The organism is Kitasatospora sp. NPDC058162, assembly GCF_042884005.1.
Classification (GTDB): domain Bacteria; phylum Actinomycetota; class Actinomycetes; order Streptomycetales; family Streptomycetaceae; genus Kitasatospora.
In genome coordinates this window covers 167115-276869 of record NZ_JBHVUS010000008.1, presented here as the reverse complement: position 1 = coordinate 276869, position 109755 = coordinate 167115, and the positions used below count along the sequence as shown (strand labels likewise).

Annotated in this window: 109 protein-coding genes, 1 tRNA gene and 1 pseudogene (2 of these 111 running past the window's edge); 67 read left to right on the top strand and 44 right to left on the bottom strand. The window is 74.6% G+C overall.

The window, feature by feature from the left end; all coding sequences use genetic code 11:
- The 3 genes from ACFVXG_RS18860 to ACFVXG_RS18850 form a co-directional block, all read left to right on the top strand.
- Positions 1-1398 carry the 3' portion of a hypothetical protein gene (locus ACFVXG_RS18860; protein ID WP_387928886.1) on the top strand. It extends 855 nt beyond the left edge of the window, so the window shows 1398 of its 2253 coding nt (coding positions 856-2253); its start codon lies beyond the left edge, outside the window; the stop codon is at positions 1396-1398.
- Between the two features lie 270 nt (positions 1399-1668).
- Positions 1669-2043 (top strand): hypothetical protein, encoded by a 375-nt coding sequence (locus ACFVXG_RS18855; protein WP_387928884.1) that lies wholly within the window; start codon positions 1669-1671, stop codon positions 2041-2043.
- 181 nt (positions 2044-2224) lie between these two features.
- A complete protein-coding gene (locus ACFVXG_RS18850; RefSeq protein ID WP_387928882.1) occupies positions 2225-2848 on the top strand; it encodes a sigma-70 family RNA polymerase sigma factor in 624 nt (207 codons plus the stop codon).
- Here ACFVXG_RS18850 and ACFVXG_RS18845 read toward each other — a convergent pair.
- Positions 2838-5780 carry a BTAD domain-containing putative transcriptional regulator gene (locus ACFVXG_RS18845; RefSeq protein WP_387928880.1) on the bottom strand — a complete coding sequence of 981 codons (2943 nt, stop codon included), beginning with the start codon at positions 5778-5780 and terminating at the stop codon, positions 2838-2840. The genes ACFVXG_RS18850 and ACFVXG_RS18845 overlap by 11 nt on opposite strands.
- Before the next feature lie 264 nt (positions 5781-6044).
- Between ACFVXG_RS18845 and ACFVXG_RS18840 the strand changes: the two genes are divergently transcribed.
- The 3 genes from ACFVXG_RS18840 to ACFVXG_RS18830 all read left to right on the top strand — a co-directional run bounded on the left by ACFVXG_RS18840 (position 6045) and on the right by ACFVXG_RS18830 (position 12208).
- On the top strand, positions 6045-6545 hold the full coding sequence (locus ACFVXG_RS18840; RefSeq protein WP_387928878.1) for a hypothetical protein: 501 nt from the start codon (positions 6045-6047) through the stop codon (positions 6543-6545).
- A 44-nt stretch (positions 6546-6589) separates the two neighbouring features.
- Positions 6590-9403, top strand: coding sequence for a BTAD domain-containing putative transcriptional regulator (locus ACFVXG_RS18835; protein WP_387928876.1), 2814 nt, complete (start codon positions 6590-6592; stop codon positions 9401-9403).
- Between the two features lie 399 nt (positions 9404-9802).
- Positions 9803-12208: an ATP-binding protein gene (locus ACFVXG_RS18830; RefSeq protein ID WP_387928874.1), complete on the top strand. Its 2406-nt coding sequence runs from the start codon at positions 9803-9805 to the stop codon at positions 12206-12208.
- A gap of 55 nt (positions 12209-12263) precedes the next feature.
- On the opposite strand, the gene ACFVXG_RS18825 is transcribed toward ACFVXG_RS18830, so the two are convergent.
- Positions 12264-13544 carry a serine hydrolase domain-containing protein gene (locus ACFVXG_RS18825; RefSeq protein ID WP_387928873.1) on the bottom strand — a complete coding sequence of 427 codons (1281 nt, stop codon included), beginning with the start codon at positions 13542-13544 and terminating at the stop codon, positions 12264-12266.
- Between the two features lie 307 nt (positions 13545-13851).
- Between ACFVXG_RS18825 and ACFVXG_RS18820 the strand changes: the two genes are divergently transcribed.
- The 6 genes from ACFVXG_RS18820 to ACFVXG_RS18795 all read left to right on the top strand — a co-directional run bounded on the left by ACFVXG_RS18820 (position 13852) and on the right by ACFVXG_RS18795 (position 22228).
- Positions 13852-14844: a phosphatidylserine/phosphatidylglycerophosphate/cardiolipin synthase family protein gene (locus ACFVXG_RS18820; RefSeq protein WP_387928872.1), complete on the top strand. Its 993-nt coding sequence runs from the start codon at positions 13852-13854 to the stop codon at positions 14842-14844.
- 111 nt (positions 14845-14955) lie between these two features.
- Positions 14956-15864 carry an alkaline phosphatase family protein gene (locus ACFVXG_RS18815; protein WP_387928870.1) on the top strand — a complete coding sequence of 303 codons (909 nt, stop codon included), beginning with the start codon at positions 14956-14958 and terminating at the stop codon, positions 15862-15864.
- Positions 15865-16271: 407 nt separating this feature from the next.
- Positions 16272-18815 carry a BTAD domain-containing putative transcriptional regulator gene (locus ACFVXG_RS18810; protein ID WP_387928868.1) on the top strand — a complete coding sequence of 848 codons (2544 nt, stop codon included), beginning with the start codon at positions 16272-16274 and terminating at the stop codon, positions 18813-18815.
- 435 nt (positions 18816-19250) lie between these two features.
- Positions 19251-20324 (top strand): HesA/MoeB/ThiF family protein, encoded by a 1074-nt coding sequence (locus tag ACFVXG_RS18805; protein WP_387928866.1) that lies wholly within the window; start codon positions 19251-19253, stop codon positions 20322-20324.
- Positions 20317-21573 carry a hypothetical protein gene (locus tag ACFVXG_RS18800; RefSeq protein WP_387928865.1) on the top strand — a complete coding sequence of 419 codons (1257 nt, stop codon included), beginning with the start codon at positions 20317-20319 and terminating at the stop codon, positions 21571-21573. The genes ACFVXG_RS18805 and ACFVXG_RS18800 overlap by 8 nt, the downstream gene beginning before the upstream one ends.
- Before the next feature lie 52 nt (positions 21574-21625).
- A complete protein-coding gene (locus ACFVXG_RS18795; RefSeq protein WP_387928863.1) occupies positions 21626-22228 on the top strand; it encodes a hypothetical protein in 603 nt (200 codons plus the stop codon).
- Here the strand turns inward: ACFVXG_RS18795 and ACFVXG_RS18790 are convergent.
- A complete protein-coding gene (locus ACFVXG_RS18790) occupies positions 22216-23259 on the bottom strand; it encodes a hypothetical protein (protein WP_387928861.1) in 1044 nt (347 codons plus the stop codon). The genes ACFVXG_RS18795 and ACFVXG_RS18790 overlap by 13 nt on opposite strands.
- Positions 23260-23427: 168 nt before the next feature.
- A complete protein-coding gene (locus ACFVXG_RS18785; protein WP_387929007.1) occupies positions 23428-23922 on the bottom strand; it encodes a DUF1348 family protein in 495 nt (164 codons plus the stop codon).
- A gap of 78 nt (positions 23923-24000) precedes the next feature.
- On the opposite strand from ACFVXG_RS18785, the gene ACFVXG_RS18780 reads away from it, so the two are divergent.
- Positions 24001-24573, top strand: a complete 573-nt coding sequence (locus ACFVXG_RS18780; protein WP_387928860.1) for a TetR/AcrR family transcriptional regulator — start codon at positions 24001-24003, stop codon at positions 24571-24573.
- Positions 24574-24658: 85 nt separating this feature from the next.
- On the opposite strand, the gene ACFVXG_RS18775 is transcribed toward ACFVXG_RS18780, so the two are convergent.
- Positions 24659-25570, bottom strand: a complete 912-nt coding sequence (locus ACFVXG_RS18775) for a chitosanase (RefSeq protein ID WP_387928858.1) — start codon at positions 25568-25570, stop codon at positions 24659-24661.
- A gap of 66 nt (positions 25571-25636) precedes the next feature.
- Positions 25637-26857, bottom strand: coding sequence for an alginate lyase family protein (locus ACFVXG_RS18770; RefSeq protein ID WP_387928857.1), 1221 nt, complete (start codon positions 26855-26857; stop codon positions 25637-25639).
- 207 nt (positions 26858-27064) lie between these two features.
- Between ACFVXG_RS18770 and ACFVXG_RS18765 the strand changes: the two genes are divergently transcribed.
- Positions 27065-27208, top strand: coding sequence for a hypothetical protein (locus tag ACFVXG_RS18765; protein WP_350502781.1), 144 nt, complete (start codon positions 27065-27067; stop codon positions 27206-27208).
- Positions 27198-27374, top strand: a complete 177-nt coding sequence (locus ACFVXG_RS18760) for a hypothetical protein (protein ID WP_387928856.1) — start codon at positions 27198-27200, stop codon at positions 27372-27374. Before ACFVXG_RS18765 ends, ACFVXG_RS18760 begins: the two co-directional genes overlap by 11 nt.
- A 7-nt stretch (positions 27375-27381) precedes the next feature.
- Here the strand turns inward: ACFVXG_RS18760 and ACFVXG_RS18755 are convergent, their stop codons facing one another.
- Positions 27382-28737 carry a DUF5685 family protein gene (locus tag ACFVXG_RS18755; protein ID WP_387928854.1) on the bottom strand — a complete coding sequence of 452 codons (1356 nt, stop codon included), beginning with the start codon at positions 28735-28737 and terminating at the stop codon, positions 27382-27384.
- A gap of 210 nt (positions 28738-28947) precedes the next feature.
- On the opposite strand from ACFVXG_RS18755, the gene ACFVXG_RS18750 reads away from it, so the two are divergent.
- The 3 genes from ACFVXG_RS18750 to ACFVXG_RS18740 are packed head-to-tail and all read left to right on the top strand — an operon-like array spanning position 28948 to position 31707.
- Positions 28948-29511, top strand: a complete 564-nt coding sequence (locus ACFVXG_RS18750; protein WP_387928852.1) for a helix-turn-helix domain-containing protein — start codon at positions 28948-28950, stop codon at positions 29509-29511.
- Positions 29508-30992: an MFS transporter gene (locus tag ACFVXG_RS18745; protein WP_387928851.1), complete on the top strand. Its 1485-nt coding sequence runs from the start codon at positions 29508-29510 to the stop codon at positions 30990-30992. Before ACFVXG_RS18750 ends, ACFVXG_RS18745 begins: the two co-directional genes overlap by 4 nt.
- Before the next feature lie 28 nt (positions 30993-31020).
- Positions 31021-31707 (top strand): alpha/beta fold hydrolase, encoded by a 687-nt coding sequence (locus ACFVXG_RS18740; RefSeq protein ID WP_387928850.1) that lies wholly within the window; start codon positions 31021-31023, stop codon positions 31705-31707.
- A 58-nt stretch (positions 31708-31765) separates the two neighbouring features.
- Here the strand turns inward: ACFVXG_RS18740 and ACFVXG_RS18735 are convergent, their stop codons facing one another.
- Positions 31766-32389, bottom strand: a complete 624-nt coding sequence (locus ACFVXG_RS18735; protein WP_387928849.1) for a hypothetical protein — start codon at positions 32387-32389, stop codon at positions 31766-31768.
- A 37-nt stretch (positions 32390-32426) separates the two neighbouring features.
- A complete protein-coding gene (locus ACFVXG_RS18730; RefSeq protein ID WP_387928847.1) occupies positions 32427-33899 on the bottom strand; it encodes a DUF2252 domain-containing protein in 1473 nt (490 codons plus the stop codon).
- Between the two features lie 120 nt (positions 33900-34019).
- Here ACFVXG_RS18730 and ACFVXG_RS18725 point away from each other — a divergent pair, with 120 nt between their 5' ends.
- Positions 34020-34451 carry a DUF2809 domain-containing protein gene (locus ACFVXG_RS18725; protein WP_387928845.1) on the top strand — a complete coding sequence of 144 codons (432 nt, stop codon included), beginning with the start codon at positions 34020-34022 and terminating at the stop codon, positions 34449-34451.
- A gap of 22 nt (positions 34452-34473) precedes the next feature.
- Here the strand turns inward: ACFVXG_RS18725 and ACFVXG_RS18720 are convergent, their stop codons facing one another.
- Positions 34474-35256: an SGNH/GDSL hydrolase family protein gene (locus ACFVXG_RS18720; RefSeq protein ID WP_387928843.1), complete on the bottom strand. Its 783-nt coding sequence runs from the start codon at positions 35254-35256 to the stop codon at positions 34474-34476.
- Between the two features lie 235 nt (positions 35257-35491).
- Between ACFVXG_RS18720 and ACFVXG_RS18715 the strand changes: the two genes are divergently transcribed.
- The 3 genes from ACFVXG_RS18715 (at position 35492) to ACFVXG_RS18705 (ending at position 37052) form a co-directional block, all read left to right on the top strand.
- Entirely contained in the window at positions 35492-36397 is a 906-nt protein-coding gene (locus ACFVXG_RS18715; RefSeq protein ID WP_387928841.1) for a 4Fe-4S domain-containing protein, read from the top strand.
- 188 nt (positions 36398-36585) lie between these two features.
- Positions 36586-36662 (top strand) — tRNA-Met (locus ACFVXG_RS18710).
- 75 nt (positions 36663-36737) lie between these two features.
- Positions 36738-37052 (top strand): DUF6968 family protein, encoded by a 315-nt coding sequence (locus ACFVXG_RS18705; RefSeq protein WP_387928839.1) that lies wholly within the window; start codon positions 36738-36740, stop codon positions 37050-37052.
- Between the two features lie 30 nt (positions 37053-37082).
- On the opposite strand, the gene ACFVXG_RS18700 is transcribed toward ACFVXG_RS18705, so the two are convergent.
- Positions 37083-37640, bottom strand: a complete 558-nt coding sequence (locus ACFVXG_RS18700; protein ID WP_387928838.1) for a hypothetical protein — start codon at positions 37638-37640, stop codon at positions 37083-37085.
- Positions 37641-37752: 112 nt separating this feature from the next.
- Here ACFVXG_RS18700 and ACFVXG_RS18695 point away from each other — a divergent pair, with 112 nt between their 5' ends.
- The 3 genes from ACFVXG_RS18695 to ACFVXG_RS18685 are packed head-to-tail and all read left to right on the top strand — an operon-like array spanning position 37753 to position 40629.
- The gene (locus ACFVXG_RS18695; protein WP_387928837.1) at positions 37753-38577 is read left to right on the top strand and encodes an alpha/beta fold hydrolase; all 825 of its coding nucleotides are present in this window, start codon (positions 37753-37755) and stop codon (positions 38575-38577) included.
- Positions 38578-38581: 4 nt separating this feature from the next.
- Complete coding sequence (locus tag ACFVXG_RS18690) at positions 38582-39844, top strand: hypothetical protein (RefSeq protein ID WP_387928835.1); 1263 nt, start codon at positions 38582-38584, stop codon at positions 39842-39844.
- The gene (locus tag ACFVXG_RS18685; protein WP_387928833.1) at positions 39841-40629 is read left to right on the top strand and encodes a hypothetical protein; all 789 of its coding nucleotides are present in this window, start codon (positions 39841-39843) and stop codon (positions 40627-40629) included. Before ACFVXG_RS18690 ends, ACFVXG_RS18685 begins: the two co-directional genes overlap by 4 nt.
- 115 nt (positions 40630-40744) lie before the next feature.
- On the opposite strand, the gene ACFVXG_RS18680 is transcribed toward ACFVXG_RS18685, so the two are convergent.
- Both ACFVXG_RS18680 and ACFVXG_RS18675 read right to left on the bottom strand, forming a co-directional pair.
- A complete protein-coding gene (locus ACFVXG_RS18680; protein ID WP_387928831.1) occupies positions 40745-41728 on the bottom strand; it encodes an aldo/keto reductase in 984 nt (327 codons plus the stop codon).
- A 109-nt stretch (positions 41729-41837) separates the two neighbouring features.
- On the bottom strand, positions 41838-42680 hold the full coding sequence (locus tag ACFVXG_RS18675; protein WP_387928829.1) for an NAD(P)H-binding protein: 843 nt from the start codon (positions 42678-42680) through the stop codon (positions 41838-41840).
- Positions 42681-43090: 410 nt separating this feature from the next.
- On the opposite strand from ACFVXG_RS18675, the gene ACFVXG_RS18670 reads away from it, so the two are divergent.
- The 4 genes from ACFVXG_RS18670 to ACFVXG_RS18655 all read left to right on the top strand — a co-directional run bounded on the left by ACFVXG_RS18670 (position 43091) and on the right by ACFVXG_RS18655 (position 46960).
- Positions 43091-43741: an RNA polymerase sigma factor gene (locus ACFVXG_RS18670; RefSeq protein ID WP_387928827.1), complete on the top strand. Its 651-nt coding sequence runs from the start codon at positions 43091-43093 to the stop codon at positions 43739-43741.
- Positions 43738-44790 carry a CU044_5270 family protein gene (locus ACFVXG_RS18665; RefSeq protein ID WP_387928825.1) on the top strand — a complete coding sequence of 351 codons (1053 nt, stop codon included), beginning with the start codon at positions 43738-43740 and terminating at the stop codon, positions 44788-44790. Before ACFVXG_RS18670 ends, ACFVXG_RS18665 begins: the two co-directional genes overlap by 4 nt.
- Positions 44791-44891: 101 nt before the next feature.
- Positions 44892-45641 (top strand): hypothetical protein, encoded by a 750-nt coding sequence (locus ACFVXG_RS18660; RefSeq protein ID WP_387928823.1) that lies wholly within the window; start codon positions 44892-44894, stop codon positions 45639-45641.
- Complete coding sequence (locus tag ACFVXG_RS18655; protein WP_387928821.1) at positions 45638-46960, top strand: nucleotidyl transferase AbiEii/AbiGii toxin family protein; 1323 nt, start codon at positions 45638-45640, stop codon at positions 46958-46960. Before ACFVXG_RS18660 ends, ACFVXG_RS18655 begins: the two co-directional genes overlap by 4 nt.
- A 42-nt stretch (positions 46961-47002) precedes the next feature.
- Here the strand turns inward: ACFVXG_RS18655 and ACFVXG_RS18650 are convergent, their stop codons facing one another.
- Entirely contained in the window at positions 47003-47473 is a 471-nt protein-coding gene (locus tag ACFVXG_RS18650; RefSeq protein WP_387928819.1) for a MarR family winged helix-turn-helix transcriptional regulator, read from the bottom strand.
- 262 nt (positions 47474-47735) lie between these two features.
- Here ACFVXG_RS18650 and ACFVXG_RS18645 point away from each other — a divergent pair, with 262 nt between their 5' ends.
- Positions 47736-48944: a cytochrome P450 gene (locus ACFVXG_RS18645; RefSeq protein ID WP_387928817.1), complete on the top strand. Its 1209-nt coding sequence runs from the start codon at positions 47736-47738 to the stop codon at positions 48942-48944.
- A complete protein-coding gene (locus ACFVXG_RS18640) occupies positions 48941-49171 on the top strand; it encodes a ferredoxin (RefSeq protein ID WP_387928815.1) in 231 nt (76 codons plus the stop codon). Before ACFVXG_RS18645 ends, ACFVXG_RS18640 begins: the two co-directional genes overlap by 4 nt.
- Before the next feature lie 29 nt (positions 49172-49200).
- Here the strand turns inward: ACFVXG_RS18640 and ACFVXG_RS18635 are convergent, their stop codons facing one another.
- The 7 genes from ACFVXG_RS18635 to ACFVXG_RS18605 all read right to left on the bottom strand — a co-directional run bounded on the left by ACFVXG_RS18635 (position 49201) and on the right by ACFVXG_RS18605 (position 53323).
- Positions 49201-49815, bottom strand: coding sequence for a TetR/AcrR family transcriptional regulator (locus tag ACFVXG_RS18635; protein ID WP_387928813.1), 615 nt, complete (start codon positions 49813-49815; stop codon positions 49201-49203).
- A gap of 82 nt (positions 49816-49897) precedes the next feature.
- The gene (locus tag ACFVXG_RS18630) at positions 49898-50365 is read right to left on the bottom strand and encodes an SRPBCC family protein (RefSeq protein WP_387928811.1); all 468 of its coding nucleotides are present in this window, start codon (positions 50363-50365) and stop codon (positions 49898-49900) included.
- Positions 50366-50373: 8 nt separating this feature from the next.
- A complete protein-coding gene (locus tag ACFVXG_RS18625) occupies positions 50374-50817 on the bottom strand; it encodes an ArsR/SmtB family transcription factor (RefSeq protein WP_387928809.1) in 444 nt (147 codons plus the stop codon).
- Complete coding sequence (locus tag ACFVXG_RS18620) at positions 50814-51260, bottom strand: SRPBCC domain-containing protein (protein ID WP_387928807.1); 447 nt, start codon at positions 51258-51260, stop codon at positions 50814-50816. Before ACFVXG_RS18620 ends, ACFVXG_RS18625 begins: the two co-directional genes overlap by 4 nt.
- 83 nt (positions 51261-51343) lie before the next feature.
- The gene (uppS, locus tag ACFVXG_RS18615) at positions 51344-52120 is read right to left on the bottom strand and encodes a polyprenyl diphosphate synthase (RefSeq protein ID WP_387928805.1); all 777 of its coding nucleotides are present in this window, start codon (positions 52118-52120) and stop codon (positions 51344-51346) included.
- Positions 52121-52193: 73 nt separating this feature from the next.
- Positions 52194-53027: a hypothetical protein gene (locus ACFVXG_RS18610; RefSeq protein ID WP_387928803.1), complete on the bottom strand. Its 834-nt coding sequence runs from the start codon at positions 53025-53027 to the stop codon at positions 52194-52196.
- Positions 53024-53323, bottom strand: coding sequence for a PadR family transcriptional regulator (locus ACFVXG_RS18605; RefSeq protein ID WP_387928801.1), 300 nt, complete (start codon positions 53321-53323; stop codon positions 53024-53026). The genes ACFVXG_RS18610 and ACFVXG_RS18605 overlap by 4 nt, the downstream gene beginning before the upstream one ends.
- A 294-nt stretch (positions 53324-53617) precedes the next feature.
- Between ACFVXG_RS18605 and ddaH the strand changes: the two genes are divergently transcribed.
- The gene (gene ddaH, locus ACFVXG_RS18600; RefSeq protein ID WP_387928799.1) at positions 53618-54442 is read left to right on the top strand and encodes a dimethylargininase; all 825 of its coding nucleotides are present in this window, start codon (positions 53618-53620) and stop codon (positions 54440-54442) included.
- 78 nt (positions 54443-54520) lie between these two features.
- Here the strand turns inward: ddaH and ACFVXG_RS18595 are convergent, their stop codons facing one another.
- Together ACFVXG_RS18595 and ACFVXG_RS18590 are read right to left on the bottom strand one after the other, a co-directional pair.
- Entirely contained in the window at positions 54521-55702 is a 1182-nt protein-coding gene (locus tag ACFVXG_RS18595) for a globin domain-containing protein (protein ID WP_387928797.1), read from the bottom strand.
- A 140-nt stretch (positions 55703-55842) separates the two neighbouring features.
- Complete coding sequence (locus ACFVXG_RS18590) at positions 55843-56286, bottom strand: RrF2 family transcriptional regulator (protein WP_387928795.1); 444 nt, start codon at positions 56284-56286, stop codon at positions 55843-55845.
- Between the two features lie 336 nt (positions 56287-56622).
- On the opposite strand from ACFVXG_RS18590, the gene ACFVXG_RS18585 reads away from it, so the two are divergent.
- The 3 genes from ACFVXG_RS18585 to ACFVXG_RS18575 all read left to right on the top strand — a co-directional run bounded on the left by ACFVXG_RS18585 (position 56623) and on the right by ACFVXG_RS18575 (position 60174).
- Positions 56623-58272, top strand: coding sequence for a beta-propeller fold lactonase family protein (locus ACFVXG_RS18585; RefSeq protein WP_387928793.1), 1650 nt, complete (start codon positions 56623-56625; stop codon positions 58270-58272).
- A 119-nt stretch (positions 58273-58391) separates the two neighbouring features.
- Positions 58392-59036 (top strand): transcriptional regulator, encoded by a 645-nt coding sequence (locus ACFVXG_RS18580; protein WP_387928791.1) that lies wholly within the window; start codon positions 58392-58394, stop codon positions 59034-59036.
- A gap of 7 nt (positions 59037-59043) precedes the next feature.
- Positions 59044-60174 carry an aminotransferase class I/II-fold pyridoxal phosphate-dependent enzyme gene (locus ACFVXG_RS18575; RefSeq protein WP_387928789.1) on the top strand — a complete coding sequence of 377 codons (1131 nt, stop codon included), beginning with the start codon at positions 59044-59046 and terminating at the stop codon, positions 60172-60174.
- A 105-nt stretch (positions 60175-60279) separates the two neighbouring features.
- Here ACFVXG_RS18575 and nagB read toward each other — a convergent pair whose 3' ends face one another.
- Entirely contained in the window at positions 60280-61062 is a 783-nt protein-coding gene (gene nagB, locus ACFVXG_RS18570; RefSeq protein WP_350502800.1) for a glucosamine-6-phosphate deaminase, read from the bottom strand.
- 312 nt (positions 61063-61374) lie between these two features.
- Positions 61375-61782, bottom strand: coding sequence for a hypothetical protein (locus tag ACFVXG_RS18565; RefSeq protein ID WP_387928787.1), 408 nt, complete (start codon positions 61780-61782; stop codon positions 61375-61377).
- Between the two features lie 531 nt (positions 61783-62313).
- Between ACFVXG_RS18565 and ACFVXG_RS18560 the strand changes: the two genes are divergently transcribed.
- From ACFVXG_RS18560 to ACFVXG_RS18550, 3 genes are all read left to right on the top strand, one after another.
- Positions 62314-63075 carry a serine/threonine protein kinase gene (locus tag ACFVXG_RS18560; RefSeq protein ID WP_387928785.1) on the top strand — a complete coding sequence of 254 codons (762 nt, stop codon included), beginning with the start codon at positions 62314-62316 and terminating at the stop codon, positions 63073-63075.
- A complete protein-coding gene (locus tag ACFVXG_RS18555; protein WP_387928784.1) occupies positions 63072-64616 on the top strand; it encodes a serine/threonine-protein kinase in 1545 nt (514 codons plus the stop codon). Before ACFVXG_RS18560 ends, ACFVXG_RS18555 begins: the two co-directional genes overlap by 4 nt.
- 91 nt (positions 64617-64707) lie before the next feature.
- Complete coding sequence (locus ACFVXG_RS18550; protein WP_387928782.1) at positions 64708-65814, top strand: calcium:proton antiporter; 1107 nt, start codon at positions 64708-64710, stop codon at positions 65812-65814.
- 251 nt (positions 65815-66065) lie between these two features.
- Here ACFVXG_RS18550 and ACFVXG_RS18545 read toward each other — a convergent pair whose 3' ends face one another.
- Positions 66066-67100, bottom strand: coding sequence for an LPXTG cell wall anchor domain-containing protein (locus ACFVXG_RS18545; RefSeq protein ID WP_387928780.1), 1035 nt, complete (start codon positions 67098-67100; stop codon positions 66066-66068).
- 495 nt (positions 67101-67595) lie between these two features.
- Between ACFVXG_RS18545 and ACFVXG_RS18540 the strand changes: the two genes are divergently transcribed.
- The 4 genes from ACFVXG_RS18540 (at position 67596) to ACFVXG_RS18525 (ending at position 72022) form a co-directional block, all read left to right on the top strand.
- The gene (locus ACFVXG_RS18540) at positions 67596-68909 is read left to right on the top strand and encodes a geranylgeranyl reductase family protein (protein ID WP_387928778.1); all 1314 of its coding nucleotides are present in this window, start codon (positions 67596-67598) and stop codon (positions 68907-68909) included.
- A 211-nt stretch (positions 68910-69120) separates the two neighbouring features.
- Entirely contained in the window at positions 69121-69774 is a 654-nt protein-coding gene (locus ACFVXG_RS18535; RefSeq protein WP_387928776.1) for a TNT domain-containing protein, read from the top strand.
- Between the two features lie 165 nt (positions 69775-69939).
- A complete protein-coding gene (locus ACFVXG_RS18530) occupies positions 69940-71304 on the top strand; it encodes a hypothetical protein (protein WP_387928775.1) in 1365 nt (454 codons plus the stop codon).
- A gap of 112 nt (positions 71305-71416) precedes the next feature.
- Entirely contained in the window at positions 71417-72022 is a 606-nt protein-coding gene (locus ACFVXG_RS18525; protein ID WP_387928773.1) for a GNAT family N-acetyltransferase, read from the top strand.
- Positions 72023-72095: 73 nt separating this feature from the next.
- On the opposite strand, the gene ACFVXG_RS18520 is transcribed toward ACFVXG_RS18525, so the two are convergent.
- A complete protein-coding gene (locus tag ACFVXG_RS18520; protein WP_387928772.1) occupies positions 72096-72485 on the bottom strand; it encodes a VOC family protein in 390 nt (129 codons plus the stop codon).
- Positions 72482-73519 (bottom strand): hypothetical protein, encoded by a 1038-nt coding sequence (locus ACFVXG_RS18515; protein ID WP_387928771.1) that lies wholly within the window; start codon positions 73517-73519, stop codon positions 72482-72484. The genes ACFVXG_RS18520 and ACFVXG_RS18515 overlap by 4 nt, the downstream gene beginning before the upstream one ends.
- 201 nt (positions 73520-73720) lie before the next feature.
- Between ACFVXG_RS18515 and ACFVXG_RS18510 the strand changes: the two genes are divergently transcribed.
- From ACFVXG_RS18510 to ACFVXG_RS18495, 4 genes are all read left to right on the top strand, one after another.
- Complete coding sequence (locus ACFVXG_RS18510; protein WP_350502810.1) at positions 73721-74164, top strand: hypothetical protein; 444 nt, start codon at positions 73721-73723, stop codon at positions 74162-74164.
- Positions 74165-74230: 66 nt separating this feature from the next.
- A complete protein-coding gene (locus tag ACFVXG_RS18505) occupies positions 74231-74731 on the top strand; it encodes a hypothetical protein (protein WP_387928770.1) in 501 nt (166 codons plus the stop codon).
- Between the two features lie 33 nt (positions 74732-74764).
- Positions 74765-75061 carry a PRC-barrel domain containing protein gene (locus ACFVXG_RS18500; protein WP_387928769.1) on the top strand — a complete coding sequence of 99 codons (297 nt, stop codon included), beginning with the start codon at positions 74765-74767 and terminating at the stop codon, positions 75059-75061.
- Positions 75062-75064: 3 nt separating this feature from the next.
- Positions 75065-75664: a type 1 glutamine amidotransferase domain-containing protein gene (locus ACFVXG_RS18495; RefSeq protein WP_387928768.1), complete on the top strand. Its 600-nt coding sequence runs from the start codon at positions 75065-75067 to the stop codon at positions 75662-75664.
- A 59-nt stretch (positions 75665-75723) separates the two neighbouring features.
- On the opposite strand, the gene ACFVXG_RS18490 is transcribed toward ACFVXG_RS18495, so the two are convergent.
- The 4 genes and pseudogenes from ACFVXG_RS18490 to ACFVXG_RS18475 all read right to left on the bottom strand — a co-directional run bounded on the left by ACFVXG_RS18490 (position 75724) and on the right by ACFVXG_RS18475 (position 78986).
- Positions 75724-76578, bottom strand: a complete 855-nt coding sequence (locus tag ACFVXG_RS18490; protein WP_387929005.1) for a DNA ligase — start codon at positions 76576-76578, stop codon at positions 75724-75726.
- 75 nt (positions 76579-76653) lie between these two features.
- Positions 76654-77526 (bottom strand): annotated as a pseudogene (gene ligD / locus ACFVXG_RS18485) (non-homologous end-joining DNA ligase); the annotation flags it as partial.
- A 127-nt stretch (positions 77527-77653) separates the two neighbouring features.
- Positions 77654-78076 (bottom strand): VOC family protein, encoded by a 423-nt coding sequence (locus ACFVXG_RS18480; protein ID WP_387928767.1) that lies wholly within the window; start codon positions 78074-78076, stop codon positions 77654-77656.
- 25 nt (positions 78077-78101) lie between these two features.
- Positions 78102-78986, bottom strand: a complete 885-nt coding sequence (locus ACFVXG_RS18475; RefSeq protein WP_387928765.1) for a helix-turn-helix domain-containing protein — start codon at positions 78984-78986, stop codon at positions 78102-78104.
- A 134-nt stretch (positions 78987-79120) separates the two neighbouring features.
- On the opposite strand from ACFVXG_RS18475, the gene ACFVXG_RS18470 reads away from it, so the two are divergent.
- Positions 79121-79555 carry a CBS domain-containing protein gene (locus tag ACFVXG_RS18470; RefSeq protein ID WP_387928763.1) on the top strand — a complete coding sequence of 145 codons (435 nt, stop codon included), beginning with the start codon at positions 79121-79123 and terminating at the stop codon, positions 79553-79555.
- Between the two features lie 153 nt (positions 79556-79708).
- Here ACFVXG_RS18470 and ACFVXG_RS18465 read toward each other — a convergent pair whose 3' ends face one another.
- Positions 79709-80605 (bottom strand): helix-turn-helix domain-containing protein, encoded by an 897-nt coding sequence (locus tag ACFVXG_RS18465; RefSeq protein ID WP_387928762.1) that lies wholly within the window; start codon positions 80603-80605, stop codon positions 79709-79711.
- Between the two features lie 142 nt (positions 80606-80747).
- Between ACFVXG_RS18465 and ACFVXG_RS18460 the strand changes: the two genes are divergently transcribed.
- Entirely contained in the window at positions 80748-81347 is a 600-nt protein-coding gene (locus ACFVXG_RS18460) for a pyridoxamine 5'-phosphate oxidase family protein (RefSeq protein ID WP_387928760.1), read from the top strand.
- Positions 81348-81362: 15 nt separating this feature from the next.
- Here the strand turns inward: ACFVXG_RS18460 and ACFVXG_RS18455 are convergent, their stop codons facing one another.
- Entirely contained in the window at positions 81363-81797 is a 435-nt protein-coding gene (locus tag ACFVXG_RS18455; RefSeq protein WP_387928758.1) for a GNAT family N-acetyltransferase, read from the bottom strand.
- Positions 81798-81915: 118 nt separating this feature from the next.
- Positions 81916-82311: a transglycosylase family protein gene (locus ACFVXG_RS18450; protein ID WP_387928756.1), complete on the bottom strand. Its 396-nt coding sequence runs from the start codon at positions 82309-82311 to the stop codon at positions 81916-81918.
- 476 nt (positions 82312-82787) lie between these two features.
- Here ACFVXG_RS18450 and ACFVXG_RS18445 point away from each other — a divergent pair, with 476 nt between their 5' ends.
- From ACFVXG_RS18445 to ACFVXG_RS18400, 10 genes are all read left to right on the top strand, one after another.
- The gene (locus ACFVXG_RS18445) at positions 82788-83378 is read left to right on the top strand and encodes a universal stress protein (RefSeq protein ID WP_387928755.1); all 591 of its coding nucleotides are present in this window, start codon (positions 82788-82790) and stop codon (positions 83376-83378) included.
- Positions 83379-83422: 44 nt separating this feature from the next.
- Positions 83423-84325, top strand: a complete 903-nt coding sequence (locus tag ACFVXG_RS18440) for a hypothetical protein (RefSeq protein WP_387928753.1) — start codon at positions 83423-83425, stop codon at positions 84323-84325.
- A 71-nt stretch (positions 84326-84396) separates the two neighbouring features.
- Complete coding sequence (locus tag ACFVXG_RS18435; protein WP_387928751.1) at positions 84397-85851, top strand: PLP-dependent aminotransferase family protein; 1455 nt, start codon at positions 84397-84399, stop codon at positions 85849-85851.
- A gap of 236 nt (positions 85852-86087) precedes the next feature.
- Positions 86088-86597: a hypothetical protein gene (locus ACFVXG_RS18430; protein ID WP_387928749.1), complete on the top strand. Its 510-nt coding sequence runs from the start codon at positions 86088-86090 to the stop codon at positions 86595-86597.
- Between the two features lie 132 nt (positions 86598-86729).
- Entirely contained in the window at positions 86730-87557 is an 828-nt protein-coding gene (locus ACFVXG_RS18425) for a DUF1963 domain-containing protein (RefSeq protein ID WP_387928747.1), read from the top strand.
- 368 nt (positions 87558-87925) lie between these two features.
- Complete coding sequence (locus ACFVXG_RS18420; protein WP_387928745.1) at positions 87926-89335, top strand: family 2B encapsulin nanocompartment shell protein; 1410 nt, start codon at positions 87926-87928, stop codon at positions 89333-89335.
- A gap of 229 nt (positions 89336-89564) precedes the next feature.
- Positions 89565-90647: a hypothetical protein gene (locus tag ACFVXG_RS18415; RefSeq protein ID WP_387928743.1), complete on the top strand. Its 1083-nt coding sequence runs from the start codon at positions 89565-89567 to the stop codon at positions 90645-90647.
- Positions 90648-90789: 142 nt separating this feature from the next.
- Positions 90790-91560 (top strand): hypothetical protein, encoded by a 771-nt coding sequence (locus tag ACFVXG_RS18410; protein WP_387928741.1) that lies wholly within the window; start codon positions 90790-90792, stop codon positions 91558-91560.
- A gap of 143 nt (positions 91561-91703) precedes the next feature.
- Positions 91704-92348, top strand: coding sequence for a class I SAM-dependent methyltransferase (locus ACFVXG_RS18405; RefSeq protein WP_387928739.1), 645 nt, complete (start codon positions 91704-91706; stop codon positions 92346-92348).
- Positions 92345-93001, top strand: coding sequence for a hypothetical protein (locus ACFVXG_RS18400; protein ID WP_387928737.1), 657 nt, complete (start codon positions 92345-92347; stop codon positions 92999-93001). Before ACFVXG_RS18405 ends, ACFVXG_RS18400 begins: the two co-directional genes overlap by 4 nt.
- Positions 93002-93013: 12 nt before the next feature.
- Here the strand turns inward: ACFVXG_RS18400 and ACFVXG_RS18395 are convergent, their stop codons facing one another.
- Positions 93014-93220: a hypothetical protein gene (locus ACFVXG_RS18395; RefSeq protein ID WP_387928735.1), complete on the bottom strand. Its 207-nt coding sequence runs from the start codon at positions 93218-93220 to the stop codon at positions 93014-93016.
- A 271-nt stretch (positions 93221-93491) separates the two neighbouring features.
- Here ACFVXG_RS18395 and ACFVXG_RS18390 point away from each other — a divergent pair, with 271 nt between their 5' ends.
- Positions 93492-94079, top strand: a complete 588-nt coding sequence (locus tag ACFVXG_RS18390) for a TerD family protein (RefSeq protein ID WP_387928734.1) — start codon at positions 93492-93494, stop codon at positions 94077-94079.
- Positions 94080-94107: 28 nt separating this feature from the next.
- On the opposite strand, the gene ACFVXG_RS18385 is transcribed toward ACFVXG_RS18390, so the two are convergent.
- Positions 94108-95760, bottom strand: coding sequence for an ABC transporter permease (locus ACFVXG_RS18385; RefSeq protein WP_387928732.1), 1653 nt, complete (start codon positions 95758-95760; stop codon positions 94108-94110).
- Complete coding sequence (locus tag ACFVXG_RS18380; RefSeq protein WP_387928730.1) at positions 95757-96683, bottom strand: ABC transporter ATP-binding protein; 927 nt, start codon at positions 96681-96683, stop codon at positions 95757-95759. Before ACFVXG_RS18380 ends, ACFVXG_RS18385 begins: the two co-directional genes overlap by 4 nt.
- A gap of 97 nt (positions 96684-96780) precedes the next feature.
- On the opposite strand from ACFVXG_RS18380, the gene ACFVXG_RS18375 reads away from it, so the two are divergent.
- Entirely contained in the window at positions 96781-97356 is a 576-nt protein-coding gene (locus tag ACFVXG_RS18375; protein ID WP_387928728.1) for a GbsR/MarR family transcriptional regulator, read from the top strand.
- Between the two features lie 78 nt (positions 97357-97434).
- Here the strand turns inward: ACFVXG_RS18375 and ACFVXG_RS18370 are convergent, their stop codons facing one another.
- Positions 97435-98952 (bottom strand): lytic murein transglycosylase, encoded by a 1518-nt coding sequence (locus ACFVXG_RS18370; RefSeq protein WP_387928727.1) that lies wholly within the window; start codon positions 98950-98952, stop codon positions 97435-97437.
- Positions 98953-99447: 495 nt separating this feature from the next.
- Here ACFVXG_RS18370 and ACFVXG_RS18365 point away from each other — a divergent pair, with 495 nt between their 5' ends.
- Together ACFVXG_RS18365 and ACFVXG_RS18360 are read left to right on the top strand one after the other, a co-directional pair.
- On the top strand, positions 99448-99834 hold the full coding sequence (locus tag ACFVXG_RS18365; protein ID WP_387928725.1) for a hypothetical protein: 387 nt from the start codon (positions 99448-99450) through the stop codon (positions 99832-99834).
- Positions 99835-99851: 17 nt separating this feature from the next.
- A complete protein-coding gene (locus ACFVXG_RS18360; RefSeq protein ID WP_387928723.1) occupies positions 99852-100241 on the top strand; it encodes a hypothetical protein in 390 nt (129 codons plus the stop codon).
- Positions 100242-100294: 53 nt separating this feature from the next.
- On the opposite strand, the gene ACFVXG_RS18355 is transcribed toward ACFVXG_RS18360, so the two are convergent.
- The 3 genes from ACFVXG_RS18355 to ACFVXG_RS18345 all read right to left on the bottom strand — a co-directional run bounded on the left by ACFVXG_RS18355 (position 100295) and on the right by ACFVXG_RS18345 (position 103644).
- Complete coding sequence (locus ACFVXG_RS18355) at positions 100295-101833, bottom strand: alpha/beta hydrolase (RefSeq protein WP_387928721.1); 1539 nt, start codon at positions 101831-101833, stop codon at positions 100295-100297.
- Between the two features lie 136 nt (positions 101834-101969).
- Positions 101970-102608: an NAD(P)-dependent oxidoreductase gene (locus tag ACFVXG_RS18350; protein ID WP_387928720.1), complete on the bottom strand. Its 639-nt coding sequence runs from the start codon at positions 102606-102608 to the stop codon at positions 101970-101972.
- A gap of 112 nt (positions 102609-102720) precedes the next feature.
- Positions 102721-103644, bottom strand: a complete 924-nt coding sequence (locus ACFVXG_RS18345) for an EamA family transporter (RefSeq protein WP_387928718.1) — start codon at positions 103642-103644, stop codon at positions 102721-102723.
- A 111-nt stretch (positions 103645-103755) separates the two neighbouring features.
- Here ACFVXG_RS18345 and ACFVXG_RS18340 point away from each other — a divergent pair, with 111 nt between their 5' ends.
- Together ACFVXG_RS18340 and ACFVXG_RS18335 are read left to right on the top strand one after the other, a co-directional pair.
- Positions 103756-104256, top strand: a complete 501-nt coding sequence (locus ACFVXG_RS18340) for a MarR family winged helix-turn-helix transcriptional regulator (protein WP_387928717.1) — start codon at positions 103756-103758, stop codon at positions 104254-104256.
- A 52-nt stretch (positions 104257-104308) separates the two neighbouring features.
- Positions 104309-104536: a hypothetical protein gene (locus tag ACFVXG_RS18335; protein WP_387928715.1), complete on the top strand. Its 228-nt coding sequence runs from the start codon at positions 104309-104311 to the stop codon at positions 104534-104536.
- On the opposite strand, the gene ACFVXG_RS18330 is transcribed toward ACFVXG_RS18335, so the two are convergent.
- Positions 104533-105369, bottom strand: a complete 837-nt coding sequence (locus ACFVXG_RS18330; protein WP_387928713.1) for an L-histidine N(alpha)-methyltransferase — start codon at positions 105367-105369, stop codon at positions 104533-104535. The two genes, ACFVXG_RS18335 and ACFVXG_RS18330, sit on opposite strands and share 4 nt — an antisense overlap.
- 28 nt (positions 105370-105397) lie before the next feature.
- On the opposite strand from ACFVXG_RS18330, the gene ACFVXG_RS18325 reads away from it, so the two are divergent.
- Entirely contained in the window at positions 105398-106990 is a 1593-nt protein-coding gene (locus ACFVXG_RS18325) for a PLP-dependent aminotransferase family protein (RefSeq protein ID WP_387928711.1), read from the top strand.
- Between the two features lie 7 nt (positions 106991-106997).
- Here the strand turns inward: ACFVXG_RS18325 and ACFVXG_RS18320 are convergent, their stop codons facing one another.
- Positions 106998-107909 carry a S41 family peptidase gene (locus ACFVXG_RS18320; protein ID WP_387928710.1) on the bottom strand — a complete coding sequence of 304 codons (912 nt, stop codon included), beginning with the start codon at positions 107907-107909 and terminating at the stop codon, positions 106998-107000.
- 57 nt (positions 107910-107966) lie between these two features.
- Between ACFVXG_RS18320 and ACFVXG_RS18315 the strand changes: the two genes are divergently transcribed.
- Together ACFVXG_RS18315 and ACFVXG_RS18310 are read left to right on the top strand one after the other, a co-directional pair.
- Positions 107967-108473, top strand: a complete 507-nt coding sequence (locus ACFVXG_RS18315; RefSeq protein WP_387928708.1) for an ArsR/SmtB family transcription factor — start codon at positions 107967-107969, stop codon at positions 108471-108473.
- Between the two features lie 148 nt (positions 108474-108621).
- Positions 108622-109755 carry the 5' portion of a glycoside hydrolase family 3 N-terminal domain-containing protein gene (locus ACFVXG_RS18310; RefSeq protein WP_387928706.1) on the top strand. Its footprint extends 51 nt past the window's final position, so the window shows 1134 of its 1185 coding nt (coding positions 1-1134); its start codon is at positions 108622-108624; the stop codon falls past the right edge of the window.

The following is a 109755-nucleotide window of genomic DNA, read 5'->3' as shown; positions in this document are numbered from 1 at the left end:
ACCCCGGGCGAGGGCGACTGCGTCGGCAACGTCCCGGCGACCACGGCGATCCGGATGACGCCCGCGGACGTCACCGCCACCGTCGCCTGGGAGCAGCAGAACGGCTACACCCTGGACTTCCTGTTCAACGGCGGCCCCAGCCTGGACTACGCGTCGGCCAACGGCGGCACCGACCCGCTGACCACCGCCCTGCTGGCGAACAAGAACAGCTTCATGTGGCTCAACCACACCTACCAGCACCCGTTCCTGGGCTGCGTGCAGAACTTCACCGTGATCCCGTGGAAGTGCCAGACCGACTCCACCGGCGCGATCCAGTACGTCGACCAGGCCACCGTCAACAGCCAGATCCAGCAGAACATCCAGTTCGGCCAGGCCAACGGGCTGCCGTTCCGGCCGAGCGAGCTGGTCGCCGGTGAGCACTCCGGCACCGTGATGCTGCCGCAGCAGCCCAACGACAACCCGGGCTTCCTCGGCGCGCTCAGCCAGAACAACATCCAGTGGCTCGGCGTGGACGCCTCCCGGGAGACCGGCGAACGGCAGATCGCCTCGGCACTCGGCGTGCCCCGGCACCCGGTCAACGTCTTCTACAACGTCTCCACCCAGTCCGACGAGGTGAGCGAGTACAACTGGCTCTACACCTCGAAGGCCAACGGCGGCAGCGGCAACTGCGAGGCCAACCCGACCACCACGACCTGCATCTCGCCGCTGGACCTGAACAGCGGCTGGGCGAACTACGTGCTGCCGATGCAGGAGAAGATCACCCTCGGGTACGTGCTCAGCAACGACCCGCGGCCGTTCTTCATGCACCAGTCGAACCTGACCGACGACCGGCTGGCCCTGCAGACCCTGACCGGCATCCTGTCCGAGTACCGCGGCTGGTACTCGGCGGCCACCCCGATGGTCAACCAGACCCTCACCGACGCCGGCACCTCCCTGCAGCAGCAGACCGCCTGGCAGCAGACCCGCACCGCGGGCACCGTCAGCGGCTACGTCCAGGGCGGCGTGGTCACCGTCCAGGGCCCGGCCGGCACCAGCGTCCCGGTCACCGTGCCCACCGGCACCACCGTGACCGGAGGCGCCGCCTTCGGCAGCGCGTACGGCGGCGAGCAGTCCGCCTACACCACCCTCGGCACGGCGCCGACCAGCCTCTCGGTGGCCAGCGCCCTGTTCGGCACCGCCACCAGCGGCGGCTCCAGCCCGAGCGCCGCGCTCGCGCTCGCCTCGTACTCGATCGGCTCGCCGCACCAGGTGCACCGCAACGGCGCCGCGGTGACCGTCACCGACCCGTTCGGCACCCACGTGCTGCCCAAGCTCGCGGGCAAGCCCGAGGAGGAGCTGCACATCGGCGGCACCCACCACCACCCGTACCAGACCCCGGTGGCGCAGACGAAGAAGTGACGCCCCACCCCCACACCGGCGGCTGGCCGGGGGCACCCGCCCCCGGTCGGCCGCCGCCGTCCGTCGGCATGCGTGGCTACGTTCCGGGCAGGACGAACCCGGGGCCGACCGCACGGCCCTCATGGTGGACGGGGACAATGCGGTCCGGCCCGGACGGGCGGTTCCCGGTCGTACCCGTACCGGCGGGTACCTCCGGCGGGCGGTGGCTGAACCCCGCCCGGCACCAGGCACGTTGAGCGGGACGGAACGGGACGGGGAAGGAACGCGGGAATGGAAGCGGACGGGCCGGAGGTGCGGGCGTACATCGCGGCCCTGGTGGGGATGGGGGCGCCGGTGGTGCCGGGGCCGTCCGGGCTGGCGGTGCCGGCCTGCGGCGCGGCCGAGGTGACGGCCGTCGCCCGGCGGCTGGCGCTGCGGGTGCTGCCGGAGCGGCAGCGGCGCTCGGAGCCCACCCCGGGGCTGCTGGGCCTGGCGCGGGCGCTGGTGGTGGACGAGCACCCGTCCGCGCCGGGGTGGACGGTGGCCGAGCGGGAACGGCTGGCGGGCTGGGTCGCGGTGCTGATCGAGCACCGGGGCGAGGACGGGGTGCAGGAGCTGGTGCGGGCGCTCAACGAGGGCCCGGCGGCGGTGCCCGGCGCGGACTGAGCCCGGCGCCGGGCGGGGGCCGGGCGCGGCACCCGGCGACGGGACGGGTGCCCTCCGGTCCGGGGCGTTGGCGGATCGTTGGCAGGTCCTTGGCGCCGCCCGGCAGGCTGCTGTCTGCCGCCACGGGGGATGTCCGGCGGAAGCCCTGCCATGTGCCCTTGCCCGACCTGAGAGGTAGCGCGTGTCGAAGCAGTCCGTCGCTCCGCCCACGTCCGTCGTCCAGCCGCCCGCAGGCCCCCCTGCCGACCCCGTCGCGGCACCGGAGCCGGCCCCGGCCCGACGGACCCTCGACCCCGACACCCTGGCCGAGATCCACCGGCTGCACGGCGGCTACCTGCTGCGCGCCCTGCTGCGCAACACCGGTGGCGACCGCGGCAAGGCCGAGGACATCCTCCAGGAGACCCTGCTGCGCGCCTGGCAGCACCCGGAGGCCCTCGCCGCCGGCCCGGAGCACAGCCGTCCCTGGCTGTTCACCGTCGCCCGCCGGATCGCGATCGACCACTACCGGATGGCCGCCGCCCGCGCCCAGGAGGCCATCGGCGAGCCGGTGGAGGACCGCCCGCTCGCCGAGGACCCGTACGAGCAGGTGGTGGTCGCCCGGGACATCGCGCTGGCGCTGCGGCGGGTGCAGAAGCACCACCGCGAGGTGCTGGTCGAGCTGCACCTGAAGGACCGCTCGGTGCTGGAGGCCTCGGCGCAGCTGGGGGTGCCGCCGGGGACGGTCAAGTCCCGGAACTTCTACGCCGTCCGGGCCCTGCGGCCGGTGCTGGCGGCGGAGCACGGGTACGCGCCGGTCACCAGCTGAACGACGGGCCGTCGGCCGGGTCGTCCTCGACGGCCGGGCCGACGTCGGCCCGGCCGGGGCCCGGGAAGCCCCCGGCGCCGGGCGGGCCCCCGTGCTCCGGCGCGCCCTCGGCGCGCAGGCTCAGCGAGGCCTCCAGGCTGGCGGTGAACTCGCTGCGGTAGCCCGCCAGCCGGTCGTGCCGGCGGAACCGGTCCAGCGCCGAGGCCAGCCGCTGCCGCATCTGCGGGGCGCGGCCCCGGGCCACCAGGTGGGCCGCGTAGGACTGCTCGGTGACCGCGTGGAGGTACAGCAGCCCGGCCTCCTCGCAGGCGGCCAGCAGCCGGTGCCAGGCGAGGTCCGCGGCGGCGTCCCGGACGGTCGGCGGCAGGGCCTGCGCCTCGGTCAGCAGCGACCACAGGTGCACCTGGGTGACCGGACGGGCCGGCAGCAGCTCCCGGGCCTCCCGGGACAGGCGCTGGGCGCCCTCCGGATCGCCGGTCGCCAGGCACACCCAGCCCTGGTGGACCAGGGCGTCGACCAGCCGCTTCCGGTCGCCCGAACCGACGGCGAGCGCGGTCGCCTCCGCGGCCAGCCGCTGCGCCCCGACGGAGTCCCCGAGCATCGCGGTGACCATCGCCAGGGTGGCGAGCGCCCGCACCCGCGCCGAGACGGCGGCCGGCCCCTCGGCCGACTCGGCGGCCGCCACCCCCCGCCGGGCCGCCTCCGCCGACTCGTGGCGGCGCTCCAGGGCGACCAGCGCCTGGGCCCGGCAGTTGTGCAGGAACGCCGCCGCGACCGGGTCGGCGCAGCGCTCGGCCGCCGCCAGGCCCACGTCGGCGCGGGCCAGCCAGTCGGTGAAGCGGCTGGCGCCGTAGTAGAGCGAACCGGTGGTCAGGGCGAGCCGCCAGGCCCGGTCGGGGTCGGTGACGGCGGCCTGGTCGATCAGGGTGCGGACCGCGGGCTCCTCGGTGCGGAACCAGTCGAGCGCGGTGTGGATGTCCACGGCGGGCGGGACGGGCTGCGGCGCCCGGGCGGGCGCCCCGGCGTCCTCCTGGCCGGGGTCGAGGTAGCCGCCGCAGTGCGTCAGGGCGGCCTGGTAGTGGTCCAGCAGCCGGGCGCGGGCCCGCACCCGGAAGGGCTCGGGCTGGTCGGCGAGCAGGTGGCAGCCGAACAGCCGGACCAGCTCGGTGCGGTGGTAGCGGCCGGGGGAGGTGCCGGTGAGCAGGTGGCGGGAGGCCAGGTCGCCGAGCGCCCGGTGGGCGGCCGCGAGGTCGCTGCCGAGCAGGGCGGCGGCCGCCGGGCCGTCCACCTCGGGGCCCGGATGGACGGCCAGCAGGGCGAGCAGCTCCGCGGCCTCCGGCGGGAGTTGACGGTACGTCAGGAGCAGCTGCTGGCGCAGGCCGGTGCGGTCGTCGAGCTCCAGGGCGGCCAGCCGGCCGTGCTCGTCGGCGAGTTCGGCGACCAGCTCGGCGACCGTCCAGTCCGGGTGGGCGGCCAGCCGGGCGGCGGCGATCCGCAGGGCGAGCGGCAGGTGCTCGCAGAGCCGGACGAGTTCGGCGGCGGCGACCGGATCGGCGCCCAGCCGGCCGGGCGTCAGCAGGTGCTCCAGCAGGCCCAGGGCGTCGTCCTCGGGCAGTGCGGTCAGCCGCAGCAGGGCGGCGTCGTCGGTGGCGACCAGCTTCTCCAGGGAGCCGCGCGCGGTGACCACGGCGGCGCAGCCCGGCCCCTCGGGCAGCAGGTCGGCGAGCTGGTCGGCGTCGGCGGCGTCGTCCAGGACGACCAGCAGCCGGCGGCCCCTGGTGCGCTCGCGGTAGAGCGCCGCGCGGCCGGACCGGTCGGCGGGGAGGGCGTCCGCCGGGACGCCGAGGGCGGCCAGGAAGCGGCCGAGGACGGCCCCGGGCTCGGCCGGGCCGGCCGGGTCGAGGCCGCGCAGGTCCGCGTACAGCCGGCCGTCCGGGAAGCGGTCGGCGGCCCGGTGGGCCCAGGCGGTGACCAGGGCGCTCTTGCCGGTGCCGGCCGGGCCGACCACCAGGGCCGGTCCGTCGGTGGCCCGGTCGGGGGCGCAGGCGCGGTCCAGCCACCGGGTCTCGGCGGTGCGCCCGATCAGCTCCACCCGCTGGCCGGGCAGCTGCTGGGGGACGGGCCGGGGCGGCTCGGCGGGCGGGGGAGCGGCGGCGGGGGCCGGGGCGGTCACCGCCGCCGGCGGCGCCGCCGGCCGGTCGTCCGCCAGCACCTCGGCGAACGCCGCCCGCAACGCGGGACCGGGCCGGATGCCCAGCTCGCGGTCCAACCGCAGTCTGGTCCGGTGGAAGGCGGTCAGCGCGTCCGCGGGCCGTCCGGCCTGGTGCAGACAGCGCATCAGCAGCGCCACCAGCTCCTCGCGCAGCCCGTCCCGCCGGACGCTCCGCTCCAGCAGCTCCACCGCCGCCGCGCCCGTGCCCTGCCCCAGCCGCAGCCCGGCCCAGCTGAGCAGGGCCGCCGTCGAGGACTGCTTCAGGTGGTCCACCGTGGCGGCCCGCAACGGGGTGTCCGGCAGGTCGGCCAGCGCCTCGCCGCGCCACAGCCGCAGCGCCTCCTCCAGCAGCGCGATCGCCTCCCCGTCCGCACCGCGGTCGGCGCACTCGGAGGCCCGGCGGGTCAGCCGGGCGAAGCGCAGCGCGTCCACCTCCTCGGCCGGGCCGCTCAACTGGTAGCCGCAGGTCCGGGTGTGCAGCTCGAAGGGGGTGTCGGCGAGCACCTTGCGCAGCGCCGCCACGTGCCCCTGCACCGCCGCCCGGGCGCTGGCCGGCGCCCGCTCCCCCCACAGCAGCTCGCAGAACTGGTCCATGCTGACCACCTCGCCCAGCCGCAGCGCGGGCAGCGCCAGGACCGCGCGCCGCTGCGCCCCCGCCAGCGTGGCGGGACCGCCCGCCGCGAGCTGCAACTCCACCGGGCCGAGCAGCCGAATCCGCACCAGTACCCCCACCTCACCGCACCCGAGTTCCGACGGCGGCCTTCGGGAGGGGAGCAGTGTAATGCTCACAGGTGTCCGGTTCGTGCCCGGACGCTCGTCGCCGCTCGGGCCGCCAGGGGTACAGAGCCCCTGGGGGTGCCGGATGGTTGCCCGGCACCGTGCGGACGGCGTGCCCGGCGCGGACGGCTCATCGGGCTGGGGCGGCTGCGGCGGCCGGGCACGGTTGGTTGTCGGTGCGGGGGACCGGCCGGATAGCGTGCGGGCATGGACGAGCATTCCGAGAGACACGTGAACGCCCGGTACGAGCGGCTGGCCCAGCGGGTCCGCGACGAACTCGCCGCCGCCGGGCTGCCGGTGACGGCCCCGGGCCTGAACGGGGGCTTCGCCACCGGTGCGGAGGTCCGGGTGAGCACCTGGAACCAGCACTTCGGCGCGGCGGACCCGGAGGTGCTGGTCAGCTGGCACGTGAGCCCCCGGCTGCGCGGCCGGGCGGAGGAGGACGCGCGGCGGGCCGACGGGGCGACCCCGGCCGTCCGGCAGTCGGACGAGGCCCGGACGGCGATGGCCACCGCGATGACCACGATCCTCACGGCGGCCGGCTACACCGCGCGCGACCACGGCAACGAGTTCTCGCCCTTCGACGTCCAGGTCCTCGCCGGACCGGAGCGCCGGACCGCACCGGCCTGGGCCGACCGGGACGACACCCCGGCCGGGGCGGATCGGGACGACACCCCGGCCGGCGCGGACGGCGAGTCCGGCAACTGAACCGCCCGGGCCCGCCCGGGCGTCGACTCCTATGAAGGGGGAGCATGGAGATCGAGCTGCTCGGGCCGATGACGGTCCGACGGGCGGACGGCACGGTGGTCACGCCCTCGGCCCCGAAGCGGCGCGCGCTGCTGGCCGCGCTGGCCGTACGGCTGAACCAGCCGGTCGGCGCCGAGGACCTGATCGAGCTGGTCTGGGACGGTGCCGCGCCGCCCACCGCGCGGGCCGCCCTCCAGGGGCACGTGGCCGCGCTGCGCCAGCAGTTGGACGACCCCCGGCTGGTGCTCGGCACCCGCGGCGGCGGGTACGTCCTGGAGGGCGACGCGGACCGGGTGGACCTGGTCCGCTTCGGCGCGCTGCACGACCGCTCCGCCGTGCTGCTGCCCGGCGCCGCCGCCCGGCTCGGCACGGACGACCCGGCCGTCCCGCTGCTGCGCGCCGCCCTCGACCTGTGGCGCGGCCCGGCACTCGCCGACTGCGGGTCCGAGCTGCTGCGCGCCCGTACCCTCCCGGACCTGACCGACCAGCGGCTGCGCGTCCTGGACCGGCTGGCCCAGCGGCTGCTGCTGGCCGGCCGCGGCGGGGAGCTGGTGGCCGAGCTCGGCGAGGCGGCCGACGCCCACCCGGGCCGGCAGCCGCTGGCGGCCCGGCTGGTCCAGTGCCTGGAACAGGCCGGTCGCGGGCTGGAGGCCCGGGCCCGGTACGACCACGCGCTGGCCCGGCTGTCCGGCCCGCCCGGGCCGGAACTGCGGCTGGCGGGCGAGCAGTTGGCCCGGCACACCTCGCCCGAGCGGCGCTTCGTCGGCCGCGCCGCCGAACTCGCCGGGCTGCACGAGGCGTTGGCCGTCGCCGCCCGGACCGGCCGCCCGATCCTGGTCACCGGCCCGGCCGGAGTGGGCAAGAGCGCGCTCGTCCAGCACTGGGCGGCGCAGCGCTTCCCGGACGGCGTGCTGCGCGCCGACCTGCGCGGCACCGACCCGGACGGGCCGCGCGAACCCGCCGACGTCCTGGCCGGGTTCCTCACCGACCTCGGCGTCGCCCCCGGGGACGTCCCCGCCGAGCCCGAGGAGCGCGCCGCCCGCTACCGCGAACTCCTCGCCGACCGCCGGATCCTGATCCTGCTGGACGACGCCGCCTCCTACCCCCAGCTCACCCCGCTGCTGCCCGGCCGGCCCGCCTCGGCCGGCTCCGTCCTGGGCCCGGTCGCCGTCGTCACCAGCCGCAACCGGCTGCGCGAGCTGCTGCTCCACGAGGACTCCCTCGCCCTCCCGCTCGGCCCGCTCGCCGCCGAGGACGCCCGCGCGCTGCTCGCCCGCGCCCTCGGCCCGGACCGCCCCGCCACCGCGCCGCAGACCGCCGCCGAACTCGACGAACTCGCCGAGCGCTGCGACCACCTGCCGCTGGCCCTGCGGCTGGCCGCCGCCCGGCTGGCCGCCCGCCCGGACTGGTCGCCGGGGGACCTCGCCGCCGAACTCGCCGACGAGCAGACCGGCCTCACCGCCCTGGCCGCCGTCGGCACCGCGCACGGCCCGAGCGGCATCACCGCCTCCCTGGACCGGACCTACCGGACCCTGCCGCCCGCCGCAGCCCGGCTGTTCACCCTGCTGGGGCTGCACCCCGGCGCGGTGATCGACACCGCCACCGCCGCCGCGCTCGCGGACCTGCGGCCCGCCGCCGCCCGCACCCTGCTGACCGCGCTCGACGCCGTCCACCTGCTGGCGGAGCGCGCGCCCGGCCGCTACGCCCGCCGCGAGCTGGTCCGCCGCTACGCCGCCGGGCAGGCCGCCGAACTGGACTGCGAGGAGCGGTTCGGCGCCCTCGACCGGCTGATCGCCCACTACCTGGAGCTCACCGGCCCCTGGGGCCCCGACGCCGGCGGGCCGGGCGGGCCGGGCGTCGGCAGCGGCCGTGCCGCCCGGCCGCCGGCCTGGTTCCGCCGGGAGGAGAGCGCGCTGCGCGCCGTCGTCCTGCGCGCCGAACAGTACGGGCGCACCGACGCCGCCTGGCAACTCGCCCACCGGATCGGCCGGTTGTACGAGCTGTCCGAACTGTCAGAGATGTCAGGGCTGTCAGGGCTGTCAGGGCTGTCCACGGCCGCCTCCGGCGAGGACCGGGCGCACCGGCGGGCCGTCGCCGAGATCGGGCTGCGCGCCGCGCAGGCCGCCCGGGACGACGCGGCGCTCGCCCGGCTGGGCACCGACCTGGCCGTCCTGCACGTCCACCGGGCGGCCCACCGCACCGCCCTGGAGCAGCTCGACGCGGCGGTCGCGGCCGCCGACCGCTCCGGGGACGCGCTGCTGCGCCACCACTGCCGCGGCCGGGTGGCGGCCGCCCTGGTCCGGGCCGGGCAGTACCACCGGGCGGTGCCGCTGCTCACCGAACTGGTGACCGCCGCCCGCACCCCGGCGGCCGAGCACCTGCTGGTCGGGGCGCTCACCGAGCTCGCCGAGGCCCTGGTGGTGGTCGGCGCGCCCGAGCGGGCGCTGGCCCACGCGGACGAGGCGGTCCGGATCGCCACCGGCCGCACCGCCCACGGCTGTCCGGGCCCCGCCCGGCCGGGAACGGACCGCGGTGCGGCCGGGCGCTCCCACGGCGGCGCGGCCGGGAGACCGGGCGGCGTGGCGGCGGTGCTCGCCACCCACGGCCGGGCCCGCGCCCTGCACGCCCTCGGCCGCCGGGACGCCGCCCTCTCCTCGGCCCAGCTCGCCGTCGCCCTCGGCCGCACCGTCGGCGACCCCGCCGTGGAGGCGCGCTCGCACGGACTGCTCGCCGACCTGCTGTTCGAGCTCGGCCGCAGTGTCGAGGGGGCGGAGGCCAGACGGCAGGAGCAGGCACTGGTGGCGGGGGACGAGCCTTAGGGCGTGTCTGACAATTCCCGCCGGGCGCGCGACGCCGGGGCACGCACCTCGCCGCGTTGTCGTCGGTCGCCGATGCTCCGCATGGGCTCCCTCCTCCGCCTTGCGATGCACGCACCCCAACGCCGCGCGCTGATCCGACGCGAATCGTCAGACACGCCCTAGGGACACAACTGCCTCCCCGGGCAAGGGGACAGGCGGAAGTACCGGCGGTTCCGACAGGCGGAACCGCTCGCCGGGCGCCGGTGTCCCGGGCGTCCCCGCAGGCCGCGGCCGGGTACGCGCGGCCCGTCCCGCGGGGCATACTTCTGCCTGAGACGAACTGCCCGGCGCGCGGCCCGGCAGAACTGCGGCAGAACCGCGGAAGCGCGGACCAGGGGGCGGGGCGGAGAGATGGCGGTCGTGAGCGGAACCGGGGAGTTCGGCCGGCTGCTGACCGGCCACCGGGTGACGGCGGGAATGACCCAGGAGGACCTGGCCGCCACGGCCGGGGTCAGCCTGCGCGCCCTCGGGGACATGGAGCGCGGCCGCACCCGGGGGCCGCAGCGGCGCACCGTGCAGGCGCTGGCCGCCGCCCTGGGCCTGGACGGCCCGCAGACCGCCGCGCTGGAGCGGGCCGCCCAGGCGGGCCGGCCCCGAGGCGTGCGGCAGGTGCCCCCGCAGTCCCAGGCCCCGCAGTCCCAGGCCCCCGGCCCCGGCGGCCCGTTCACCGCCCCGGCGAAACCGTCCCGAGAAGCCCCGGCGCCCCGACCGGAGGCGGCCCCGGACCAGGCGCCCCCCGTCGGCCCGGCCCCCCTCGCCGACCCGGCGGTGCCGGGTGCGCTCGCCCTCCCGCGTGACCTCGCCGACTTCACCGCCCGCGAGCAGGCCCTCGCCGACCTCGCAGCCCTCACCGCGGACCGGCACCCCGCCCACCCCCGGGTGGTGCTGATCAGCGGCCAGCCCGGCCTGGGCAAGACCGCCTTCGCCCTGCACGCCGCCCACGCCCTCGCCCCGGCCTTCCCGGACGGCCAGCTCTCCCTGGACCTCGGCGGCATGGGCGCCGCCCCGCTGCCCGCCCGGGAGGCCCTCGGCCAGGTGCTGCGCGCCCTCGGGGTCGCGGACGGCGCGGTGCCCGCCGGGACGGAGGAGCGGGCCGGGCTGTTCCGCGCCCTGGTACGCGACCGCCGGCTGGTCCTGGTGCTGGACAACGCCGCCGACGAGAGCCAGGTGCGCCCGCTGCTGCCCGGCGCGGGCCCGGCCGTGACCATCGTGACCAGCCGGTACGCCCTGCCCGGCCTGGAGGCGGTGCACCGGCTGCGGCTCGACGTGCTGTCCCCGGCCGAGGCCGCCGCCCTGCTGGCCCGGATCGCCGGACCGGAACGGGTCGAGGCCGCGCCGGACGCCGCCGCCGAGCTGGCCCGGCTGTGCGGCTACCTGCCGCTCGCGCTGCGGATCGCCGGGCAGCGGCTGGTGGCCCGTCCGCAGCAGCCGGTGGCCCAGCTGGCGCGCCAGCTCGCCGCCGAGGAGAACCGGCTGGACCTGCTGGAGACCGGCGACCTGGCGGTCCGTCCGGCCTTCGAGCTGTCCTACCGCCGGCTGCCCGCCGAGTCCCGGCTGGTGCTCCGGCGCTGCGCGCTGACCGCGGGGCAGGACTTCACCGCGGCCGTCCTGGCGCACTACGCGGGGCTGTCGGCCGCGCGCACCGAGCTGGTCCTGGAGCAGCTCGTCGACGCCGGCCTGGTGCAGCCCGCCACCCCGGAGCGCTACCGGCTGCACGACCTGGTGCGGCTGTACGCGGGCGAGCGGCTGGCCGCCGACGAGCCGGCCGGGGCCGTCGCGGCGGCCCGTACGGAGGCCGGGAGCCGACTGCTGCGCGAGGCGGCCGCCCACGGCCTGCGGTTCGACCCGGACCGCACGGCGGCCGTCGGGGCCGTCGGGGCGGGCCCCGCCGATGGCGGGTCGGTGCCGCTCACCGAGGCGGCGCGCTGGCTGGAGGAGGAGCACCCGGAGTGGCTGGCCGCGCTCCACCGGGCGCAGCGGGAGGGCCGGCACCGGGAGGTGATCGACACCGCCGAGGCCATGCACTGGTTCTCCGACCGCCTGCTGAGCTGGGACCTCTGGGGCGAGGTGTTCCAGCTGTCGGTGGACGCGGCCCGGGCGTGCGGCGACCGGCCGGCCGAGGCGGCGCACGTGAACTACCTGGCCTGGACGTACATCACCTGTCTGCACCGCTACCAGCGCGGCATCGAACTGGCCGGCGAGGGGCTGGAGCTGGCCCGCGCGATCGGCGACCACGAGCAGCAGGGCTGGGCGCTCACCTACCTCGGCTCCGGGCTGCGGCACCTGCAGCGCTACCGGGAGGCGAGCGAGAGCTACCAGCGGGCGGCGGACGCCTTCGCCGAGGTCGACAACCGGGCCGCGATGATCGGGCGGCTGGTCACCCTGCGCGGCGCGGCGACCTGTCTGCGCCACCTCGGCCGGGCGGAGGAGGCGGTGGACCTCCGCCGCCGCGCGCTGGCGGGCGCGCTGGAGCTGGTGGAGCGCTGGTCCTCGCCGCTGATGCACCTGCTGGCGGCGATGACGGCGCACGAACTCGGCCAGGACCGGGCGGCGTTGAAGCGCTGGCCGGCTGCCGAGAAGGCCTACCGGCAGGCGCTGGTGCACTACGAGGCGATCGGACGCCCGGACAGCATGACCAAGGCGCTGACCGAGCTGGGCACCGCGCTGATCGAGCAGGGCCGGGCCGACGAGGCCAGGGAGATCCTCACCGAGGCGCTCACCGACCTGAGTGCGGACGGCCGCCCGGGCCGGGCCGTCGCCCCGTGACGGCCCGGCCGTAACGACCCGGCCCGAGCGTGCTGTGCCCGGCCCGGGCGTGGCGTCAGATCCGGGTGTCCTCCACCACCGGCAGGCCCTGGTCGTGCTGGACGGCCCGGTGGTTCTGCGCGGCCGGGGCGGAGCCGGTGCGCGGCGCGGCCGCCGGCTTCTTCCCGCAGAAGGCCGGCTCCAGCGCGTTCATCAGCCCCTGGGTGACCGAGCCGTTGTTGGAGGCGTTGGCGAAGACCACCACCGAGCGGCGCCCGTCCGCGCCGACGAAGGACTGGGTCTGGAAGCCCTGGACGATCCCGCCGTGCCCGTACACGTCCCCGCAGGTCAGCGAGATGCGGCGGAGGCCCAGCCCGTACGAGATCTTGGCGGTCGGGGTGGGCAGCGCGGCCTCCATCTGGCGCAGCGAGTCGTCCGAGACCAGCCCGCCGTCGCCGCCGGCCACCAGCGCGGTGAGGAAGCGGTCGAGGTCCCCGGCGGAGGAGATGACCGCACCGGCGGCCCACACCCAGGAGCCGGTCTGCTCGGTGGAGTCCAGCAGCGGCTTGGTGCGGTCGTCGTTGGTCAGGTAGCCGGTGACGTGGGCGCCCTCGATCCGCTGGTCCGGGACGACGAAGGAGGTCTGCCCCAGGCCGAGCGGCTCGATGATCCGCTCGCGCAGCACGTCGGCGAAGGGGCGGCCGGTGAGGTGCTCGACGGCGAGGCCCAGCAGCACGAAGTCGGTGTTGGAGTAGGAGTAGCGGCTGCCGGGCGTGTACTGCTGGCCGTGCTTGACCGACATCGCGACCAGGTCCGCCGGGGCGTACACATTGGTGCGGATCCGCGCCTCGAAGGCGCTGGTGGTCTCCTCGCCGGCCTGCTCCAGCAGGTCGTTGGTGTGGTCGTAGATGCCGGCCCGGTGCTCCATGACCTGACGGCCGGTCATCGTCCAGCCGTCCGGGAGGGTGCCGGCCGGGAGGTAGTCGCGCAGCGGCTTGTCGAGGTCGATCCGGCCCTCCTGCGCCAGCTGCATCACGAGAACGGCGGTGAACATCTTGCTGTTGCTGCCGACCCGGAACCTCCACGCGGAGTTCATCGGCGTCCCGTCCAGGTCGGCCTTGCCGACGGTCACGGAGCGGGTCCGGTCGTCGTCGCCGTGGTCGCGGATCACCGCGAAGGCGCCGGGGGCGCCGGCGGCCATGGTGGCCTGAAGCGCGCTCAGCACCGCGGCGGTGTCGGGGGCGGGCAGGGTCGGGGCGTCCTGGCCGGCGGCCAGGACGGGTACGGCTCCGGTGGCCGCCAGGACGGCAGCGGCGGCGGCCACCGCGAGCGGACGCAGCAGACGGGTCTTCGCCATGTTCCTCGGCTCTCTCGTACGCTGACGCGGTGTCGGGTCGCGTCGTTCGATGATCACTATCACCGGTTCGCGCGGTCCGTGGCAATGTGAACCCGATTGGCCGCATCGTCCGTTGTCGGTGGGTTTCGTCCCGCGCACCGTTCGTTTCCCGGCCCGGGGGCAAGGTTTTACCTCCCGTCGTCTACCCGCGTTGACCAGCCCGCCGCATCCTGTTCGAGCGCCCCGTTCGTCGTGTCCACGCCGTCCGCGCGTCCGCTCTCCGGTGCCTCCACGCGCCGACCTCCCCCTCACCGACCATGGAGCCCCCATGTCCCTGGCCACCCTCGCGCGCCGTGCCGGCGCCCTGCTGCTCGTCGGCGCCGGCCTGATATCCGCCTCCGGCGCCGCCCACGCCGACGCCGTCGCCGGCAGCTACTCGACGATCGTCTTCCCGGACCAGGACCACAGCGCGGTCTACAGCCTGATCAACTCGGCCGCGAAGTCCGTCGACGTGACGATGTACGAGCTGCGCGACACCACGGCCGTGAACGCCCTGATCGCCCGTCAGCGGGCCGGGGTGCAGGTCCGGGTGATCCTGGACAGCCGGCACACCTCGGTCAACGGCGCCGCCTACTCCGCGCTGCGGGCCGCGGGCGTCGGCGTGACGTACTCCTCCTCGGCGTTCGTCTACACCCACCAGAAGACCGTCACCGTGGACGGCGTCAAGTCGCTGATCCTGACCGGGAACCTGGACTCCACCTACTACTCCAGCAGCCGCGACTACGGCGTCTTCGACACCGACGCCAACGACGTCGCCGCGATCGAGCAGGTCTTCGCCGCCGACTACGCCGGCACCTCGATCACCCCCTCCGACGGCGACAACCTGGTCTGGTCGCCCACCGACTCCCAGGACCGCCTGCTGGCGCTGATCAACGGTGCGCAGACCTCCCTGGACGTCGAGGAGTTGGAGTTCGGCGACCCGGCCCTGGTGGACGCGATCACCGCCGCCGCCAACCGGGGCGTCACGGTGCGCGTCGTCGGCATGAACCCGAGCTCGTACGGCTCCTCCTTCGACCAGGTCACCGCCGCCGGCGCCAAGGTGGTCACCTACTCCTCGACCACCGGCCTGTACATCCACGCCAAGGCCATCGTCGCCGACTACGGCACCTCTACGGCCAAGGTGTTCGCCGGCTCGGAGAACTTCTCCGACAACTCGCTGAACAACAACCGCGAGTTGGGCCTGATCGTCTCCGACTCCGGGGTGCTCAGCACGATCGAGTCGACCTTCGCCACCGACTTCGCCAACGGCGCGCCGTACTAGGGCGTGTCGTCAGACACGCCCTAGGCCCGTTCTGGCCGGTCGGTTCAGTCACACCGGCACCTCCCGTCCGGGCGGCCCCACCGGGGGCCGCCCTCCACCCGAGGAAACGTCATGACTTCGTCCGCGAAGCCCCTGAACGACGCCCCCCGCCCCCGCTCCCGCCGCACCGCGACCGCGATCGGCTCGGCCGTCGCGCTGGTCGCGGCCTCGGCCGGGCTGTGGGCCGCCACCACCAGCACCGCGCAGGCGGCCGGGCTGCCCACGCCCGACCACATCGTGGTCGTGGTGATGGAGAACCACGCCTACAGCCAGATCATCGGCAGCAGCAGCGCCCCCTACCTCAACAAGACCCTCAAGGCGGGCGGCGCCCTCCTCACCCAGTCCTACGCCATCACCCACCCCAGCGAGCCGAACTACTACGCCCTGTTCTCCGGCTCCACCCAGGGCACGGTCGACGACAGCTGCGTGACGGTCGGCGGCTTCCAGGCCCCGAACCTGGCCTCCGAGGTGCTCGCTGCCGGGAAGACCTGGGGGAGCTACAACGAGTCCCTGCCCGGCCAGGGCAGCACGGTGTGCAGCAGCGGCAAGTACGCGCAGAAGCACAACCCGTGGTTCGGCTTCGGGAACGTCCCGCTCAACAGCGCCAACACGTTCACCCAGTTCCCGACCGACTACACCACGCTGCCCAACGTGTCCTTCGTGATCCCGAACCTGTGCAGCGACATGCACGACTGCTCGGTCAGCACCGGCGACACCTGGATCAAGAACAACCTCGGCGCGTACGCGGCCTGGGCGCAGAGCCACAACAGCCTGCTGGTCGTCACCTTCGACGAGGACAACAGCCTGTCCGGCAACCGCATCCCGACCCTGCTCTACGGCGCCCACGTCACGCCGGGCAGCAGCAGCGCCACCACGTACAACCACTACAACGTGCTGCGCACCCTGGAGGACCTCTCCGGGGCGAGCGGCCACGCGGGCAACGCGGCCAATGTGACGGACATCACGGGCATCTGGAACTGACCGGTCGCAGTCGGCCGGCACCCCGGACCGGCGGCCGCCCCGCGGTCGCCGGTTCCGGCACCCCCGGCCCGGCCGGGGGCACCGTGCCGCGGCGGCGTCCCCCACGTCCCCGCTGACCGGGCGCCCCCGCGGCGCCCGCCGACCCGTTCGCCGCAGGCCACGGCCGGTGCGCGCACCGGTCCGGTGCTCCGTACACGCCTCGTCGGCGGTGTCCTCCCCGCCTCCCGGTCGGCCGCTCCCGCCGACCTTTCGGGCACCGCCGAATCCGGAACACCCCGGCTCCCGGGCACGTTGACCCGCGCACCAGAGAGCAGCACCCCGCCCGGCCACCGGTCGGCCGGGTGCGGCGCGGTTCGACACCCGCGGCCCGACCGGCCGCGGGCGGGCCGCGCACGGGGAGGAGTCGCATGGTGCGGTACGGGATCCTGGGGCCGTTCGAGGTCCGGTTCGACGGCGTTCCGGTGGCGGTGCCGCGACCGCGGCAGCGCGCCGGGCTGGCCCTGCTCCTGCTCAGCGCCGGCCACCCGGTCAGCATCGACCGGATGGTGGACGCCCTGTGGGGAGGGGCGCCGCCGCGCACCGCCCGCGCGCAGGTGCACACCGTCGTCTCCGCCGTCCGGCGGGCCCTCCCGCCGCAGGCCGCGCAGGGGCTCACCCTCGAAGCGGGCGGCTACCGCCTGGCCGTGCGGGACGAGGAGCTGGACGCGGCGCAGTTCGGCGCGGCGCTGGCCGCGGCCCGGGGACTGGCCGACGAGGGCCGCCCGGAGCAGGCGGCCGAGCGGCTCCGGCAGGCCCTGGCGCTGTGGCGCGGCGAGGCGCTGAGCGGCATCGACGCACCGTTCGCCGCCGCGGCCCGGGCCCGGCTGGAGGAGGAGCGCTTCGCCGCGCACGAGTTGCTGGCCGACCTGGAACTCGCCCGCGGCCGGCACCGCGAGCTGGTTCCCGAACTGACGGCGCTCGCGGGCGAGTTCCCCGCGCGCGAGTCCATCGCCGAGCGGGCCGCCCAGGCGCTCTACCGCTGCGGACGGCAGGCCGACGCGCTCGCCGTGGTCCGCGCGACCCGGCGGGTGCTGGCCGAGGAGTACGGACTCGACCCGGGTGAGCGGCTGCTGGAACTGGAAGCGGCGATCCTGCGGCACGAACTGCCCGGCGCCCCACCGGTGGAGGCGCCCGCGGCGCCCGCGGACCGGCCGGCCCGGGCCGACACCGCCGGGCCGGGCCCCGTACGGTCGTCGCAGTCGCAGTCGCAGTCGCAGTCCCAGCCGCTTCCGCTGCCGCAGCCGGTCCTGCCAGCCCCGGCGCTGCCGGCCCGGCCCGCCCAACTGCCCCGGGGCACCTCCGGGTTCGTCGGCCGCCGGGAGGAGATCGACCGCCTGGCCGAGCTGTCCGCGGCCGGTGACGGCGCCGGCCGGATCGTCGCGGTGACCGGCCCGGCCGGCGTCGGGAAGACCTCCCTGGTGCTGCGCTCCGCCCAGGACCTCGCCGCCCGGTACCCGGACGGCCAGATCTTCGTCGACCTGCACGGCTACGACCGGGACGAACACGAGCCGCCCGCCCGGGTGTTGGAACGCCTGCTGCTCGCCCTCGGCGTCCCCGGGCCGCTGATCCCGCCCGACGAGACCCTGCGCGAGGACCTCTACCGGTCGACGGTGGCCGGGCGCCGGCTCCTGGTGGTGCTGGACGACGCCCGGGACTACGAGCACCTCCGCCAGCTGCTGCCGAACTCCCCGCAGAGCTTCACCGTGGTCACCAGCCGGGGCAAGCTCGGCAGCCTGGTCGCCGCCACCGGCGCCGTGCCGCTGCGGCTCGGCGTCCTGTCGCCGACGGACTCGGTCGAGGTGCTCGGCCGGATCGCCGGCCCGGACCGGGTCGCCGGGGCGCCGGAGGCCGCCGCCGAACTCGCCCGGCTCTGCGGCGGACTGCCGCTGGCCCTGCGGATCTCGGCCGTCCGGCTCGCCGAACGGCCCGAACTGCCGCTGTCCGGCCTCGCCGCGGAACTCGCCCCCGAGGACGAGCGGCTGACCGCCCTCAGCCTGCCGGACGGCGAACTGACCGTCTCCCGGGTCCTGGAGCACACCTACCGGCGGCTCGGTCCGGACGCCGCCCGGCTGCTGCGGCTGCTCGGCCTGCACCCGGCCGAGTCCGTCCCGGAGGCCGTCGCCGCCGCCCTGCTCGGTCCGGCGGACGCCCCGCTCGGCGCCTCGGGCGCGTCGGCCCGGCCACTGCTGCGGATCCTGGAGTCGCTCCACCTCATCGAGCCCGCCGGGACGGGCGGCCGCTACCGGATGCACGACCTGGTCCGGCTGTACGGCCGGGAGCTCGCCGCCGGGGACGCGGAGGCCTCGGCCGCCGCCCGGGAGCGGATGTTCGACTGGTACGTCACGGTCGCCGACGCCGCCCAGCGGCTGATCGCCCCGGCCGCCCCCCACGTGGCGGTGGAGCCGCGCCACCGCTGGAGCGGCCCGCACCCGTTCGACGGGGTGGACGGCGCCCGGGCGTGGTTCGCGGCGGAGAGCGGCACCCTGCTCGCCCTGACCAGGCTCGCCGCCTCGCTCGGCGACCACCGCGCGACCTGGCAACTGGCCACCGTGCAGCAGACCCATCTGATCGGCAGCCACGGCCTCGACGCCCTGGTGGAGGTCCAGCGGCTCGGCGAGCGCGCGGCCGTCCTGGCGGGGCACCGCCGGGCCGCCGCCACGCTCGCGAGCAGCCTCGGCATCGCGTTCGCGATCCGCCGGGACGACCGGGCCCGTGAGTACCTCCGGCGGGCCGTCGAGGGGTTCCTCGCCCTGGGCGACCTGCGCCGCGCCGCCGGCACCCGGCTCTACCTCGGCGACCTGGACGACGGGACGGCCCACCGGCTGTGCATCGCCGCGCTGGGCAGCCCGGCGGCCGAGGACGGGGAGCGGCTGGAGCGGGCCGTCCGGGACCGCCTCGCCGAGTCGGCCTGACCGGGCGGCGCCGCGGAACCGCAGCTCGGGACGGGTGGGGCGGGCGAGTAGCGGATGGAGAGGGGGCGAGTAGCGGGGCCGCTGAGGATGGTGACCACAGCCCCACCGGGTCCCGCCCGGCGGGGCGGCCGGACCGGCACCCGGTCCGGCCCGGGATCCAGAGAGCGAAGGAGACGACCATGCAGAACGAGAACACCGAGAACGTCACCGTCCAGGTCGAGGACGAGGCCGCCGCCATCGAGATCCGCATGCTCGACCGGATCGAGACCATCGGCTCCAAGTCCGTCGACGGCTGATCCTCGGCGCAGAGCGACACCCAGTGCCGGCGGGGGCAGCCCCGCCGGCACGTCGGCGTCCCGGGGTACGGCGGCGGCCGCCGCCGCCCGCACCACTCGGCGCCGCCCGCAGACCGAACTCCCGGGAGGAGCAGCTCCGATGAGACTTCCGAAGGTCAAATTCGACCACCTGCCCTACCGCACCGCCGACGGCTCGGTGCGGATCGGCGGTGAAATCTACGGCCTCGGGGCCGAGATCCGCGACCCGCACGGATGGGTCTGGACGGCCCTCGGACTGCTGGACGGCACCCGCACGGAGGACCGCGTGGTCGACGAACTCCGGTCCGCGCATCCGGAGTTGACCTCGACCTCGGCCCGCCGCCTGGTCGGCGGGCTGATCGCCACCGGCTACCTGGAGGACGCCGCCGGAGCCGACACCGAACTGCTCGACGCCGACGAACAGGCCCGGTACACCAAGAACCAGGCGTTCTTCCGCCGGACCGACCTGCGGCCCCGGGAGAGCCAGTGGGACGCCCAACTGAGGCTCAAGCGCGCGAGCGTGGTGGTCCTCGGCGTCGGCGGCACCGGCAGCCACGCCGCCTGGGCGCTGGCCGCCGCCGGGGTCGGCCGGGTGCACTGCGTCGACCCGGACCGGGTCGAGCTCTCCAACCTGACCCGTCAGGTCCTCTACACCGAGGCCGACCTCGGCCGCCCCAAGGCGGAGGTCGCCGCCGAACGACTGCGCGCCGTCAACTCCCGGATCCGGGTCACCCACGATATCCGGAGGGTGGACGGCCTGGCCGCGCTCGCCGAACTGGTCGCCGGCCACGACGCCCTGGCCCTGTGCGCGGACGAGCCGGACGGCGAGACCCTCCGCGGCTGGGCCTCGGAGGTCTGCGCGCAGACCGGTGTGCCGTGGGTCGGCGGCGGCTACAACGGCCCGTTCGTCTCGGTGGGCACCTTCACCCGGGAAGGGCCCTGCTTCCAGTGCGTCGCCGCCGGCGAGGAGGCCAGGCTGCCCGACGGCCCGCCGCCCCGGCTCGGCGGCCGGGGCGTGCTCTCGGCCTCCGCGGGCATCTCCGGCAACCTCGTCGCCTACGAGGTCATCGCCCTGCTCACCGGGACGTCCCGGCTGGCCCCGGGCTACCTGCGGGCGGTCAACCTGATCGCCCCGGACGACCAGCCGCTGATCCGCCACGAGCGGCGGCCCGACTGCCCCCACTGCCGTGGCTGAGCGGGCCGGCGACGGCGGACCGGCCGTGCTCGGGACGGTCGACTTCCATCCGCTCGGGATGCGCGAGGACGCCGGGGAGTGGGTCGTCGGCCGGGCCGACACCGGGGACTTCGTGGCCCTGCCGCCCTCGGGCGTCCAAGCCATCCGGCTGCTCCAGTCCGGCCTGACGGTCGACGAGACGGCGGCCCGGATCCACCGGGACAGCGGCCGGCGGATCGCCGTGGCGCCCTTCGTGGAGTCCCTGACGCGGCTGGGCTTCGTCCGCTCCGTGGACGGCCGGCCGGTGGACTCCGCCCCGCCGGTGCGGCCGAGCCTGCCGTGGATCCGCGCCGAGCACGTCCGCTGGCTGCTCAGCCCGTTCCTCCCGGCCGTCCTGCTCGCCGTCGCGGCCGCCGCCGCGGTCCTGCTGGCCGCCCGGCCGGAGCTGCGGCCGGGCTGGCACGACCTGGTCTGGAGCGACCGGGGGACCTTCGTGCTCGCCGGACAGGCCGCGCTCACCTGGGCGCTGCTCTACGTCCACGAGCTGTCGCACCTGCTGACCGCCCGCGCGGCCGGGGTCCCGGGGAGGATCCGGCTGGGCACCCGGTTGCAGTTCCTGGTGATGCAGACGGACGTCTCCGGCATCTGGCAGTGCCCCCGGAAGGTCCGCTGCACCGTCTACCTCTCCGGCATGGTGCTGGACCTCGGCATCGCCGGCGGGTGCGTGCTGATCGAGACCGGCACCGGTCCGAACCGGCTGCTCTCCCTCCTCGCGTTCAGCAAACTGCTCGCCGTGGCCGTCGAGTTGATGGTCTTCATGCGGACCGACGTCTACTTCCTGCTGCAGGACCTGCTCTCCTGCCGCAACCTCTACCGGGACGCGGCGGCCTACTGCCGCCACCTGGCGGCCCGGTGCGCGGGCCGGGCCCACCCCGACCCGCTGGCCGCCCTGCGGCCCCGGGAACGGCGGATCGTCCGCGGCTACGCCGTGCTGATGGTGCTGGGCACCGTCGGCTCGCTGGTGCTCGCCTACCTGGCGTTCGCCCAGGTCACCCTGGTGCTGCTCACCCGGGCCCTGCACACCCTCGGCGGCTCGGCCGACCCGGTCTCGCTCGCCGACGCCGTCGCCACGGTGATCGCCCTGGTCGCCACCCAGGGCCTGTGGGTGCGGGCCTGGTGGCGCCGGCACGGCCCGAAGGTCCGCCCGGTGCTGCGCTCGCTGCTGCGCTCGCTACTGCGGGGCGGACGGACGGCCGGTAGCGGGTTGTAGCTGTAGCTGTGGCGCTGGCGGGGCCGGGTGCCCGACTGGTATCGATAGGGGCGTGCGATTCGAACAGGTGCCGATGCCGGACGAGGTGGGGGAGCGCCCCCGGGACGACCGCGGGTACCCGGTGCCGGCGATCACGCCGTGGCAGGACGGGCAGCCGCAGTTCGCCCTGACCGACCACGGGCGCAGCGCCGACTGCGCGCTGGAGCGCCGCTGTTCGGTGTGCGGCGGGTTCATGCCGCGCGGTCCGGTGTGGCGGGTGGTCGGGCCCGCGGAGAGCGCCGCGATCGCGGAGGCGCTCGCGGCGGGGCGCCCGTACCGCAACCTGGCGCCGACCATGGAGGGCCCGGGGCACCGGGCCTGCATGCTGTACGCGTCGATGGTGTGCCCGTACCTGGCCCGGCCCAACGCCCGCCGGCGGGTGACCGCCGACGGCGCGGGGGGCGGGCTGACGGCCGCCGCCGTCCGCGGCGCGGCGCGCGGCGGGACGGGGGCGGTGGTCGGGTTCGGCGACTACGAGTACGCGGTCACCGAGACCCGGGTGCTGTTCCGCTTCCTCGACCTGGTCGAGTTCCGGCCGCACGAGTCGGCCGACGAGCACCTCCCCGAGCTGCGCGCCGAGTTGGCGCGCGGCTCGGCTTCGGATCAGGGCCGGTAGGAGGGCAGGCCCTTGATGGTGGAGACCTGGGTCGGCGCCGCCGAGCCGTCGGCCGGCAGGGTGCTGACGCCGTCCGGGGTGCGGGCCGCGAGGGTCTTGCCGTCGGGGGACCAGGCGGGCTCGGTGTAGTCCGTGGTGGCCGAGGGGGTGAGGTCCTTCTCGGTCTTCTGCTCGTAGTCGGTGGAGCGGCTGAACAGGTGGTCGTGGCCGTCCACCGAGCGGACGAAGGCGATGTGCCCGCCGTCCGGGGACAGCGCCGGTTGCGAGCCCTTGCCGATGTCCTGGGTGGCCGGGCGGATGTAGTCGTCGTAGATGTAGACCTCGTTCGCCGGGGTGTTGGCGTAGGCGATCGCGGCCTGCTTCCCGCCCGCGTTGGCCCAGGTGTTGCCGGTCTGCGGCGGCTGCGGTTCGGCGGCCGCGTCGCCGCCCTCGGAGTTGTGCGGGGTGAGCTCCTGGACGGTGCCGCCCTTGGCGGGGACCTGCTCCAGTCGCAGGGTGCCGCCCTTGCTCGAGGCGAACACGATGTTGTTGTAGCGCTCGGTCTCGTCGGGTACGGCGTTCCCGCTGGGTCCCTTGTCGGCGTGCTGCCAGGTCGGGTGGGACCAGGCCTCGCCGCTGGGCGCCTTGGCGAGGACGGCCTTGCCGCTGCCGTCCGGGTTGGCGGTGAGCAGGTCGCCGTCGCCGTTGACGAAGACGACCTTCTTGCCGTCGGGGGACCACGCGAGGTCGCGCACCACCGTGCCGAAGTCGACGGCGGTGCCGTTCATCGCGACGGTCTTGGTGCCCGTGCTGATGGTCAGGTGGTTGGCCGCGGAGGTGCCGTTGACCTCCTTGCCGCCGGGCGCGGGGCTGCCGGAGTGCGACCCGCCGCCCGGTCCCGCCGTGCCCGGTGCCGCGCTGCCCGGGGCGCTGGACGCGGCGGTCGAGCCGGGGTCGCTGTTGTCGGGGCCGCAGGCGGAGAGCAGGACCGCGCCGGCGGTCGTCATCAGGGCGATCGCGGCGACGGTGCCGAATCTGTTGCGCACGGACATTCCAGGTCCCCCTCGGTGGTGCTGTCACGTTCGACAAGGAGGTTCCCAGTCCGACGTCCGCGCCCGGTGGCCACTTCGTCACAGCCGTGGAACAGGTGGACCGGAACAGAGTGCGCCCGCGGCTCCCGACGCGGCGTCAACCGGCGTCCCCCGTACCGGCCGGAGCGCTCAGAGGCCGAGTTCGGTGAGGCCGGGGTGGCCGTCCGGGCGGGGGCCGGCGGGCCAGTGGAGGAGCCGCTCCCCGGGGGCGATCGGCAGGTCGTTGATGCAGGCGAGGCGGCGGGCCATCAGGCCGTCCGGGTCGAACTCCCAGTTCTCGTTCCCGTACGAGCGGTACCACTGCCCGGCGTCGTCGTGCCACTCGTAGGCGAAGCGGACGGCGATCCGGTCGCCGTCGTACGCCCACAGCTCCTTGACCAGGCGGTAGTCGAGTTCGCGCTGCCACTTGCGGGTGAGGAAGTCGGCGATCCGCTCGCGGCCGGTGAGGAACTCGGCGCGGTTGCGCCAGCGGCTGTCGGGCGTGTAGGCGAGGGCGACCCGCTGCGGGTCGCGGGTGTTCCAGGCGTCTTCGGCGGCGCGGACCTTGCGGCGGGCGGTCTCCTCGGTGAAGGGCGGTACGGGAGGGCGCTGGTCGGTCACGGGATTCTCCTCGGGAACGGTCATTCCGTCGGTGAGAACGATCGTTCTCACGTCTGCCGCTACCCTAGGAGAATCATCGTTCTCACGCAAAGGGCACGGCAGATGGAACAGGTGGACCCGCGGACCCGGATCCTCGACGCGGCCGAGGAGCTGTTCTACGGACGGGGCGTCCAGGCGGTCGGGATGGACGCCGTCCGGGCCGCCTCCGGGCTGACCATGCGCCGCGTCTACCAGCATTTCCCGTCCAAGGAGGACCTGGTCGAGGCCTATCTGCTGCGCCGCGACGCGCGCTGGCGGGCGAGCCTCGCCGTCCACGTCTCCCGGGCCGGCGGCACACCCCGGGAGCAGGTGCTCGCGGTCTTCGACTGGCTCGGCGGCTGGTTCGCCGAACCCGGCTTCCGCGGCTGCGCCTTCGTGAACTCCTTCGGCGAGCTGGGCGCCACCACCCCCGCCGTCGCGGCCGCCGCCCGGCACCACAAGGCGGAGTTCGCCAGCTACCTGGCCGGTCTGGTCGAGGCGGTCGGCGCCCCGCCCGCCACCGCCGCCCAGCTCGCCCTGCTCGCCGAGGGCGCGATCACCGTGGCGGCCGTGCACGGGGACCCGGGCGCCGCCGCCGAGGCCCGGGAGGCCGCCAGGGTGCTGCTGGACGCGGCGACGCGCGGGCGGAAGCGGTAGTGCTCCGCCGGGTCGGGACCGGGGTCGGGACCGGGGTCGGGGCCGGGGTCCGGGCCCACACTCCCGGACCCCGGGGCGGGGCGGCTCAGCCGATGGTGTAGCCGGAGCCGTAGGCGGTGATGGTGAACGGGCCGTCCAGGTCGTAGTTGCCGGTGGCGGCGATCCGCCGCAGGCACTCGACCCGGTCGACGGACTTGCGCCACTCCTCGGCGGTGGAGGAGTTGGCCGGGTTGTTCAGGTCGTCGATCCGGACGTCGAAGAAGGCGTCCAGCCAGGCGCGCTCACCGGCGGCCGAGGGCGTGCCGACCTTGGCCGTGGTCCGGCCGATCAGGGCGGGCAGGGCGTCGTACTCGCTGCCGTTGCCGTGCTGGATGGAGGCGTCGTAGAGCTCGGCGCGGGCCAGCGCGGTGGTCAGGCCGAGCTGGTCGGCCTGGTCCATCGCCGGGGTGAAGTAGCGCTGGTCGACCTGGTCGTCCTGGACCTGCCGGAAGGCCGGGTCCTGGGCGGCCTGCTGCCAGGCCGCGATGTAGTCGGCCTCGGGCAGGCCGCCGGTGTCGCCGCTGCCGGCGGCGGCCAGGCGTTCCAGCTCGGGGATGAAGCGGGCGAGCGGGTTGTCGGGGGCGACGGCGGTGTAGGCGCGGACCACCTTGAGGGCGTCGCCGTCGTTGGTGGTGAACCCGGCCCGGCCCGCGGTGACGCCGCGGCCGTCGTTGATGTTCTCCGCGTAGCCGTACTGGATGGTGGTGGTGCTGTTCTCGAAGACGCTGACCAGCTGGTCGGCGCGGCGGCGCTGGTCGGGGGTGAGCCCGCCGGCGGCCACCCGCGGGGCGGCGGCCGCGGCCGGGACCGCGGGGGCAGCGGCGGGGGCGGCGGCGACCGTCGGGGCGGCCGGGTGCTCGGGCTCGGCCTGGGCCGAGTTCGCGGCCCAGGCCACGCCGGCGGCCAGGGCGGCCGCCGCGGTGGCGGCGGCGAGGCGGTGGGTTCGGGAAACGCGCACGGTTCTGCTCCGATCTCCGGGGTGCGACCGCCGGAGGAGGTGGGGGGTGGGGGAGGAGCGGTGGGATCAGGGGGCGCTGGTGTGGGTGAGGGTCTCCCAGCCGATGAAGTAGTTCGCTCCGAACGGGCTGTGCGCGGCCACGTACTGCTCGGTCTGCGGCATCGCGAGGCCCTCGCGCAGGTGGTACTCGTTGTACGCGAGCTGCACGGCCGGGCCGAGGCCGGTGTTCACCGAGCCGTCGCACAGCCAGTCCGGCGCACTCGCGCCATTGTCGTAGGCGGTGTGGAACTCCAGCGCCTTGACCAGCCGTTCGCGCCCCTCGCCCCACAGGTCGAGGCCCTGCAGCCGGGCGGTCTCGGCGGTCTGGGCGGCGGCCTCCAGGCCCCAGCCGGTGTGGCCGAAGTCCCGGCAGGTCTCCTGGGAGAGGCCGTCCACGAAGGTGGACTGGCCGTTCCAGTACTTCACGAGGGCGGACTCGCCCTCGATCCCGGCGTTCGGCGGCGGCACCGGCAGGTCGCCGTCGGAGGAGAGGTAGACGTACGCGGGCAGCCGGTGCCGCCACAGCTCGACGGCCCGGTCGAACAGGGCGCGGTCGTCCAGGAACACCGCGATGCCCAGCAGGGCGTCGGTCTCGATCAGCTCCCAGTTGCCGTTCTTGCGCGGGCTGCCGGGGCTGAGCAGCGGCACGTAGACGGTGCGCAGCATGGTGGCGAAGCGGGCGGCCGAGTCCGCCGACCAGCCGGCGGCCGAGGAGCGGATCAGCTCGGCGGCCTTGGCCCAGTTGTTGCCCGACCAGCCGGTCTGCAGCGGGGCGTTGGTGTTGGTGTGCTCCCGGATGACGGCCGACCAGGCGTCCATGATGGAGACCGCCTTGTCGGCGTACCGCCGGTCGCCGGTGAGCGACCACTGGAGGGCGTGCGCGTAGGCGGCCATCGAGTCGTCGCGCTCGTCCGAGCAGCCGTTGTTCGGATGGGAGCTGGAGCCGCACTCGACGGTGGCGCGCGGCTTGGGCTGCCAGTCCAGCGAGGCGTACTTGCTCGCCCGCAGGTCCGCGAAGGCGGCGGTCCAGGGCTCGGCCCCGGCGGCCAACTTCTGTTTGACGAAGGCGAGTTGTTGCGCTCCCACCAGCACACCGGGGTGCTGGAAGCCGGCCTCGGAGCGGTCGGCGGGGGCCGGGGTCGGGGTGCGGGCCTCGGCGGGTCCGGCGGTGGCGGGCAGCAGGAGGGTGGCGGCCGCGGCCGCGGCGATCAGTGTTCTGGTGGCTTTCCTGGCGGTGCTACGACCCATGGGGAAGTCGTCCTCTCGTGGGGAGGAGGGCGGGCTCAGGTCCGGCGATGCGTTGTTAGGAAACCTTCCTAACGAGTGGAATTGAACCACCAACCCGTGCACCCGCCAAGCCGCCGGAAGGGGTGGAGTTCGGTGCGGGTACGCCCCTTCCGTCCCACCCGCCCCTCGTTTATCGCCCGTTGATCGCCCCCGCCTAGCGTCGGGACCATGGACGACAGGACGGCCGAGTGGCCGGGGGCGGCGCCCGAGGGGCGGATGACCGAGCAGGACACCGAACGGTTCCGGCAGTTGCTGGCCGGGCTGGAGAGCTCGCTGGCGGCGGACCGGGAGGTGGCGGGGCGTGAGGCCTGAGGCCGCCGAGCCGCGCGGCCCGGTGGTGGTGCTGCCGCTCTGGCGGCGCGCGGAGAAGTACCGGGACGCGGACCGGCCCGGGGTGCTGCGGGGGCACCCCGGGCCGGTGGCGTCCGACCGTGACCGTCAGGAGCCGGAGGTGGTCCCGGTGTCGGACGAGGACTGATCGGGCCTCAGCAGTCGCACCCGCAGTCGCAGCCGTCGCAACCGTCACAGCCGTTGCAGCAGTCGCACCCGCACTTGGCGCAATCGCAGCAGCTGGGGTCGCAGCAGTCGCAGGCGCTGCAGCAGTCGTGCCGCTCGCAGAAGGCCTTGCGGCGCTGCCGATTGAACGGGTCGTCGTGCTCGCAGCAGAGCAGCTGGCAGGAGCAGGCCATCAGGGCCCAGACCGCGCACCCGGCGAGCAGGTTGCGCGGGTGCGGCGGCTTCCCGCCGGGCGGCGGGATGAAGCCCGGGCCCTGGGGCACCCACGGGGGCACGGGCGCCTGGTCCGGGGCCCCGCCGGGCGGCACCTGGCGCGGCGGCGCGTCCTGCGGGTGCTCGCCGACGGCGTGGGTGGCGCCGCCATGGGTGGCACCGGCACCGCCGTGGGCGGCACCGGCACCGCTGCCTCCCGCACCAGCGCTGCCCCCCGCACCGGCCGGACCGCGGCGGCAGCTCGCCGCGTGCCCGGCCCGGCCGAAGACCCGGTCCACCGCGGTCTCCGTCTCGTGGGCGAGCAGGACGTGCACCAGCGCCCGGTCGGTCAGCTCGACCTCGCGCAGCGCGAGCCGGATGCCGTGCACGGCGTCCCGGCAGAGCCGTTCGGCCTCGGCGCGGTCGGTGCCGGTGGCGGTCAGCGGGTTCCAGGCGCCCGAGGCGGCGTCGGCGTCCTGGTCCTCGGCGGCGTCGAGGAGGTGGGCGAGCCGACCGAACAGCCGCCCGGCCTCGGCCAGCGGCGCGGCGTTGCCGGGGCGGCCGGCGATCACGGCGGTGTGCGCGAAGGCGGCCGAGGTGGCGGTCTCGGTGGGCTCGGTGACCAGCAGGACGGAGCCGCCGGGTCGCAGCGAGCGCTCCAGCTCGCCCTGTCGGGAGGCGGCGTCGAGCAGCACGGCGGTGTCGAAGCCGACCGCGGAGGCGCTGCCCGCGCTCCGGCGGTCCCAGCGCCTGGTCACCACACGGGCTCCGGCGGCCACCGGGCGGCGGGCGAAGACGCCGTCCCGGTCCTCGACGTGGTCGCGGATCTTCACCGAGGCCAGCGCGAGTGAGACGGCGGCCGCCAGCCGGGCGCCTTCGCCCTTGGCGACGGAGGCCGTCCGCATGCCGCGCAGCGGGCAGGGCCCGGCGGTGCGGCGCCAGCTGGAGTCCTCCCGGGCGGCCTGGGCCTCGACCAGGACGGAGATGATCAGACCGTCGTAGTTCGTGGCGGTCCGGGCGAGCTGCCCGTGGTCGTCCCGCAGGGCGAGGCAGAGCCCGCACAGGTGCGCCATCCAGGAGGTCTGGAGGCGTTCGGACAGTGCGTGCCTGCACGGCCTGATGATGCCGAACACGATCGTTGCTCCCCCTTGCCGATGGGCCGCTGACCGGCCCCTTGAGCCGCTGACCGGCCCTGTTGTCGGCGGACATCATATGATCGCCCGCCCGTCCGGGGTCCGGGGCGGCCGAACCGAGGCCGAGCCGAAGCCGAGCCTCCGTCAGACCTTCACCGAGCGTCGAAAACCCCGGGAAGGTGATCCCATATCCGGGATAGCATCACGGATATGGGAATCGACACCGCCGCCGACGAGCGGCTGGCACAACGGCTCGCCGAATTGCGGGTCGAACGCGGCTGGACGCTGGAGGAGTTGGCCCGGCTGGCCGACGTCAGCCGCTCCACGCTGTCCCGGGTGGAGCGGGCCGAGGTCAGCCCGACCGCCGCGCTGCTCGGGCGGCTCTGCGCCGTGCACGGGCGGACCATGTCCCGGCTGCTCGCCGAGGTGGAGTCCGGCCCCGCCCGGCTGGTCCGGGCCGAGGAGCAGCAGCTCTGGCGCGACGAGGCGACCGGCTTCGTCCGCCGCTCGGTCTCCCCGCCGCACGGCTCGCTGCACGCGGAGATCATCGAGGGCCGCCTCCCGGTCGGCGCCGACATCGCCTACGACCGCCCCTGCCTGCTCGGGCTGGAACACCACCTCTGGCTGTTCGAGGGGCAGTTGGAGCTGACCCTGGACGGCGAACCGCAACTGCTCGGCCCCGGCGACTGTCTGCGCTACGGCTCCGGCAGCATCCGCTTCCGCAGCCTCGGCCCGGGCGAGGCCCGTTACGCCCTCGTGGTGGTCGAGTCGTGAGCGCCGCCACCGGTTCCATACCGGAGCAGGCGGCCAAGCAGCGCTTCGACGCCGCCGGGCGCCGCGTCCTGCTGGTCTGCGTCGCGGGCGGCTTCACCACCCTGATCGACCAGTCCGTTCTGAACACCTCCATCCCCGCCCTGCGCGAGACCCTGCACGCCCAGCCCGCCCACCTGCAGTGGATCGTCGCCGGCTACTCGCTCGCCTTCGGCCTGGCGCTGATCCCCGGCGGGCGGCTCGGCGACGTCAAGGGCCGCAAGTGGTTCTTCGTCACCGGCCTGGCCCTGTTCACCGTGGTCAGCCTGGTCTCCGCGACCGCCACCGACCCGGAGGTGCTGATCGCCGCCCGCCTGCTCCAGGGCGTCGGCGCCGGCCTGGTCAACTCCCAGATGATCGGCACCCTCCAGGACGTCTTCGACGGCCAACTGCGGGCCCGCGCCCTCGGGATGTACGCCGTCACCGGCAGCCTCGCCTTCGCCCTCGGCCCGCCGATCGGCGGCCTGGTGCTGGCGGCGGCCGGTCCCGGACTCGGCTGGCGGCTGACCTTCCTGCTCAACGTCCCGTTCGGCCTGGCGACCCTGCTGCTGGCCGTCCGCCACCTGCCCAAGCCCCGCCCGGCCACCCGGCACGCCGACCTCGACCTGCTCGGCCTGCTGCTGGTCGGCGCGCTCACCCTGGTCCTGATGCTGCCCTTCGTCCAGCCGCCCGGCTGGGCCGGCTGGCTGGCCTTCGGGGCCGGCGCGCTGGCGCTGCTCGGGGCGCTCGTCGGGTGGCAGCGCCGCTACGCCCGGACCGGCGGGCACCCGCTGATCCACCCCGCGCTCACCCGCTCCGCGCCGTACGCGCTCGGCACGGCCACCGCGATGGCCCAGTTCGGCTCCTCGCTGGCCGCCTCGCTGGTGCTCACCATGTTCCTCCAGGACGGCCTGGGCCTGTCCCCGATGGGCGCCGCCCTGGTCTCGCTGCCCTCCGCACTGGCCATGGCGATCGCCTCCGCGCTCGCCTGGCGGGTGGTGCAGCGGCTCGGCCGGCGCACCGTCACCCTCGGGATGATCGGCTCCGCGCTGGCCATGCTGCTCAGCGGCGCCGTCGCGCACTGGGCGCCGGCCGCCGTGCTGCCCTGGCTGCTCGCCCTGCTCCAACTGCTCAGCGGCGCCTCGGTCGGCCTGATGGGCTCCACCAACCAGGCCTACGTGCTGCGCCACGCCCCCGCCGAGGCGGCCGGGGTGAGCGGGGCGATCCTGCAGATGGCCCAGCGGATCGCGGCGGCCGTCGCGGTCTCCGCGCTGTCCGGGGTCTACCTGCGCGAGACGGCCGGGGGCGGCGGCCACCGCTCGGCGTACCTGGCGGCCAGCCTGGTCTGCGCGGCGGTGGCCGGACTCGCCGTGCTGGCCTCGGTGTTCGCCGGCCGGGTGACCGGGCGGGAGCGCACCCCCGAGGACGCGGCCCCGGTGAGCCGAGGGCGAACACCCGTCCGTTAGGGGTCAGTCGCCGCGTACGGTGGCGGGCATGACGACAGTACGGACGGTGGAACTGCCCGAGGTCACGCTCGCCTACCGCGAGAGCGGCCGCCCCGACGGCCCGCCGCTGGTGCTGCTGCACGCCCTCGGCGAGCGCGCCGCCGACTGGGACGCGGTGCTGCCCGACCTCGCCCCCGACCACCACGTGTACGCGCTCGACCTGCGCGGCCACGGCGACAGCGGCCGCACCGCCCGCTACGGCCTGGCCGAGATGCGCGAGGACGTGCTCGCCTTCCTCGACGCGCTCGGCCTGGACCGGATCGACCTGGTCGGCCACTCGATGGGCGGCGCGGTCGCCTACCTGCTCGCCCAGGCCGCGCCGGAGCGGGTCCGTCGACTGGTCCTGGAGGACATCCCCGCCCTGTACCCGCGCCCGGCCAGCGTGCCGGCCGAGGGGGCGGAGGAACCGGCGCACTTCGACTGGGCGATGGTCCGGGCGGTCAAGGCGCAGATCGACACCCCCGACCCGGCCTGGCGGGACGGGCTGACCCGGATCACCGCCCGCACCCTGGTCGTCGCGGGCGGCGCCGCCAGCCACGTCCCGCAGGAGCGGATCGCCGAACTCGCCCGGCTGATCCCGGACTGCCGCCTGGTCACCATCGAGGCCGGGCACCTGGTGCACAGCGCCCGGCCGGCCGAGTACGTGGCCGCCGTGGCGCCGTTCCTGGCGCCCTGAGCGGCCTGCCCCGTCGGGTCACGTCGGGTTCCGTCCGGCCCCGTCGGGTCACGTCGGGTCAGCAGAAGACGATCGCGTTCCCGCTGTCCAGGCTGGCCCTGCAGGCCCGGTACAGCTGGAGCCAGGTGAAGACCTCCGGCTCGAACGGGTCGTCCCCCGGCAGATCGGCCAGCCGGGACTCCTCCGCCGGGCCCAGCGAGCCGTCGGCCTCCAGCCGGATCCCGATGGCGGCGGCGAACCCCAGGAGCTCGGCGCGCAGGGCGCCGCACGAACCCACCATTCCGCCGCCGGGCACACCGGACTCCTCCGGCAGGAACAGCGGGTCCTCGAAGGGGAGTTCCGCCGGTATGTAGTAACCCGCGTAGTCGGCGTGGCAGAGCAGGTGCGAGTCGAACATGACCGTCTCGTCGTCGACCAGCTCCAGCTCCTCCTCGTACTGCTCCCGGCTCACCCCGCGCGCCCCGGTCACCGGCTCGCCCAGCCGGTGCAGCACGTACACCCGCCGCAGCCCGGACAGGTAGCTGTACGGGAAGCCCGCCGAGAACACCCCGCCGTCGTCACCTCCCGGCGCGGCCGGCTCCCGCCAGGCCACCCCCTCGGCCTCCAGCGCCCGGTGCAGCACCTCGGCGTCGTCCCGCAGCTCCGGGGAACCGAGCGTCCCCACAATGATCGACAGTCCCATGGCCCCGGAATCTAGCGCCGGGGTACGACAACCGCCGTCAGACCCCCTGCTCGGCCGGCAGCCGCCCGCTGCGCACCGCCGCCAGCAGCTCGGCGTGGTCGGCCTCGGTGCGGTCCGCGTAGGCGACGGCGAAGGCGGCGACCGCCTCGTCCAGCGCCTCGCCCTTGCCGCAGTACCCGGCGAGCAGGCCGGGGTCGGCGGTGTGGGCGTGCGCCCGGGCGAGCAGCGCGCCGGTGATCCGCGCGTAGTCGTCCAGCTGGCCCGGCAGCAGTGCGGCCGGGTCGACGCTGCCCTTGCGGTTGCGGAACTGCCGCACCTGGTAGGGGAGTCCGTCGACGGTCGTCCAGCCCAGCAGGGTGTCGCTGACCACCTGCATGTGCTTCTGGCCGAGCACCACGCGGCGGCCCTCGTGCTCCTCCGGCCGCTGCCCCCGACCGCCGTCCAGGTACGGCAGCAGGACGGACGGCCGGGCCTCCTTCACCTGCAGCACCAGCGGCTGGTCCCGGTGGTCGGTGAGCAGCACGACGTACGAGCGGGTGCCGACACTGCCGGTGCCGACCACCCGGAACGCCACGTCCTGCACCCGGTACCGGGACAGCAGGGTGCGCACCTCGGCGGGCACCGTCGCCACGTACGGGCCGAGCGCCCCGGCCACCGCCCGGGCGGTCGCGTCGGTGACCTCGGTGAGCACCGGCGGGGCGGCCGTGAAGCGCCAACCGCCGTCCGCGGTACGGGTGGTGCTGCGGGCGGCGAACCGGGCGCTGGTGTTGCCGAGGGCCTTCGCCCCGACCTTGAGCAGGACGTCGGCGAGGTCGTGCGCCTCGGCGAAGGACACCAACTGCTCGTCCGCCACGGCGTTCCAGGCGTCCAGGGCGGGCAGCTTGGCCAGGGTGCGCATGGTGCGCCGGTAGGAGCCGGCCGCATGCGCGGCGGCGGCGCGGGCGGTGCTCTCGCTCGCCCCGGTCTCCCGCCCGGCCAGCACCAGGCTGGTGGCCAGCCGCTTGAGGTCCCACTCCCAGGGGCCGGGCACGGTCTCGTCGAAGTCGTTGATGTCCATGACCAGTTGGCCGCGGGCGTCGCCGTACAGGCCGAAGTTCGCCGCGTGGGCGTCCCCGCACAGCTGCGCGGTGACACCGGTCACCGGCGTGCCCGCGAGGTCGGCGGCCATCAGCCCGGCCGAGCCGCGCAGGAAGGCGAACGGGGTGGCGGCCATCCGGCCCACCCGGATCGGTACCAGCCCGGGGAGCCGGCCCGCGTTGGAGGCCTCGAGCGCGGCCACGGCGGTGGGCCGGTCGGGCACGGGCGCGAACTCCGCGTGCCGCTCCCGGGGGACGCGCTCGCGCAGGGCCTTCCCCTGCTCGCGGGCCCGCTGCGCCCGGCCGTCCGGGCCGGTCGCGAATCCGGGGACGCCGAACTGCCGTCGTACCGTGGTGCTTCCGTTCTCCGCCACTGCTCCCCGCCCCGCCCGCCCTGCTCGAACTCCCGCCCGTGACCTGCACGGATGGCTCATCAGGGGGAGTGACGTCCGGGACGGCGCGGTGGTTCCCGGGGCCGACGGGGCCGCGTGGGCCGGTGGGGCCTGGTGGGCCCGCCGTGTCGCGCGGCAGGGTGACGGCCTACCGTGGGGCGGATGGATGATCTTCGGAGCGGCCTGGCCGCACGACTGCCCGCGGCCGCGGCCGCACTGCTGACCGTGGCGGCCGGCCTGGGCGTGCGCGCCGTGCTGTCCGGCGGGGTGGCCAAGTACGCGGGCGACGCCCTCTACACCGTCCTGGTGTACGCCCTGGTGGTGCTGGTGGCACCCAGGGTGCGACCGGTGCGGGCCGCCCTGGTGGCGACCGCGGTCAGTTGGGCGGTGGAGCTGTTCCAGGCCACCGGGCTGCCCGACGCGTGGGGGCGGCGCAGCGCGCTGGTGCACCTGGTGCTCGGGTCGACCTTCAACCCGCCGGACCTGCTCTGGTACCCGGTCGGCGCGGCGGGCGCCGCACTGCTGCACGGGGTGCTGCGCCGGGTGCCGCGGATCGGTCGGAGCGACCGATCCGCAGCGCCCGGCATCAGTTGACGGCTCGTCGCCTGACGATCCGTCAGAGCGGCATCAGGTCCGGCCGCTTGGCCTCGACGTGGTCACCCGAGGACTCGCCGCGCAGCCGCCGGCCGACCCACGGGATCAGGTACTCCCGGGCCCACTGGAGGTTCTCCCGCCGCTGGTCGGCGGGGGTGAGGACGCGGGTGTCCGGCCACGGGGCCTCCGGGTCCTGCTCGGTGCGCAGGCCGAGCGAGCGGGCGGCCAGCAGGGCGACCCGCTGGTGGCCCTCGGGGGAGAGGTGCAGCCGGTCCTCGCTCCACGCGCGGCGGTCCTGCACCGCGCGCAGCGACCACAGGTCGGCGACCTTGCAGTCGTAGCGGTCGGCGACCGCCCGCATGTGGCCGTTGTAGGTGGCGATCTTGCCGCGCAGGTGCTTGAGCAGCGGCACCTCACGGGTGTCGAAGCCGGTGCAGATCAGCACCGTCCCGGCGTTCTCGGCGAGTTGGGCGATGGCGGACTCGAAGCGGACGGCCACCTCGTCCGGGTCGCTGCCCGGTCGGAGGATGTCGTTGCCGCCGGCGCAGAAGGTGACCAGGTCGGGCTGGAGCCGCTGCACCTGCGGCACCTGCTCGGCCACGATCTGGTCCAGCAGCCGTCCGCGCACCGCCAGGTTGGCGTAGCGGAACCCGCCCGGCGGCCGCCCGTCGGCGAGCAGTCCGGCCAGGCGGTCGGCCCAGCCGGCGAAGGCGCCGTCGGCACCGGGGTCGTTCAGGCCCTCGGTGAAGCTGTCCCCGAGGGCGGCGTACGAACTGAGGTCAAGGGTCTCCTGGAGGTTCGGCATGAAAGAGATAGTTCACCCATTCAAGTGACCTACGCCACCGTAGGTGACCCTGGCGGAACGTGAGATGGGCCACGTACCCTCTACGACCCGTTGACGCTCCGTTCCGGGCCGCAGAGCTCCGTGCCCCGGAAAGCACAAGATCCGGGCCCCCTTCCGCTTTCCGGCCCGCCCGGACGATGCTCGAAGGACGGCGCGCCGCTCCGGCCGCCGTTCTTCCCTGGGGGAAACACCGGCCATGAACAGCTCCGAGAACAGCCCCGAGAGCAGCCCCGAGAACTGGACCGTCGACGACCGCTGCACCAACTGCGACGTCGCCCGACAGCTCGCGCCCGACCTGATCCGCGAGCACGACCGCAAGTCCCAGCTGATCCGCCAGCCGCGCGACGAGGCCGAGCGCCGCCAGCTGCTCGCCGCCGCACACGCCTGCCCGACCCGCTCGATCCGCCCCGGCAACGGCCCGCTCGACCGGGCCACCGACCCGTTCCCGCTCGCCCTCGACGAGACCGGCGACGTGCTGCTGCTCGGCCACAACTCCCGGCAGACCGCGGGCGCCACCGCCTACCTCTGCCGCCGCCCCACCGGCTGGGCGATGATCGACACGCCCCGCTACAGCGAGGCGCTCGCCGCCCGCTACGAGGCCCTCGGCCCGGTCACCGACGTCCTGCTCACCCACCGCGACCACGCCGCGCACGGCCGCGCGTACGCCGACCGGCTGGGCGCCCGGCTCTGGATCCACGAGGGCGACCTCGCCGCCGCCCCGGACGCCGACGCGGTGCTGCGCGGCACCGACCCGGTGGAGGTCTCACCCGGCCTGGTCGCCCACCCCTTCCCCGGCCACACCCTCGGCAGCGTGCTGTACGTCGCCGACGGGCGCTACTGCTTCAGCGGTGACAGCCTCTACTGGTCCCGCACCAGCGGGGACATCGAGGTGCAGGAGGCGGTGACCTGGTACTCGATCGAGGAGCAGGCCGCCTCGCTGGAGCGCAGCCTGGACGCCCTGCGCTTCGAGTGGCTGCTGCCGGGCCACGGCGACAAGCACCGGATGCCCGCCGAGGAGGCCGACCGCCGGCTGCGCGCCCTCGCCGTCCGGGCCCGGGCGCTGCGGACCGAGCCGGTGGACTTCGCCGCCGTGCGCTGGTGACGCGGGCCCCGGGGCTCAGGTCCCAGGGCTCAGGTGAGGCCGTGCTGCCAGGCCCGGGCGGCGACTTCGACGCGGTTGCGGGCGCCGGGCTTGCGGACCTCCGGCGCACCGCCCCCGCCCCGGCCGAACCTCGGTGTGAGAACCGAGTTTGTGATTACCGGCCGGTGCCGTACAGTCGGGTTCACCGACGCGGGGTGGAGCAGCTCGGTAGCTCGCTGGGCTCATAACCCAGAGGTCGCAGGTTCAAATCCTGTCCCCGCTACCACGAAGCCGAAGGGCGGACACGTCATACGTGTCCGCCCTTCGGCGTCTTCCGCCCGGCCCGTGCTGTACTGCTGCGATGAGCCCCGAACACGACCTCGGCCACGTCATCGCCACCCGTGAACTGGACTACACCGCCCCGGACGGGACGCAGCGCCCGGTGCTGCTCGAACTCGGGGCGCCCCGCCGCGACCCGCACGGCCCGGACTGGTGCTGCCCGTACCGCATCACGGGCCACCCGGACGTCAGCGAGCGCGTCGTCGAGATCTTCGGCGTGGACCCCCTCCAGGCCCTCCACCTCGCCCTGGCCCGCTTCCCCGCCGAACTGAACACCGCCGCCGGCCTGACCTTCCTCGGCGGCACCGACCTGATGCTGGGCGGCGAGACCCCCTGACGGCATATCGGGCCCACCGGCGGCGGGGTCTCAGGCGACGGTGAGGGTGGTCGGTCCGCTCGCTCCGGTGACGCCGGTGGTGGCGCATTCCAGGGCGCCCGGCTGGGGGAGGGTGATGACTTCGACCGCCTTGGCCCCCTGGAGGTAGCCCGCCACGATGGTGCCGGTGATGGTGGTGATGACCTGTCCGGCCACCGCGGTGCTGCTGCCGGTGGCCTCGATGACGCTGGTGGTGCCGTTCTGCCAGTGGAAGGTCCGCCGGGTGGTGAACCCCTCCAGGAGGTCCAGGCAGCTGGCCCCCGCGATGGTGAACTGCTCGTCGTACGATCCGCTGGTCACCTTGCCCCCGCCGTCGGCGCAGGAGGTGAGGTCACCGTCGGTGGTGACGGTGACGGCCTTCGGCTGGGAGGTGAGCGCCGGCGCGTAGCCGACGGTCTCGACGCCCTGGCACTGCAGCAACGGGGCGGAGGACGTCCGGGCGGAGCCGGCCGCCGGACCGGCGGTGCCGAGCGCGGCGACGGCGGCCAGGGCCGCCGCCAGGGTGACCGGTCGCCATCCGGCCCTGCCGGGCGCTGTCAGCGGTCGCATGCGCATCTCCATTCATGGTTCCGACTCATGGTTCCGGCGGACAGAACCGTCTCGCCGTGCGTATTGTTGCCATCACTCTCTGACATCGCAACAGCTCACGGCCTGGAGTGTGATGAACGCACTGGAACGCGGCACGCTGGCGGTGCCGGGCGCCACGCTGTACTTCGAGGTGCGCGGGTCGGGCCCAGCACTGCTGCTGATCCCGGGCAGCATCTCCGACGCCGTCGTCTTCGAGCCCCTGGCCGCCGTCCTGGCCCTAGATCACCGCGTCATCGCCTACGACCCGCGCGGCATCTCGCGCAGCCCGCTGGACGGACCCCCGGTGGACCAGCGGGTCGAGGTGCAGACCGAGGACGCCCGCCGCCTCCTGGAGCGGCTCGGCGAGCCGGGCGACGAGCCGGCGGCGGTGTTCGGCAGCTGCGGGGGCGGCCTGGTCGCGCTGGAACTGGCGGTGCGCCACCCGGAGCTGATCCGTACGGCGGTGGCGCACGAGCCGCCCGCCATGGAGCTGCTGCCGGACGCCGAGCGGTACCGGGCACTCCTCGACCGGGTCCACGAGCTGTACCGGCGCGAGGGAGTCGAGCCGGCGCTGCGGGAGCTGCAGCCGCTCTTCGGCAACCGGCCCGCCCCGCCGCTGCCCGAAGTCCTGGACAACCACCGGTTCTTCCTGGCCCACCTGCTGCTCCCGTTCACCCGCTTCGTCCCCGACCTCACCGCGCTCGCCGCGGCGGCGGACCGGATCGTGGTGGCGGGCGGGCGCGAATCGCGCGGTGATCCGGTGCACCGTCCGGCGGTGGCCCTCGCGGCGCGACTCGGCCGCCGGCCGGTGGAGTTCCCCGGCGGCCACATCGGCTACGCGAAGGCCCCGGAGGCGTTCGCGGCGCGCCTGACCGAGGTGCTCGCTGCAGCTCCCGAGCCGACGACGCTGCGGAGTTGACGCCGTGCGCATCCTGATGGGGGCCCAGAACTGCGGCTTCGGCCCGGCCGCCGAGCTGGTGGCGGTCTCCCGGCTGCTCCACGGCCACCGACGGGTCTTCGTCGGCGACGGCGTGGCGGCGCTCTTCGCGCGCCGCCACCCGGACGCCTTCGACGAGATCCACGAGATCCCCGGTGCCGCCGCCTCGGATGTGACTGACCGTCAGTTGGCGGACTGCGACCAGGTGGTCTCGGTGATGGACGCCGAGCTGGTGCTGCGGGCCGCGGTGGCGGGACGGCCGGTGACCATGGTGGACAGCCTGTTCGGCTTCTGGCAGCTCACCCGCCCGCTGCGCCGGATCCGTGACCTGTGCGCCGCCCTGCCCCGCACCTCCTTCGCCGCCGCCGCCCACCACCTGAGCGGGCTCACCCCGCACGAACGCGTGATCGCGGCCCACCTGCTCGCCACCCACGGCCTGGTGCAGAACTTCCCCGGCGTCACCGAACGGATGGCCGACTTCGCCGCACTCGGCGGCACCGGCCCGCAGCTGCACCTCACCGGCTCGCTGGTCGACCTCGAAGGCCTGCGGAACGCACCGCGCGACGCCGAGCCCGACTGCGAACTGCTGGTCAACGTCGGCGGGTTCCAGAACTTCCTGCTGGACTTCGAGGCCAACGACGACTACCTCCACCTGCTCCGCCGCTGGCTGCCGGACCTGCTGCGCGACTGGTCGCGCTTCCCGCGCGTCCTGGTCTGCGGCGGCCCCTTCGCCGGACACCGGGAGCACACCGTCACCGCCGTCGGCCGCCGGGCCGTCTGCCGCTTCCTGCCCCAGCGCGAACTCCTCCGGAAGGTGGCGACCACCCCGCACTACCTCCTCACGCCCGGGCTGACCGCCCTCCACGAGTCGCTGGCCCTCGGGCGGCTGCCGCTCGGCCTGCACGAGCAGCACTACGCCCACCTGTTCACCGTGCGCAGGCTCGGCGGCACCCTCTTCGGCCGGACGGCGGGCCGGTTCGCCGACGTCCTGCCGGACCACGCGGTGCCCGAGGACGACTTCGCCGGGACGGCCGCCCTGGTGGAGATCGCCGGCCGGATCCGCGAGGACGACGGGCTGTACGCGAGGTTCCGGCGGACCGTCAATGAGCGGATCGAACAGTACGTCTCCCTCACCCCGGCCCAACAGCGCAGCGGCGTCGACGAGTTGCGGACCGCACTGGACGGCGAGCCGCTCCCCTCGGTGCTGGCCAGGACCATCCCGCGCCCCGTCGGGGCAGACCTTCCGTGAGCTCCGACTACTCCAACTACTCCGACTACTTCGCGCTCCGCGAGCGGCTGCTCGGGCCGCTGCGCGACCAGCCGCTCACCACCGACCAGCTGTGCGAGGCCGGCCGGGTCATCTGCGGCCGCCCCGAGAGCCTCTCGCTCTACGGCGTCCCCGCCCCCGAACTGACCGCCCGCGGCCTACGGGTGCTCGGACGGACCGCTCTGGAGTGCACCAAGGACCCCCACCCCGCCGTCCTCGCCGAACTGCTCGCCGAGCTCCAGCCCCCGCCGAGCCGACGCCCCATGGTGGCCGACCTGTTCTGCGGCTCGGGCAACATCGGCCACCACCTCCACCGGCGCCTCGGCCACCCCGTCCACGCCGCCGAGTACGACCCGCTGGTGTACGCCGCCACCCGCCACAACCTCGACCGCCTCTCCTCCGCCGTCACCCTCCACCGGGCCGACTACCGCTGGCTCCTCACCGCGCTCCCCGCCCGCAGCGAGTGCGACACCTACGTCCTCGACCCACCCTGGGGCGCCACGGCCTTCACCCCGGACGGCCTGGACCTGACCCGCACCGCGCCACCGCTCCCGGAGATCCTCGACGACATCCGCCGATCCCGCGACGACCTCCCCTGCCTGGTCGTGATCAAGACCAACGACCGGATCATCGACGACTCCCTGCACCGCTCCCTGGGAGACGCCGTCCACCTGCGCTCCTTCACCCCCGAGCCGCTCCTGCCACCCGGCCTCAACGCGGCATTCCACCTCTACCGCCTCCGCGGTGCGCCCACATCGCGGGCATGACCGGCCCGGGACCTCACGTCGCGGCGGCACTCGAGGTCTTCAACACCGTCGTGCTGAACGCCCGGCAATGCGGCTGCTCGCCGAGGCCGGCCGGCCCCGGCGAGCAGCCGACGGGCTACCAGCGGTCGTGCACCTGCGGCCGGATGCGGCGCTCGTACAGCTCCCGCACGGCGTCGAGCGTGGCCGCGGGCAGCGGGTCCAGGCCGGCGGCCGCGGCGTTGGACTGCGCCTGTGCCACGTTGCGGGCGCCGGGGATCACCGTCGTCACCCCGGGCTGCTGGACGATCCACCGCAGTGCCGTCTGCGCCGGGGTGGCGCCCTCGGGGGCGAGTGCGGCGAACTCCCTGGCCGCTTCGACGCCCGTGGCGAAGTCCACGCCGGAGAAGGTCTCGCCCTGGTCGAAGGCCTCGCCGTGGCGGTTGTAGGTGCGGTGGTCGTCCGGGCCGAAGACGGTCTGCTCGCTGTAGCGGCCCGAGAGCAGCCCAGAGGCGAGCGGCACCCGCGCCAGGATCGCCACCCCGGCCGCCTCGGCGGCGGGCAGGACCCGCTCCAGCGGCCTGAGCCGGAAGGCGTTCAGGATGATCTGCACGCTCGCGACGCCCGGGCGCGCGATCGCGGTCAGCGCCTCCTCACACGTCTCCACGCTCACCCCGTAGGCGGCGATCCGCTCCTCCGCCACCAGGGTGTCCAGGGCGTCGAACACCTCGTCCGAGGAGTAGACGGGCGTGGGCGGGCAGTGCAGCTGCACCAGGTCCAGCCGCTCCACACCCAGGTTCGCGCGTGAACGGTCCGCCCAGGCGCGGAAGTTGGCGAGCTGGTAGTGCTCGGGCCGCTGCTCGACCCGGCGGCCGAACTTGGTGGCGACGAAGACCTCCGCGTCCGGGCGCTCCTTCAGGAAGCGGCCGATCAGCCGCTCGCTGCGGCCGTCGCCGTAGACGTCGGCGGTGTCGAAGAGCGTGACGCCCGCCGCCACGGAGGCGTCGAGCACGGCCAGGGCGTCCTCCTCCCGGACATCCCCCCAGTCCGCACCGAGCTGCCAGGTGCCGAGTCCGACGATCGAGACGGGACGGCCGGTACGGCCGAGTGCGCGCTGTTCCATGCCGCGAGCCTCTCACGACGCGCCCGCCCACGCCGACCCCGGCACTGCCCGGGCGGCCTCCGACCGTCACCGCGTATGACGTCGGCCGTGCCGTGTCCGCGTGCCGCCGTCATGTTGCGCGAAGTGCGCGAAAGGCGTCCGCGTGGTCGGTGGCCCACGTACGGAAGGTGCGCGCGGGTGTCCCGGTGACCTGTTCCACGGTGTCCGTTGAAGGCAACGGATCGGTGACCATCCGGGCCTGGGCCCGGAGGATGCCGTCAACGGCTTCGGCCGGCCAACCCCGGGCGAGCATCTGCTGCCGTGCTGCCTCGGGCGCAGCCTCCTCCCAACGCGCCGGGCGGCCGGTCACCTCACCGATGATGCGGACCTGCTCGGCCCGGGTCAGCGACTCGGGCCCGGTCAGTTCATGGACCGCACTGGCATGGCCGTCGCCGATGAGCGCGCGCACTGCGACCGCCGCAATGTCCCTCTCGTCCACCACGGGTGCGGCAGCCGCCCCGTACGGCTCGCGCACGACTCCGCCGGAGCGGATCTGCTCGGCCCAGTCCAGCGCATTGGCCGCGAAGACGTGTGGCCGCAGGACCGTCCACTCCAGCCCGGACTGTGCGATCAGCCGCTCGGCCTGCTGTTCATGGTCGCGCACGGCCACGGACGACAGATAGACAATGCGGCGCGCGTGCCTGGCAGTCATCTCCAGGACCGTCGGCATGCCCTCGGCTTCGGCGAACGGCCAGACCAGGAGCACCGCCTCGATCCCCTCCAGCGCCGTGTGCAGGGTGCGCGGATCGGACAGGTCGCCGCGCACGACATCGACGTCGGCCGGAAGACCGGCCGCTTCGGGAACGCGGGTCAGTGCGCGAACCGAGGCCCCCGCCTCCACCAACTGCGCCACAACCTGCCGACCGACTGTGCCGGTCGCCCCGGTCACCAGGACCTGGCGATGCCTCGACATGGGCATTCCCCCTCTCTCCGGGCCAGCCGCGACGTGAGTGCCGCCACGGTTGACCACCTCATTGGTGATCAACCGTATGAAGAGTCGGAGAGACATTCCATGCGTGGATGACTCGTTTTCATACGCCATCGTCTTCCTATGGCGGCCCGTAGACTCCGCTCCGTGGATGTGCCCTCTGAGCCGCTGCTGGAGAGCAGAGCACCTGCGATGCGGTGTGCTCAACGTGTGTGCCCGTGTATCCGCCGAGAGAGACGGCTGGTCAACCGTCAGATCCGCAGCATGACAGGGTCGCCGGGCAGGATTGACCCGCGAGGGCGGCGCGCCGGGGCTGGGCCCGGCCGGGAGCCGGGGAGTGGTGCGGGTGACGGGGGTCACAGGGAACCGGTGGGGGCGGGCGGACAGGGAGGGGTGTGGAACTGTCACTGCGGGCGCGCCTACGCGCCGGGGACCAATGTGCGTACGGGGAGATCTTCGATGAGCATGCGCAGGCGATATACGCGTACGCGGTGCGGCGGTTGGGGGACTGGGCGGCGGCGGAGGATGTCGTCTCGCTGACGTTCCTGGAGGCCTGGCGGCTGCGCGGGAAGTTGCATGAGGACGGCGAGGGTGTGCGGCCGTGGTTGTTCGGGATCGCCACCAATGTGCTGCGCAACACTGCCCGGGCGGGCCGCCGGCACCGGGCCGCGATGGAGCGGTTGCCGGAGCGCGAGGTGGTGCCGGACTTCGCCGACGAGTTGGTCGAACGGCTGGAGGACAGCAGTCGGTTGGCCGCCGTGCGACGGGCGTTGGCGCAGCTGCGCCGTGGCGACCGGGAGGTCTTCAGCCTGTGCGTCTGGGCGGGGCTGGAGTACGCGGCGGCCGCCGAGGCGTTGGGGGTGCCGGTCGGTACGGTGCGCTCCCGGTTGTCGCGTGCCCGGGCCCGGCTGCGGGTCCTGGTGGACGCGGAACTCGCCGTGGGGGAACGGGCGGCGGGAAAACGTGTGGAACCCGTCGGCGGTGGCGGACAGGTACGGAATGACCGCGTCGGAGCGGTCCGGTCGATACAGGGGAACAGCCGATGAACCGGATGCCAGAGCATGGGGAGCCGGTGCTCCCCCCCGACCGCCACCAGCTGTTGAGGGGACATCTGATGAGCGAGATCAGCCAGGAGAACACCACCGCCAGCGCGCGGACCAAGCGGCGCCGGCTCGGCTGGGTGGCCGTGCCCGCCCTGGCCGGGGGCCTGGCGCTGGCGGTCGTGCTGAGCGGCGGGGACGGCACCCCGCGGGTGAAGTCCGCGCAGGCGCCGATCGCGGCGCCTGGGCAGTCGGAGGCCTCGGGGCCGGCCAAGGCGACGGGGTCGACTGGCGCGAAGGCCGGGGTCGTGCCCGCCAGCGCCGTGGAGCTGCTGGACCACGTCGCCCAGGTCGCGGCGAGCCGGCCGGGCGGGGATGTGAAGCCCGGCCAGTTCGTCTACACCGAGTCGATGGTGACCAACAACGTGTTCGACTCCTCGGGCCATGTGAAGCTCGACACCGTGCCCCACAAGCGGGAGGTCTGGCTCTCGGTGGACGGACGGCAGGACGGCCTGCTGGTCGAGGAGGCCAGCCCGAGCCTGCCTGGCAGCAACACCAAGCTGTCGGGGCCGCACCAGCCCGGCATCGAGAGCCCGACGTACGAGTACCTGGCCACCCTCCCGACCGACCCGGACACCCTGCTGCAGAAGCTCTACGACGAGACCATCGGCAAGCGCCCGAAGGAGGAGCGGGCGTTCAAGGCCATCAGTGAGCTGCTGAAGGAGCAGATCGCCCCGCCGGCCGTCACCGCCGCGCTCTACCGGGCGGCGGCGAAGATCCCGGGCGTCACCCTGGAGAGCGACGCGGTGGACATCACGGGGCGGCACGGCATCGCGGTGGCGCGGGTCGCCGACGGCGCCCGGCTGGAGTGGATCTTCGACAAGGACAGCTACGCCTTCCTCGGCCAGCGCGGGGAGGTCGTCGAGCAGGGCAGTGACTTCGGCACGCCCGGTACGGTCTTCGGCCAGGGCGCCGTGGTGAAGCGCGCGATCGTCGACAAGGCGGGCGACCAGCCGACCGCGCAGCAGACCCAGGCGCAGGCGCCGCAGGCCTGAGTCGGAGCCGCCCCGCTGCCCGGTCCGTGAACCGGGCAGCGGGGCGGCGGCATGTCGGGACGTACGAGCCGCTGTCAGAGCCGCTTGGCAGGATGCTCCCCATGCTCGCCATCCACCCTGACCAGCGCCGCAACGCGCGGCCCGCCCGGCCCGCGCCCCCCGATGTCCGGGGCGACTTCGAGGTGCACCTGACCGTCGGGCCCGGTGCCGCCGAGGCGCTGGCCGCGTGGGCCGACCGCCACGGACACGGCCACGGCCTGAAGTTCACCCACATCCTGCTGGAGCGCGGTGCGTCGCCCTCGCAGCCGATGCTCACCCTGCGGGCCGCCGGCACGCTGGAGGAGGTCGCCGCCGTGACCGCCCGGGCCAGGGGCCGGTTGGGACGGGCCGGATTCACCGTCCTGCGGGCGAAGATCGAGGCCACGCCGTGGGCGGAGGGCGTCCCGGCCTCGGACGAGGACGCCGTGCCGCACGGGGCCGGCCGCTACTTCGAGCACCACGTCAAGCTCCTGCTTCCGGGCCACCCGGTTCCCACAACAGACATCGCCCGCCTCACCGAGCTCGCCGAGCTGGCCGTCCGGCACGGCGCGCACCTGTCGCGCAACCCGCGCCGGGTGCGCGAGGACGGTCGGCGCGAGTGGTTCGTGACCCAGCGGTGCCGCCTGGTCGGCCTGGACACCGCCGGCCGCCGACTGGACGCGCTGCTGCGGGACCTTGCCGCCGACGGCCGCGAAGTGGCCTCGGTGGAGCGCGAGTTCGTCGTCGTCGACAGTGACGAGGCCCTCGACGCGGGATGGATAACCGAGCACGGCTACGGGGCCGGCCGGTACGGAGTGGGGGAGTCGGCATGACCGAGGACCAGTCGCGGGAGCAGTCGCGGGCCGAGTCGCGGGCCCAGACGCCCGTGGTATGGGAGGAACTGCGGTACGGGCCGTGGCAGGGTGTCCTGCTGCCCAAGCAGCCACCGCCGGAGGACGTCCGGGAGGACCTGGACCTGCCCAGGGGCATCCGGCCCATCGACGACGAGACGGTGACCCAGCAGCCGGTCTTCGACCCCGCCCTCGCCGGGTACAGCCGCGCCCTCCGCCCGAGCGAGCCCGCGTTCACCGACCCGCTGCTCGCCGAACGCTGGCTCGCCGCGCGGCGCGAGGCGCTCAGCACCGTACTGTCCGCCGTCGCCGGTTCGCCGTGGGCCGAACACCTGGTGCTGCGCGGCAGCGTCCTGCTGCGGGCCTGGTACGGCGAGCAGGCGCGGGAGCCGGGCGACCTGGATTTCGTGGTCCGCCCGGTGGAGTGGAGCCTGGAGGACGAGCGCACGGACCGGATGTTCGAGGAGCTCGCCGCCGCGGCCGAACGCCTCTCGGGCGCGGTGCGGCTGCACGCGGACGAGGCGGTCGGCGACGAGATCTGGACCTACAGCAGGATTCCCGGACGCAGGCTCGTCCTGCCGTGGTCGGCACCGGGCCTCCCGGGCGGGAGCGTCCAACTCGACTTCGTCTTCACCGAGCACCTGCCCGTCCCGCCGCAGCCCTACCTGCTCCCGGGCGTCACCGGCCCGCTGCTCGGCGCGACGCCGCAGCTGTCCCTCGCGTGGAAGGTCCTCTGGCTGGTCTCCGACAACCACCCCCAGGGCAAGGACCTCTACGACGCGATCCTGCTCTCGCGCACCGCCGAGCTTCCCTACGACCTGCTGCGGCAGGTCTTCACCCACGCCGACGAGAACTGGTCGTGCTGGCCGGTCTTCCCGGGGCAGATCAGCGGGCTTGAGGTCGACTGGGAGGAATTCGCCAAGGACTACCCGCAGTTCGCCGAACCCGTCGAGGAGTACCCGGCCGAACTGCTGGCCGCGCTCCACCCGACCTTCGCCGACCACGGCGAGTACGCGCTGCGGGCCCAGTGGCTGGCCCCGCTGATCGGGGAGCTGCGGGAGGTACTGGCGCGCGAGGGCATGGACGAGGTCCAACAGCGCATGTCCGGACGCCGCATGCTCCCGGACAACACCCTCGTGGTCACCTGCGAACTGCTGGGCGGCGACCTCGACGGCGCCGAGCGGGTGGTCGCCGATCACCTCGACGCCCGGCCGGACCGGACGACCCGCCTGCTGGTGGAAGCCGCCGCGCGCTACGCCGGTGAGCTCACGGGCGACGGCTCGGTGAGCGCCGACAGCTGAGGCCGATGGCCTGTCACCGCCTGGGCATCCGCTGGTCGGGTCTCACGTGGTCGGCAGGCCCGCCTCGGCGGCGAGGACGGCGAGGGCCTGCTGCAGTGCGGTGAGCTGGGCCGGCGTCAGGGCGGCGGTGAACTGCCGGTCGAGCTCGCGGGCGGTGGCGGTGCACCGGGCGAGGAGTTCGCGGCCGTGGTCGGTGAGGGTGAGGATCTGGCGGCGGCGGTCGGCGGGGTCGCGGACCCGTTCGACGGCGCCCAGGCCTTGGAGGTGGTCGGCCAGCGAGACGACCAGGCTGGGGACCACGCCGAGTCGGGTGGCCAGGTCCTGTTGCGAGGCTGACGTCGCGTGAGCGAGGGCGGCCATCAGGCCGACGTGCTTGGGCTTGACGCCCAGTGGCTCCACTGCGGCCGCGAAGCGGTCGGCGGCGACCGTCCCGAGCGTGCCGAGCTTGAACACCACGGTGCCGGGGATGCCGGCGCCCTCTTCGACGGGCCGATCGGCCTTGGCTTCATCCATGTCTCGAAGCATACAATCGGCATAATGATTCACGGCTCAAATAATTTAAGGAGGGAAGAGTATGCGGATCGTGCCGGCCGGCCTCAATGGCCGCCGAACGGGCTCCCCGGAGGGGCTGACTGTGCGTGTCGGCGGTGTTACGCTCCCACTAAGAGAGAGTGGACTCTCACTTGTTGGCGGAAGTGCCGCGGGGGCCGACCGGCGGCGGCTCCGCCGAGCGTTCGCTGCTCTGGTGGCCTGACGGCCGGTGAGGAGAGACCACATGACCGCGCCCGCACCGCAGTTACCCTTCGAGCGCCCCAATGCGCTGGACCTGGCGCCGCTGCTCGCGCGCCTGCGCGAGGAGGGTCCGATCACGCGGGTGACGACACCCGCCGGCGACCCGGCCTGGCTGGTGACCCGCTACGAGGAGGCCCGGGAGATCCTGGGCGACACCCGGTTCTCCCGGCTGCGCCCCGACACCGAGGGCGCCCCGAGGATCTCGGCCTCGGCGCTGCACACGCGCCCCGCCCCCACGCCGGAGGACGAGGACCGCGAGCACACCCGGATGCGCCGGATGCTGGCGCCCGCGTTCAGCGCACCGCGGATGCGCCGGATGGGCGAGCGGATCGGGGAACTCGCCGCATCCTGCCTGGACGCGATGGCGGAGGAGCGTGCGCGGGATCCGCGACGCGCCGTCGACCTGCACGACCACCTGTCGTTCCCGCTGCCGGTGATGGTGATCTGCGAGCTGCTGGGCGTGCCGGTCGCGGACCGGGAGCTGCTGCGCGGCTGGTCGGAGCGGATCGCCGCGCTGTACGGCGGGGCCGACGGAGCCGCGGCCATGGCCGAGTTCGAGGCGTACGTGGCCGCCATCGCCGCGGAGAAGCGCAAGCGGCCGGGGCAGGACGTGATCAGTGACATCCTCGCCGTGCAGGCGCAGGACCCCTCGTTCACCGAGGAGGAGATGACCCGCCTGGCGGTGGGGCTGCTGTTCGCGGGCCACGAGACGACGTCGACCCGGATCGACCTGGGGGTGCTCTTCCTGCTGGGTGACACCGGCCGGCGGGACCGCTTCGCCGCCGACCCCGAGGGATCGGCCCGCGCCACCGTGGAGGAGGTGCTGCGGATGGCCGCGCCCGGCGCCCTGGGCCTGACCCGCTACGCCCGCGAGGACGTGACGCTCGCGGGGACGGCGATCGCGCGGGGCGAGGCGGTGCTGGTGGCGATCAACGCCGCGAACCGGGACGGGCGGGCGTTCGAGGAGCCGGACACCTTCGACCCCTCGCGTTCCCCCAACGCGCACCTGGCCTTCGGGCACGGCGGCCACTACTGCATCGGCAACGCGCTGGCCCGCACCGAGCTGCAGATCGCGCTGACCGCGCTGTTCCGGCGCTTCCCCGGCTTGCGGCTGGCGGTGGACGCGCGCAGTCTGCGCGACCACTCCGAACGGCTGGCGGGCGGCATCGGCGCGGTCCCGGTGCTCTGGTGAGCGGGGAGCAGCAGCGCGGGCGGCCCGCCGCGCGGGTGGTGGCGGACACCTCGCGGTGCGTGTCGTCAGGGCAGTGCGCGGTGACCGCGCCGTCGGTGTTCGACCAGGACGAGTCCGGGCAGGTCGTCGTGCTCGCCGCCGAGCCCGTCGGACGGGCGGCGGAACTGGCCCGCGAGGCGGCCGCCAGGTGCCCGGTCTCGGCGCTCCGGCTGCAGCCGGCAGGTTAGCGGCCGGTGTGCCGACATCTGCCCGGGCGTCAGGGTGTGCGGGCGCGAAGGGCGGGGGCGGGGCAGGGCAGCGGGCGGGCCCCGGTGGGGGAGAGGCCGTCGAGGACCAGGGCCAGGTACCGGCGCCAGCCGTCCTCCTGGGGGTCCATCGTCCACAGCACCGAGACCAGCATGACGACGAGGCGGTGCAGGTCGTCGGGGACGAGGTCGGCGCGGATCACGCCCGCGCTCTGACCGCGCGCCAGCAGGGCGTCGAGGGCGGCGAAGAACTCCTCGCCGGTCGCCGGGGTCAGGACGCCGGCGGCGCGGGCGGCGGCCAGGACGTTGTGGTCGGCGGCCACCGACTCCAGGGCCGCCGCCAGCACGCGGGCCAACCCGGACGCGGGGTCCGGGTCGGCGGCGGCGGCCTCGATGACGGGCCGGACGTGCTCTCCGAACTGCTGGTCCAGCACGGCCCGCAGGAGCGCGGCCTTGTCGGGGAAGCGGCGGAAGAGCGTGGCGGACCCGACACCGGCCCGGCGCGCCACGTCGTCCAGGTGGGCGTCGGGGCCCTGTTCGGCGAAGACCTCCCGGGCGGCCCGGACGATCTTCTCCGCGTTGCGGGCGGCGTCGGCGCGCAGCAGCCGGGGGGCGTCGGGGACCATCCCGGCAGCCTATCCAAGCCCCGCGGCCCGTCCGGTAGCCCGGCGCCGTCCGGTAGCCCGTCCTGGAGGGGCCGGGGGCGGGTCAGGCCGGGTGGTGGTCGGGGACGGCGTTCAGCTCGATGCCGTGTTCGAGCAGGGCCTTCATCGCGCACAGCGCGGTGGTGAAGCCGCCGACGGTGTCGTTCACCCACCGGACGGTGTCGTCGCCCGAGCCCTGGAAGCCGGTCTCGGTGGCCTCGACGAAGGTGACCTCCGCCGTGTGCGGGGTGAACGCCAGCTCGACCGTGGTCGGCTGCTCGTAGTTGCCCCACTCGAACCGGATCAGCCGTCCCTCGCGCACCTCCTGGACGCGGACGTCGGCCGATGCGCCGTAGGTGTCCCAGTCCCAGCGCAGCTGGGCTCCCGTGACCATGGGCCCGCTGCTCCTGCTGTACCAGAACCTGGTCGTGACGGCCGGATCGGCGAAGGCCTGGAACGCCTCCGTCGCGGGCCGGCGCACCAGCATGCAGGCGTAGGCGGCGGGGGCCTTGGTGAGGTGTCGGTTCTCCATGGACATGATCATGCTCCACTCCGGGGTCGTTCGGGTCGTTCCTGCGGACTGGCGTCGTCGCGGCTCGTCCGGGCGGACCGCGGGTCCCGTTCCGCCGCCTCGGCGAGGTCCTTGATGCGGGCCAGTCGCCGGTCCCAGTCGGCGGCCAGCGAGGCCATCCACCGCGCCGTGGCGTCGAGCGCCGCGGACCGCACCGCGTAGCGCACCTCGCGGCCGATGCGGGCACCGGTCACCAGCCCGGCGGCCTCCAGGACCGTGAGGTGCTTGACCACGGCCTGACGCGAGACGGGGAGGTGCTGGGCGAGCGTCGTCGCGCTGGCCTCGCCCTGCGCGGCGAGCAGGTCGAGCAGCCGGCGCCGGGTCGGGTCGGCCAGGGCCGCGAGGACGGTGTCGACCGGCTCGGTGGCGGGCTCGACGGCCGGTTCGGCGGCGTCGCGGGGTTCGTCGGTCACGCGGAGGGCTGTTCGGCGCGCTTCCTGAGGGCGTCGAGCTCCTGGCCCCAGCCGCCCGTGTTGTCCTCGACCGCCTTGCCGCGCAGTTCCTCGGGCCCGGCCAGTGCCGCGAACCCGCTCTCGACCACGCGCAGCCGCGTCCTGCCGCCCTCCGGGGTCAGCGTGAACTCCACGAGGGTGCTGTTGTCCTCGCGCAGTTCTTCCCCGGGGAACGCGCTGGCCCAGCGGTAGGCCAGGTAGGTCGGCGGTTCGACCTTCTCCACGCGCACCGGGAAGTCGCCGTACTCCGGGTTCTTCGCCACCGTCTCCTCGCCCTCCCGGGCCACGGTGCCGGGCAGGCCCGCCTTGTCGGCCACCCAGAAACCGGGCTCGGCCACCAGCGACCAGACCCGCTCCAGGGGTGCCTCGATCAGGGTTTCGCGTTCGATCCGGTCCTCGCTCATGACGGGACTCCTTTCAGCGCCGACAGCAGGTGCAACTCCAGAGTTGCACGAGGTGGTGGCGGGTGCAACCCGGGAGTTGCGGGTCAGCCGCCGTAGCGCCGCTGCCTGGCGCCGAAGCTGCGGACGGCGCGCAGGAAGTCCACCTCGCGGAAGGCGGGCCAGTGGGCCTCGCAGAAGTACAGCTCCGAGTAGGCGCTCTGCCAGAGCAGGAAGTTCGACAGCCGCTGCTCGCCGCTGGTGCGGATGACCAGGTCGGGGTCGGGCTGGCCGGCGGTGTACAGGTGCGGGGCGATGTCGTCGACGGTCAGGGCGTCGGCGACCTCGGTCAGGGACGCGCCCGCCTCGGCCCGGGAGTACATCAGGTCGCGCATGGCGTCGACGACCTCCTGGCGGCCGCCGTAGCCGACGGCCAGGGTGACGTGGGCGCCGGTGGTGCACGTGCGGGTCGCCTCGACGGCCTCCTTGAGGGCGCGGGCGGTGCTGTCGGGCAGGGCGTCGGTCATTCCGGCGAGGTGGACCTGCCAGCGGGCGTCCGGGCCGGTGAGGCGGTCGGTGACCACCTGCTCGATCAGCCGCATCAGGTAGGCGACTTCGGCGTCGCCGCGGCGCTGGAGGTTCTCGGTGGAGCAGACGAATACGGTGATGTGCCCGATCCCGAGGGCCTCGCACCAGGAGAGCACCTCCTCGACGTGCTCGGCGCCCGCCTTGTGGCCGAGGCTCGGGTTGGCCATGCCCATCTGCCGGGCCCAGCGGCGGTTGCCGTCCATGATCAGCCCGACGTGCCGGGGGAGGGGGCCCGCGGCGACCTCGCGGCGCAGGCGGCGGGTGTAGAGGGAGCGGAGCAGGTCGGGCACGGGCACCGTCCAGGTGGGTCGGGGGTGGCGGCCCGGCGTTTCCGGCGGGCCGTGGTCGGGCGGGTGACGGTCGCGCGGCTCACGACTCCGACGGCAGGTCGCCCGGGTTGCCTGGGCCGCTGAGGTCGCCCGGGTCGGTCAGGTCGCGCAGGTCGCCGAGGGTGCCCGCGCACACCGCCGTCAGCAGCAGCAGGCCCACGCCGATGCCGGCGCCGAGCGGGTGGAATCCGGCACCGGCGACCGAGAGGCCGAGGATGGTCGCGCCGCCGGCGGCGCTGGCGGCGGCCAGGGTCCAGACGCCGATCCGGAGCCGGCGGGTGCCGGGTGGCACGACGGCGTCCGCGCCGACGCCGGTGAAGATGCGGGGGATCTGGATCGCACCGAGGCCGAGGGAGATCCACCAGGCGGCGAGCACCGCGGTGCGCAGGGTGGGCGGTGAGGCGTCCGCGTCGAGGCCGCCGTGGACCGAGACGACCACGGCGGTGCCGAGGAGTGTCGGCCCGGCGAGGCGGCGGACCGCCCAGCCCGCCAGTGTGATCGCGGCGGCCGGCGTGGGCCGGGGTCGGGGTGCGACCAGGGCGATGCCGAGCAGCAGCAGGGTGGTGCAGCCGTGGGTGACCGTGTTCCGCACGGCGTCGGCCGGCAGGGGGCCGGCCTGCTCGGCGGCCAGGTGGCTCAGGAACCAGGCGGCGAGGGCGACCGTGATGCCCATGGTGGCCACCCGCCGGTGGCGCTGCGCCGGGAAGTCGGCGGGCCACAGGGCCGGGTGCAGCCACATGTCGACGATGCCGGCGACCAGGTTGGGCCAGGACTTCCAGCCCGCGCCCCGGGCCTCGTCCTCCACCATCGAACCCCAGCGCTCGCGGAAGGCGTCCGGGTAGAGCCTGACCAGGCTCCGGGTGACGACGCTCATGCCGGGTTCACCCCCAGGCGCCGCAGTCCCGCGTCCGCGACGCGGGCCATGGCGCGCAGTTCGTGTTCCAGGACTTCGCGGCCGAGCGGCGTCAGCCGGACCGGGCGCTGGCGGCCCTGGCCGTCGAGCGGCTCGATCAGCCGTTTCGTCTCCAGTCTGGCCAGCGCCCCGTACAGGCTGCCGGGGCCCAGGCGTTCCCCGGTCAGCTCCTCGATCGCCGTGTTGACGGCGTATCCGTGCAGCGGCCCGTCGGCCAGTGCGCAGAGCACCAGCGTCTGGGCGTCGTTGGCTTGCATGTGTCGCTCCTCCCGATCTGACGGAGCACCATACTACGTGCTGCGAAGTACGCGCCACGTACTACGTGACGGGTGCCGTCGCCGCCCTGGGCCGTGGCATGACGGGTGGTCGGTCGGACAATCGGCCGCCCCGTGCGGGATTCCCGTGCGCCGGGGCTCGCGCCGGGTGCGCGGGGGGTTGCGCCCGGCGGCGGCGCCCGCGCGGGTGTGCGAACCGGGGCGACGGGGCAGCCGCCTCTGGGGCGACGCGCACCTGCGTCACCCAACTCCCGGCGATCCTAGGACGGTTGAGCGATGCCCACGCACACCCCGGTACGTACGGCGCGGCCCCGGCGCTACCTGATGTGCCGGCCGACGTACTTCACGGTGGACTACGCCATCAACCCGTGGATGGACCCGGCGCAGCCCACCGACACCGCGCTCGCCGTCCGCCAGTGGGAGCGGCTGCACCGGACGTACCGCCGGCTCGGCCACACCGTCGAGCTGATCGACCCGGTGCCCGGCCTGCCCGACATGGTCTACGCCGCCAACGGTGCGACCGTGCTGGACGGCCGGGCCCTGGTGGCGACCTTCCGCTACCCGGAGCGGGCCGCCGAGTCCGAGGCGTACCAGTCCTGGTTCCGGCTGCACGGCTACCGCGCGGTGCGCCGCGCCGCGCACGTCAACGAGGGCGAGGGCGACCACCTCGTGGTCGGCCGCCGGGTGCTCGCCGGCACGGGCTTCCGCACCTCGCGGGCCGCCCACGCCGAGGCGGAGGAGCTGTTCGGCGTCCCGGTGGTCAGCCTGACCCTGGTCGACCCGCGCTTCTACCACCTGGACACCGCGCTGGCCGTGCTCTCCGACGACCACGTCATGTACTACCCGGAGGCCTTCGACGCCGACAGCCGCTCCGTGCTGCGCGCCCTCTACCCGGACGCCGTCCTCGCCGACCGGGCCGACGCCGAGGTGTTCGGGCTCAACGCGGTCTCGGACGGCCGCCGGGTGCTGCTCCCGGAGGCCGCCAAGAACCTGGCCGGCCGGCTCGCCGAGGAGGGCTACGAGCCGATCCCGGTGGACGTCTCCGAGCTGCTCAAGGGCGGCGGCGGGGCGAAGTGCTGCACCCTGGAGCTCAGGCCGTGACCAGCAGCACCTCCAGGCGGCGGCCCGCTCGTGACCGTGACGGGCGGGCCGCCGCCGATGTGGGAACTCCCTAGGAGCTCAGGCGCCGAGCCAGAGGTCCGGCCCGAACACCTCGTAGTGGATGTCCGCCGCCGGGACGCCCGCCGCGAGCAGCTGGCCGCGTACGGCGCGCAGGAAGGGCAGCGGGCCGCACAGGTAGGCGGTGGTGCCGACCGGGACCTCGACGGTCGACAGGTCGACCAGGCCGGTGCGCTCGGCCGGCCAGTCGCCGAGCGGCCGCTGGTAGAAGACGTGGGCGGTGGCGTCGGCCAACTCGGCGGTGAGCTGCTCGAGTTCGGCGCGGAAGGCGTGGTTGAGCTGGTCGCGGTCGCCGTGCACCGCGACGATCCGCCGGGTGGAGCCGGTCGCGGCGAGGTGGTCGAGCATCGCGGTCATCGGGGTGTTGCCGATGCCGGCGGAGGCGAGCAGCACCGGGCCGTCGCCGTCGGCGAGGGCGATGTCGCCCAGCGGGGGCGCCAGTTCGACGGTGTCGCCGGCCCGCAGGCGGTCGTGCAGGTGGCCGGAGACCTCGCCGCCGGGCTCGCGCTTGACGCTGAACCGCAGGGCGCCGTCGGCGCCGCCGGACAGGCTGTACTGGCGGATCTGGTGGGCGCCGTCGGCGAGTTCGGTGCGCACCGAGACGTACTGGCCGGGGCGGAAGGCCGGGACGGGGTGGCCGTCGGCCGGGCGGACCAGGTAGGTGGTGACGGTCGAGGTCTCCGGGTGGCGGGCGACCACGGTGTACGGGCGCCACAGGTCGGCCGGGTCGCCGCCGGCCGCGGCCTCGGCGCGCAGCCGGTCCTCGAGGGCGATCAGCGCATTGGCCATCAGCCAGTAGACCTCGTCCCAGGCGGCGGCGACCTCGGGGGTGACGGCCTCGCCGAGCACCTCGACGATCGCCGCGAACAGGTGCTCCTGGACGACCTTGTACTGGGCGCTCTCGATGCCGACCGAGACGTGCTTGTGGGCGATCCGGGCGAGCATCGCGTCCGGGCGCCGGTCGGGGTGGGCGATCAGCGCGGAGGCGAAGGCGGCTATCGAGCCGGCCAGCGCCTCGCGCTGGGTGCCGTTGGCCTGGTTGCCCCGGTTGAACAGGTCGCGCAGCAGCTCGGGGTGGGCGGCGAACAGCCGGTCGTAGAAGCGCGGGGTGATGTCACCGATCGCGGCGCCCACGACGGGCAGGGTGGCCTCGACGACCTCGGCGGACTTCGCGGACAGCATCAGAGGAGCTCCTGACTGGTAGCTGAGAACCGGTGTCTCAAGAATCGGCGTCTCAGAATGTGCATCTGAGACTCGTATTTAAGGCCGCGGGCGCCGACCGACCCCTCGGGGGCGGGGTCAGTCGATGGTCAGTCGGCGGGTCAGTCGGCGGGTCGGGCGGTGAGGCTGAGCAGGACCGGCCCGGTGGGGGAGGCCACCAGGTCGTCGATGCTGAGCGGGTCGAGCGCGGCGAAGAACGCCTCCTGGGCGCCGCGCAGCGCCCCGCGCAGCCGGCAGGCGGCCCGCAGCGGACACGGCGGCTCGTCCTCGCAGCCGACGACGTCGCCGACGCCCTCCAGCTCGCGCAGCAGCAGGCCGATCGAGCCGGTCCGCCCGGCGAAGGTGATCATCAGCCCGCCGCCGCGCCCGCGCCGGGCCTCCACCACCCCGAGGTGCTGCAGCCTGCTGACCACCTTGGCCGCGTGGGTGTACGGCACGCCGACCGACTCGGCCACCTCGCGGGTGGTCGGGTTCTCGCCCTCGCCGAGGACGGCGAGCCGCATGGCGATGCGGAGGGCGATGTCGGTGCTCTTGGTCAGCCTCACGATCGAAACGCTAGCGAATACGACTCCAGAACTCCAATTTCTTGCACGACCACGACCACGACCGCGACCGCGACCGGGACGGCGACCGCGACCGGGACCACGGCGGCACCAGGACGGCGACCGCAGCCCCGGTCGCGCCGTCCCGCCGGTCCTGCCAGTCCCATTGGTCGCATCCCGGTCGAATCTGAACAGTTGGCGACATTACCGATCAGCTCCTGACGCGCCGTCACCACGCGATCTACGCTTCGCAGCGGCTCCGGAGCCACGCCCTTCACCAGCTCCCCGCACCACCTTCCCGCACCACCTCCCCTCGGCTCGAATCCCCTGGAGAAATCCGTGAGATCACCGCGCGCACCCCGGCGCACCTGGACGGCCGTGGCGGCGATATCCGCAGCCACGGCCGCACTGCTCGCCCAGCCCGCCACCGCCGAGGCCGCCGCGCCCCCGCCGACCGTGGCGGCCCACGTGCCGGTGGCGCCCTACCCGGCCGGTGTGGCGCTCACCCCCAACGGCGCCCGGGCCTACGTGACCAGCCAGAGCACCGGCACCGTCAGCGTCCTGGACACCGCGAGCCGGACGGTGACCGGCAGCTTCACCGCCGGCACCGGCTCGTACGCCGTCGCCGTCTCGCCGGACGGCAGGCGCGCCTACCTGACCCACCACCTGGACAACGCGGTCAGCGTCGTGGACACCGCGACCGGCACCGTCACGGCGACCGTCCCGGTCGGCACCCAGCCCTGGGGCCTGGCGCTGTCCCCGGACGGCGCGCGCGCCTACGTCAGCAACGCCGGGGCGGGCACCGTGAGCGTGCTGGACACCGCGAGCAACACCGTCACCGCCACCGTCCCGGTCGGCGCCGAGCCGCACGGGCTCGCCGTCTCGCCCGACGGCAAGCGGCTGTACGTCGCGGCCTCCGGCGCCAAGGCGGTGAACGTGGTCGACACCGTGAGCAGCACGGTGAGCGCCACGGTCGCGGTCGGCCACAGCGCCTTCGGCCTGGCGCTCAGCCCCGACGGCAGCCGGCTGTGGGCCGCCGACGGGGACGACGCCACGGCCGCCGTGCTCGACACCGGCGCCAACACCCTGCTCGGCACCGTCGCGGTCGGCAACGGCCCGTACTCGGTGGCCCTCGCCCCGGACGGCTCCACCGCGTACGTCTCCAACTACGCCGACAACACCCTGAGCGTCATCGACGCGGCGAGCCGGACCGTCACCGCGACCGTCCCGGTCGGCGCCAGCCCGTACACCCTGGCGCTGAGCGCCGACGGGCGGCGCGGCTACCTCGCCGACTTCACCGGCGACGCCGTCGACGTGCTGAACTTCCCGCTGCCGGTGCCCGCGGTGACCGGGATCAGCCCGAACGGCGGCTCCGGGGTGGGCGGCACCACGGTGACCATCACCGGCACCGACCTGAACGGCGCCACCGCCGTCACCTTCGGCGCGGCCGGCCCGGCCGCCTCGTTCAGCTGCACGAAGACCAGCTGCACCGCCACCGCGCCCGCCACCACGGTGACCGGCCCGGTGGATGTCCAGGTCACCACCCCCGGCGGCACCAGCGCCGCCGTCGCCGCCGACCGTTTCGGCTACACCGCGCCCAGTGCCCATCTGGCCGTCGCGCTCACTGCCACGCCGGTCTCCGAACTGCTCGGCGGCCGGGTCGACTACACCGTCACCCTCACCGACCAGGGCCCCGACCCGATCACCGCGGCCACCGTCGCCGCGACCTTGCCCGCCGGGCTGACCACGACCTCGAGCGACTGCGCGGTGGCCGCGGGCAAGCTCACCTGCACCCTGGCCGCGCCGCTCGCCAAGGGCGCCACCACCACCCGGCACTTCTCCGTGCGGGTCGGCCTGCTGAACCTGATCACCTCCTGGGACGTCACGGTGGCCCGCACTGCCGGCGCCCCCGCGGACCCCTCGCCCGCCACCAGCAAGGACACCCGCAGCTGCACCTCCGTCCTCGGCGCGCTGATCACCTGCCACTGATCACCTGCCACTGAGCGCCCCCGTCGGAGGCCCCGTCCGGACTGCCGGGCGGGGCCTCTCGCGTGCCCGGCCCGCCCCGCTGCTGGACTAAGTGTCCGAATCGGACGTACAGTCCATCCATGCCTGCCGAAACCCCCGACCCGCGCGTGCGGACCTGGTCACCGGTCTGCCGCGCGGTCGCCCAGCTGCTGGGGCCCTACGCCGAGGTGGTGCTGCACGACACCGCCACCGACCGGGTGCTGGCCATCTGGAACCCGATGACCACCCGCGCCCCCGGCGACCCCTCCCTGCTCGGCGAACTGGACGAACTGGACCCCTCCGCCCCGGACGTCTACGGGCCGTACGAGAAGCTGCTGCCGGACGGCCGCCGGCTCTCCTCGGTCAGCGCGGTGCTGCGGGACGAGGCCGGCTGGCCCTCGGCGGTGCTCTGCGTCAACCTCGACCGCGGCCCGCTGGACCAGGCCGCGGCCCTGTTGACGAACTTCGCCGCGCCCACCGCCCCCCGCCCCGAGCCGCTGTTCGAACGCGACTGGACGGAACGCATCAACGACGCGGTCGGCGGCCACGTCCGCGCCCAGGGCCGCCCGCTGGAACGCTTCACCCGCGAGGACCGGCTCGCCGTCCTGCGCGAGCTCGACGCGGCCGGGGTGTTCGCCGTCCGCCGGGCCGTCCCCGCCGTGGCCGTCGCCCTGCGGATCTCCCGCTCCACCGCCTACGCCCTGCTCGCCGAGCTCAAGCACCCGGCCGGCTCCAGGAAGGACTGAGAACCCGATGACCCAGCTGCCCGACTTCCGGCTCGAAACCTACTTCACCCGTTGGGAGTTCACCGCCCGCCACCACCTCACCGCCTCCGACGCCCAGACCATGACGATGGCCGAACTCCTCGCCCTGGCCGGCCCGGAGGACCGCGAGGCCTGGGACACCCTGGCGCTCGGCTACACCGAGACCTTCGGCGACCCGGGCCTGCGGCAGGCGATCGCCGGGATGTACGAGCGGGTCGACGCGGACGACGTGATCTGCTTCGGCGGCGCCCAGGAGGGCATCAACCTCGCCATGCAGGTGCTGCTCGGCCCGGGCGACCACGCGGTGGTGCTGACCCCCAACTACCAGTCCGCGGAGACCATCCCGCTCTCGCTCTGCGAGGTCACCGGCGTCGCGCTGGACGAGCGGCAGGACTGGGCGCTCGACCTGGACGCCGTCGAGGCGGCGCTGCGCCCGAACACCAAGGTGCTCTCGGTCAACTTCCCGAACAACCCGACCGGCACCCTGATCGACGCCGCCGACTTCGCCCGGCTCGCCGAACTGTGCGAGGAGCGGGGCATCCGGCTGTTCTCCGACGAGGTCTACCGGGGCCTGGAACGCGACCCGGCGCGCACCCTGCCGCAGGCCGCCGACCTCTCGGGCACCGCGCTCTCGCTCAACGTGACGTCCAAGTCGCTCGGCCTGCCCGGGCTGCGGATCGGCTGGATCGCCTGCCGGGACCGCGAGCTGCGCACCCGGCTGGAGCGGGCCAAGCACTACACCACCATCTGCAACTCGGCGCCCAGCGAGGTGCTGGCCCGGATCGCGATCACCGCCCGGGACCGGATCCTCGCCCGCAACCGGGGCCTCATCGCGGAGAACCTGCCGCACTTCGACGCCTTCTTCGCCGAGTTCCCCGAGCTCTTCGACTGGCGCGCCCCGGACGGCGGCTGCGTCGCCTACCCGCGCTACCTGGGGCCGGACGGCGTGGAGGACTTCTGCACCGCGCTGGTCGAGCAGGCCGGGGTGCTGCTGATGCCCGCGAGCATGTTCCGCTCCGAGCTCACCCCCACCCCGGCCGACCGCTTCCGGATCGGCGTCGGCCGCCGCGACCCGGGCCCGGCACTGGAGGCCTTCGCCGACTGGCTGCGCAAGCGCTGACCGGCGAAGCACCGAGCGGGGACGGTGAGGGGGCGGGGACCGCGAACGGCCGGGGCACCGATTCGGTGTCCCGGCCGTTCGCCGTGCTCGGAAGGTCCGCAGGTGTCAGAGCTTCTGCCAGGCCGGCTTGGCCGCGTAGGTGTCGCGGAAGTAGTCGGCGAGCTTGAGGCGGGAGGCGGCGGCCTCGTCCACCACCACGGTGGCGTGCGGGTGCAGCTGCAGTGCCGAGGCGGGGACGGCGGCGGCCAGCGGGCCCTCGACGGACAGCGCGACGGCCTCGGCCTTGGCCTCGCCGGTGGCCAGCAGGACCAGGTGGCGGGCCTCCAGGATGGTGCCGATGCCCTGGGTGATGACGTGGTGCGGGACCTCGTCGATGCTGTCGAAGAACCGGGCGTTGTCGACCCGGGTCTGCCGGGTCAGGGTCTTGATCCTGGTCCGGGAGGAGAGCGAGGAGCAGGGCTCGTTGAAGCCGATGTGGCCGTCCGTGCCGATGCCGAGGATCTGCAGGTCCACGCCGCCGGCCTCGGCCAGCGCGCGGTCGTAGGCGGTGGCGGCAGCGGCGATGTCGGCGGCGTTGCCGTCCGGGCCCAGGAAGGAGTCCTCGGTCAGGCCGAGTGGCTCCACGACCTCCTTCAGCACCACCGAGCGGTAGGACTCCGGGTGGCCAGCCGGCAGGCCGACGTACTCGTCCAGCTGGCAGATGCGCGCCCGGGAGGCGTCCAGGCGGCCGTCCCGGACCCGCTCGGCGAGGGCCTGGTAGATCGGCAGCGGGGTCGAGCCGGTCGCGACGCCGAGCAGGGCCTCGGGCTTGTCCGTCAGCAGATCGGTGATCGCCGCGGCGATGAGTTCGCCGGCCGCTGAGGCGTCAGGGACGATCACGATTTCCATACTGGGTCCACCGTTCTGAGGCGAGTCTGAGGTCTAGACCTCCAAGGTCTAGACCAGTTTGCCGTGAACGGGGGTCCCAGGTCCACCCGGGGCCGGTACAGGGGTCCAGGCGTTCTGCCTGGTGGGGGCTCCCGGGCGCGCTCGGGCGGCCCGGGACTGCCGGGGCCGGACGTGCGGAGAGCCGGGGCCTTCGGGCCCCGGCTCCCTGCGCCCTGTCGTACGGGCTGCCCTGTCCTACGGATGGCGTTCCTGCGGCGGGTGTCCTTCCGGTGACCGGTCGGGGTCCGGACTACCGGAGCGGAACGGGCCGGGTCAGAACGGGTTGGTACAGGTGGTCACCTGCTTGCTGGCGTCCAGCGCCGGGCCGGCGGTGGCGCAGATGATGCGGGGGGCGGTGGCGGTGACCTTCGAGGTGACGGCCTGGGCGGAGCCGAGTCGGACGGTCGTCGCACTGGCGACGGTCTCCCACGGGCTGCCCCAGGCCTGCTGGGTGCGCACCTCTACCTGAACGATCGTCAACTGGTTGGGGTCCGCGTTGACCTGGGCGATGCCGACGATGCCTTCGCTGTCGGCCTGGTGCGTGATGCAGGGGCGGTTGAGCACCGTGGCGCAGGCTACGGTGCCGGCCTCGGACGTCGCCGTGGCGGCTATGGCGGGGGCAGCCGAGAGCCCTGCGATCCCTGCCACCGTCATCATCACGGCTGCAATCCGAGTGCGCATGATACGAACCTCCTTGGAAATAAAGGGAATCTCATTCCTTGAGATGAGTCTTGCACACATCATGGGATCGGCGAGTGTGCGTTGCGTCACACCCATGGTGACGGTTCAACTACTGGCTGCAATCGTTCGCCGGATGTTCAGCACACGGACAAGTTGCGGCCTGACGGATGATCAGTTCGCAGGTGACGGCGCCGCCCACCCCAACTCCCTGACCTGCGAAGACTTGTAGCCGCGCCGGGTGTGCGCTCGGTCCTCACCCCGCCTGCGTTCGGCGGATGGGGGCGGTGTCCTTGGTGCCTGGGAGGGGCGCGTTGATGCTGTCGCCCCGCACCCGTACTCCAAGGCCACTGCTTTGACCAGTCCTTGAACTTCCCTTTTATCGGCGGGACCTCCGCCGATGGCCACCCCTTGACGGTCAACTCTCGCCCCAGCACGCGGAGTTGGTTGCCATTCGTCACTCGTCCGGGTGGCGCCTTGCCACCGGGGCGAATCGGACGGATACCATCGAACCGATCCCACGGAGGTGGCGGCGTGGACACGGTCATCGTGCAACTGCCCGGCCCGGGGCCGGACCTGGCACCCGGTGCGGCGCCCGGACTGCTCCGGATGGGCCCCGGCGAGGCCGCGGTGTTCGGCCGCGGCGAGCCCGGCCGCCCCGTCCCCATCCCGCTGCCCGACCAGGGCGTCTCGCGCCGGGCGGGCGAGGTGGTCGCCGCCGAGGACTACTGGCGGCTGTCCAACTTCAGCACCACCGCCACCTATGTGGTGGAGAACCTGGAAGGCGCGGGGGAGCACGTCAAGGTCGCCCCCGGACGCCTCGGTGCGCCCGTCCCGTTCGAACTCTCGCGGGTTCTGCTGCCCGCCCTCGGCGAGCCCGCCGCCTTCAAGGTCTTCGCCCCGCAGCACGCCTACCTGGACGGCCACCCGTGCGACGGCGGCGGCGAACGCACCGTCAGCCCCTTCGCGCTGGACCCGACCGCCAAGTACTTCCTGGTGCTGCTCGCGCTATGCGAGCCCCGGCTGCGCTCACCGTCCACCGCCGCCGTCCCCGGGGTGACCGACGTGCTGGCCCGGCTGCGCGCCCTGCCCGCCTGCCACGGGCTGACCCGCTCGGCGGTGAACTACCACATCGACTACCTGGTCGGCGCCAAGCTGCGGCTGCGCGACCCGTACGAGGAGGGCTCCGCCGGCGGCAAGCGCGAGGAACTGGTCGCCCTGGCCCTGCGCTTCGACCTGGTCCGGGAGGAGCACCTCGCGCTGCTGCCGCCCCGACGCCCGGCCGGCCGGCCGTGAGCCCGACCGACCCGCAGGCCGACCCGCCCCGGAGCGACCGACCGGACAGCCGTACGCCGGCCGCCCGTACGCCGGACGGGCGGCCGCCCTTCGAGCTCCCCGAGGGCTACCCGCTGGCCGGCTACCACACCGGCGCCTTCCTCGGCGCGGGCGCCTGGGGCAGCGTCTACGCGGCCGAGGGCCCCGACGGCACCCGGGCCGCCGTCAAGCTCCTCGGACCGGCCCGCTCCAGCCCCGGCCAGCGCCGCACCATGGCCCAGATGGCCGTCGGCGAGCTGCGGTTCAGCCGCCGTGCCGACCACCCGCACCTGATCCGCACCCTCGCCGTGGTCACCGTCCACGACCCGGACCGCCCCGAACTGGACGGCGCCGTCGCCCTGGTGATGGAACGCGCCGCCCGCAGCCTCCAGGACGCCCTCGCCACGGCCCGCCCCGGCACGGCCGTCCCCGGCGCCGAGCGGATCCTCACCGAGGTCTGCTCCGGACTGACCCACATGCACCGGGCCGGCTGGGTGCACGGGGACCTCAAACCGGCCAACATCCTGCTGATGCCCGACGGCACCGCCAAGATCGCCGACTTCGGCCTGACCGCCGAACTCGAGGGCACCCACGCCTACGCCCCGCCGCTCGGCTCGCCCGACCACGTCCCGCCCGAATGGTGGTCCGAGCGCACCGGGGCGCGCGGGGTCGCCCTGCGCCCCAGTGCCGACGTCTGGGCCTTCGGGGTGATCGCCCACCAGCTGCTCACCGGCGGGCTGCACCCCTTCCTCGGCGCCACCGCCCGGGCCCGTTCGCTGGCCGCCCAGGCGTACGCGCGCGGCGCGACCCCGCTGCGCCTGGACCAGGCGCTCCCGGCCCGCTGGCGGCCCGTGGTGGCGGCCTGTCTGGCCGCGGACCGGGAGGAACGCGCCCGCGCCGACCTCGCCGCCCTGGTCGCCCGGGCCGGCGCCCGCCCGGCCGGGCCCCGGCGGGCGCTGCGGGCGGGCGTCGGCCTGCTGGTCTGCACGGCCGTCCTGTGCGCGCTGACCGGCGGCCCCGAGCCCACCGCGCCGGGCGGGCCCCGGGCGGCGCCGCCGCTGCCCGGGGCGATCCCGGCCGGCTCCGACGTCCCCGGGGCCTACCGGGGCATGATCGAGGAGGCCGCCCGGCGCTGCCCCGAACCGGAGGTCAGTCCGGTGCTGCTGGCCGCGATGCTCAAGGCGGAGAGCGGCTTCGACCCGAACGCGTCCAGCCCGGAGACCGGCGAGTACGGCATCGCGATGTGGACGCCCGCGGTGTTCGAGGCCTGGGGCAAGGCCGCCAACCACCCCGGCCCGAAGTCCTACCTGGACCCGGGCGACGCGATCGCCGCGATGGGCAACTACGTCTGCTGGCTCGACCAGCAGCTCAAGCGGCGCGGCTTCACCCGCGACCTGCCCGCGCTGGTCACCGCCGCGTACCGGACCAGCGACAAGACCGTGGCGGACACCGGGGGAGTCCCGGAGCGGGTCCGGCCGCACGTCGACAAGGTCCTCCGGTACCTGGCCGAGTACGGAGGGTGAGCGGACGAACCGGGATGAGTTGTGCCACAACCGCCCGTACCCCGGCGCGGGCACCCCGGCGACCGGCCTCCGGTCTGGGATCCTCGGGCGCATGATCACGAAGCTCCGCGCGGCCTCCGCGCAATGGACCGTCGTCGTCCCGGTGGCGGCGTTCGTCGTCCTCGTCCTGACCTGGCACGAGGACCTGCCCGGCTGGGTGGTGGGCGTCGTCGCGGTGTTCCTGATCGGGGCGGTCCTGGCGGCCGTGCACCACGCCGAGGTGATCGCGCACTGGACCGGGGAGCCGTTCGGATCGCTGGTGCTCGCGGTCGCGGTCACGGTGATCGAGGTGGCGCTGATCGTGACGCTGATGGCGGACGGCGGGGACACGTCCTCGACCCTCGCCCGGGACACCGTGTTCGCCGCCGTGATGATCACCTGCAACGGGATCATGGGCCTGTCCATCATCGTGGCCGCGCTCAAGTACCGCACCGCCGTCTTCAACGCCGAGGGCACCGGCACGGCGCTCGCCTGCATCGCCACCCTGGCCACCCTGAGCATGGTGCTGCCGACCTTCACCACCAGCACCCCGGGCCCGCAGTTCTCCACCACCCAGCTGGCCTACGCGGCCACCGCGTCGCTGGTGGTGTACGGGCTGTTCGTGACCACCCAGACCCTGCGGCACCGGGACTACTTCCTGCCCGTCACCCCGGAGGGCGAGGTCCGCACGGAGGAGGACGACGACCACGCGGCGCCGCCCACCGTCCGGGCCGCCGGGATGAGCCTGCTGCTGCTCGCCGTCGCGCTGGTCTCGGTGGTCGGCCTGGCCAAGGGCGTCTCGCCGACCATCGAGTCCGGGGTGGAGAGCGCCGGACTGCCGCACGCCGTGGTCGGCGTGGTGATCGCCCTGATGGTGCTGCTGCCGGAGACCATCGCGGCGCTGCGCGCGGCCCGGCGCAACCGGGTGCAGACCAGCCTCAACCTGGCCCTCGGCTCGGCGCTCGCCAGCATCGGCCTGACCATCCCGGCGGTCGCGATCGCCTCGGTCTGGCTGTCCGGCCCGCTCGTCCTCGGCCTCGAACCCTCGCACCTGGTGCTGCTGACCCTGACGGTGGTGCTCGGCACCCTGACCGTCATCCCGCGCCGGGCCACCCTGCTGCAGGGGGCGCTGCACCTGGGGGTGCTGGCGGAGTTCGTGGTGCTGGCGGTGAACCCGTGACGGGAGTGAACCACTGAGGCCCCCGCGGCCGTGGAGATGAACGGAAGCCCCTGGCACGTCCCCCCGTGCGGTCAGGGGCTTCCGTCGTCCCCGGCCCGCGCTGCCGGCGGGCCGGGGACGTTCAGGGCCGGTCCGGCCCCATCGGGCCTGTCGGCCCCTCAGGACCTGTCCGGCCCCGGGGTCCGCGGCTCAGACGCGGACCCGCGGCCCCCGGAGGGCTCAGACCCCCGGGGACCGGCGTACCGGGTACCTCAGGAGGAGGTGCGGCGACGGCGGGTGTAGACCACCGCGCCCGCGCCGGCGACCAGCAGGGCGGTGCCGGCGCCCGCGTACAGCAGGGTGCCGTCGCTACCGGTGCTGGCCAGCTTCTTGCCGTCCGACACGGCGCCCGGGATCGGGGTCGGGACGCTGACCTTGGCCGGCACGACCAGCGGCTGCTGCGGGCTGACCTTGGTGCCGGCGCCGGGGTGCACCGGGACGGTGGCGGTCGGCGCGGTGGACGGGCCGGCGCTCGGCGCGGTGCTCGGGGCGCCGCTCGGGACCACGGCGGCCGGGGTGGTCGGCGCGGGGGTCTTGGCGGGCTCGGTGGCCGGAGCGGTGGCCGGGGCCGTCGCCGGGGTGGTGGGCGCCGGGGTCTTGGCGGGCTCGGTGGCCGGGGTGGTCGCCGGGGCGGTGGTCGGCACCGGCGGCAGCGGGGTGGTGGACGGCGTGGCCGAGTGGGTGGGCGCTGGGGTGTGCGACGGCGTGGGGGTGTGCGAGGGCGCCGGGGTGTGCGTGGGGCTGGTGCTCGGCACGGCGGTCGGCTTGCCGGTCGGGGCCGTGGTCTGGCCGCCGCAGTCGACCTTGAAGACCTTCTGCTTGGGGTTGCTGACGTCCGGGTTCTCCGGCAGCTCGCCGTCGACCAGCGAGACGGCCTGCCAGAACAGCTTGTAGTGGCCGTCCGGGAGGTTGATGTCCTCGGTGCGGATGTGGCCCTGGTCGTCGACCGGGAGGTCGCCGTACACGACCGGCTCGGTCATGTCGCTGTTCATGTCGAAGATCGCCCAGAGGACGTCCTGGTTCGCGTCGAAGCCGAAGGAGTCCAGGTAGAAGGTGCAGACCTTGGGCTCGTTGCGCACGTCCTCCTGGCCGGTGGAGGCGTCGTGGATCTTGACGGTGCCGTTGTTGCCGGGGGCGCCCTTGCCGTTGCCGCCGGCGACGGCGTGCGCGGCGGGGGCGAGCAGCAGCAGGGCGGCGGCGGTGGGGACGGCCACCAGGGAGCGTGCGGCGGTGGAGCGAAGGTGCATGGGTGTTCCATCGGGTACGGCAGGCCGGGACGCGCCTGCGCGGTGGGAGGGGGCCTTCGGTCGCCTGCCGGATGGGGGCCGGCTGCGTACGACGTGAGGGGGACAAAAGTTCCCGCAGTGCGAAACGTGACGCAAGGGGGATTTGGCCGAAATGCAGCGCTGGGGGCGATTGGTCCGACTAGTCCCCCACAACAATCCGATCACCCGATTGTGGTGAATTCATGTGCATCAAAGCCGTCTGACGTGCTGATTTGTCGCTCGGGCCCGGTTCGGCGGGCCGCAACGTCGACCGGCGGGCGATCCGAGGCCGGTCGGCGGGTGGCCGGTATTGGCCGGTCCGCGACACGGGTCCGCGTGTCATGGCGGCGGGCGCGAGGCGAGGTTCTCTATCGTCCCGTCTGGAACCGCCCGGTCCACCGATTCCGTTGTGCGTGCGGCCGACCGCGTCAGCAAGCGGTCGAGCCGACAGCCGATCCGACCCAGGGGGAGTGCCCGATGCCCGGCCCAGAGCAGCAGGTGCGAACGGAGCGGCAGCGGCCCGCCCCGACCGAGGACAGCGCCGACGTCATCGTGGTCGGCGCCGGACCGGCCGGCTCCACCGCCGCCTACCACCTCGCCCGCACCGGCCTGGAGGTCCTGCTGTTGGAGAAGTCCGCCTTCCCGCGCGAGAAGGTCTGCGGCGACGGCCTCACCCCGCGCACCGTCAAGCAACTGGTCGACATGGGCATCGACGTCTCCGAGGAGGCCGGCTGGCTGCACAACAAGGGCCTGCGGCTGATCTCCGGGCACCGGTCGCTGGAGTTCGACTGGCCCGAGCTCTCCGCCTTCCCCGGCCACGGACTCGTCCGCCGCCGCGCCGACTTCGACGAACTGCTCGCCCGCAAGGCCGCCGCGGCCGGTGCCCGGCTGATCGAACGGGCCAACGTGGCCGGTCCGTTGACGGACGAGCGGTCCGGCCGGATCACCGGCGTCACCGCCAAACTGGGCGAGGAGCGCAGGCCCGTCGAGTACCGCGCCCCGATCGTGGTCGCCGCCGACGGCAACTCCACCCGGCTGTCCGTCGCGATGAAGCGCTACCGGCGCACCGACCGCGCGATGGGCGTGGCCTACCGCACCTACTTCACCACCCCGCGCCACGAGGACCGCTACCTGGAGGCCTGGCTCGACCTGCGCCACCCCGACGACCCGGCGCACCGCCTGCTGCCCGGCTACGCCTGGGTGTTCGGCATGGGCGACGGCACCGCCAACGTCGGCCTCGGCGTCCTCGACACCGCGAAGACCGACCTCGACTGGCGCGACCTGCTGCGCCGCTGGTGCGCCGACCTGCCGCCCGGCTACGGCTACCACCCCGACGCCGTCACCGAGCCGATCCGCGGCTCCGCCCTCCCGATGGGCCTCAACCGCCAACCCCACTACGCCGACGGCCTGCTGCTGATCGGCGACGCCGGCGGCACGGTCAGCCCCGGCACCGGCGAGGGCATCGCCTACGCGATGGAGTCCGGCCGCTACGCCGCCGAGACGGTCGTCCAGGCGCACGCCCGCCGCACCGACCGCGGCCGCGAACTCGCCCTGCGCGCCTACCCGCAGAAGCTGCGCTCCGCCTACGCGGGCTACTTCGCGCTCGGCCGTCTGGCCGCCGACCTGCTCGGCCGCCCCCGGCTGCTCGGCGCGGCCGGGGCCGCCGGACTGGGCCACCCGGCGCTGCTGAAGGTGGCGTTCCGGCTGATGGTCAACCTGACCGAGCCCGACTCCAAGGACGCCCTGGACCGGCTGCTCCACCTGCTCGGGCGGGTCGCCCCGGGGCGTTGAGGCCGGTGGCGCCGGACCGCTCATCCTCCCGGGTGAGCGGGCCCGGCACCCCGGTCTTGGCCGAATCCGGTAATTCGGTCGGCCGTCGGCCAAGTCGTGTTGACGAATGATCAGTGAATCCGCTTGCCTGGTGTCGAACCGGCCACGGAGGGTGAACGGAAAGCCCTCCGTGGCTCCCTTTTTCCACCGATCCTCGTTCGACGGAGACACCGTGCGCCTTCGCCTGCTCGTCGCGCCCCTCGCCGCGGCCGCCGCCCTGACCGCCGTCAGCATTCCCGCCGCTGTCGCCGACACCCGGGCAGCCACCCCCTCCGACCAGTGCTCCGCGACGTTCTTCGACGGCGACTCGCGCCTCGGCCCCGAGGACCTCCCCAGCACCGGCCCGGTCGGCCGCCAGCTCACCGGCTACCAGCGCACCGGCGGCGCGAGCGACCAGGCCTTCCTGGCCCAGTACTACGACCAGAGCGCCAACGGCGGCAAGGGCGGCTGGATCTACCCGCCCGCCGACGGCTACGTCACCCTGCCCGACGGCAGCCCGTTCGAGTTCGACCTCACGCTCTACCCGAACCAGAACATCGACCGCTACGGCAGCGAGTACGGCGCCTACCTCGCCCCCGAGGGCCTGCCCTACGCCAACCGCGCCATCCCGCCGCAGAGCCTCGACAGCGTCCCGGCGGCCGGCTGCAACTACCACGACTACAAGGTGGTCAAGTCGTTCAAGGTGCACGCCGGGCCGATCGCCCCCTGGTTCAACCAGCCCGGCTGGGGCCTGCAGTACCAGCTCGACGCCACCCTCGTCCCCGGCGGCCCGGCCAAGCTGAACGTGCTCTGGCTCGTCGAGAACGGCTACCTCGCCCGGATCTGACCGGAGTGCGCACAGCACGTCCTCCACACGGCATGTCCGAGCTGTCTCCACACAAGTGCGGCTTCGGAAGCGGTGGTTGAGGGAATCCGTCCGGACGCGGGAGGTCGGCCCCGGGGCCGGCGCCCGCCACCCTCACATCGCCTTCCGTCCGAAGGAGATCAGCCCGTGCAGGTACGTCACGCACCGCTCAGACCGCTGATCGTCGGCCTCTGCGCCGGGGCCACCGCCCTCGCCCTCCTGGTGGCCCCGGCGCACGCCGCGCCGGCCCGTACCGGCCCCGCCGCGTCCTACACCGTCGGCACCCCCACCGACCTCTCCACGGCGTGCTCGGGGCAGAACGCCGAGACCATCCAGGCCGCCGACCCGGCGGCGAACGCCGTCTACGACGTGTGGATGGGCTGCAAGGGCATCGGATTCGCGGGCTCGGCCGACGGCGGGGCCACCTTCTCCACCCCGCTCACGCTGCCGGGCAGCACCGGCCAGAACGGCAGCCGCTCCTGGGACCCGGCCGTCACCGTCGCGCCGAACGGCACGCTCTACGCGGCGTTCATGGTCACCCGCTCCGGCCTGACCTACCCCGTCGTGGACGTCAGCACCGACCACGGCGCCAGCTTCAAGACCGTCGGCCAGATCGTCCCGCCGGACGCGAACAACTGGGGCGACCGGGACTTCATCACGGCCGGCCCGGACGGCACCCTCTACCTCACCTGGGACTACGGGCCGAGCGCGGCCGCGGTGACCTTCCTCTGCGCGACGTCCGGCAGTTGCTCCTTCGCCACCGGCGACGTCAACGCGGTGCTGCAGAAGTCCACCGACGGCGGCCGGACCTGGAGCGCGATGTCCCACATCAGCCCCGGCTACCCGAACAGCGGGGCCGACAGCGCGCCCGTCACCGTCGAGCCGGACGGCTCCGTCGACGTGCTCTACCAGGGCTACGCCGTCACCGACGTCCCCACCGACGACCTGGGCACCGCCCGGACCTACGCGACCCGCTCCACCGACGGCGGCGCGACCTGGACCCCGCCGGTGGCGGTCGGCGCCGGCGCCGGGACGATGAACACCGGCGAGTGGTGGATCGACGGCAGCGAGGCGCTCGGCCCGGACGGCACCCTGTACGCGACCTGGGACACCCAGGGCCCGAACAGCGACACCGGCTGGCTGTCCTACTCCCAGGACCACGGGGCGACCTGGTCCACCCCGGTGCAGGCGCCCGCCGACACCCTGAACGTCCCGCACATCATGCAGGTCGTCGCCGGGCCGCCCGGGATCGTCTACGTGGGCTGGCTCTCCAGCAGCGACCCGCGCGGCTACGCCCAGTACCTGCGGACCTTCTCCACCACCCGGGGCTGGCTGTCCGCCCCGCTCCAGGTCTCGCAGGCCTTCGGTACCGCCACGGTGTGGCCCGGGGACACCTTCGGCCTCTCCGCGCTCGCGCCCGACCGGCTGGTGCTGGCCTGGGGCAGCGCCGTCGCCCCCACGGCCTCGAACGCGAGCATCTGGGCCGCGAGGGTCACGGTGTCGCTGACCTGACGGTCCGGGCGGGTGGTGCCGGCCGCGCGGCCGGCACCACCCGCCATGGGCGCCGGCTGCGGACCGGATTAATCGCTGGCGGGCGCGGTGCGGCGGGAGGTAGGAAGGCGGGGTGAGCACCAGCGACTCGCCGGCCGAACGGCGCCCCTTCCGTCCCGACGTCCTCGACCTCGGGGACGTCCTGCTGCGCCCCTGGGGCCGCGCCCTCGACCTGCCCGGGGGCACCGTCGCCGCCCTGACGGCCGCCGCCGCGGACCAGGAGATCGCCCGCTGGAACCCGCTGCACGACGCCGTCCACCCGGCCGGCGCCGAGGCCTACCTCGACCGCGCCGACCAGAGCTGGGCGGACGGCGGCACCGCCTGCTTCGCCGTCACCGACCGCGCCGACGGCCGACTGTGCGGCAACGTCGCCCTGATCTGGACGGACCGGGGCGAGGGCGTCGCCATGGTCGGCTACTGGCTGCTCGCCGCCGCCCGCGGCCGCGGCCTGGCCACCCGGGTCACCGACGCCGTCACCCGCTGGGGCGTCCGCACCGCCGGCGTCCGCCGCATCGAGCTCTACCACGCCGTCGGCAACGACTCCTCCTGCCGGGTCGCCGCCCGGGCCGGCTTCCCCTACGAGGGCACCCTGCGCGCCTCCTACCGCCACGGCGACGGCCCTTACCACGACGAGCACCTGCACGCCCGGCTGGCGACCGACCCGGGGGTCACCGGGTGACGGGCCGTCCGCACCGGGGCGGTCACCCGGGTGGTTCGTCCTGACCCACCCGTCCTGACGCACCGGACACGTGCTAACCGTGGAACTGGGCGAGCTGGATGAGGTTGCCGCAGGTGTCGTCCAGCACCGCGACGGTGACCGGTCCCATCGCCGTCGGCTCCTGGGCGAAGCGCACCCCGAGCCGGTGCAGCCGGTCGTACTCGGCGTGCACGTTGTCCACCGCGAACTGGGCGGCCGGGATGCCGTCCTCGACGAGCGCGGTCTTGTACGGCCCGACGGCGCGGTGGTTGTCGGGCTCCAGCAGCAACTGGGTGCCGTCCGGCTGTTCGGGGGAGACCACGGTGAGCCAGCGGTACGCGCCGAGCGGGACCTCTGCCTTCTTCACGAAGCCCAGCACCTCGGTGTAGAAGCGCAGCGCCTTGTCCTGGTCGTCGACGAACACGGTGGTCAGGTTGATCCTCATGGGGTGCCCTCCGATGCGCCCGGGTGGTGGCGGTGGCCGCCGAGCCGATCGTAGATCGCGCGCAGCCAGGGCTGCCGGACGGCGGGCAGCCGGGCGAGGCGGTGGCGCAGCAGGCGCCGGTCGGGCTCGAACAGGCGGTCGGGGCGCAGCGGCGGCGGATCGTCCCGCACCTCCCCGGCCGGCAGCCGGCTGCCGGGGCGCAGCGGCGGGAAGGCCAGGTACGCCCACACCTCGGCGTCCAGCGGGACGGACACGGTGCCGGACGGCGCGGGCCAGGCGGCGCCGGTCCACGGGTGGCGGGGGACGAGGGCGAGGTCCGGTGCCGGGACGGCGGGCAGGCCGGGCCCGGCCGGGCGCAGGGTGCAGGCCGGGGGACCGCCGGGCAGCAGCTGCTGCAGGGTGCGGCCGAAGGTCTCGGTGAGCAGGCCCGGCGCCACGCCCACCGGCTCGCCGCCGGAGGCCGCGACGATCTCGGCCAGGGCCTCCCCGACGGTGGCGCTCCACCGGTCGCTCCACCAGCCGTCCGGCTCGACCGGGGGCAGTGGCGGCACCGCCCAGCCGTCCCCGGCCGGGCGGGCCGGGCCCTCGACTGACAGGCGTCGGAAGGCCCGCGGGTGGAGCCACACCGCCTGCCAGCGGTAGCAGTCGTCGACCCGGGTGCCCACCGTCCGCCCGCAGCGTGCGCAGGCCAGGTTCGAGCGGTCGGCCGCCGCGCAGCAGCCCTCGCACCGCTCGGGGATCAGCTCGGTGCCGCGGGTGTCGCCCGGGGTCAGCAGCACCGCGCCGCCGGGGCCGCTCCACAGGCCGTCGACCGGCGCGTACAGGCCCCGTTCGGCGGCCTCCGCGGCCGTGACCTCCGACCAGGGCCGCCAGGGCTGTTCGTTCGGCTCCGGATCGACGGCGAAGGTGCCCGGCTCCAGCAGCGGCGGAAGGTACCGGTTCCCGCCCTCCCGGTGGGCGTGCGGCGGCAGCGCCACCTCCGCCACCGGCACGGTCAACTCCGCACCGCACCCCGCGCACGCGAACACCGCCACCCGTTCTCCCCCCGTCGACGAACGTCCGGAGTATCGCCTCCCGGGCACCGGCCGCCAAGCGGTTTTCCGCTGCCGGGGAACCCGTCCCCGGCAGGCTGCGCGCCGGGCCCGGGAGCGTCCTAACCTGGAAGGGCGCGCGCGGTGCGTGGCCTGCGGCGGAGGAAGCCCGGGCACAGGAGCCGAAGCACGGGAGAGGTGGCCATGACGGTGATCTCGGCGGCCCTCATCGGCACCGACTGGCGGCCCCGGCTGCCCGGCGGCGCCGAGCTGTTGCGCGAGTGCGCCGCGCGGGGCTGGACGGTCGTGCTGACCGGCCCCGGGCCGGCCGGGGCGCGCGCCCTGACCGTGACCGCCCCCGGCGGTGACCCGGTTCGGGCCGCGCTGGCGCTGGTGGACGGCGCGCCCTCGCACGCGGTGGCCGTCGCCGGGAGCGTGCGCGAGGTGCTGGCGGCGCGGCGGGCCGGGGTGCCCTGCGTCGCCCTGGAGGCCGGCGGGGACGCCGGCCCGCAGCTGAGGGCGGCCGGCGCGGTCGAGGTGCACCGCGACGTCGCCGCCCTGCTGCGCGTCCTGGACGACAGCCTGCTCGCCCGTCCCCGGGCCTTCGGGCGCGTGGCCGCCGCAACCGGCGGCCCCCGGAACGGTTAACGCCGGCCCGTACCGGGCAACCCGCCGGGTGCGAGCACGTCACCGGAAGTGTCGGAGGTGACCGAGATGGACGGACCCGCGTTGAGCGGACGGGAGCGGCGGCTCCTTGAGGAGATCGAGTCCGATCTGCGCCAGGACACGCGCCTCGACCGGAAGTTGAGCACGATGGGGGCCAAGCGGCCGAGCCGGTTCCGGGGCGCCCTGCGCGGCGTCGGGCGCCGGATCCCGACCGGGGTGCTGCTGACCGTGCTGGTGATGACGGCGATCTGCGCGGGCATCGGCGTGCGCACCCCGACCGCCGCCGTACTGACCGCCCTCGGGGTGGTCTGGGCCGCCTCGGTGGCGGCCTCGGTGGCCGCCACGGTGCTGCTGCGGCGGCGCCGGGGAGTGCCCCGGGGCGACGGCGTCGCGGACGGCGCCGGCCCGGACCGGCCGGACGGGCGCGAACGCCGGGAACGCCGCGACCGTCGCGACCGCGGGGAGGGGCGTGACCGCGGGGAGGGGCGTGAAGGCCGTGAACGCGGGGAGGGCCGTGAACGGAGGCCCTGGGACCGCCCCGAGGCGTGACCCGACGGGGGGCCGAACCACCGAGAGGTGCGCATGAGTACCGACCTGTGGGAGTACCGCCCGGGCTCCCACCCCGCCGCCGACCTCAGCCTGGCCGGGTACGAGGTGCAGGCCACCGACGGCCCGCTCGGCCGGGTCGAACAGGACGCCGGTGACCAGCTGACGGTCGACGCCGGACCCTGGGTGCCGGGCACGCGGGTGCTCGTCCCGGTCGGCCTGGTCGCCCGGATCGACCACCTGGACCGCGCCGTCCACCTCGACTGCCCGCGGGCCCGGCTCACCGCAGCCCCGCCGCCCGCCGAGCACTTCACCGCCGACCGCCGGCGCTGAGCCGTGGACCGCCGAACCACGGGCTGGCCCGCCACCACCCTGACCGGCCGGACGATCGCCTTCCTGGTCGCCCCGTACGGGGTCGAACAACAGGAACTGGCCTCGCCCTGGCAGGCGGTCCTCGAGTCCGGCGGCCGTCCGCGGCTGCTCTCCACCGCCCCCGGCCGGGTCCAGGCCGTCCGGCACCGCGAGCCCGGCGACACCTTCGCGGTGGACGGCCTGGTGGCCGACGCGGACCCGGCCGAGTACGACGGGCTGGTGCTGCCCGGCGGCGTCGCCAACCCGGACCGGCTGCGGCTCGACGCGGCGGCCGTCGCCTTCGTCCGGGCCTGCTGCGCCGCCGGCCGCCCGGTCGCGGCGATCTGCCACGCCGCCTGGACGCTGATCGAGGCCGACGCTGTCCGCGGCCGGACGCTCACTTCCTGGCCCAGCCTGCGCACGGACCTGGTCAACGCGGGCGCCCACTGGGTGGACGAGGAGGTGCACGTCTGCCGGGACGGGCCGGGCCCGCTGGTGACCAGCCGCGCGCCGGGGGACCTGCCGGTGTTCGAGGACACGCTGGTCACCGAGTTCGCCCACGCGGCGGCCGCGCGCCGCAAGTGAGCGGCCCGCGAGGGCCGTTCGGGCCCGGCGCGGAGTCGGGGCCGGTGGCCCCGCGCGGGTCAGTCCCCGCGCAGGCGGACGAAGGTGGCGGTGGGCGGGCGGCCGGTGAGGGTGAGTTCGGCGCGCAGCGGGCCGGTGAGCGGGTGCACCTGGCCGTGCTCGGGGTCGACGGCGGGCGGGCCGAGCAGCGGGCCGGCCGCCCGGGCGACCTCCCGGGCCTGTACGGGGGTCAGCTGCGGGCTGGTCAACAGGACGCGGCCGTCGTCGAGTTGGAGCACCAGGGCGTGCGGCCGGGCCACCGGGCCGGTGAGCGCGCGGACGACGGCGTCCTCGGTGTCGCTGCGCCGGTACTTCACCCAGGCCCGCCCCGCGCCGCTCGCCCGGTACGGGGAGGCCGCGGCCTTGCACACCAGGCCCTCCACGCCGGTGTCGGCCAGCCGGGCCATCCACTCCAGCGCCTCCGCCCGGTCGGTGGTGGCCAGGACGGGCTGGATCGGCGGCGGGACGTCGGCCAGGGCGGCCAGCAGCAGGCGGCGCCGGTCGGTGAGCGGGAGGCGCCGGACGTCCCGGCCGGGCAGGGCGAGCAGGTCGAAGGCGATCAGCCCGAGCGCGACGTCCGGGGCGGCGGCCCGGGCCCGGCGGGTGTGCAGTAGCTCCTCGAAGGCGAACCGCCCGGCCCGCCAGGCGACCAGCTCGGCGTCCAGCACCAGCCCCTCGGGCAGCCGGGCGACGGCGGCGGCGATCGGCGGGAACTCCTCGGCGAGGTCGCGGCCGCCGCGGGACTGCAGGAACGCCGGGCGGTCGCCGCGGGCGAAGGCGACGCAGCGGAAGCCGTCCAGTTTCAGCTCGTACTGCACGCCGCCCCCGCCCAGCCCGTCGGCGGGCGGCACGGCGCCGACCGCGGCCGGGCGCATCACTTCGACGGGCGGGTGCAGCACCTGCCGAGGCTGGGCGGTGGCGGGCGGGGCGGAGGCCGGCGACCCGGTGGCGGCGGGCAGCGGCCGGGCCCGCTCCGGGTCCAGCAGCGGCGCGAACAGGTCGCCGTGCGCCGCCAGCCGGCCCGGCAGCTCGGCGAGGGTGAAGACCAGCTCCGCCTCCCCGCGGGCCCCCTCCAGCTCCGCCCAGGACAGCGGCGCGGAGACCGTCGGCAGCGGCCGGGCGCGCAGGGTGTACGGGGCGGCGGTGGTCTTCTTGGCGTTGTTCTGCGACCAGTCGACCAGCACCCGGCCCCGCCGCCGGGCCTTGGCCATGGTGTGCACCACCAGCTCCGGGTGCTCCGCCTCCAGGGCGGCGGCCAGGGCCTTCGCGTACCCGGAGACCTCGGCGCTCGGCGTGGGCTCGATCGGCACCAGCAGGTGCAGGCCCTTGGAGCCGGAGGTCTTCACCCAGGCCGACAGGCCGTCCGCGGCCAGCCGCTCGCGCAGCAGCAGCGCCACCGCCCGGCAGGTGAGCACGTCGGCGCCCTCACCCGGGTCGAGGTCCAGGACCAGCCGGTCGGCCAGCCCGGGCGCGGCGGCGTGCCACTGCGGGACGTGCAGCTCCAGGCAGCCCAGGTTGGCGACCGCGAGCAGCGCGGCGCCGTTCTCCAGCACCACCTGGCGCAGCTCGCCGGCGGTGCTCGGCACGTCCACGGTGCGCACCCAGTCCGGGGTGCCCGGCGGCGGGTTCTTGGCGACGAACACCTCCGCCTCGACGCCGTCCGGGCAGCGCAGGAAGGAGACCGGGCGGTCCCGCAGGTGGGGGAGCAGGGCGGTGTGCACGGCGGCGTAGTAGCGCAGCACGTCGCCCTTGAGGGTGCCGATGCTCGGGTAGTACACCTTGTCGAGGTGGGACAGGGCGAGGGTGCGTCCGTCCACCGTCATCTGCGGCACGGTCGTCTCCGAAGGCTGCTGCGGGTGGCCCCCGCAAGCCAGTCTGCCCCGCCGTCGCCGCCACCGCCCGGGACGGCGGCGGGGTGCGGGCGTGCAGCCGCTCCACGGGGGGTCGGTGTCACGACGGGGACGGGACGGGCCGGGGCGCGCCCGGGTAGGTGCCGAAGTACCAGTGGTTGCCCTCCGGGTCCGCGGCCGCGAAGTCGCGCGAGCCGTAGTCCGTCTCGGTCAGCCCGGTGGTGATCCGGGCCCCGGCGGCGACGGCCCGGGCGTGCACGCCGTCCGGGTCGGCGGTGACCACGTACGCGCTGAACGTGCCCGGCTCGCCCCGCCACTGGCCCGGCGCGGTCTCGCGCACCGAGCCGAGCATCACGCCGCCGCCCTCCGGCCAGGCCAGCTCCGCGTGCGACACGAAGTCGCCCTCCCCGTAACTGACCACCTCCTGGAAGCCGAAGGCCTCCGACAGGAAGCGGATCAGCGCGCGGGCGTCGGTCGCGCGCAGGGTGGGCCAGACCTGCGGGGCAGGGGTCTCGGTGTCCATGACTCTCACTCCTCGGGTGGGGTGGTTACGCCTCCCACTCTGCGGCCCCGCCCACCGCCCCGCCTTGGACGTTTCGGAACTTGCCCTCCTCCGGCCCCTCCGCCGCCAGCCAGGCGCTCGGCGCCGCCCCCGCCAGGGCGCGGAACTCCCGGGCCAGGTGCGCCTGGTCGAAGTAGCCGCAGCGGACCGCCAGTTCCGCCAGCCGGGGCGGCGGCGAACCGGTGGCCAGCAGGTGCCGGGCCCGGTCGAAGCGGATCACCCGGGCGGCGGCCTTCGGGGTGAGGCCCGTCTCCCGGCGGAACCGCTCCTGGAGGTGCCGGGCGCTCCAACCGGTCTCCCGGGCCAGCTCCGCCACCGGCAGCGCCCCGCCGCTGCGCCGCAGCGCCCGCCAGGCCCAGCCCACCTCCGGCGGCACCAGCCCGGACGGCCGGGCGGCCCGCAGCAACGCCCCGTCCAGTACGGCGAACCGCTCCGTCCAGCCGTCGGCGGCGAGCAGCCGCTCCCGCAACTCCGGGCCGAGCCGCCCGAGCACCTCCTCCGCCGGGAGGTCGATCCCGGCCAACTCCCCGGCGGGCAGCCCGAACAGCGCCCGGGCGGCGAGCGGGTGCACCGCGATCTGCACCCCGGACTGGGCACCCTCGTGGGTGATCAGCGCGGGGGAGGTGTGCAGCCCGCCGAGCAGCGTCGGGTAGCTGCCCGGCGGCTGCGCCGGGTCGGGGTGGCCGGCGATCACCAGCGGCTCGTCCAGGGTGAGGATGAAGGTCAGGTACGGGGAGGGCAGGCCGCGGTGCACGGCCGGGGCCAGGCCGCGCTGGCGGTAGCCGGAGTACCAGGCCACGTACGGGCGCAGCGCCGTCGCGGGCCGGGCGCGGACGGCCTCGTCGACCGCCCCGGTGGCTTGCGTCGTCACGGCTCCCAGTATCGGCGCCCGCGGTCGCGGGCGGGAGCGGGGTCGCTTACGGTGAGGGCACGGTCACCCCGGGAGGGGCGCGGTGCGCCGCCGGGGGATGGCCGCCGGGGGGCAACACCGACGAAGGAGTCCCCGTGACCACTGCCCGAGACATCATGCACACCGGCGCCCAGTGCATCGGCGCCCACCAGACCCTGGACGAGGCCGCGCGGATGATGCGCGAGAAGAACGTCGGCGCGCTGCCGATCTGCGGCGACGACCAGAAGCTCCACGGCATCATCACCGACCGCGACATCGTGGTGCGCTGTCTCGCCGAGGGCAAGGACCCGGCCACCATGACGGCCATCGAACTGGCCGGGCACCTGCACTGCGTGCGGGCCGACGACAGCATGGACATCGTGCTCAAGAAGATGGAGCAGCACCAGATCCGGCGCATCCCGGTGATCGACGGGGAGCGGCTGGTCGGCATGATCAGCGAGGCGGACCTGGCGATGGGCCACCGCGAGGGCCACCGGCTGACGGACCAGCAGATCATCGAGTTCATGGACAGCGTCTACCTGAAGCGGTGACGCGCTCCCGCCCTGCGCGCAGCCCCGTCCGAGCGCCTGTGACCGGCCGGTCCCCCCGCACCGGCCGGGCCTTCCGAGGATGCCGGACGGGGCCCGCGCGCGTCTTGTAAAAACGCGCAGCCCGCAGCCCGCAGGCCTGGGGAACGGCGCCGGTCAGTCCGCGTCGAGCACGGCGCTGGTGACCCGCCCGAGGACCCGGTCGGCGGGCTGCCGGGCGTCGGCCGAGCGGCGGGAGGCCAGGAACTCGCGCGGCGAACGGCCCACCATGGCACGGAAGGTGCGGTCCAGGTGGGACTGGTCGTAGTAGCCGCAGAGCGCGGCCAGGTCGGCGCCGGCGAACCGCCCGTCCGGGTCGGTGAGCAGCCGCAGCGTCCGCTGCAGCCGCAGGATGCCGGCCGCCTGCTTGGGAGCCAGCCCGAGCTGCGCGCGGAACCGCAGTTCCAGTCGGCGCCGGCTCCAGCCGGTGCCCTCCACCAGGGTGCGCACCGGCACCCGCCCGTGCGAGCGCCGCAGTTGCTGCCAGGCCCAGCGGACGTCCGGCTCCCAGGGCGGGCCGTCGGCGAACAGCGCGCCGAAGTGGGCGTCCAGCAGGGCGAACCGGGCGCACCAGCCGGGGGCGTCGGCCAGCCGGGCCGCCAGCGTGCCCAGTCGGGGGCCCAGCACGTCCCCGGCCTCGGCCCACTGTCCGCCGAGCTCCCCGGCCACCGGCCCGAAGGCCCGGAAGGCGCCGTGCGGGGTGAGCGAGACGGCCAACCCGTGCAGCAGGCCGCCGTGTTCGGCGATCGTGGCGGTGCGGCGCAGCCCGGCTGCGACCGAGCCCAGGGAGGCGGCGAGGGCGGGTGACAGGGCGTCGGTGAGCCGCATCCGGCCCTCGAAGGCCAGCGCCACCGTGACCACGTCGGTGGGCACCTCCAGCCGTCGCTGCGGGCGGTCCAGGTCCATCCGGTAGCCGCGGTAGTCCAGGACGTAGCGGCGCAGTGGCGCGGCGGGCAGGCCGAGCACCGTCTCCGGTTCGGTGGTCGGGAGGGGGTGGAGGGTGTCCTGGGCCATCTCAACTCCCCTGCTCGGCCCGGCGGGTGGCAGCTGCGAGGGATCATCCTAGGCGGCCGGTCCGGCCCCGGCCGGGCCGGACACCGTCTCATGGGCTGGATTTTCCTTTCTCGGAGGGCGAGATACGGGCACAATTGCGCACATGGGAAAGCAGTACGAAAGCATCGACGGCCGGCTGCGGCAGTTCATCGAACGCCAGCCCGTCTACTTCGTCGCGACCGCGCCGCTGGCCGCCGACGGGCACGTCAACCTCTCGCCCAAGGGGCGCTCCGGCACCCTCGCGATCATCGACGAACTCACCCTCGCCTACCTGGACTTCGGCGGCTCGCAGGCCGAGACCATCGCCCACCTGCGGGAGAACGGCCGGATCACCCTGATGTGGTGCGCCTTCGACGGCCCGCCCAACGTGGTCCGGGTGCACGGCCGCGGCGAGCCGGTCTTCCGCGACGACCCGCGTTTCGCCGACCTGCTCGCCCACTTCGAGCCCGGCGCGGACGGATCGGGCCTGCGGGCGATCGTGCTGGTCCGGGCCGAGCGGGTCAGCGACTCCTGCGGGTACGCCGTGCCGTTCATGGACTACCGGGCCGACCGCGACCTGCACGTCCAGTACTTCGACCGCAAGGGCGAGGAGGAGTTCGGCGCCTACTGCGAGCGCAAGCCCCTCGTCGTCACCAGCATCGACGGCCTGCCCGGCCTCCCGCTGCCGCTCCCCGACCGGCCGGCCCGCAACGTCGCGCGCTGATCCGCCGGACAGGGCCTAACCGGCCTCCCCGCCGAGGATCATCAGCTTCTGCGGGTCCGGGAACGGCACGAACCCGGCCTTCGCGTACAGCCCGTGGGCGTCCACGGTGGAGAGCAGCAGCCGCTTGAGCGCGTACGGCCGCAGCTCCTCCACCACCGCCTCGGCGAGCCAGCCGCCCAGCCCGCGGCCCCGGTGCGCCTCGTCCACGTACACGTCGCACAGCCAGCCGAAGGTGGCGTAGTCGGTCACCACCCGGGCGAACGCCACCTGCCCGGCGTCCGGCGCGTACACCCCGAAGACCAGTGACCCGCGCACCGACCGCTCCACGACCTCCCGGCTGCGGCCGAGCGCCCAGAAGGCACCGGTGGAGAGCCAGTGGTGCAGCAGGTCGACGTCGATGCGGGCGGGGTCGGTGGAGAGTTCGTAGCCGTCCTCGCGAAGGGTGATCATGAGGCGGCATGGTAGTCACCCAGAGGACGAAAGCCACCCCGATTTCCCGGTGACGCGACGAAGCCGCCGCACCCCTCGGGGGTGCGGCGGCTTCGTGCGTGTGCGGGTGGCGGCGGGCTTACTTGCCCAGGCCGGCCTTGACGGAGCAGATCGGCCAGGCGCCGGGGCCCTGGGCGGCGAGGACCTTCTCGCCGATGGAGATCTGCTGGTCCTTGGTGGCCAGGTCGGCGCGCGGGGCGAAGGAGGTGCCGCCGAAGGCCGCCCAGGTGCTGGAGGTGAACTGCAGGCCGCCGAAGAAGCCGTTGCCGTTGTTGATGGCCCAGTTGCCGGTGGCCTCGCAGGAGGCGACCTTGTCCCAGACCGACGCCGGCGCGGCGGAGGCGCTGGTGGCCGTGACGAGGCCGGCCACCGGCAGGGCGGTGAGCGCCCCGGCCATCAGAGCCATCCGGACGCGGTTGCGGCGCTTCGGGGTGGCAGTGGTGGCGGCAGCGGCAGTCTCGTTACGGAAGGTCATGCGGTTCCTTTCGGAGGGGGTGTGCGAGCGTGCGGAACCAGGCCCTCGGAAGGCCGTCGGTTTCGGGGACACATCGCTCGCGCGGTCCGGCACCGTTCCTGCCCGGGGGCGGTGAGGCCCGGCCGGAGCGGAATCGCTCGGTGCAACGAGTTCGAAGGTACGGGGGTGGTCGTGGCGGTTTCAAGGATTCGCAGGTTTGGGCACGTCAGAGGCCTGTTACCGCAGGTAGCGATCACGAAAATCAGGTGATTTAGCCCGTTTTGCCGCTATTTCCAAGATCAAATCACGCCCGGAAGTGGCCCCCGTCACCGCAGCGGCCGTGTGAGGCCGCGCACATCGTCGACAGCGCGTGACGACCCGCCCGCCCCGGGTGCCGAAGCGGCGCCCCCGCGGGCCTGGCCGGGTGGCCCGCGCCACAGCCCTCACCCGGAGTGCCCCCGCCGTCCACTCCCGGTGGCGGGCATAGCCTTCGGGCCATGAGCAATGACAGCGACGCGGCCGACGCCGGGGCCGTCGAGGGCGCGGGCCGCCCGGCCGGCGCGGACCACCGGGGGCAGGGGCAGGGCGGGGCCGACGGGTCGCGCGGGGAGTATGGGCGGCACGAGCCGGCCGTCGCGCCGAGCGGCTTCGAGCTGGGGACCGACGGGCCGAAGGTGATCCTGGCCGGCCTGGACGGCTCCGACTCCTCCTGGCGCGCCACCGCCTACGCCGCCGGACTGGCCCGCCGGCAGGGCGCCCTGCTGGCCGTGGCCTACATCCAGCCGATACTCGGCGCCGCGACCGCTCTGGCCGGGGCCGCCGTCGAGGAGACCACCCAGGAGATCGCCGACGAACTGCTGGCCGCGCTGCGCGAGGCCGAGCACCGGGTGAGCGAGGTGTGGAAAGTGGAGTGGCGCTTCCTGACCATGCGCGGTGACCCTTACACCGGCCTCGCCAAGCTCGCCGACGAACTGCGCGCCGACGCCGTGGTGGTCGGCGTCTCCGAGCAGGCCGGGCACAAGGTGATCGGCTCGGTCGCCGTCCGGCTGGTCAAGGCGGGGCGCTGGCCGGTCACCGTCGTTCCGTAGGCCGGTGCGGTACGGGCTCGGCCGGGCCGCTATCCTCCGCTCTCATGATCGAGATCACGGGGGTCCGGGCCGAGCCTGGCGGCATCGCCACGCTGCGGTTCGAGGACGGCAAGTTCCACGTCGAGCCGGAGAAGAAGCAGGAGGAGGGGCAGGAGGGGGAGAAGAAGTCGCGCACCAGCCTGGGCGAGTGGGTCCTCGGGACGGGAGGCGTCGCCTTCCTGTTCTTCCTGCTGATGCTCGGGGTCGGCGTCCTGGGCGAGAAGCTGCACGTGCCGCCGAAGGTCGCGAACGCGATCGTCTACATCGCCGTCGGCAGCCTCGGCCTCATGTTCCTGTGCTTCGCCCTGTACTGGATCGGGACGAAGATCGCCGAGGTCATCGGCGTGGTCGGCCTCGTCTTCTCCTTCTTCGCGTTCCTCTTCTCCTTCTTCCGGAGCAGTAAGGACAGCACCCCGGCCCCGACCCCGTCCGCGGCCCCGAAGCCGTGGTCGCTGTCGGTCGAGCGGATCGCCGGGATCGACTACCAGCAGATCGACCCGCAGGGCGGACTGCGCGCCACGCTGCGCATGTCGGACAACTCGCTCGCCCACTTCACCGCGCCGGGCGAGATCGGGCCGCGGCTCTACCAGGCCTTCGACCAGCTCTTCCGCCCGGGTGCGCAGCAGGCCGTCCCGCAGGCCGCGCCCCAGCCCGTTCCGCAGGTCGCGCCGCAGCCCGTTCCCCAGCCCGTTCAGGTTCAGCAGGCCGTCCCGCAGCCGGCCCCGCAGTACCAGGCGCCGCCGCCCGGCTACGGGCAGCCGAACCCCTACGGCCAGCCGGTTCCGTACGGCCAGCCCGCGCCGTACGGGCAGCCTGCCCAGCAGTACGGCCAGCCCGCGCCGTACGGGCAGCCCGCCCAGCCGTACGGCCAGCAGTACGGCCAGGCGAACCCGTACCAGCAGGGCTGACGGCCGGGGCCGAACCGGGCGGGCCGACCGCCCGCAGGGCGGCGCCGTGGCGACGGGTAGGGTGCGTGACCATGACGGAGACGTCGGGCGCGCACCCCACCGAGCCGGCCCACCCGACCGGTAACGACCTGCACCTGGACCTGCCCGCCACCGGCGGCCGCCGCGCCGCACTGATGGCCGCGCTGCGCGAGGCGATCCGCAGCGGCAGACTCGCGCCCGGCACCCGGCTACCGCCCTACCGGGCCCTCGCCGCCGACCTCGGCCTGGCCCGCAACACCGCCGCCGAGGCCTACGCCGAACTCGTCGCCGAGGGCTGGCTCACCGCCCGCCAGGGCTCCGGCACCACCGTCGCCGAGCGCGCCGCACCCGTCCCGCCCGCCAAGGCCCGCCGCCCCGCGCGACGGCCCGGACCGGTGCACGACCTGCGCCAGGGCCAGCCCGACGCCGCCTCCTTCCCCCGCACCGCCTGGCTGGCCGCCGCCCGCCGGGCCCTCACCGCCGCACCCAACGAGGCCTTCGGGCCGGGCGACCCCCAGGGCCGGCCCGAACTGCGCACCGTCCTCGCCGACTACCTCGCCCGCGCCCGCGGCGTGCGCACCGACCCCGACCGGATCGTGGTCTGCTCCGGCTTCGCCCACGCGTTGCGCCTGCTCTTCGACGGTGCCGCGCCCGTCCTGCCGCCTGCCGAGCAGGGGCCGCTGGCCGTCGAGGCGTACGGACTGGGCTTCCACCGCGGGCTGCTGGCCGCCGCCGGCGTCACCGCCCTTCCCCTGCCGATCGACGAACAGGGCGCCCGGATCGAGGAGTTGGCCCGGCACCCGGAGGCCCGCACGGTCCTGCTCACCCCCGCCCACCAGTTCCCGACCGGCGGCCCGCTGCACGCCGGGCGCCGCGCCGCCGTGATCGACTGGGCCCGCGGACGCGGCGGACTCGTCCTGGAGGACGACTACGACGGGGAGTTCCGCTACGACCGCCAGCCGGTCGGCGCCCTCCAGGGCCTCGACCCCGACCGGGTCGTCTACCTCGGCAGCGCCAGCAAGAGCCTCACCCCCGCGCTGCGCCTCGGCTGGATGGTGCTGCCGGACCACCTGGTCGACCGGGTGCTCGCGGCCAAGGGCGAACGCGAGGCCTGGGCCAGTGCCCTGGACCAGCTGACCCTCGCCGAGTTCATCGACTCCGGCGGCTACGACCGCCACCTGCGCCGGATGCGGCGCCGCTACCGGGACCGCCGGGACCAGCTGGTGGCCGCACTGGCCGCCCGGGCCCCGCACATCGAGGTGTCCGGCATCGCGGCCGGTCTGCACGCCGTCCTGAGGCTCGCCCCCGGTACCGAGCGCTCGATCCTCAAGGCCGCGACCTACCGCGGCCTGGCCGTGGAGGGGCTCGCCGACTACCGGCACCCGGCGGCCGACCCTGGGGCGACGCCCGCCGTCGACGGCCTGGTGGTGGGCTACGCCACCCCGCCGGACCACGCCTGGCCGGCCGCGCTCGGGGCGCTGTGCGACATCCTGCCGGCACCGGCCTGAGCGGGGCTCGCCTGCACGGGGCTCGCCTGAGCGGGGCGTTCAGGAGCAGGGCGTTCCGGAGTAGGGCGTTCCGGAGCAGGGCCGGAGGATGAGCGGCGAAGCATAGGCCACCGGAGGTTCCGCCGGGCCGGAACACGGACGGTCGGCCCCCGGCGTCCGCCCGCCGCTCGTACGCCCGTACGGCTTCGCGCCGAGGAGCGCGGCCCGGGCGGTGCCGCCCCCTACGCTCCATGGACATGCGCAGAACACATCTGAGCCGTGCCGCGCTCGCCGTGGTCCCGGCCCTCGCCGCCGGTCTGCTGCTGTCCGCGGCGCCCGCCCAGGCCGACAGCCCGCTGCCCCTGACGGCCGTCTCCGACCATCAGACCACCGGCCGGGGAGGTGAGTTCACGCTGACCCTGACGCTCACCAACCCGTACGACACCCCGATCCAGTTCGTCTACCAGAGCGTCCAGCAGACGTACGACACCAGCCTGGAGAAGGGGCTCAAGTTCACCGCCACCGCCTGCGGCGCCCAGACCAACGGCTGCAGCGACAACGTGCACGGCGGCATCGCCCGCTACGACGTCCCGCTCGCCCCCGGCGCCAGCAGCAGCTTCACGGTCACCTACACCGTGGCCCCGGACTCGGCCTGCGGACCGGGCGTCCGGATCGACTTCTACTCGTACCTGTACTACGAGTACAAGGGCGGCCTGGCCAACAACTCCGGCATCCTGGGCGTCCCCGGCACCCAGGTCGCCTGCTGACGCGGACTCTTCGCACCAGGCGCGGCCCCGCGCGGCCGCATCCCCCCGTACACCCGTCAGGTGCCGGCCACCCCCGTACCGGCACCTGACGGGCCTTCCGTGCTTGTCGGACCCGGGTGACAGGATCGGCCCATGCCCGACTACGCATGGATGCCCTACCAGCCCGGCCCCGACGACGACCTGCCGATGCCGGACGGGCTCCGCATCGCCCTGGAGAAGCAGGTGGGCCCGGAGCACACCGCCCGGGTCGGCGGGCTGCTGCGGCCCTCACTGGAGCTGCGCCGGGATGTCGTCGAGGACGTCACTGAGGAGAACGCCGAGGGCGCGCCCGGCTGGACGCCGGTCGGCCGGACCGGCGGACCCGCCGCACTGCCGCCCGGCGTCGACTGGCCCCAGGGCGACGGCCACCCGATGGAGCTGCTCGCCCAACTCGACTGCGCCCGGCTGGCGGAGGCCTTCCGGGCGGGGAGCGGCGGGCACTGGCCGCTGCCGGACGAGGGCCTGCTGCTGTTCTTCCACGACTCCATGCCCGCCGATCTCGACGGCGAGAGCTGCCTGGTGCTGCACGTCCCGTCCGGCTCGCCGGAGCGTCCGGCCCCGCCGGACCCGGACGGGATCGAGCCGTTGCCCGGCCGACCGGTCCGGGCACGCTGGACGCTGTCGGCGCCCTCCTACCTGGAGGACGAGCTGAGGGAGCTCTTCGCGGGCGACTACCTGGTGTCCATGGGCGTCTCGGACGCCTGCCGCGAGCACCTCGGCGGCGCCGACCTCCGACTCCTCGGCTGGTGCGACAGCGACAACACCACGCGTCCGGACGGGCATCGGCCGCTGCTCCAGGTCGAGGCCTCGGCGGTGGACGCGTGCTGGGGCGAGCTCGTCAACGTGTCGGTCTGGATCACCGAGGAGGACCTGGCCGCGGGCCGCTTCGACCGGGTGCGGCACGGTCTGGAGGTCGCCTGAGCGGTGTGCCGGGTTGACGGCCGTCCGTCGTGGGGGAGGGCGGGGAGCGGGGTCGGGTCGGGGCGGGTGGGCGCGCGGGGCACGGGGTGCGCGGGCGCGAACGGATGTTCCGGTGGCGATGGCGCCGATGGGGGTGGATCACCGGAGATTCACCCTATCGGGGGGTAGTGGGCCGCCGTACGGGCTCCGTCGGGTTCTGGTGATCTAGGGTTCCGGATGGGCCGCCGGGCGATGGCGGTCGTGCTCTCGAAACTCGCCAACTTCCCCACCAGTTCGCGGATCTGATGATCCGTTGCGGAGCGCGCCCCAGGACGGAGCGGTATCGCCCTGCCTGCGTGATCCGACCACACGAATGGAGACCCCTGCCGATGCCCGTGGACACGACGAGCCCGGAGACACAGCAGGACCGGCAGCAGAGCCTCGCGACGGCCGCTGCCCGCAATCTTGCCACCACGACCAAGTCCGCCCCGCAGATGCAGGAGATCACCTCCCGCTGGCTGCTCAAGGTGCTCCCGTGGGTCGAGGCCCACGGTGGTGCGTACCGGGTCAACCGACGGCTCACCTACACCGTCGGCAACGGCGTGGTGGAGTTCATCAAGACCGGCTCCCAGGTCCGGGTGATCCCGCAGGAGTTGGGCGAGCTGGCCCTGCTGCGCGGCTACGAGGACGAGGAGGTGCTGACCGCCCTCGCCGACCGCTGCCAGCAGCGCGACTTCGGCCCGGGCGAGGTGCTCACCACCCAGGGCGAGGCGGCCGACCGGATCTTCCTGATCGCGCACGGCAAGATCAACAAGATCGGCACCGGCAAGTACGGCGACGAGACCGTGGTCGGCGTGGCCGGTGACGGCGACCGCTTCGGCGACGACTCGCTGCTGAACCCGGACGCCGTCTGGGAGTACACCGCGAAGACCGCCACCTCCGGTGTCGCGCTCACCCTGAGCCGGGACGACTTCGCCCGCATCCGGGACAACGCCCCCAGCCTCCAGGCGCACCTGGAGGAGTTCCTGACCCTGCCGCTGCAGGCGCAGAACGAGCGCGGCGAGGCCGAGATCGCCATGTCGGCCGGCCACCACGGCGAGTACGAACTCCCCGGCGCCTTCGTGGACTACGAGCTCAAGCCGCGCGAGTACGAGCTGAGCGTCGCGCAGACCATCCTCAAGGTCCACACCCGGGTCGCGGACCTGTACAACCAGCCGATGAACCAGATCGAGCACCAGCTCCGGCTGACCATCGAGGCCCTGCGCGAGCGCCAGGAGCACGAGATGATCAACAACCCGGAGTTCGGCCTGCTCAACAACGCCGACTTCGACCAGCGGATCCAGACCCACTCCGGCCCGCCCACCCCGGACGACCTGGACGAGCTGCTCAACCGCCGCCGCGACCCCGACTACCTGCTGGCCCACCCCAAGGCCATCGCCGCGATCGGCCGCGAGTTCAACGCCCGGGGCATCTACCCGCACCACGTCGACCTCGGCGGGCAGCAGGTGCCGGCCTGGCGCGGGGTGCCGATCCTGCCGTGCAGCAAGATCCCGATCACCAAGGAGAACACCAGCTCGATCCTGGTGATCCGTACCGGTGAGGACAACCAGGGCGTCATCGGCCTGCACCAGACCGGTCTGCCGGACGAGTACCAGCCCTCGCTCTCGGTCCGCTTCATGGGGATCGACGAGAAGGCGATCATCTCCTACCTGGTCAGCGCCTACTACTCCTGCGCGATCCTGGTGCCGGACGCGGTCGGTGTGCTGGAGAACGTCGAGATCGCCCACCGCCGCCACTGAGCCCGCAGAACGGCGGGCGCGGGCCGTAACCGGTCGGCGCGAAGATCGTTTCACCTGATGACGGACGGCCCGCCCCGGAGGCGGGCCGTCCGCCTGATCGCGTCTGAATACGCATGGTCGTACCCGATCGGTCCTGATCCGGACTTCGACCAGTGCTGCCTGTTTCCGTCGGCTGATCAGACCGATTCCTTCCGTCCTCACCAGGCGACCCGAGAGGTGTGTGGAGCCCATGCCGCAGCGTCGGCAGTTCCGACGGATACCGCGGCACCGCGGCGGGGGCGCGCTCCCCGGGCGACGGATGCGGCTGATCGGCGCGGCGGTCGGCGTGGTGGCGATGTGCGCCCTGGTCGGCGGCGCCACCGCCTCCGGCGCCGAACGCCCCGGCGGACACCCGCACGGGCCGGCCGTCGACACCTGCGTGTGCACCGGGACGGACGTGTCGACCACGGTGGGCCCGGGCGGCAGCGTGGACGTCGGCGTGGACGTGGACGTCCAGGTCGGCGTCACCGTCGCCCCCGACGTCGGCCGGCACCACGGGCCCAGGCCACCGCACGACCACCGCCACTGCCACCCGTCACCCGCGGCGGCGCCGCTGCCGGCGGTGCCCTCGCCCTCCGGCACGGCCGGACTCCGGCCGGAACCGGGGCGGCCGGTCGACGACGGGTACGGCGACGGGTACGGCGACGACGAGGGGCGGGGGGAGCACGGGGGGCACGGGGGGTATCACCACCACCATCACCACCATCACCATCCGCACCCCTGCCCGAGCCCCACCCCGACGCCCACGCCGACTCCCACCCCCACGCCGACTCCGACGCACACTCCCACTCCGACGCCGACGCACACCCCGACGCCGACGCCGACCCCCACGCCGTCCCCGACCGCGGCGCCCCCGAGTCCGACCCCGGACCCCACCCCGCCGCCGTCACCCCCGGCACCCGCGTCTCCGCCGCCGCCCGCCCCCGCGCCGGCCGTACCGCCCCCGGCGGTGCCCGTCGCGCCCGCGGCTCCGGCGCCCGCGGTACCCGCTCCGCAGCCGCCTCCGCCCGTGGCGGTACCGGTACCGGCGGTGCCCGCCGTGGTGGCACCCAGCCCCGTGCCGCCGAGCCCGGTCCGGCCGAGCCCGCCCTGGCCCTCGCCGTCGGCGTACCCGGTGTTCAAGGCGCGGGTCGGTCATCCGGCGACGGTCGCCCAGCACCACCACGGCGCCTCGACGACCACCACGATGCTGCTGATCACCGTTCCCGCGGTGCTGGCGGCGGCGTCGCTGCGCCCGGGTCGGGGCCGGGGCCGCGGTCGCTCCGGATCGTGACGGCCTTCCGGGCTGCCCCGGGCCTGAACCGGCCCTGAACCGGACCTGATCCGGCCCCGACCGTTCCCGGGCCCGACCGCCGAGTCGGGCCCCTGATTTCCCCTTTTTCACGTCACAAGCCAAGCCAGAGAAGGGAGTTCCCATGTCCGAGTGGGTGGCGCTGATCATCGCCTTGGCGGCGGCCTGTGCCGTTGTGTTGGCGGTGGTCGTGCTGCGGCGACGTGGCACGGGCGTCGTCGAGAACACCGACGAGACGCCGGACGTCATCGAGTACATCACCATGATGATCGGAGTGGTCTACGCGATCGTCCTCGGTCTCGCCATCGCGGGTGTCTGGGAGGCGCGCGGCGCCGCCCAGGACGACCTGTTCCGTGAGGCGCAGTCGCTGCGGGAGGTGAGCGACCGGGCGGTGGTCTACCCGGTCGAGTTCCGCGACCAGGTCCGGGCCGACGTCGACGCCTACGTCACCTACGTGGTGACGGTCGAGTGGGACTACATGGGCCAGAACGGCGAGATCACCGACAAGGGCACCCAGTTGCTGGACAAGATCCAGACCGAGGTGGTGTCCCGGGCGCCGGCCTCGGAGCTGGAGGCCCAGGCCTACCAGCCGATCACCGACCGGATCAGCCAGGCCTCCGACGCCCGCAACCAGCGCGGCCAGAACGCCGGGCCGACCATGCCCGGCGTGGTGTGGTTCGGGCTGGTCGGCGGGGCGGTGGTGACCATCGGCATGCTGTTCGCGCTGCAGATCCAGCGCACCCCGAGGGAGTTGGTCCTGGCGGCCTGCTTCAGCGTGCTGATCGCCTTCCTGCTGTTCATGATCTGGGACTTCGACGATCCGTTCGCCCGGAGCGTCTCGGTCACCACCCAGCCGTTCACGGACCTCTTCCCCTCGCTCAACCTGAAGAGCTGAACCGGAGCGGACGCCGGTGGTCCCGAAACGGGGCCACCGGCGTCGACGTTCAGGTGTCCACCGGCTGGACCGCCCCGGGCCGCGAACGGTGGTCGACCGGTAGGTTGACCGGGACGGAACAGACCCGCCGAACGGAGGCGCCCATGGACAGTCAGGGCTGGGACGACCGCTACGCCGCGAGCGAACTGCTGTGGGGCGCCGCGCCCAACCGGTGGGTCGTCGGCGAACTGACCGGCCGCACCCCCGGCCATGCCCTCGACCTGGCCACCGGCGAGGGGCGCAACGCCATCTGGCTGGCCGCCCAGGGCTGGGAGGTCACCGGCCTCGACTTCTCCGCCGTCGCCCTCGAGCGCGCCGAACGCCTCACCGCCGAACTGCCCGACGAGGTCGCCGACCGCCTGACCTGGCGCCACGGCGACGCCCGCGACCACGACGCCCCCACCGGCGGCTACGACCTCGTCCTGGTCGCCTACCTCCACCTGCCCGCCGCCGACCGCCGCGCCGCACTGCGCCGCGCCGCCGAAGCGCTCGCCCCCGGCGGCACCCTGCTGGTGATCGGCCACGACCTGAGCAACCTCACCGAAGGCGTCGGCGGCCCGCAGGACCCGGCCGTGCTCTTCACCCCGGCGGACGTCCTCGCCGACCTCGCCCCGTACGGCCTGCACACCGTCCGGGCCGAACGCGTCCGGCGCGAGGTCGACACCGAACCGGGCCACCGGAGCGGGACGGGCGGCGCCACGGCCGTTGCGATCGACGCGCTGGTGCGACTCGAGCGGGGTGCCAAGTGACCGCCCTGCCCAGCCGTCGGCTGCTGCTCACCGGCCTCGCGGCCGCCGCCCCCCTGGTGCTGGCGGGCTGCTCCTCCGGCAAGAAGGACAAGGCCGACAAGAACGGCCCGGTGACCAAGGCCGCCGACCCGGGCGGCGCGGCCTTCGTGATGATCATCCGGCACGGCGAGAAGCCCGACGGCAACCAGCCCGGCCTGGACGAGAACGGCAAGCACGACAGCAAGTCCCTCACCCAGCGCGGCTGGGACCGGGCCAAGGCGCTGCCCACCCTCTTCGCCCCGCCCGCGGCCGGCCTGCGCACCCCCGCCCGGATCTACGCGGCTACCGACCAGGGCCCGCTGGCCGGAGCGCACCGGATGCGGCAGACCGTCACCCCGCTGGGCGCCAAGCTCGGACTGACCGTGGACACCACCTACGCCGAGTCCCAGGAGTCCCAACTGGCCGGCGCCGCCCTCGCCGGAACGCAGCCGGTGCTGATCTGCTGGGAGCACTCCCGGATCCCGCGGATCGTCGAGGCGCTCGGCGCCGCCGGCAGCGGGGTGCCGGGCACCTGGCCGGACCGGTTCGACCTGGTCTGGGTCTTCTCCCGGCCGGCCGGCGGGGCCTGGACCTTCCAAGAGGTGCGCCAGCACCTGCTGGACGGCGACGCCTGAGCCTCTCTCGCCCTAGGCAGTTGCTGCGGAGAGGGTCACCACCGCGTACTGGGCGACGGTCAGCGGCACGCTGACCGTCCCCGCGGTCACGGTGTACGGGACGGGCTGGGGCGCCGGGTCGGTGCCGTCCGGGCTGGCGACGGTGACGGCGGTGTCGCCCACCCCGGCCGGGAGCGTGGCGGCGGTGGCGGGCGGTGTTCCGTCGTGCTGTTCGGGCATGGGGGTCCCCCAGCGTGGGTCGGAGCGGCTCTGGGGCGACCCTGGACCGTGCGCCGCCCGTCGGGCCGGACCCCTGTCATGGCTACGCCAGACGTCGGAGGGGCGGATCCCTCGGTGTGCGGAGCACCGCCGCGACCGGGGCCGGTGGGGCTGGTGGGTGGGACCGTCGCGGCCTGGGTAGGGGCCCTGGACGGACGCCGTCCGATGATCATAGTTTCTCTGTGTGCGATAGGTTCACGGCACGGACGGCGGCGGGAACGAGGAGGGCACGATGGCCGTTTCGCTGGCCAAGGGGCAGAAGATCAGCCTGGAGAAGCCGGGCGGTGGGCAGCTGAGCGTGGTCCGGATGGGCCTGGGCTGGCGGGCGGTGCAGCGCAAGGGCTTCCTGGCCAAACTGCTGTCCGCCGGGCAGGAGATCGACCTGGACGCCTCCGCGGTGCTGTTCGCCCAGGGCAAGCCGCAGGACGTGGTCTTCTTCCAGCACCTCACCAGCAAGGACGGCTCGGTCCGGCACAGCGGGGACAACCTGGTCGGCGGCGCGGGCGACGCCACCGACGACGAGTCGATCACGGTCGACCTGACCAGGGTGGCCGCCGAGGTCGACCAGATCCTGTTCACGGTGAACTCCTTCACCGGGCAGACCTTCCAGGAGGTCGAGGCCGCCTTCTGCCGCCTGGTGGACGAGACCACCGGCGTCGAGCTGGCCCGCTACACCCTGACCGGCGGTGGCCCGTACACCGCCCAGATCATGGCCAAGGTGCAGCGCACGCCGGGCGGTTGGCAGATGACCGCGATCGGCCAGCCGGCCGGCGGACGCACCTTCCAGGACCTCATGCCGGAGCTCGTCAAGCACCTGTGACCCGCACCGGGTTCCGGCGCCGCGACCGTCAGTCGACGTCCCGGCGCCGGAACCCGGCCAGGGCCAGCGCGATCAGCGCCGCCGCGACCAGGGTGAGTACCGCCAGCGGCGTCCAGTCCATCCCGGCCGCCGGGAGCCGGGGCACCCGGCCGAACGGGGACAAGCCGTCCAGGCCCGCGGGCAGCTTCAGCAGCGGGCCCAGGTAGCCGATCACGAACGCGTAGGCGGGGACGGCCCAGGCCAGCGGCAGCGCCCGGGGCAGCCAGCCGTAGACGGCGGCCGCGAAACCGACCGTCACCCAGAGGGCGGGCGCGAAGGCCAGCGCCGCGCCCACCAGCCGCAGGAACACGCCCCCGTCCCCGGTGGAGAGCGCCCCGGCCAGGCCGAAGCCCGTGCCCGCCGCCAGCATCACGGCCGTGCAGCCCAGCAGCGCCGCCGCCAGGTGCCCGCCCAGCCAGCGGGACCGGGACACCCCAGTGGCCAGCACCGGCACGGCCCGCCCGGCGCTCTCCTCGGCGTACGGGCGCAGCGTCGCCAGCACCGCGTAGACGCCGCCGACCACCGCGACGACCAGCATCGTCAGCGCGGCGAAGGAGTCGGCGAGGGTGTGGCCGCCGAGCCGGGCCAGCGCCTCCTTGATCTGGTCGACGTCCTTCAGCATCGAGTCGGCGTCGCCGAGCAGCGACCCGTACATCGCGCCGAGCAGCAGCATGGCCGCCGCGAAGCCGCCGATCAGACCGCGGTGCAGCCGCAGCGCCAGGCCGAGCGGGGTGCCCAGGAACGGACCGCCGGTGGCAGGGCCCGGGCGGGCCGCGCGCAGCCCGGCGCCGAAGTCGCGGCGGGTGCTCAGCGCGAACCCGGCCGCGGCGGTGCCGGCGGCCAGGGCCAGCGCGGGCAGCAGCGGCCACCAGCGGTCCTCGACGAAGGGGTAGCAGCGTTGCAGCCAGCCGATCGGGGAGGCCCAGGAGAGGCCGCCGCCCCCGGCGTCCCCGGCGGCGCGCAGCGCGTACGCGGCGCCGAGCACGGCCAGGGCCAGCCCGGAGGCCGTCCGGGTGTGCGCGGAGACCTGGACGGTGACGGCGGCGACGGCCCCGAACAGCAGCCCGCCGACGGCGGTCGCCGCGCCGTAGAGCAGCGCGCTGCCGGTGCCCAGACCCGGGACGCCGAGGGCGGGCAGGCCCAGGGCGAGCAGCAGGCCGAGGGCGAGGTCGGCGACGGCGGCGGTGGCCAGCGCGGCGGCCAGCTGGGCATGCCGGCCGACGGCGGCCGAGCGGACCAGTTCGGCCCGGCCGCTCTCCTCCTCGGCCCGGGTGTGCCGGGTGACGGTCAGCGCGCTCAGCAGTCCGGCCAGCACGACCAGCAGGCCGAGCAGCCGGTGCCCGAGCATCGCGCCCCAGGTGTAGTCGGCCAGGTAGCGGGCCGGGCCGGTCATCGCGAGCACGGCCGGGCCGGCCGAGCCGCGCGCGATCGCGGCGCGGTCGGCGGCGGTCGGGTAGATGGTGTGCACGCTGTTGGCGGTGGCCAGGGTGAGCAGCCCGAGGCCGAGTACCCAGGCGGCCAGCCGGGCCCGGTCGCGGCGCAGCGCGAAGCGCAGCAGGGTGGCGGTGCCGGCCAGGACGGCGGGGCCGTCGGCGCGGTCCGGCGCGGCGCGCCGGGCGGTGGGTGCGGCGGTGGCGGTCATCGGACGGCCTCGGGGTCGGCGCGGTGCCCGTTGGCGGCCAGCTCGTCGCCGTAGTGGCGCAGCATCAGCTCCTCCAGCGTGGGCGGGTGGCTGACCAGGCTGCGCAGTCCAGCTTCGCTCAACTTCCTTACCGCGGCGTCGAGTCGGGCCCCGTCCACGGCGAAGTGGACGCGCCGGCCGTCGGTGCGCAGGGCGTGCACGCCGGTCAGCGCGTCGAGGCTGGCCACCGGCCGGTCGGTCTCCGCCTCGACCGTGGTGCGGGTGAGGTGGCGCAGTTCGGTCAGGGTGCCGCTCTGCACCACCCGGCCGTGCCGGATGATGCTGACCCGGTCGCCCAGCTTCTCCACCTCGTCCAGGATGTGGCTGGAGAGCAGGACGGTGCGGCCCTCGGCCTTGAGCTGGCGGACGACGTCCTGGAAGACCACCTCCATCAGCGGGTCCAGGCCGGAGGTCGGCTCGTCCAGCAGCAGGAGTTCGGCGTCGGAGGCGAGCGCGGCGACGATGGCGACCTTCTGCCGGTTGCCCTTGGAGTAGCTGCGGCCCTTCTTGGTCGGGTCGAGGTCGAAGCGCTCGATCAGCTCGTCCCGGCGGCGCCGGTCGAGCCGGCCGCGCAGCCGGGAGAGCAGGTCGATGGCCTCGCCGCCGGTGAGGTTGGGCCACAGTTCGACGTCCCCGGGGACGTAGGCGAGGCGGCGGTGCAGTTCGACGGCGTCGCCCCAGGGGTCCTTGCCGAGCAGCCGGGCGCTGCCGCCGTCCGCACGCAGCAGGCCGAGGAGGACCCGGATGGTGGTGGACTTCCCGGCTCCGTTGGGGCCGAGGAAGCCGTGGACCTCGCCGGTCTCGACGGTCAGGTCGAGGCCGTCCAGCGCGGTGGTCCGGCCGAAGGTCTTGCGCAGGCCGGACAGGATGATGGCCTTGGTCATACTCTTGAAGCTACCGTAGTTTCAGAAAAACGTGAATATTGGGAAGGCGTTAAAGTTCGATCAAGGGGGGCGGATGATCTCCGGAAAGGGGAGAGCGGTGGAACGGGAGACGGAGCAGGACGCCGAGCGGGGTGTGGAGCCGAGCGCGGAGCCGGGCACGGAACCGGGGCCGGGTAGGTGGCACGAGTACCAGGCCGTGGCGGACTTCGTGGAGCGGTTCGCGGCCGAGCTGGTGGTCGCGGGCATGGGCCGGATGCCCGCGCGGATCTTCTCCTGCCTGATGGCCGAGGAGAGCGGTGTGCTGACCTCCGCCGAGCTCTCCGAGCGGCTGCAGATCAGCCCGGCGGCCGTCTCCGGCGGGATGCGCTACCTCATCCAGGTCGGCCTGGTCGCCAAGGAGCGCGAGCCCGGATCCCGCCGGGACCGCTACCGGGTGCTCAATGACGTCTGGTTCGAATCGCTGACCCGGCGCGACGAGATCCTGCTGCGCTGGATCAGGGTGATGAAGGAGGGGGAGCTGACCGTCGGCCGGGGCACGGTGGCGGGGGAGCGGCTCGCGGAGAGCGCGGCCTTCTTCGAGTTCATGATCGACGAGCTGCACGGGATGCTCGGCCGCTGGCGCGAGCACCGGGCGGCGCGGGGCCTGGGGATCCAGGGGTTGGACAGGATCTAGCGGCCGTCCGGACGCGCCGACGGCGGCAGTGCGGCTCTCGGGCCGTCCTGCCGCCGTCGGCGGTGCTGTGCGCGGGTGCTACTGCTTCACGGGCACCGAGGGGGAGGGCGACAGCGAGGAACTCGGCGTGCCGCTCGGCGCGGTGGACGAGCCGGCCGCGGGGGTCGCGGTGGCGCTCGGGCTGCCGCTGGGCGTGGGCGTCGGGCAGTTCGGGGCGGCGGTCGGCGTTGCCGTCGGCGTGCCGGTCGGGGTGGCCGTCGGGGACGCGCTGCCGGACGGCGTGGTGGTCGGCGTCGCGGTCGCCGTCGGGCTCGGGCAGGACGTCGGCGTACCGGTCGGGGTGCCGGACGGCGTGCCGCTGGGCGTGGCCGTCGGGGACGCGCTGCCGGACGGCGTGGTGGTCGGCGTCGTCGGTGTACCGGTCGGGGTGGCCGTCGGGCTGGCGGAGGGCGAGGGCGAACCGGTGGGCGTGGCCGCGTCGGTGGGCGTCGCGGACGGCGTCGGAGTCGGCGTCACCGGAGGCACCGTCGGCTGGGTGCTCGGCGTCGGGCCGGTGCCCGTGCCGCCGTCGCCGGTCGGGGTGGTGCCGGTGGTGCCCGAGTTGCCGGTGGTGCCCGTGCCGCCGCCGGACGGCTGGAGGAACGGCGAGGGCGAGGTGCCGGGCACGGCCGGTCCGCCCGGGCGGTCCGCGACGGTGGTCACCTGGCCGCTGCCGTAGTGCGCCATCCAGTTGCGGACGGTGCGCAGGTACTCGGTGGAGTTGTTGTAGCTGAGGATCGCCCGGTCCAGCTGGGACGGGTCGGAGAGGTCCCGGCCGCCCGCGCATAGGTAGCGGCCGGCGGTCTCGGCCGCGTCGAAGATGTTGTTCGGGTCGGCCGTGCCCTTGCCGGTGGCGTCCACGCCCCAGGCGGCCCAGGTGGAGGGGATGAACTGCATCGGGCCGACCGCGCGGTCCCAACGGGAGTCGCCGTCGTAGCGGCCGCCGTCGGTGTCGGGTATCGCGGCGAAGCCGTTGCCGTCCAGCACCGGGCCGAGGATCGGGGTGAGCGTCGTGCCGGCGGAGTCGACCTTGCCGCCGTTCGCCTGGCCGGACTCGACCTGGCCGATCGCCGCGAGCAGCTGCCAGGGCAGGTGGCAGCCCGGCGAGCGCTGCGCCAGCGAGGCCTCGGCCTTCTGGTAGGCGGCGAAGACGGTGGCGGGCAGCGAGGGGCCGTTGGCGGTGAAGGGGCCGGCCGCGGGCAGGCCGGGCTGGGTGCCGGGCGGCTGCGGCAGCTGGACGGCGCTGCCGCCGTCGGCCGCGGTGCCGGGGACGCCGGCCGCCGGGCCGCCGAAGGGGGTGGCGGAGGAGCCCTGGGTCTGGGCGGCGGTGCCGTCCTGAGCCGGTCCGGCGTCGGCGGCGGCGACCTGGGCGAGTCCGAGGCCCGAGACCTGAGAGCCGGTCAGCGCGGCCAGGGCGGCGAACGCCGCCGCCGTGCCCGTGACCCGCTTGCCGAGCCGTACCTTCCGCCCGCCCTTGGCGCTGCCGATCCTCGCCGCCATCTGCTGCCCCTCCCCGTCGCCGTCCGGACCCTCCCGGAACGGTTGAGCCTTCGTCATCGTGCCCGCCCGCCGATCGGCGGTACTCGCCGCCGGGACGATTAGTATCACGACGATCTGACAGGGACAGGATGGACGGGAGGCGGCCGGTAACCCATCGAGGGGTTAACGCGGCACCTCAGCCGGGGTCCGGCCGGTCCGCGGCCGTGCCCGGGCATCCGCCTCGTACCCCATCTCCCCTGTCGGTACCGGGAGTTGGCCGGGAGGCCAACGCCGGACGTCCGGGCGCCCCGGCGGTCGGACGGGCGGTTCGAAGCGCGGGGGTGGTGCGTGGGCGTCGTTTCGGGCTCCCCGGCGGCGCCTGCGGTCGACCCCTCTGACCTGCCCCGATGTCCGCCCGTGCGGCGGGCCCGCCCTAGCAGGAACGGACGGTCCGGCGCCAGGGGGCGTCCCCAACTCGGCCCTGGACGGATGACGTTCAGGTGAAAGTGGGCATGCCAGGAAACCCGGTCCGGCATGCTGTGCCGCGTGACCATGCGGATGGAGGCCGAAACCGTGAGCGCGAACCTGCCGGAGACCGTCGCCGAGGGGGCGGTGGTCCTGCCGGCACCCCCTCGGGTGGTGGGCGACCTGGCCCGTGACCTGACCCAGGCCGCCGCCGCCGTCCGGGCGGTGTCGCGGAGCGGGCGTGCCACCGGCGGGGACGTTGCGGTCGCCGCCTACACCGCCGTGGTGTGCACCGGGCGTTCGGCCGCGCGCGCCCTGGAGGAGGCCGCCGCCTGGTGCCGGCAGGCCCCAGAGGCCGAGGTGCACTCGCTCGCCTGGGCGCGGGTGCCGGGACACCGGGACGACGTCTTCGAGTACCGCGTCACCATGGCCGTCAGCTTCCCCGACGACGAGACCGGGGAGCACCTCGGGGACACCCACCACTCCTGTCGGTGAGGTCGTATGATCTGCGCATGAGTGATCGGGGTACGAACGAGACGGGCGGCACGGCGGCCGACGGTGCGGCTGGCGGCGCTGCCAACGAGGCTGCGGCGGAGGCCACTTCGGACGCCTCGGGCACTCCGGACACGTCGGACACCACGGCCGCGTCGGTCTCCGGCGAGGACGGCGACGGTAGCCCGCGCGAGCTGTCGCGGGTCGCCGCCGTCGCCGTCACCGTGGTGGCCATCGCCTGCGGCTGTGCGGCGCTGCTGGCCTCGTTCCACTGGCTGGGCTGGACCGTCCCGGGCATCGGCTGGATCGTCGCCAAGGCGGGGATCAAGCTGTCCGTGGGCGGCTTCGTCGTCCTGGCCGTGGCCGCCGACCACCTGCGCGGCAAGCTCCGGCCGAAGCGCCGCTCCTGACCGCTCCGGGCCGGAGCCCCCGTGGTCGACCACGGGGTTGACCGCGCCGGGTCTCAACCGGCCTGCGGCACCGGGCAGGTGAGGTCGTGCCCGGGCGCCCGGTCGTCCAGCAGGTAGCGCTCGACGGTGTCCGTGACGCAGGGGTCGGAGCCCGGGTACTGGCCGTGGTTGCCGTTGCTGGTGACGGTCACCAGCTCGGAGCCGCGCAGCGCCCGGTGCGCGCCGAGCGCCGCCTCGTAGTAAGTGGCCGGGTCGTGCAGCGAGTTGAGCATCAGCACCGGCGGCAGGTGGGCGCCGGTGACCTTGACCTCGGGCGCCGGGGCCGTCGGCCAGAGCGCGCAGACCGAGCTGAACGCGAGCGTGCGGGCGCCGATCAGCGGGTTGCGGGCGGTGTTCTCCGCACCGCGCTCGATCCAGGTGTTCAGGTCCTTCGTCCACGGGGTGTCGCCGCACGTCACCGAGAAGTACTCGGCGAGGAACTCCGGGCTGAGGTACTGGCCGAACAGCCGTCGGGCGGTCTCCTTGGCGGTCGGATCGGCACCCTGCCAGTCGTCCAGGGCGGTCAGCCCGCTCGCCAGGAGGGGGAAGGCCTTCTCGCTGTAGATCGCGTTGATCGTGCCGTTGTCCAGCTGGTTCGGGCCGAGCGTCAACGACCCGTCGGTGATCGGCTGGTCGTGCAGGGCGGCGCGCCGCTGCTCCCAGTGCGCCCCGACCTCCGCCGGGGTCGAGCCCCAGTGGTACGTGGCGTCCCGGGCGGCCATCCAGGGCAGGAAGTCCTCCTCGAACCGGCGCTGGAAGCTCATCGGCTGGCCCAGCTCGTACTGCTCCCAGGTGCCCTCGAAGCCGATGTTGCTGTCCAGCACCATCCACTCGACCCGGTGCGGGAAGAGCGTCCCGTAGTAGGCGCCGATCATGGTGGCGTAGGAGGCGCCGTAGTAGCTGATCCGCTTCTCGCCGAGCAGCGAGCGGTAGAGGTCCATGTCACGGGCGGTCTGCTCGGTGGTCAGGAAGGGCAGCAGGTCGCCGCTGTTCTTCTCGCAACCCTCCACCAGCTTGCGGGAGTTGGCGATGACCTGGTCGATCGCCTCGGGGGACTGGTCGCGGTAGTCCCCGGCCAGGAACTCCTGGAACTCCTCCGGGGTCTGGCACGCGGCACGGGTGCTGCGGCCGACGCCGCGCTGGTCGAAGCTGACGATGTCGTACGCGGCGGCCACCTTGGGGGCGCCCTGGGCGAGGTCCATCGGCCGCAGCAGGCCCTGCCCGCCCGGGCCGCCGGCCGTCTCCATCAGCGCGCCCTTGCGGTGCGCCGGGTCGGTGGCGCGGTGCCGGGACACGGCGATGGTCAGATCGGCCCCGACGCCGGGGTGGTGCCAGTCGCGCGGCACGGCCATGGTGGCGCACTCCAGGGCGGGCTGCCCCGCGCAGGGCTGCCAGTCGAGGGTCTGCTGGGTGTAGCGGGCGGGGGTGCGCTCGGCGTCGCCCGGGTTGCGGCCGGAGTCGGCGTTCGCCGTGGCGGGCAGGGCAAGGCCGGCGAGGAGCGCGGTGGCGGCGACGACGGCCGCGCGGCGGCTGCGGGATGCGGTGGTGTTCACGGGAACGATCCTGTCCGACCGGGCGGTTGACGCACGATGATGCAGGACACCGTGTTCGGGGTGGTGCTGGATACACCCCCGGGCGGGGGGTATCCAGCACCACGGGCCTCAAGAGGCTTCGGGAGCAGGCGGACTGTCAGTAGGCGGCGGTGAAGCGGCTGCGCCGGTGCACGGGCCGCTCGGCCTCGTCGAGCAGCACGACGGCGAGGTCCTCCATCGAGATCGCCGAGTTGCCCTCGGCGTCCAGCAGCAGCTCGTCCCGGCCGAGCCGGAACCGGCCGGTGCGCACCCCGGGTTCGAGCAGGGCGGCGGGGCTCAGGTACGTCCAGTCGACGTCCCCGTCCGCGCGGTAGAGGTCCAACTGCTCGCCGCAGGCCAGGGCGATCGGCCGGATCTCCGCGGGGAAGCCGGGCGACTCCACCAGGATCGTGCCGTCGGTGCCCGGCACGGTCAGGCTGCCCGCCCCGCCGACGGCGAGCAGGCGCACACCGGTCCCGGCCAGGCCGGCCAGCAGGCCCCGGGTGGTGGCGGCCAGTTCGTGCTCGCGGCCGGGCGCCGGGCGGGTGGCGGTGACCACCAGGTCCTGGCCGGCGGCGATCCGGGCGACGTCCCCGGGGTCGCCCGCGTCGCCGACGGCGAGCGTGACCTCGGTGGGCAGGCCGTGCGGCTTGGCGGGGTTCCGGACGACGGCGGTGACCTCGTGGCCGCGGGCGAGCGCCTCGGCCACGACCCGTCGGCCGACGTTGCCGGTGGCGCCGAACACGGTGATGCGCATGAAGGTTTCTCCTTGGATCTTCTTGGCTCTTCGTGGATCTTCGTGGATCTTCTGAACGGGATCGTGGTGGTGCGGGGTCCTGCGTCCGTACGGAGTCAGGTGTTCGTACGGGTCAGGCGTTCTCGCGTACCGGGTCCGGACGGAGGTCCGGTCCTGGTCCGGTGGGGGTCGGGGCGGCCGGGCGGTTCCGCTGGGTCTGGGCGACGATCAGCGAGCCGAGCACGATCAGCGCGCCGAGCGCCTGCAGCGGGCTGAGGTCCTGTCCGAGCGCCAGCCAGCCGACCAGGGTGGCGACCACCGGGCTGAGCAGGGAGAGGAAGGACAGCGAGGTCGGCGGCAGCGCGCGCAGGCCGCGGAACCAGATCACGTAGGTGAGGGCCGCGCCGATCAGGCAGAGGTAGGCGTAGCCGAGCAGGTTGTCGGCGGTGTAGTGGGTGGGCGGGGCGCCCTCACCGAGCAGGGTGACCGGCACCAGCAGCAGGCCGCCGGCGGTGAGTTGCCAGCCGGTGGTGGCGAGCAGCGGCGCGGGGGAGGCCCAGCGCTTGGAGAGTACGACGCCGAAGGCCATCACCACCGCCCCGCCGAGGGCGGCGGCGACCCCGGCCGCGTCCAGCCGGGCGTCGGCGCGCAGCACCAGCAGGCTGACGCCCGCCACGCCGGCGATGCCGGAGAGCACGGTGCGCAGGGTGAGCCGGTCGCCGAGCAGCCCGGCCGAGAGTCCGGCGGTGATCAGGGGCTGGACGGCGCCGACGGTGGCGGCGATCCCGCCGGGGAGGCGGTAGGCGGCGATGAACAGGAGGGCCTGGAAGGCGCCGATGTTGAGGGCGCCGAGGACGAGTGCGCGCCACCACCAGCCGCCCTTCGGCAGGGTGCGGGTGAGGGCGATCAGTAACAGCCCGGCGGGCAGGCAGCGGATGACGGCGGCGAGGAGCGGACGGTGGGGCGGGAGGAGTTCGGTGGTGGCGAGGTAGGTCGTTCCCCAGACGGCGGGGGCGAGGGCCGTCACCAGCACGACGGCGAGGCGATTGCTTAGCACTAAGCCAATATATCTCAGCGCTAAGGCATTCTGCGGCGGATTCCACCGGTGATGTGGCTCACAGTTACCTCATTGCTAAGGAATCCGGTCGGCATCGCCTACCCTGGACCCGTGGCAGATCATCTCGACCGCGTCGTCGCGCAATGGCACGCCGAGCGCCCCGACCTGGACGTCTCCCCGATAGAGGTGTTCGGCCGGATCAAGCGCCTCTACCGCCTGGTGGACGCCGAGCTCAACCGCACCTTCGCCGAACACGGCCTGGACGCGCCCTCCTTCGACGTCCTCGCCACCCTCAAACGCAGCGGCCCGCCCTACCGCCTCACCCCCACCGGCCTGATGCAGTCCGCCATGGTCACCTCCGGCGCGATCACCCAGCGCCTCGACCGCCTGGAGGCCCGCGGCCTGGTCACCCGCACCCGCAGTGACCAGGACCGCCGCAGCCGCGACGTCGAACTCACCCCCGAGGGCCACGCCCTGATCGACCGCGCCTTCCCCGACCACATCGCCAACGAGCACCGCATGCTGGCCGGGTTCGACGAGACCCGCAAGGCCGCACTCATCGACGCCATGCGCGCCCTGCTCGCCGACCTCGGGGACGACACCTCCGGCTGACCTGCCGTTAATCGTTTGCCGGGCGCTACGGCCTTCCCTTTGGATGGCGGCCATGGACGACCCCATCTGGTCCGCACTCCCCGCCGCCGTCCGCCGTACGGTCGACGAGCACCTCACCGCGCGGCGGCACGTCCACGCGATCAAGGCGATCCGCGACGCGTCGCCGGAGTCGCCGCCCGGCATCCCCGCCTGCGTGGACGTGATCACCGACCGGATGACCGAGCTCGGCCTGCTGCCGGACCGGCCGACGCCACCGGCGGATCCGGTGGGCCAGCGCTAGCGGGGGTTGACCGCGACCGCCTTGAAGAAGGTGTAGTGGAAGGTCCCGCCCGGCTCGGCCGCCCGGCGCAGGTCGGCGATGCCGCGGTCGAAGTCCTCCGGGGTGGTCAGCCCGGCGGCCAGGGCCTCCGTCCGGACGGCCTCGACCATCGGGACGAACGTCCGCCGGGTGAAGCCCTCCACCAGGGCCGGGCGGCCGCCGTCGACGTAGACCGTACGGGGGCGGACCGTCACGTCCGCGAAGCCGGCCGACGTCAGCAGCGGGTGCAGCCGACGCCCCACCAGGGCGTCGCCGCCCGCCCCGGCCTGGAGTCGGACCAGGTGGTCGACGGTGCGACGGGCCGCCGGGGTCTCCGGATGGAAGAAGGCCGAGCCGTGGTCACCCTCGATCACCGTGATCGTCCCGCCCGGCCGCAGCACCCGCCGCAGTGCGGCCAGCCCGGCCGCCGGGTCGGGCAGGTGCTCCAGCACGAAGCACACGAAGACGTGGTCGAACGCGCCGTCCGGGAACGGCAGTCGGTGCAGGTCGCCGTGGTGCCAGGTGACCCGGGCGGTCGGCGCCGCAGCGGTGATCCGGGCCCGGGCCTGGGCCAGCGACTCCGCCGAGACGTCCGCCGCCGTCAGCAGCACGCCCGGGCTGGCGGCCAGCAGGTGCGCCGTCTGCGCGCCCACCCCGCAGCCCGCCTCCAGCACCCGGCTGCCCCCCGGGTAGGCGGTGCCCGCGTGCAGCAACTCGGCGAGGGTGTCGGCCTGGTCGCCGAGGCGCTGGGCCTCGGTGTCCGAGTAGCCGTGGACGTAGGGGGTGGCGGGGTGAGGGCTGGTTTCGGTGGTCATGGCTCCACCTTCGCGCCACTATGGTCCGGTGAACAGGTCCAAAGACACCAGGAACCACAGGTCCAATGCGGCCCGGCCGGACGGCTCGGACGGCTCGGACGGATCAGCCGCGGAGACCGGGGAGGCCGGGGAGACCGGTGCCGACTTCCTCCAGCTCGACGCCGCCGAAGCCCCGCCCGGGGGCCTGACCGACTGGCTGGCCCACCGGCTGCGCGAGGCCGTCGCCGACGGGCGGCTCCCGGCGGGCAGCCGGCTGCCCGCCAGCCGGGTGCTGGCGGCCGAACTCGGCGTCTCCCGCGGGGTGGTGACCGACGCCTACCGGCGGCTCGCCGAGTCCGGGCAGCTCGCCGGGCGGGGGAGGGGTGGCACGGTCGTGCTCGGCCCGGCGCCCGCCGTCCCGCAGTCCGTTCCGCACCCCGCCCCGCAGCCCGTCCCGCAGGCCGTCCTGAGTGAACTTCCGCCGCTGTTCCGGGACGACCCCGACGCCGAGGTGTTCGACCAGCTGCGCGCCGCCCCCGCCCGGATCGACCTCACCCCCGGCGTGCCCGACCTCGCCGCCTTCCCCCGCGCCGCCTGGCTGCGCGCCGAACGCGCCGTCCTCGACGGCCTCGCCGCGTCCGACCTCGGCTACGGCGACGTCCGCGGCACCCCCGTCCTGCGGCAGGCCGTCGCCCACTGGCTCGCCCGCAACCGGGGCATCCGTGCCGACCCCGACGAGGTGCTGGTCGTTGCCGGGACGGCCCAGGCGCTCGCGCTGCTCGGCCGTGCCCTCGGCCGGGTGGGCATCACCGAGGTCGCCGTGGAGGACCCGGGCTCGCTCGGCGCCCGCCAGCACCTCGCCCACTGGCTCGAGGCCACCCCGTCCGTCCCGGTCGACGCCGAGGGCATCCGGGTCGACGCGCTGCGCGCTACCGGCGCCCCCGCCGTCCTGCTCACCCCCGCCCACCAGTACCCGACCGGCGTCGTCCTCGGCGGCGAGCGGCGCCGTGAACTCCTGTGCTGGGCGGGCGAAGGCGGACTGGTCATCGAGGACGACTACGACGCCGAGCACCGCTACGACCGACCGCCCGTCCCCGCCCTGCGGGCCGAACTGCCCGACCGGGTCTGCTACGCGGGCAGCATCTCCAAGCTGCTCGCCCCCGCCCTGCGCACCGGCTGGCTGCTGGTGCCCCCGCGACTGCGGACGGCCCTGCTCGACGCCAAGCGCTTCGCCGACCTCGGCAACCCGGTGCTGCCCCAACTGGTGCTGGCCCGGCTGATGGAGTCCGGCGAACTGGAGCGCCACCTCAGGCTGTTGCGCCGTCGCCACCGCCGCCGTCGGGACGCCATGATCGCCGCCATCCGCACCCACCTCCCCACCGCCACCGTGCACGGCGCGGCCGCCGGGTTGCACCTGATGCTCACCCTGCCGGAACAACTCGGCTGCAGTGACGTGGAGTTGGCCACGGCGGCGCTCGCCCGCGGGGTCAAGACCCAGCCGCTGTCCTGGCACGCCCGCCTTCCGTACCCACCCGGTCTGGTGCTCGGCTACGCGGCCGGCTCACCGGGCGGGATCGCCGAAGGGGTGGCCGTGCTGGGGGAGTTGGTGCGGTCGGCGGGGCGCCGGTCGTCCTTGGGATGAGCGAGGCCTACGCGAGGCGCGCCACGGCCAGGGCCAGGGCGCGGTCGAGCGCGGCCTCGGCGTCGCACGGCACGTCGGGCCGGACGCCGGTGCCCTCCCAGTTGGTGCCCGAGACCGGGTTGACCGCGCGGGCGATCGGCACGCTGAGCTCCAGGTGCGGGTGCACCGTCCAGCCGTCGCGCGGGTGCGCGCCGCCCCGGGTGGCCTCGCCGACGGTCTCGGCGCGCCCGAGCTGCTGCAGGTCGTAGGCGAGCTCCTCGCCCGCGGAGAAGGTGTTCCCGCTCGTCAGCACGTAGAGCGGCTTGCCGCTGCCGAAGCGGGCGCCCGGGACGAACGGGGGCGTCCAGGACTGCTCGGCCACCTCACCCTGCCGCGAGAGCATGGTGTTGAGGTGGGTGCGGCCCTCGAGCAGGTAGCCGCAGACGAAGGCGACCGTGTCCGGATCGCCGCCGGTGTTGCGGCGCAGGTCCAGGATGAGGGCGCGGGCGGGCGCCACCAGGGAGAGCGCCGCGGCCAGCGGCTGCGCGGCCCAGTCCAGCGGGAACATCTTGGGTCCGATCTCCAGGACCGCGACGCCGCCGTCGAGGAGTTCCACCCGCGGGACACCGCCCAGGGAGGCGTCGAACTCCCGCCGCATCGCGGCGAGTGCCGCCGCGCCCTGCTCACGCGGCACCGGTACGTCGTGGTGCTTGAGGGCCAGGTGCAGGTCGCCGTTGACGGACCGCAGGTCGGCGGTGACGGCTTCGGCCAACTCCTCGGCGGATTCGGTCCGGTAGGAGCCCTCGGCACTCCGGCTCCGCAGCAGGTCCGCCAGCTGCCGCGCGGCATCGGGGAAGACGTAGTGCTCGCGGACCAGGTCGGCGATCGACTCGACGACGGCGGCGGCGTCCAGCGCGGGAAGCGATGTGGTGGAAGTCATGGGAGGGAGTAGACCAGCGGCTTGCCAAAGCGTCAAACGTACTTAACGCTTGATTCGGTGAGCCACCAACAGGACCAAGACGTCCAGCAGATCAGCACGTCCCTGCAGCACGCCGCCCTCGCCCACCCCGTGCGCCAGCGCCTGCTCTTCGCCCTGAGCACCCGGCCGTCGACGATCAGTCGGCTCGCCGCGCAGCTGGGCGTGAACAAGGGCGGCGTCTCCCACCACCTCAAGGTGCTGTGCGAGGCGGGGCTGGTCCAGGACGCGGGAACGCGAACGGTGCGCGGCGGCACCGAGAAGTACTACCGGCGGGCCGCCGAGCGGCTCAACGTCGCCGAACCGCAGGCCGAGGGCACGGCCGCGCTGTTCGGCGCCGTCGCCCAGGAGCTGGACCGCTCGCCCGCCGACCACCTCATGACACTGCGCCACCTCCGGCTCAGCCCGGCCAAGGCGGCGTGGCTCGCCGAGACGCTGGCCGCACTGGTCGACGAGGCGGAGGAGGACGCCGAGGGCGAGCCGGTGCACGGCATCCTGGTGACGCTCTACCAGCAGGCCGGGACGTAGCGCGGCGAGCGGTGACCGGGGGGCGGCGTTCAGCCGCCCTCCCGCGCAGCCGCAGCGGCCGCCGGTGCAGTCCGGCTCGCCCGGGTTCACCCGCGGGGGGTTTTCCGTGCTGCCGCGCGGCGGGTTCCTGGGTACGCTGACGGACCGTATGCCGTTGCTGACCCTGGAGGCATGGATGGCCCCGTTACGGCGCCTCGCCCAGCTGACGTCGGTGCTGCTGGTGGCGGCGGCCGCGCTCGGCCCGGTCCCCGCCGGGTCGGTGACCCGCGGCGGCGGACTGCCCGGTGGACACCCCGGCGAGAGGAACCCGGCGATGACCGGTGGACACCAGGACTCCCGGCAGCTCGCGGGCCGTCGCATCGTGCTCTCCTACCCCGGCCCGACCCCGCCGCCCGGGGTGCTGCGGGCGATCCGGGAGGGCCGGGCCGCCGGGGTGATCCTGTTCGGCGAGAACATCACCAGCCCGGAGCAACTTGCCGATGCCGTGGCCAAGTTGAAGCAGGCCGCGGCTGATGCCCCGCAGGCGCGCCCGCTGCTGCTGATGACCGACCAGGAGGGCGGCAAGGTCCGCCGGCTGCCCGGCGCGCCCGAACTCTCCGCCCGCCGCACCGGATCGGCCCCGGACCCGCTCGCCGCCGCCGTGGACTCCGGCACCGGCGCCGCCGGCACGCTCGCCGGGGCCGGGCTGAACGTCAACCTCGCCCCGGTGCTCGACGTCTACGACACCCCCGGCAACTTCATCGACCGCTACGAGCGCTCCTACGGCCAGGACCCGGGCCGGGTGGGGGAGTTGGGCAGTGCCTTCCTCGCCTCCCAGCAGAGCCTGGGGGTGGCGGCCACCGCCAAGCACTTCCCCGGTCTGGGCGCGGCCGCCCGCGACGAGAACACCGACGCCCGGCCCGTCACCCTGCCCGTCCCGCTGGACCGGCTGCGCTCCCGCGACGAGGCCCCGTACCGGGCCGCCATCGCCGCGGGCGTGCGCCTGGTGATGGCCTCCTGGGCGGTCTACCCGGCCCTGGACCCGGACCGCCCGGCGGGGATGTCGCCCGCCGTGATCCAGGGCGAGCTGCGCGAGCGCCTCGGCTTCGACGGCGTCACCGTCACCGACGCCCTGGAGGCCGATGCCCTCACCCCGTACGGGCCCGCCGGCCCGCGCGCCGTCGCCGCCGCGGCGGCCGGGATGGACCTCATCCTCTGCTCCGCCCGCGACCCCCAGCAGGGCGAGGACGCCACCACGGCCCTGTCGGCCGCCCTCGACTCCGGCGGCCTCGACCGCGACGCC

What these genes read in the sequence shown, in the direction of transcription:
- ACFVXG_RS18855 (WP_387928884.1), top strand. Translation starts at nt 1,669, where the DNA reads ATGGAAGCGGACGGGCCGGAGGTGCGGGCGTACATCGCGGCCCTGGTG.
- ACFVXG_RS18840 (WP_387928878.1), top strand. Translation starts at nt 6,045, where the DNA reads ATGGACGAGCATTCCGAGAGACACGTGAACGCCCGGTACGAGCGGCTG.
- ACFVXG_RS18835 (WP_387928876.1), top strand. Translation starts at nt 6,590, where the DNA reads ATGGAGATCGAGCTGCTCGGGCCGATGACGGTCCGACGGGCGGACGGC.
- ACFVXG_RS18825 (WP_387928873.1), bottom strand. Translation starts at nt 13,544, where the DNA reads ATGGCGAAGACCCGTCTGCTGCGTCCGCTCGCGGTGGCCGCCGCCGCT.
- ACFVXG_RS18820 (WP_387928872.1), top strand. Translation starts at nt 13,852, where the DNA reads ATGTCCCTGGCCACCCTCGCGCGCCGTGCCGGCGCCCTGCTGCTCGTC.
- ACFVXG_RS18815 (WP_387928870.1), top strand. Translation starts at nt 14,956, where the DNA reads ATGACTTCGTCCGCGAAGCCCCTGAACGACGCCCCCCGCCCCCGCTCC.
- ACFVXG_RS18810 (WP_387928868.1), top strand. Translation starts at nt 16,272, where the DNA reads ATGGTGCGGTACGGGATCCTGGGGCCGTTCGAGGTCCGGTTCGACGGC.
- ACFVXG_RS18805 (WP_387928866.1), top strand. Translation starts at nt 19,251, where the DNA reads ATGAGACTTCCGAAGGTCAAATTCGACCACCTGCCCTACCGCACCGCC.
- ACFVXG_RS18790 (WP_387928861.1), bottom strand. Translation starts at nt 23,259, where the DNA reads ATGTCCGTGCGCAACAGATTCGGCACCGTCGCCGCGATCGCCCTGATG.
- ACFVXG_RS18785 (WP_387929007.1), bottom strand. Translation starts at nt 23,922, where the DNA reads ATGACCGTTCCCGAGGAGAATCCCGTGACCGACCAGCGCCCTCCCGTA.
- ACFVXG_RS18780 (WP_387928860.1), top strand. Translation starts at nt 24,001, where the DNA reads ATGGAACAGGTGGACCCGCGGACCCGGATCCTCGACGCGGCCGAGGAG.
- ACFVXG_RS18770 (WP_387928857.1), bottom strand. Translation starts at nt 26,857, where the DNA reads ATGGGTCGTAGCACCGCCAGGAAAGCCACCAGAACACTGATCGCCGCG.
- ACFVXG_RS18765 (WP_350502781.1), top strand. Translation starts at nt 27,065, where the DNA reads ATGGACGACAGGACGGCCGAGTGGCCGGGGGCGGCGCCCGAGGGGCGG.
- ACFVXG_RS18750 (WP_387928852.1), top strand. Translation starts at nt 28,948, where the DNA reads ATGGGAATCGACACCGCCGCCGACGAGCGGCTGGCACAACGGCTCGCC.
- ACFVXG_RS18740 (WP_387928850.1), top strand. Translation starts at nt 31,021, where the DNA reads ATGACGACAGTACGGACGGTGGAACTGCCCGAGGTCACGCTCGCCTAC.
- ACFVXG_RS18735 (WP_387928849.1), bottom strand. Translation starts at nt 32,389, where the DNA reads ATGGGACTGTCGATCATTGTGGGGACGCTCGGTTCCCCGGAGCTGCGG.
- ACFVXG_RS18730 (WP_387928847.1), bottom strand. Translation starts at nt 33,899, where the DNA reads ATGAGCCATCCGTGCAGGTCACGGGCGGGAGTTCGAGCAGGGCGGGCG.
- ACFVXG_RS18725 (WP_387928845.1), top strand. Translation starts at nt 34,020, where the DNA reads ATGGATGATCTTCGGAGCGGCCTGGCCGCACGACTGCCCGCGGCCGCG.
- ACFVXG_RS18720 (WP_387928843.1), bottom strand. Translation starts at nt 35,256, where the DNA reads ATGCCGAACCTCCAGGAGACCCTTGACCTCAGTTCGTACGCCGCCCTC.
- ACFVXG_RS18715 (WP_387928841.1), top strand. Translation starts at nt 35,492, where the DNA reads ATGAACAGCTCCGAGAACAGCCCCGAGAGCAGCCCCGAGAACTGGACC.
- ACFVXG_RS18705 (WP_387928839.1), top strand. Translation starts at nt 36,738, where the DNA reads ATGAGCCCCGAACACGACCTCGGCCACGTCATCGCCACCCGTGAACTG.
- ACFVXG_RS18700 (WP_387928838.1), bottom strand. Translation starts at nt 37,640, where the DNA reads ATGCGACCGCTGACAGCGCCCGGCAGGGCCGGATGGCGACCGGTCACC.
- ACFVXG_RS18695 (WP_387928837.1), top strand. Translation starts at nt 37,753, where the DNA reads ATGAACGCACTGGAACGCGGCACGCTGGCGGTGCCGGGCGCCACGCTG.
- ACFVXG_RS18680 (WP_387928831.1), bottom strand. Translation starts at nt 41,728, where the DNA reads ATGGAACAGCGCGCACTCGGCCGTACCGGCCGTCCCGTCTCGATCGTC.
- ACFVXG_RS18675 (WP_387928829.1), bottom strand. Translation starts at nt 42,680, where the DNA reads ATGTCGAGGCATCGCCAGGTCCTGGTGACCGGGGCGACCGGCACAGTC.
- ACFVXG_RS18665 (WP_387928825.1), top strand. Translation starts at nt 43,738, where the DNA reads ATGAACCGGATGCCAGAGCATGGGGAGCCGGTGCTCCCCCCCGACCGC.
- ACFVXG_RS18660 (WP_387928823.1), top strand. Translation starts at nt 44,892, where the DNA reads ATGCTCGCCATCCACCCTGACCAGCGCCGCAACGCGCGGCCCGCCCGG.
- ACFVXG_RS18655 (WP_387928821.1), top strand. Translation starts at nt 45,638, where the DNA reads ATGACCGAGGACCAGTCGCGGGAGCAGTCGCGGGCCGAGTCGCGGGCC.
- ACFVXG_RS18650 (WP_387928819.1), bottom strand. Translation starts at nt 47,473, where the DNA reads ATGGATGAAGCCAAGGCCGATCGGCCCGTCGAAGAGGGCGCCGGCATC.
- ACFVXG_RS18645 (WP_387928817.1), top strand. Translation starts at nt 47,736, where the DNA reads ATGACCGCGCCCGCACCGCAGTTACCCTTCGAGCGCCCCAATGCGCTG.
- ACFVXG_RS18635 (WP_387928813.1), bottom strand. Translation starts at nt 49,815, where the DNA reads ATGGTCCCCGACGCCCCCCGGCTGCTGCGCGCCGACGCCGCCCGCAAC.
- ACFVXG_RS18630 (WP_387928811.1), bottom strand. Translation starts at nt 50,365, where the DNA reads ATGGAGAACCGACACCTCACCAAGGCCCCCGCCGCCTACGCCTGCATG.
- ACFVXG_RS18620 (WP_387928807.1), bottom strand. Translation starts at nt 51,260, where the DNA reads ATGAGCGAGGACCGGATCGAACGCGAAACCCTGATCGAGGCACCCCTG.
- ACFVXG_RS18610 (WP_387928803.1), bottom strand. Translation starts at nt 53,027, where the DNA reads ATGAGCGTCGTCACCCGGAGCCTGGTCAGGCTCTACCCGGACGCCTTC.
- ACFVXG_RS18605 (WP_387928801.1), bottom strand. Translation starts at nt 53,323, where the DNA reads ATGCAAGCCAACGACGCCCAGACGCTGGTGCTCTGCGCACTGGCCGAC.
- ddaH (WP_387928799.1), top strand. Translation starts at nt 53,618, where the DNA reads ATGCCCACGCACACCCCGGTACGTACGGCGCGGCCCCGGCGCTACCTG.
- ACFVXG_RS18595 (WP_387928797.1), bottom strand. Translation starts at nt 55,702, where the DNA reads ATGCTGTCCGCGAAGTCCGCCGAGGTCGTCGAGGCCACCCTGCCCGTC.
- ACFVXG_RS18580 (WP_387928791.1), top strand. Translation starts at nt 58,392, where the DNA reads ATGCCTGCCGAAACCCCCGACCCGCGCGTGCGGACCTGGTCACCGGTC.
- ACFVXG_RS18575 (WP_387928789.1), top strand. Translation starts at nt 59,044, where the DNA reads ATGACCCAGCTGCCCGACTTCCGGCTCGAAACCTACTTCACCCGTTGG.
- nagB (WP_350502800.1), bottom strand. Translation starts at nt 61,062, where the DNA reads ATGGAAATCGTGATCGTCCCTGACGCCTCAGCGGCCGGCGAACTCATC.
- ACFVXG_RS18565 (WP_387928787.1), bottom strand. Translation starts at nt 61,782, where the DNA reads ATGCGCACTCGGATTGCAGCCGTGATGATGACGGTGGCAGGGATCGCA.
- ACFVXG_RS18550 (WP_387928782.1), top strand. Translation starts at nt 64,708, where the DNA reads ATGATCACGAAGCTCCGCGCGGCCTCCGCGCAATGGACCGTCGTCGTC.
- ACFVXG_RS18545 (WP_387928780.1), bottom strand. Translation starts at nt 67,100, where the DNA reads ATGCACCTTCGCTCCACCGCCGCACGCTCCCTGGTGGCCGTCCCCACC.
- ACFVXG_RS18540 (WP_387928778.1), top strand. Translation starts at nt 67,596, where the DNA reads ATGCCCGGCCCAGAGCAGCAGGTGCGAACGGAGCGGCAGCGGCCCGCC.
- ACFVXG_RS18520 (WP_387928772.1), bottom strand. Translation starts at nt 72,485, where the DNA reads ATGAGGATCAACCTGACCACCGTGTTCGTCGACGACCAGGACAAGGCG.
- ACFVXG_RS18510 (WP_350502810.1), top strand. Translation starts at nt 73,721, where the DNA reads ATGACGGTGATCTCGGCGGCCCTCATCGGCACCGACTGGCGGCCCCGG.
- ACFVXG_RS18505 (WP_387928770.1), top strand. Translation starts at nt 74,231, where the DNA reads ATGGACGGACCCGCGTTGAGCGGACGGGAGCGGCGGCTCCTTGAGGAG.
- ACFVXG_RS18500 (WP_387928769.1), top strand. Translation starts at nt 74,765, where the DNA reads ATGAGTACCGACCTGTGGGAGTACCGCCCGGGCTCCCACCCCGCCGCC.
- ACFVXG_RS18490 (WP_387929005.1), bottom strand. Translation starts at nt 76,578, where the DNA reads ATGCGCCCGGCCGCGGTCGGCGCCGTGCCGCCCGCCGACGGGCTGGGC.
- ACFVXG_RS18480 (WP_387928767.1), bottom strand. Translation starts at nt 78,076, where the DNA reads ATGGACACCGAGACCCCTGCCCCGCAGGTCTGGCCCACCCTGCGCGCG.
- ACFVXG_RS18465 (WP_387928762.1), bottom strand. Translation starts at nt 80,605, where the DNA reads ATGGCCCAGGACACCCTCCACCCCCTCCCGACCACCGAACCGGAGACG.
- ACFVXG_RS18460 (WP_387928760.1), top strand. Translation starts at nt 80,748, where the DNA reads ATGGGAAAGCAGTACGAAAGCATCGACGGCCGGCTGCGGCAGTTCATC.
- ACFVXG_RS18455 (WP_387928758.1), bottom strand. Translation starts at nt 81,797, where the DNA reads ATGATCACCCTTCGCGAGGACGGCTACGAACTCTCCACCGACCCCGCC.
- ACFVXG_RS18450 (WP_387928756.1), bottom strand. Translation starts at nt 82,311, where the DNA reads ATGACCTTCCGTAACGAGACTGCCGCTGCCGCCACCACTGCCACCCCG.
- ACFVXG_RS18445 (WP_387928755.1), top strand. Translation starts at nt 82,788, where the DNA reads ATGAGCAATGACAGCGACGCGGCCGACGCCGGGGCCGTCGAGGGCGCG.
- ACFVXG_RS18440 (WP_387928753.1), top strand. Translation starts at nt 83,423, where the DNA reads ATGATCGAGATCACGGGGGTCCGGGCCGAGCCTGGCGGCATCGCCACG.
- ACFVXG_RS18435 (WP_387928751.1), top strand. Translation starts at nt 84,397, where the DNA reads ATGACGGAGACGTCGGGCGCGCACCCCACCGAGCCGGCCCACCCGACC.
- ACFVXG_RS18430 (WP_387928749.1), top strand. Translation starts at nt 86,088, where the DNA reads ATGCGCAGAACACATCTGAGCCGTGCCGCGCTCGCCGTGGTCCCGGCC.
- ACFVXG_RS18425 (WP_387928747.1), top strand. Translation starts at nt 86,730, where the DNA reads ATGCCCGACTACGCATGGATGCCCTACCAGCCCGGCCCCGACGACGAC.
- ACFVXG_RS18420 (WP_387928745.1), top strand. Translation starts at nt 87,926, where the DNA reads ATGCCCGTGGACACGACGAGCCCGGAGACACAGCAGGACCGGCAGCAG.
- ACFVXG_RS18415 (WP_387928743.1), top strand. Translation starts at nt 89,565, where the DNA reads ATGCCGCAGCGTCGGCAGTTCCGACGGATACCGCGGCACCGCGGCGGG.
- ACFVXG_RS18410 (WP_387928741.1), top strand. Translation starts at nt 90,790, where the DNA reads ATGTCCGAGTGGGTGGCGCTGATCATCGCCTTGGCGGCGGCCTGTGCC.
- ACFVXG_RS18405 (WP_387928739.1), top strand. Translation starts at nt 91,704, where the DNA reads ATGGACAGTCAGGGCTGGGACGACCGCTACGCCGCGAGCGAACTGCTG.
- ACFVXG_RS18395 (WP_387928735.1), bottom strand. Translation starts at nt 93,220, where the DNA reads ATGCCCGAACAGCACGACGGAACACCGCCCGCCACCGCCGCCACGCTC.
- ACFVXG_RS18390 (WP_387928734.1), top strand. Translation starts at nt 93,492, where the DNA reads ATGGCCGTTTCGCTGGCCAAGGGGCAGAAGATCAGCCTGGAGAAGCCG.
- ACFVXG_RS18385 (WP_387928732.1), bottom strand. Translation starts at nt 95,760, where the DNA reads ATGACCGCCACCGCCGCACCCACCGCCCGGCGCGCCGCGCCGGACCGC.
- ACFVXG_RS18380 (WP_387928730.1), bottom strand. Translation starts at nt 96,683, where the DNA reads ATGACCAAGGCCATCATCCTGTCCGGCCTGCGCAAGACCTTCGGCCGG.
- ACFVXG_RS18370 (WP_387928727.1), bottom strand. Translation starts at nt 98,952, where the DNA reads ATGACGAAGGCTCAACCGTTCCGGGAGGGTCCGGACGGCGACGGGGAG.
- ACFVXG_RS18360 (WP_387928723.1), top strand. Translation starts at nt 99,852, where the DNA reads ATGAGTGATCGGGGTACGAACGAGACGGGCGGCACGGCGGCCGACGGT.
- ACFVXG_RS18350 (WP_387928720.1), bottom strand. Translation starts at nt 102,608, where the DNA reads ATGCGCATCACCGTGTTCGGCGCCACCGGCAACGTCGGCCGACGGGTC.
- ACFVXG_RS18335 (WP_387928715.1), top strand. Translation starts at nt 104,309, where the DNA reads ATGGACGACCCCATCTGGTCCGCACTCCCCGCCGCCGTCCGCCGTACG.
- ACFVXG_RS18330 (WP_387928713.1), bottom strand. Translation starts at nt 105,369, where the DNA reads ATGACCACCGAAACCAGCCCTCACCCCGCCACCCCCTACGTCCACGGC.
- ACFVXG_RS18320 (WP_387928710.1), bottom strand. Translation starts at nt 107,909, where the DNA reads ATGACTTCCACCACATCGCTTCCCGCGCTGGACGCCGCCGCCGTCGTC.